At 70.0% G+C, this 98,734-nt stretch carries 96 protein-coding genes, 1 pseudogene and 1 riboswitch; of the genes and pseudogenes, 53 read left to right on the forward strand and 44 right to left on the reverse strand.

What is annotated here, in order from left to right; all coding sequences use genetic code 11:
• The 3 genes from ACFHYQ_RS27780 to ACFHYQ_RS27790 all read left to right on the forward strand — a co-directional run.
• Positions 1 to 1,521, forward strand: a 1,521-nt coding sequence (locus tag ACFHYQ_RS27780; protein WP_394304101.1) for a DUF222 domain-containing protein, incomplete at its 5' end; no start/stop codon positions are given.
• A 293-nt stretch (positions 1,522 to 1,814) separates the two neighbouring features.
• A complete protein-coding gene (locus ACFHYQ_RS27785) occupies positions 1,815 to 2,450 on the forward strand; it encodes a TetR/AcrR family transcriptional regulator (protein WP_394304102.1) in 636 nt (211 codons plus the stop codon).
• Between the two features lie 90 nt (positions 2,451 to 2,540).
• On the forward strand, positions 2,541 to 2,915 hold the full coding sequence (locus ACFHYQ_RS27790; RefSeq protein WP_394304103.1) for a VOC family protein: 375 nt from the start codon (positions 2,541 to 2,543) through the stop codon (positions 2,913 to 2,915).
• A gap of 6 nt (positions 2,916 to 2,921) precedes the next feature.
• On the opposite strand, the gene ACFHYQ_RS27795 is transcribed toward ACFHYQ_RS27790, so the two are convergent.
• Positions 2,922 to 3,506, reverse strand: coding sequence for a CGNR zinc finger domain-containing protein (locus ACFHYQ_RS27795; protein WP_394304104.1), 585 nt, complete (start codon positions 3,504 to 3,506; stop codon positions 2,922 to 2,924).
• 36 nt (positions 3,507 to 3,542) lie between these two features.
• On the opposite strand from ACFHYQ_RS27795, the gene ACFHYQ_RS27800 reads away from it, so the two are divergent.
• Positions 3,543 to 4,391, forward strand: coding sequence for an EamA family transporter (locus tag ACFHYQ_RS27800; protein ID WP_394304105.1), 849 nt, complete (start codon positions 3,543 to 3,545; stop codon positions 4,389 to 4,391).
• Between the two features lie 77 nt (positions 4,392 to 4,468).
• Here ACFHYQ_RS27800 and ACFHYQ_RS27805 read toward each other — a convergent pair whose 3' ends face one another.
• The gene (locus ACFHYQ_RS27805; protein ID WP_394304106.1) at positions 4,469 to 5,395 is read right to left on the reverse strand and encodes a TolB family protein; all 927 of its coding nucleotides are present in this window, start codon (positions 5,393 to 5,395) and stop codon (positions 4,469 to 4,471) included.
• A gap of 152 nt (positions 5,396 to 5,547) precedes the next feature.
• On the opposite strand from ACFHYQ_RS27805, the gene ACFHYQ_RS27810 reads away from it, so the two are divergent.
• A complete protein-coding gene (locus ACFHYQ_RS27810; protein WP_394304107.1) occupies positions 5,548 to 6,357 on the forward strand; it encodes an inositol monophosphatase family protein in 810 nt (269 codons plus the stop codon).
• A gap of 118 nt (positions 6,358 to 6,475) precedes the next feature.
• The gene (locus tag ACFHYQ_RS27815; RefSeq protein WP_394304192.1) at positions 6,476 to 7,459 is read left to right on the forward strand and encodes a nitrilase family protein; all 984 of its coding nucleotides are present in this window, start codon (positions 6,476 to 6,478) and stop codon (positions 7,457 to 7,459) included.
• 99 nt (positions 7,460 to 7,558) lie between these two features.
• Here the strand turns inward: ACFHYQ_RS27815 and hpaE are convergent, their stop codons facing one another.
• From hpaE to ACFHYQ_RS27830, 3 genes are read right to left on the reverse strand one after another with little or no spacing between them, the layout of a single operon-like run.
• Positions 7,559 to 9,037 (reverse strand): 5-carboxymethyl-2-hydroxymuconate semialdehyde dehydrogenase, encoded by a 1,479-nt coding sequence (hpaE, locus tag ACFHYQ_RS27820; RefSeq protein WP_394304108.1) that lies wholly within the window; start codon positions 9,035 to 9,037, stop codon positions 7,559 to 7,561.
• Complete coding sequence (gene dapA, locus ACFHYQ_RS27825; protein ID WP_394304109.1) at positions 9,034 to 9,948, reverse strand: 4-hydroxy-tetrahydrodipicolinate synthase; 915 nt, start codon at positions 9,946 to 9,948, stop codon at positions 9,034 to 9,036. Before dapA ends, hpaE begins: the two co-directional genes overlap by 4 nt.
• Positions 9,949 to 10,006: 58 nt before the next feature.
• A complete protein-coding gene (locus ACFHYQ_RS27830) occupies positions 10,007 to 11,443 on the reverse strand; it encodes a fumarylacetoacetate hydrolase family protein (RefSeq protein ID WP_394304110.1) in 1,437 nt (478 codons plus the stop codon).
• A gap of 198 nt (positions 11,444 to 11,641) precedes the next feature.
• On the opposite strand from ACFHYQ_RS27830, the gene hpaD reads away from it, so the two are divergent.
• From hpaD to ACFHYQ_RS27845, 3 genes are all read left to right on the forward strand, one after another.
• The gene (hpaD, locus tag ACFHYQ_RS27835; RefSeq protein WP_394304111.1) at positions 11,642 to 12,499 is read left to right on the forward strand and encodes a 3,4-dihydroxyphenylacetate 2,3-dioxygenase; all 858 of its coding nucleotides are present in this window, start codon (positions 11,642 to 11,644) and stop codon (positions 12,497 to 12,499) included.
• A 110-nt stretch (positions 12,500 to 12,609) separates the two neighbouring features.
• Positions 12,610 to 13,401, forward strand: coding sequence for an alpha/beta fold hydrolase (locus ACFHYQ_RS27840; protein ID WP_394304112.1), 792 nt, complete (start codon positions 12,610 to 12,612; stop codon positions 13,399 to 13,401).
• Between the two features lie 10 nt (positions 13,402 to 13,411).
• Positions 13,412 to 14,116, forward strand: coding sequence for a GntR family transcriptional regulator (locus ACFHYQ_RS27845; protein ID WP_394304113.1), 705 nt, complete (start codon positions 13,412 to 13,414; stop codon positions 14,114 to 14,116).
• Between the two features lie 97 nt (positions 14,117 to 14,213).
• On the opposite strand, the gene ACFHYQ_RS27850 is transcribed toward ACFHYQ_RS27845, so the two are convergent.
• Positions 14,214 to 14,963 (reverse strand): SDR family NAD(P)-dependent oxidoreductase, encoded by a 750-nt coding sequence (locus ACFHYQ_RS27850; protein WP_394304114.1) that lies wholly within the window; start codon positions 14,961 to 14,963, stop codon positions 14,214 to 14,216.
• Positions 14,960 to 15,952, reverse strand: a complete 993-nt coding sequence (locus ACFHYQ_RS27855) for a methyltransferase (protein WP_394304115.1) — start codon at positions 15,950 to 15,952, stop codon at positions 14,960 to 14,962. Before ACFHYQ_RS27855 ends, ACFHYQ_RS27850 begins: the two co-directional genes overlap by 4 nt.
• Before the next feature lie 75 nt (positions 15,953 to 16,027).
• On the opposite strand from ACFHYQ_RS27855, the gene ACFHYQ_RS27860 reads away from it, so the two are divergent.
• Positions 16,028 to 17,017 carry an aldo/keto reductase gene (locus ACFHYQ_RS27860; protein ID WP_394304116.1) on the forward strand — a complete coding sequence of 330 codons (990 nt, stop codon included), beginning with the start codon at positions 16,028 to 16,030 and terminating at the stop codon, positions 17,015 to 17,017.
• Positions 17,018 to 17,020: 3 nt separating this feature from the next.
• Entirely contained in the window at positions 17,021 to 18,007 is a 987-nt protein-coding gene (locus tag ACFHYQ_RS27865) for an alpha/beta hydrolase (RefSeq protein ID WP_394304117.1), read from the forward strand.
• Positions 18,008 to 18,234: 227 nt separating this feature from the next.
• Here ACFHYQ_RS27865 and ACFHYQ_RS27870 read toward each other — a convergent pair whose 3' ends face one another.
• The 4 genes from ACFHYQ_RS27870 to ACFHYQ_RS27885 are packed head-to-tail and all read right to left on the reverse strand — an operon-like array spanning position 18,235 to position 23,089.
• A complete protein-coding gene (locus tag ACFHYQ_RS27870) occupies positions 18,235 to 19,272 on the reverse strand; it encodes an alpha/beta hydrolase (protein ID WP_394304118.1) in 1,038 nt (345 codons plus the stop codon).
• 53 nt (positions 19,273 to 19,325) lie between these two features.
• Positions 19,326 to 20,396 carry a phosphotriesterase family protein gene (locus tag ACFHYQ_RS27875; RefSeq protein WP_394304119.1) on the reverse strand — a complete coding sequence of 357 codons (1,071 nt, stop codon included), beginning with the start codon at positions 20,394 to 20,396 and terminating at the stop codon, positions 19,326 to 19,328.
• On the reverse strand, positions 20,393 to 21,508 hold the full coding sequence (locus tag ACFHYQ_RS27880; protein ID WP_394304120.1) for a phosphotriesterase family protein: 1,116 nt from the start codon (positions 21,506 to 21,508) through the stop codon (positions 20,393 to 20,395). Before ACFHYQ_RS27880 ends, ACFHYQ_RS27875 begins: the two co-directional genes overlap by 4 nt.
• Positions 21,509 to 21,532: 24 nt before the next feature.
• Complete coding sequence (locus tag ACFHYQ_RS27885) at positions 21,533 to 23,089, reverse strand: amidohydrolase (RefSeq protein WP_394304121.1); 1,557 nt, start codon at positions 23,087 to 23,089, stop codon at positions 21,533 to 21,535.
• A gap of 165 nt (positions 23,090 to 23,254) precedes the next feature.
• Between ACFHYQ_RS27885 and ACFHYQ_RS27890 the strand changes: the two genes are divergently transcribed.
• From ACFHYQ_RS27890 to ACFHYQ_RS27925, 8 genes are all read left to right on the forward strand, one after another.
• A complete protein-coding gene (locus tag ACFHYQ_RS27890; RefSeq protein WP_394304122.1) occupies positions 23,255 to 23,977 on the forward strand; it encodes an ABC transporter ATP-binding protein in 723 nt (240 codons plus the stop codon).
• Positions 23,974 to 25,827, forward strand: a complete 1,854-nt coding sequence (locus ACFHYQ_RS27895; RefSeq protein ID WP_394304123.1) for a branched-chain amino acid ABC transporter ATP-binding protein/permease — start codon at positions 23,974 to 23,976, stop codon at positions 25,825 to 25,827. The genes ACFHYQ_RS27890 and ACFHYQ_RS27895 overlap by 4 nt, the downstream gene beginning before the upstream one ends.
• 57 nt (positions 25,828 to 25,884) lie before the next feature.
• Entirely contained in the window at positions 25,885 to 27,048 is a 1,164-nt protein-coding gene (locus ACFHYQ_RS27900) for an ABC transporter substrate-binding protein (protein WP_394304124.1), read from the forward strand.
• Between the two features lie 28 nt (positions 27,049 to 27,076).
• Positions 27,077 to 27,949 carry a branched-chain amino acid ABC transporter permease gene (locus ACFHYQ_RS27905; protein ID WP_394304125.1) on the forward strand — a complete coding sequence of 291 codons (873 nt, stop codon included), beginning with the start codon at positions 27,077 to 27,079 and terminating at the stop codon, positions 27,947 to 27,949.
• Between the two features lie 22 nt (positions 27,950 to 27,971).
• Complete coding sequence (locus tag ACFHYQ_RS27910; protein WP_394304126.1) at positions 27,972 to 29,081, forward strand: zinc-binding dehydrogenase; 1,110 nt, start codon at positions 27,972 to 27,974, stop codon at positions 29,079 to 29,081.
• Between the two features lie 31 nt (positions 29,082 to 29,112).
• On the forward strand, positions 29,113 to 30,081 hold the full coding sequence (locus tag ACFHYQ_RS27915; protein ID WP_394304127.1) for an aldo/keto reductase: 969 nt from the start codon (positions 29,113 to 29,115) through the stop codon (positions 30,079 to 30,081).
• A gap of 132 nt (positions 30,082 to 30,213) precedes the next feature.
• The gene (locus tag ACFHYQ_RS27920; RefSeq protein ID WP_394304128.1) at positions 30,214 to 31,464 is read left to right on the forward strand and encodes a multidrug effflux MFS transporter; all 1,251 of its coding nucleotides are present in this window, start codon (positions 30,214 to 30,216) and stop codon (positions 31,462 to 31,464) included.
• Positions 31,465 to 31,726: 262 nt separating this feature from the next.
• The gene (locus ACFHYQ_RS27925) at positions 31,727 to 32,977 is read left to right on the forward strand and encodes a hypothetical protein (RefSeq protein ID WP_394304129.1); all 1,251 of its coding nucleotides are present in this window, start codon (positions 31,727 to 31,729) and stop codon (positions 32,975 to 32,977) included.
• Between the two features lie 59 nt (positions 32,978 to 33,036).
• On the opposite strand, the gene ACFHYQ_RS27930 is transcribed toward ACFHYQ_RS27925, so the two are convergent.
• Genes ACFHYQ_RS27930 through ACFHYQ_RS27955 form a run of 6 tightly spaced genes read right to left on the reverse strand, consistent with a single transcriptional unit; the run spans position 33,037 to position 37,972 of the window.
• Positions 33,037 to 33,831: a glycerophosphodiester phosphodiesterase family protein gene (locus tag ACFHYQ_RS27930; protein WP_394304130.1), complete on the reverse strand. Its 795-nt coding sequence runs from the start codon at positions 33,829 to 33,831 to the stop codon at positions 33,037 to 33,039.
• On the reverse strand, positions 33,831 to 34,430 hold the full coding sequence (locus tag ACFHYQ_RS27935) for a TrmH family RNA methyltransferase (protein ID WP_394304131.1): 600 nt from the start codon (positions 34,428 to 34,430) through the stop codon (positions 33,831 to 33,833). The genes ACFHYQ_RS27930 and ACFHYQ_RS27935 overlap by 1 nt, the downstream gene beginning before the upstream one ends.
• A complete protein-coding gene (locus ACFHYQ_RS27940; protein ID WP_394304132.1) occupies positions 34,427 to 35,035 on the reverse strand; it encodes a class I SAM-dependent methyltransferase in 609 nt (202 codons plus the stop codon). Before ACFHYQ_RS27940 ends, ACFHYQ_RS27935 begins: the two co-directional genes overlap by 4 nt.
• Positions 35,036 to 35,053: 18 nt before the next feature.
• The gene (locus ACFHYQ_RS27945; protein WP_394304133.1) at positions 35,054 to 36,001 is read right to left on the reverse strand and encodes a VWA domain-containing protein; all 948 of its coding nucleotides are present in this window, start codon (positions 35,999 to 36,001) and stop codon (positions 35,054 to 35,056) included.
• Positions 35,998 to 36,927, reverse strand: coding sequence for a DUF58 domain-containing protein (locus ACFHYQ_RS27950; protein WP_394304134.1), 930 nt, complete (start codon positions 36,925 to 36,927; stop codon positions 35,998 to 36,000). The genes ACFHYQ_RS27945 and ACFHYQ_RS27950 overlap by 4 nt, the downstream gene beginning before the upstream one ends.
• A gap of 4 nt (positions 36,928 to 36,931) precedes the next feature.
• Positions 36,932 to 37,972 carry an AAA family ATPase gene (locus tag ACFHYQ_RS27955; protein WP_394304135.1) on the reverse strand — a complete coding sequence of 347 codons (1,041 nt, stop codon included), beginning with the start codon at positions 37,970 to 37,972 and terminating at the stop codon, positions 36,932 to 36,934.
• A gap of 142 nt (positions 37,973 to 38,114) precedes the next feature.
• Here ACFHYQ_RS27955 and ACFHYQ_RS27960 point away from each other — a divergent pair, with 142 nt between their 5' ends.
• Positions 38,115 to 38,828 (forward strand): hypothetical protein, encoded by a 714-nt coding sequence (locus ACFHYQ_RS27960; RefSeq protein WP_394304136.1) that lies wholly within the window; start codon positions 38,115 to 38,117, stop codon positions 38,826 to 38,828.
• A gap of 59 nt (positions 38,829 to 38,887) precedes the next feature.
• Here the strand turns inward: ACFHYQ_RS27960 and ACFHYQ_RS27965 are convergent, their stop codons facing one another.
• Positions 38,888 to 39,493 carry a class I SAM-dependent methyltransferase gene (locus ACFHYQ_RS27965; RefSeq protein WP_394304137.1) on the reverse strand — a complete coding sequence of 202 codons (606 nt, stop codon included), beginning with the start codon at positions 39,491 to 39,493 and terminating at the stop codon, positions 38,888 to 38,890.
• Positions 39,494 to 39,733: 240 nt separating this feature from the next.
• Between ACFHYQ_RS27965 and ACFHYQ_RS27970 the strand changes: the two genes are divergently transcribed.
• Both ACFHYQ_RS27970 and ACFHYQ_RS27975 read left to right on the forward strand, forming a co-directional pair.
• Positions 39,734 to 40,363: an AmiS/UreI family transporter gene (locus ACFHYQ_RS27970; protein WP_394304138.1), complete on the forward strand. Its 630-nt coding sequence runs from the start codon at positions 39,734 to 39,736 to the stop codon at positions 40,361 to 40,363.
• Positions 40,364 to 40,400: 37 nt separating this feature from the next.
• A complete protein-coding gene (locus tag ACFHYQ_RS27975; protein WP_394304139.1) occupies positions 40,401 to 41,168 on the forward strand; it encodes a sulfite exporter TauE/SafE family protein in 768 nt (255 codons plus the stop codon).
• A gap of 34 nt (positions 41,169 to 41,202) precedes the next feature.
• Here the strand turns inward: ACFHYQ_RS27975 and ACFHYQ_RS27980 are convergent, their stop codons facing one another.
• The 5 genes from ACFHYQ_RS27980 to ACFHYQ_RS28000 all read right to left on the reverse strand — a co-directional run bounded on the left by ACFHYQ_RS27980 (position 41,203) and on the right by ACFHYQ_RS28000 (position 46,007).
• A complete protein-coding gene (locus tag ACFHYQ_RS27980; RefSeq protein WP_394304140.1) occupies positions 41,203 to 42,453 on the reverse strand; it encodes an MFS transporter in 1,251 nt (416 codons plus the stop codon).
• The gene (locus ACFHYQ_RS27985; protein ID WP_394304141.1) at positions 42,450 to 43,469 is read right to left on the reverse strand and encodes an alanine racemase; all 1,020 of its coding nucleotides are present in this window, start codon (positions 43,467 to 43,469) and stop codon (positions 42,450 to 42,452) included. The genes ACFHYQ_RS27980 and ACFHYQ_RS27985 overlap by 4 nt, the downstream gene beginning before the upstream one ends.
• On the reverse strand, positions 43,445 to 44,590 hold the full coding sequence (locus ACFHYQ_RS27990) for a SagB/ThcOx family dehydrogenase (RefSeq protein ID WP_394304142.1): 1,146 nt from the start codon (positions 44,588 to 44,590) through the stop codon (positions 43,445 to 43,447). The genes ACFHYQ_RS27985 and ACFHYQ_RS27990 overlap by 25 nt, the downstream gene beginning before the upstream one ends.
• A 305-nt stretch (positions 44,591 to 44,895) precedes the next feature.
• On the reverse strand, positions 44,896 to 45,216 hold the full coding sequence (locus ACFHYQ_RS27995; RefSeq protein WP_394304143.1) for a hypothetical protein: 321 nt from the start codon (positions 45,214 to 45,216) through the stop codon (positions 44,896 to 44,898).
• On the reverse strand, positions 45,213 to 46,007 hold the full coding sequence (locus ACFHYQ_RS28000; protein WP_394304144.1) for a DeoR/GlpR family DNA-binding transcription regulator: 795 nt from the start codon (positions 46,005 to 46,007) through the stop codon (positions 45,213 to 45,215). Before ACFHYQ_RS28000 ends, ACFHYQ_RS27995 begins: the two co-directional genes overlap by 4 nt.
• A gap of 72 nt (positions 46,008 to 46,079) precedes the next feature.
• Here ACFHYQ_RS28000 and ACFHYQ_RS28005 point away from each other — a divergent pair, with 72 nt between their 5' ends.
• The 5 genes from ACFHYQ_RS28005 to ACFHYQ_RS28025 all read left to right on the forward strand — a co-directional run bounded on the left by ACFHYQ_RS28005 (position 46,080) and on the right by ACFHYQ_RS28025 (position 49,105).
• Positions 46,080 to 47,060, forward strand: coding sequence for a helix-turn-helix transcriptional regulator (locus ACFHYQ_RS28005; RefSeq protein ID WP_394304145.1), 981 nt, complete (start codon positions 46,080 to 46,082; stop codon positions 47,058 to 47,060).
• 93 nt (positions 47,061 to 47,153) lie between these two features.
• Positions 47,154 to 47,804: a LysE family translocator gene (locus ACFHYQ_RS28010; RefSeq protein ID WP_394304146.1), complete on the forward strand. Its 651-nt coding sequence runs from the start codon at positions 47,154 to 47,156 to the stop codon at positions 47,802 to 47,804.
• The gene (locus ACFHYQ_RS28015) at positions 47,801 to 48,103 is read left to right on the forward strand and encodes an alpha/beta fold hydrolase (RefSeq protein ID WP_394304147.1); all 303 of its coding nucleotides are present in this window, start codon (positions 47,801 to 47,803) and stop codon (positions 48,101 to 48,103) included. Before ACFHYQ_RS28010 ends, ACFHYQ_RS28015 begins: the two co-directional genes overlap by 4 nt.
• An 89-nt stretch (positions 48,104 to 48,192) precedes the next feature.
• Positions 48,193 to 48,582, forward strand: coding sequence for an NUDIX domain-containing protein (locus tag ACFHYQ_RS28020; RefSeq protein WP_394304148.1), 390 nt, complete (start codon positions 48,193 to 48,195; stop codon positions 48,580 to 48,582).
• Between the two features lie 43 nt (positions 48,583 to 48,625).
• Positions 48,626 to 49,105 (forward strand): pyridoxamine 5'-phosphate oxidase family protein, encoded by a 480-nt coding sequence (locus ACFHYQ_RS28025; protein ID WP_394304149.1) that lies wholly within the window; start codon positions 48,626 to 48,628, stop codon positions 49,103 to 49,105.
• A gap of 15 nt (positions 49,106 to 49,120) precedes the next feature.
• Here the strand turns inward: ACFHYQ_RS28025 and ACFHYQ_RS28030 are convergent, their stop codons facing one another.
• Positions 49,121 to 49,894: an SDR family NAD(P)-dependent oxidoreductase gene (locus ACFHYQ_RS28030; protein WP_394304150.1), complete on the reverse strand. Its 774-nt coding sequence runs from the start codon at positions 49,892 to 49,894 to the stop codon at positions 49,121 to 49,123.
• Positions 49,895 to 49,957: 63 nt separating this feature from the next.
• On the opposite strand from ACFHYQ_RS28030, the gene ACFHYQ_RS28035 reads away from it, so the two are divergent.
• The 3 genes from ACFHYQ_RS28035 to ACFHYQ_RS28045 all read left to right on the forward strand — a co-directional run bounded on the left by ACFHYQ_RS28035 (position 49,958) and on the right by ACFHYQ_RS28045 (position 55,469).
• A complete protein-coding gene (locus ACFHYQ_RS28035) occupies positions 49,958 to 53,131 on the forward strand; it encodes an efflux RND transporter permease subunit (RefSeq protein ID WP_394304151.1) in 3,174 nt (1,057 codons plus the stop codon).
• Between the two features lie 141 nt (positions 53,132 to 53,272).
• On the forward strand, positions 53,273 to 54,700 hold the full coding sequence (gene purB / locus ACFHYQ_RS28040) for an adenylosuccinate lyase (protein WP_394304152.1): 1,428 nt from the start codon (positions 53,273 to 53,275) through the stop codon (positions 54,698 to 54,700).
• Between the two features lie 7 nt (positions 54,701 to 54,707).
• On the forward strand, positions 54,708 to 55,469 hold the full coding sequence (locus tag ACFHYQ_RS28045) for a GNAT family N-acetyltransferase (RefSeq protein WP_394304153.1): 762 nt from the start codon (positions 54,708 to 54,710) through the stop codon (positions 55,467 to 55,469).
• Here ACFHYQ_RS28045 and ACFHYQ_RS28050 read toward each other — a convergent pair.
• The 3 genes from ACFHYQ_RS28050 to ACFHYQ_RS28060 all read right to left on the reverse strand — a co-directional run bounded on the left by ACFHYQ_RS28050 (position 55,459) and on the right by ACFHYQ_RS28060 (position 57,950).
• Positions 55,459 to 56,181, reverse strand: a complete 723-nt coding sequence (locus tag ACFHYQ_RS28050; protein ID WP_394304154.1) for an HAD family hydrolase — start codon at positions 56,179 to 56,181, stop codon at positions 55,459 to 55,461. The two genes, ACFHYQ_RS28045 and ACFHYQ_RS28050, sit on opposite strands and share 11 nt — an antisense overlap.
• 60 nt (positions 56,182 to 56,241) lie before the next feature.
• Positions 56,242 to 57,315: a tyrosine-type recombinase/integrase gene (locus ACFHYQ_RS28055; protein ID WP_394304155.1), complete on the reverse strand. Its 1,074-nt coding sequence runs from the start codon at positions 57,313 to 57,315 to the stop codon at positions 56,242 to 56,244.
• 194 nt (positions 57,316 to 57,509) lie between these two features.
• Complete coding sequence (locus ACFHYQ_RS28060; protein WP_394304156.1) at positions 57,510 to 57,950, reverse strand: ribosomal protein L7/L12; 441 nt, start codon at positions 57,948 to 57,950, stop codon at positions 57,510 to 57,512.
• A gap of 369 nt (positions 57,951 to 58,319) precedes the next feature.
• Here ACFHYQ_RS28060 and ACFHYQ_RS28065 point away from each other — a divergent pair, with 369 nt between their 5' ends.
• Both ACFHYQ_RS28065 and ACFHYQ_RS28070 read left to right on the forward strand, forming a co-directional pair.
• Complete coding sequence (locus ACFHYQ_RS28065) at positions 58,320 to 58,928, forward strand: Uma2 family endonuclease (protein ID WP_394304157.1); 609 nt, start codon at positions 58,320 to 58,322, stop codon at positions 58,926 to 58,928.
• Positions 58,929 to 59,192: 264 nt separating this feature from the next.
• Positions 59,193 to 59,939 (forward strand): ATP-binding protein, encoded by a 747-nt coding sequence (locus ACFHYQ_RS28070; RefSeq protein ID WP_394304158.1) that lies wholly within the window; start codon positions 59,193 to 59,195, stop codon positions 59,937 to 59,939.
• Between the two features lie 23 nt (positions 59,940 to 59,962).
• Here ACFHYQ_RS28070 and ACFHYQ_RS28075 read toward each other — a convergent pair whose 3' ends face one another.
• The 3 genes from ACFHYQ_RS28075 to ACFHYQ_RS28085 all read right to left on the reverse strand — a co-directional run bounded on the left by ACFHYQ_RS28075 (position 59,963) and on the right by ACFHYQ_RS28085 (position 63,476).
• Positions 59,963 to 62,722, reverse strand: coding sequence for a M48 family metalloprotease (locus tag ACFHYQ_RS28075; RefSeq protein WP_394304159.1), 2,760 nt, complete (start codon positions 62,720 to 62,722; stop codon positions 59,963 to 59,965).
• Positions 62,723 to 62,739: 17 nt separating this feature from the next.
• Positions 62,740 to 63,222 (reverse strand): hypothetical protein, encoded by a 483-nt coding sequence (locus ACFHYQ_RS28080; protein ID WP_394304160.1) that lies wholly within the window; start codon positions 63,220 to 63,222, stop codon positions 62,740 to 62,742.
• Positions 63,223 to 63,326: 104 nt separating this feature from the next.
• Positions 63,327 to 63,476, reverse strand: coding sequence for an FBP domain-containing protein (locus ACFHYQ_RS28085; protein ID WP_394304161.1), 150 nt, complete (start codon positions 63,474 to 63,476; stop codon positions 63,327 to 63,329).
• 73 nt (positions 63,477 to 63,549) lie between these two features.
• On the opposite strand from ACFHYQ_RS28085, the gene ACFHYQ_RS28090 reads away from it, so the two are divergent.
• From ACFHYQ_RS28090 to ACFHYQ_RS28105, 4 genes are all read left to right on the forward strand, one after another.
• Entirely contained in the window at positions 63,550 to 64,155 is a 606-nt protein-coding gene (locus tag ACFHYQ_RS28090) for a TetR/AcrR family transcriptional regulator (protein ID WP_394304162.1), read from the forward strand.
• A 230-nt stretch (positions 64,156 to 64,385) separates the two neighbouring features.
• A complete protein-coding gene (locus ACFHYQ_RS28095; protein WP_394304163.1) occupies positions 64,386 to 65,321 on the forward strand; it encodes an ABC transporter ATP-binding protein in 936 nt (311 codons plus the stop codon).
• A 1-nt stretch (position 65,322) separates the two neighbouring features.
• Positions 65,323 to 66,093, forward strand: coding sequence for an ABC transporter permease (locus ACFHYQ_RS28100; protein ID WP_394304164.1), 771 nt, complete (start codon positions 65,323 to 65,325; stop codon positions 66,091 to 66,093).
• Entirely contained in the window at positions 66,093 to 66,911 is an 819-nt protein-coding gene (locus tag ACFHYQ_RS28105; protein WP_394304165.1) for an ABC transporter permease, read from the forward strand. Before ACFHYQ_RS28100 ends, ACFHYQ_RS28105 begins: the two co-directional genes overlap by 1 nt.
• A 12-nt stretch (positions 66,912 to 66,923) precedes the next feature.
• On the opposite strand, the gene ACFHYQ_RS28110 is transcribed toward ACFHYQ_RS28105, so the two are convergent.
• Both ACFHYQ_RS28110 and ACFHYQ_RS28115 read right to left on the reverse strand, forming a co-directional pair.
• Complete coding sequence (locus tag ACFHYQ_RS28110) at positions 66,924 to 67,493, reverse strand: hypothetical protein (protein ID WP_394304166.1); 570 nt, start codon at positions 67,491 to 67,493, stop codon at positions 66,924 to 66,926.
• 7 nt (positions 67,494 to 67,500) lie between these two features.
• Positions 67,501 to 69,801: a nitric-oxide reductase large subunit gene (locus ACFHYQ_RS28115; protein ID WP_394304167.1), complete on the reverse strand. Its 2,301-nt coding sequence runs from the start codon at positions 69,799 to 69,801 to the stop codon at positions 67,501 to 67,503.
• Positions 69,802 to 69,933: 132 nt separating this feature from the next.
• On the opposite strand from ACFHYQ_RS28115, the gene ACFHYQ_RS28120 reads away from it, so the two are divergent.
• Positions 69,934 to 70,686: a helix-turn-helix domain-containing protein gene (locus tag ACFHYQ_RS28120; protein ID WP_394304168.1), complete on the forward strand. Its 753-nt coding sequence runs from the start codon at positions 69,934 to 69,936 to the stop codon at positions 70,684 to 70,686.
• Here ACFHYQ_RS28120 and ACFHYQ_RS28125 read toward each other — a convergent pair.
• From ACFHYQ_RS28125 to ACFHYQ_RS28135, 3 genes are all read right to left on the reverse strand, one after another.
• Positions 70,679 to 71,080: a VOC family protein gene (locus tag ACFHYQ_RS28125; RefSeq protein ID WP_394304169.1), complete on the reverse strand. Its 402-nt coding sequence runs from the start codon at positions 71,078 to 71,080 to the stop codon at positions 70,679 to 70,681. The two genes, ACFHYQ_RS28120 and ACFHYQ_RS28125, sit on opposite strands and share 8 nt — an antisense overlap.
• A gap of 138 nt (positions 71,081 to 71,218) precedes the next feature.
• The gene (locus tag ACFHYQ_RS28130; protein ID WP_394304170.1) at positions 71,219 to 71,818 is read right to left on the reverse strand and encodes a TetR/AcrR family transcriptional regulator; all 600 of its coding nucleotides are present in this window, start codon (positions 71,816 to 71,818) and stop codon (positions 71,219 to 71,221) included.
• A gap of 118 nt (positions 71,819 to 71,936) precedes the next feature.
• Positions 71,937 to 72,260 carry a DMT family transporter gene (locus tag ACFHYQ_RS28135; protein ID WP_394304171.1) on the reverse strand — a complete coding sequence of 108 codons (324 nt, stop codon included), beginning with the start codon at positions 72,258 to 72,260 and terminating at the stop codon, positions 71,937 to 71,939.
• Positions 72,261 to 72,384: 124 nt separating this feature from the next.
• Here ACFHYQ_RS28135 and ACFHYQ_RS28140 point away from each other — a divergent pair, with 124 nt between their 5' ends.
• Entirely contained in the window at positions 72,385 to 73,491 is a 1,107-nt protein-coding gene (locus tag ACFHYQ_RS28140; RefSeq protein ID WP_394304172.1) for a radical SAM protein, read from the forward strand.
• A 4-nt stretch (positions 73,492 to 73,495) separates the two neighbouring features.
• A pseudogene (locus tag ACFHYQ_RS28145) lies at positions 73,496 to 73,720 on the forward strand (short-chain dehydrogenase); the annotation flags it as partial.
• Between the two features lie 31 nt (positions 73,721 to 73,751).
• Here the strand turns inward: ACFHYQ_RS28145 and ACFHYQ_RS28150 are convergent.
• The gene (locus ACFHYQ_RS28150; RefSeq protein WP_394304173.1) at positions 73,752 to 74,096 is read right to left on the reverse strand and encodes a helix-turn-helix domain-containing protein; all 345 of its coding nucleotides are present in this window, start codon (positions 74,094 to 74,096) and stop codon (positions 73,752 to 73,754) included.
• Positions 74,093 to 74,395, reverse strand: a complete 303-nt coding sequence (locus tag ACFHYQ_RS28155) for a type II toxin-antitoxin system RelE/ParE family toxin (protein ID WP_204011512.1) — start codon at positions 74,393 to 74,395, stop codon at positions 74,093 to 74,095. Before ACFHYQ_RS28155 ends, ACFHYQ_RS28150 begins: the two co-directional genes overlap by 4 nt.
• Positions 74,396 to 74,593: 198 nt before the next feature.
• Here ACFHYQ_RS28155 and ACFHYQ_RS28160 point away from each other — a divergent pair, with 198 nt between their 5' ends.
• Positions 74,594 to 74,773, forward strand: coding sequence for a hypothetical protein (locus ACFHYQ_RS28160; protein WP_204011509.1), 180 nt, complete (start codon positions 74,594 to 74,596; stop codon positions 74,771 to 74,773).
• A gap of 52 nt (positions 74,774 to 74,825) precedes the next feature.
• Here the strand turns inward: ACFHYQ_RS28160 and ACFHYQ_RS28165 are convergent, their stop codons facing one another.
• The gene (locus ACFHYQ_RS28165) at positions 74,826 to 76,043 is read right to left on the reverse strand and encodes a L,D-transpeptidase (protein ID WP_394304174.1); all 1,218 of its coding nucleotides are present in this window, start codon (positions 76,041 to 76,043) and stop codon (positions 74,826 to 74,828) included.
• A gap of 352 nt (positions 76,044 to 76,395) precedes the next feature.
• Between ACFHYQ_RS28165 and ACFHYQ_RS28170 the strand changes: the two genes are divergently transcribed.
• Positions 76,396 to 77,463, forward strand: a complete 1,068-nt coding sequence (locus ACFHYQ_RS28170; protein ID WP_394304175.1) for a hypothetical protein — start codon at positions 76,396 to 76,398, stop codon at positions 77,461 to 77,463.
• Here ACFHYQ_RS28170 and recD2 read toward each other — a convergent pair.
• The gene (recD2, locus tag ACFHYQ_RS28175) at positions 77,457 to 79,691 is read right to left on the reverse strand and encodes an SF1B family DNA helicase RecD2 (RefSeq protein ID WP_394304176.1); all 2,235 of its coding nucleotides are present in this window, start codon (positions 79,689 to 79,691) and stop codon (positions 77,457 to 77,459) included. The two genes, ACFHYQ_RS28170 and recD2, sit on opposite strands and share 7 nt — an antisense overlap.
• 110 nt (positions 79,692 to 79,801) lie before the next feature.
• Between recD2 and ACFHYQ_RS28180 the strand changes: the two genes are divergently transcribed.
• The 4 genes from ACFHYQ_RS28180 to ACFHYQ_RS28195 all read left to right on the forward strand — a co-directional run bounded on the left by ACFHYQ_RS28180 (position 79,802) and on the right by ACFHYQ_RS28195 (position 84,235).
• Positions 79,802 to 81,178 (forward strand): serine hydrolase domain-containing protein, encoded by a 1,377-nt coding sequence (locus tag ACFHYQ_RS28180; RefSeq protein ID WP_394304177.1) that lies wholly within the window; start codon positions 79,802 to 79,804, stop codon positions 81,176 to 81,178.
• A gap of 226 nt (positions 81,179 to 81,404) precedes the next feature.
• Positions 81,405 to 81,544, forward strand: a riboswitch (cyclic di-AMP (ydaO/yuaA leader).
• Between the two features lie 13 nt (positions 81,545 to 81,557).
• A complete protein-coding gene (locus tag ACFHYQ_RS28185; protein WP_394304178.1) occupies positions 81,558 to 82,283 on the forward strand; it encodes a CHAP domain-containing protein in 726 nt (241 codons plus the stop codon).
• A 237-nt stretch (positions 82,284 to 82,520) separates the two neighbouring features.
• Positions 82,521 to 83,003, forward strand: a complete 483-nt coding sequence (locus tag ACFHYQ_RS28190) for a cation:proton antiporter regulatory subunit (protein WP_394304179.1) — start codon at positions 82,521 to 82,523, stop codon at positions 83,001 to 83,003.
• The gene (locus ACFHYQ_RS28195; RefSeq protein ID WP_394304180.1) at positions 83,000 to 84,235 is read left to right on the forward strand and encodes a cation:proton antiporter; all 1,236 of its coding nucleotides are present in this window, start codon (positions 83,000 to 83,002) and stop codon (positions 84,233 to 84,235) included. The genes ACFHYQ_RS28190 and ACFHYQ_RS28195 overlap by 4 nt, the downstream gene beginning before the upstream one ends.
• A 72-nt stretch (positions 84,236 to 84,307) precedes the next feature.
• Here ACFHYQ_RS28195 and ACFHYQ_RS28200 read toward each other — a convergent pair whose 3' ends face one another.
• Positions 84,308 to 86,476, reverse strand: a complete 2,169-nt coding sequence (locus ACFHYQ_RS28200; protein ID WP_394304181.1) for a molybdopterin-dependent oxidoreductase — start codon at positions 86,474 to 86,476, stop codon at positions 84,308 to 84,310.
• A 173-nt stretch (positions 86,477 to 86,649) separates the two neighbouring features.
• Here ACFHYQ_RS28200 and ACFHYQ_RS28205 point away from each other — a divergent pair, with 173 nt between their 5' ends.
• The 5 genes from ACFHYQ_RS28205 (at position 86,650) to ACFHYQ_RS28225 (ending at position 93,004) form a co-directional block, all read left to right on the forward strand.
• Positions 86,650 to 87,774 (forward strand): MerR family transcriptional regulator, encoded by a 1,125-nt coding sequence (locus ACFHYQ_RS28205; protein WP_394304182.1) that lies wholly within the window; start codon positions 86,650 to 86,652, stop codon positions 87,772 to 87,774.
• The gene (locus tag ACFHYQ_RS28210; RefSeq protein WP_394304183.1) at positions 87,771 to 89,066 is read left to right on the forward strand and encodes an MFS transporter; all 1,296 of its coding nucleotides are present in this window, start codon (positions 87,771 to 87,773) and stop codon (positions 89,064 to 89,066) included. The genes ACFHYQ_RS28205 and ACFHYQ_RS28210 overlap by 4 nt, the downstream gene beginning before the upstream one ends.
• 54 nt (positions 89,067 to 89,120) lie before the next feature.
• Entirely contained in the window at positions 89,121 to 90,065 is a 945-nt protein-coding gene (gene sigJ, locus ACFHYQ_RS28215; protein ID WP_394304184.1) for an RNA polymerase sigma factor SigJ, read from the forward strand.
• 92 nt (positions 90,066 to 90,157) lie between these two features.
• Positions 90,158 to 91,348, forward strand: coding sequence for an NAD(P)/FAD-dependent oxidoreductase (locus tag ACFHYQ_RS28220; RefSeq protein WP_394304185.1), 1,191 nt, complete (start codon positions 90,158 to 90,160; stop codon positions 91,346 to 91,348).
• A gap of 669 nt (positions 91,349 to 92,017) precedes the next feature.
• Positions 92,018 to 93,004: an endonuclease/exonuclease/phosphatase family protein gene (locus tag ACFHYQ_RS28225; protein ID WP_394304193.1), complete on the forward strand. Its 987-nt coding sequence runs from the start codon at positions 92,018 to 92,020 to the stop codon at positions 93,002 to 93,004.
• Positions 93,005 to 93,018: 14 nt separating this feature from the next.
• On the opposite strand, the gene ACFHYQ_RS28230 is transcribed toward ACFHYQ_RS28225, so the two are convergent.
• The gene (locus ACFHYQ_RS28230; protein ID WP_394304186.1) at positions 93,019 to 93,726 is read right to left on the reverse strand and encodes an SDR family oxidoreductase; all 708 of its coding nucleotides are present in this window, start codon (positions 93,724 to 93,726) and stop codon (positions 93,019 to 93,021) included.
• Between the two features lie 58 nt (positions 93,727 to 93,784).
• On the opposite strand from ACFHYQ_RS28230, the gene ACFHYQ_RS28235 reads away from it, so the two are divergent.
• Positions 93,785 to 94,192, forward strand: a complete 408-nt coding sequence (locus tag ACFHYQ_RS28235; RefSeq protein ID WP_394304194.1) for a MerR family transcriptional regulator — start codon at positions 93,785 to 93,787, stop codon at positions 94,190 to 94,192.
• A gap of 88 nt (positions 94,193 to 94,280) precedes the next feature.
• Here ACFHYQ_RS28235 and ACFHYQ_RS28240 read toward each other — a convergent pair whose 3' ends face one another.
• Together ACFHYQ_RS28240 and ACFHYQ_RS28245 are read right to left on the reverse strand one after the other, a co-directional pair.
• A complete protein-coding gene (locus ACFHYQ_RS28240) occupies positions 94,281 to 95,510 on the reverse strand; it encodes a coiled-coil domain-containing protein (protein WP_394304187.1) in 1,230 nt (409 codons plus the stop codon).
• 139 nt (positions 95,511 to 95,649) lie between these two features.
• Positions 95,650 to 97,080 carry an FAD-dependent oxidoreductase gene (locus tag ACFHYQ_RS28245; protein ID WP_394304188.1) on the reverse strand — a complete coding sequence of 477 codons (1,431 nt, stop codon included), beginning with the start codon at positions 97,078 to 97,080 and terminating at the stop codon, positions 95,650 to 95,652.
• A 638-nt stretch (positions 97,081 to 97,718) separates the two neighbouring features.
• Here ACFHYQ_RS28245 and ACFHYQ_RS28250 point away from each other — a divergent pair.
• Together ACFHYQ_RS28250 and ACFHYQ_RS28255 are read left to right on the forward strand one after the other, a co-directional pair.
• A complete protein-coding gene (locus ACFHYQ_RS28250) occupies positions 97,719 to 98,249 on the forward strand; it encodes a hypothetical protein (protein ID WP_394304189.1) in 531 nt (176 codons plus the stop codon).
• Positions 98,250 to 98,290: 41 nt separating this feature from the next.
• Positions 98,291 to 98,431: a hypothetical protein gene (locus tag ACFHYQ_RS28255; protein ID WP_394304190.1), complete on the forward strand. Its 141-nt coding sequence runs from the start codon at positions 98,291 to 98,293 to the stop codon at positions 98,429 to 98,431.
• Positions 98,432 to 98,441: 10 nt separating this feature from the next.
• Here ACFHYQ_RS28255 and ACFHYQ_RS28260 read toward each other — a convergent pair.
• Positions 98,442 to 98,734: Rieske (2Fe-2S) protein (locus tag ACFHYQ_RS28260; protein WP_394304191.1), on the reverse strand; the 293-nt coding region annotated here is incomplete at its 5' end.

Genomic DNA, 98,734 nt, shown 5'->3' on the forward strand with positions numbered 1-98,734 from the left:
GCCCGGTTCCTGCTGGTGCGGGAGACCGACTCGGGCGGGATGGAGGGCGAGTTCCGCCTGCCGCGGGAGGCCGCCGCCCGGCTGCGCACCCTGCTCGACGCCTACGCCAAACCCAAGGCCAAGGGCGACGACCGGCCGCTTCGGGTCCGCAACGCCGACGCGTTCATCGCACTGCTGGAGCAGCAGATCACCGCCGAGTTGCTGGTGCTGGTCAACGCCGAATCCCTCCCCGACGACGGGCCAGTCGGCGATCCGTCGTCCACCGACACCGCTCCCACCGACACCGCTCCCGGCGACGCTGTCCAGAGGGACGACGCCCAGGCGGGGGCGACCCGTGAGGGTGATCACATGCCCGGTGAGGATGTCATGAGCGGGGGCTACCAGCCTCCGGGGAGCGGCGCGGCTGCGGGCGAGCCGACCAATGGTGACTTCGCCAGGGGGACGTGCGGGAGCAGTGATTCGATCGGGGATGTCGCCGACCCGGTCGACGGCACTCTCGCTGATGGCATCGCTACCCGCAGTGGGGAGTGTGCCGCACCTGATGACAGCGGTAGCAACGAGGTTTGTCACGCGGGGGAGAACGAGGACGCTGCAGCCGGCGGTACGGCCGGTTCCGCGGACATCGCTGAAGCGGCGGACTCCACTGAAGTGGCGGACACCGCTCAGACGGTGAGCGATAGACAGGCCGGCATTGCCGAGACGGCCGACGCTGCCGAGCATGAAAGCTCCGGACAGGGCACGGCCAGGCCGGGAAAGGTCGGACCGGGTAAGGCACGACCGGGCGAAGCCGACTATGCGACCAATCGGGAAGAACTCCGACGCACCGGATCCGGCCCCGGGGTCGATCGGAAGGAAGCCGGAGGGGCCAAGCCCGATCGGCGGGCCGAGCAGGAGGAATCCGGTCCAAACGAGACCGCGCCGGGTGAGTCCGCGGACGATGGTCGGGTGCGTCGGATCGGTGGTCCCGGCCGTCCTGGCGGGAGAGGTGCCCCTGACGAGGTGGGGAGCCGCCGAAACGGCGGCCGAGGCAGGGTGAGAGACCGCGACAGGAGCGGCGGTCCAGACGAGATGGGCGGGCTCGCGGACTGGCGATGGCAGGCCGTGCTTCGGACCCTGCCGGGGCTGCTGCTGTCCACCGGACAGTTGTTGCCGATCACCGACGTGCACCGCCTGGCCCGGACCTCCACGCTGATGCGTCTGGTGATGAACGCCGATGGTCAGGTCCTGGACATGGGCCGCAAGGTCCGGCTGGCCACCGCCGCCCAGCGTCGCGCGGTCCTGGCCCGCTATGACACCTGCTGGGTGGAAGGCTGCCCCCTCCCGGCGAGCATGTGTCAGGTCGACCATCTGGACAACTGGAGCGAAGGCGGTCTGACCGACCTGGCCAAACTCGGGCCGGCATGTCAGTGGCACAACAGAGATCGCTACCTGCGTCCCGACCGTTACCGACGCCGCCAGATCGGCCCCGACCGATGGGCCTTCACCTACACCGGCCCCTCGTACGCGACCACACGCAGATAGATCCGGTCGAAACGACAGAGCGCACTCGTACGGCCCCCTGCTACCTGCCGATTGGCCCCTGCCCTCGCATGGCCAGGAAATCCTCGGTCAGGGCCCGATCGGTCGGAGGTGGCGCCGCGGAGGAACGCTGCGGCGCCGCGGGCGGCGGGGAGAACGAACCGATCGGCCGGCCCGGCGCCCAGCGGCATGTCGAAGGCGGACAGGATGCTGAAGAACGATGGCTCCCCCTTTTGCGGCGATACACCCAAGATTGAAGTTGACGGAGTGAGCGCTCACTCCGTAACTTGAAGGGCATGACAGAACCCCCTCCCCGGCGGCGTGCGCCGGGAATGAGCATCGAACAGCGCCGCGCCGTGATCGTGACGGCGGCGCTGCCCCTGGTGACCGAGTACGGAGCGGCGGTCACCACCAGCAAGATCGCGCGGGCGGCCGGCATCGGCGAGGCCACGATCTTCCGGGTCTTCGCCGACAAGGACGAACTGCTGGACGCGTGCGTGGCCGAGGCGATGAACCCCGACCGTGTGCTCGACGAGTTGGCCTCGATCCCGCTGGAGGAACCGCTCGACGCGCGACTGGTGGAGGCGATCGAGGCCCTGCGGGCTCACCTGGAACGCATGGGTGCGGTGATCGGCGCCATGTACGCCTCAGGTGGGCACCGTTCGCGTGGCGGCACGCGCGAACGGCGGGAGCCGGGCGGGCGAGAGGCCTTCCTGCGGGCCATCCACGAACGGGTGACAGAACTGATCGAGCCCGACCGGGCGGCCCTGCGCCTGGAGCCGGACAAGGTCGGCTCGATCCTGCTCGGCATGCTCTTCGCCCGGCACGTCGGTCCCGCCGGCTCCGACGGTGAAGGTGATGCGGCCGACGCGCGGCCGTCTCCTCGGGAAGTCGTGGACGTCCTCCTGCACGGTGTCGCCCGAAAAGCCTGATGTATCCGAAGGGCCCGATGCATCCGAAAAGTCTGAGATGCCGGGAAATGTGTTCGAAAAACGCAGTGTTCCAGAAGGAAGGCCGACACGATGACCGTCACCCTCGACCACACCATCGTCCCCGCTCTCGACCATCTGCGAGAGGCCGACTTCTTCGCCTCGATCATGGGCCTGGAGCGCCTGCCGCTCACCGGCCGGGCCGGCCACTTCGCCCCGGTGCGGGTCAACGAGCAACTGACCCTGGACTTCATGACGGTGGGCGACCCGAGCGGGGTCCATCTCGCCTTCGACGTCGACGCGGCCACCTTCGACCAGATCCTGGCTCGCCTGCGCGCGGTCGGCGTACCGTACGGCAACGACCCCGCCGACCGGGACAACGGCCGCATCGATCATCCGCTCTACGCCCGCGGTCTGTTCTTCGTCGACGCCGCGAGCAACCTGTACGAGGTGATGACCGCGGAATGACGTCTTTTACTCCGCCGCGTTGCTGTGGCGGCGGCGGTAGGCGCGGGCTTTCGCCCGATTGCCGCATTCGGCCATCTGACACCAGGTCCCCGAGCGGTTTCGTGAGTGGTCGTAGAACGCCCACAGGCAGCCTTCGGCCGGGCACACCTTGAGCCGTTGCCAAGTGCCGTCAAGCGTGGTCGTTCCGACGATCGCCAAGATGCGGCCGAGGGCTTCCCGTACACCCTCGCCGTGGCGGGGGCCGAGAGTCTGCGTGCCGTCCAGGTCGTAGCGGAGTCGCACATCGGCGTCGCATGAGAGCCGGTTCAGGGCCGCTGTGTCCTCTGGGGAGATCGGCCTGCCGGAGTTGCGCCGCGCCAGTGCGCGCAGAGCCTCACGGACCTCCACCGCCTGTCGCCATTCCCCAGGTGAAACCGAAGCGGACGGATCCAGCAGGCCGTGTCCGCTCAACCAGTCACGCAACCCTTCGGGATCCGACAGGTCGTCTGTCGTCAGTTCCAGATCACGCGTGTTGATGAACGTGCGCACGATTTCGAGTGCTCCGGGCGCGTCCTGCCGCTTGGACTGACCAACCGAGCGTTGACTAACCATCAAACGAGTTTATAGGTTACTTAACGGGAGGTGGGCATGCGGTCACGCGGGGGTCTGGTGGCGGTGGTGGTCGCCTCGGTGCTGTGGGGGCTGGGCGGGACCATCGCCAGTGCCCTCTTCGAGAAAGGCGCCGACCCCTTGGAAGTCGTAGCCGTACGCACCTGGATCGCCCTGATCGGCCTGGCGTCGCTCATGGCATGTCGGAGGTCCACGAGCGCGGCTCGTACGGCACCCGGCCGGGCGCGGGTGGCATGGCGTCCGATCTGCGGTTTCGGGCTGTCGCTGGCCGTGGCCAACGCATGCCTCTTCCTGGCCATCAGCCGACTTCCGGTGGCCGTCGCGCTCGTCCTGCAGAACCTCGCCCCGGCATTCGTCGTGGCGGGGAGTGCAGTGGCGATGCGCCGACCTCCGGGGTGGCGTACCGTGCTCGGGTTGGCCGTCGCCTTGGCCTGCGTCGCCTTTGTGGTCCGGTTGCCTGCGACGCAGCTCGGGCGCATCGACCTGGCCGGGGTCGGCCTCGGGCTGCTCACCGCCGTGGCCGTCGCCGCTTTCTCGATGTACGGTGCCCGCGCGGCGGGCGTTTGCGGAGCGTTGACCGCCAACGTGTGGGCATTCGCGCTCGCTGCGGTCCTGTGGCTGGGCTATCAGGTCCCACAAGGGATGCCCGAGCTGTTCGAGCGACCCGGGCTGCTGTTCGGCGCGGTGGTCGTCGGCCTGTTCGGCACGCTTGTTCCGTTCTTGTTGTTCTCCTGGGGAACGGCTCGCGTCGGGGCGACAGTCGGCGCCGTCACCATCTCGCTGGAGCCGCTGTTCGGCGCTCTTCTTGCCTGGGAGTGGCTCGGTCAGGCACTCACTCTCGGCCAGGTCATCGGAGGGTCCTGCTGATCGTCGCGGTAATCGATTTGCAGCGTGCCTCGCTCCGGCCGCCCCGCGCAGCAGCCGCTTCCTGACAGGCGACGGGGTCAGCTGACGAGCTGGAGCAGGGCCTGGTTCCGGGCCTGCGCCGGTTCGGCGAGTCGCTGCAGTTCCCGGCCGGCGGAGTCGAGTACGACCAGGGTGTTGTGCGTGCGGCCGAGGACGCGGACCACCAGGCGGCCGTCGGGGAGGTAGAACGCGCCCACCTTGGTCCCCTTGACCGGAATGGGCACCCGCTTGCCCGTGACGGTGTCGACGACCGTCGGGGTGAACCCTCCCGGCCAGAGCCCGTCGCCCCCGGGCTCGGTCGGCGACAGCGTGCGTACGACGACCTTCCTGGCATCCGGGGACAGGCTCTGCACGTGGTTGGCCAGTCTGATGCCCTTGGCTCGGACGGACTTCCCGGTCTTCAGATCGAATATGTAGACGCCGTCGGTCTCCCCGGTGTATCCGGCGAGGCGCCGGCCGTCGGCGGACCAGGCGAGGTGGCAGACGCCGCGGGGATTGCCGGCCTTGCGTACGCCTGTGCCGTCCGCCTTCACGATTGTGAGCGTTGAAACGCCCGTGTGGCTGTCGCCGCCCAGGTACGCGACACGTGCGGAGTCGGGAGACCAGACTGGCGTGGCACAGGGGAAGCCTCCGGCGGCGTCCTTGGCGACGACCTTCTCCTTACCCCCGGTGCGGATGTGCAGCTTGCCGCCCCACGTGATCCAGGCGAGCTTCGTGCCGTCGGGAGACACGGAGAACTGGAAGGCGTCCGTTGCGTTGCCGAGTTTGGTGAACCCCTTGCCGGGCTCGTAGCGGCTGATCGGATGCCCCTTGTCCCAACTCCAGTAGACGGCGACACCCGCAAGTGGCTTCGGTGCCGTTCCAGTGGACCCGGTGGTCGTCGCGGTAGTGGCGACGGCGGCGGAGGGGAGGACGGCGAGGCCGGTGATCGCGGTGACGGCCAGAGCGAGTGCGGTGCGCTTCATGGTGTTCTCCTGGGTACGGTCGCTTCCCGGCATGATCGACGCCGGGCTGGTCGCGCCCAGTGAAAGACCGACCGCTTGCACAGCTCTTGATCGCGGCGTGCCCACCATGCTGTAAGCAGCCTGCAAGCGTGGCCGGGCTTTATCCTGCGCCTATGGTGATCACAGACGTGGAGTTGGCCGTCGCGGCCGTGCAGGCGGGAGCCGCTGTCGTACGCGGAATGTACGGGGAATCCCTGCCGCGGGTCCAGAAAAGCGCGGGCGACTTCGCCACGGCCGCCGACATCGCGGCGGAGAACGCGATCCTCGGCGCGATCCGCGCCGCCCGGCCAGGCGACGCCGTGACGGGAGAGGAGAGCGGACGCTCGGGCTCGTACGGGGCTGAGCGCATGTGGCTGGTCGACCCGTTGTGCGGCACGCTGAACTACGCCGCGCGGAGCATGCTGGTCGCGGTGAACGCCGCCCTGCGCACGGGTTCGGAGATCACGGCGGCGGCCTCGGGCGACCCGTTCGCCGAAGAGGTGTTCTGGACGGACGGCGATCACGCGTACGTCCGCCGCGACGGGGTGGACGAGAGGCTCACGCCGTCGCCCGAATCGCGACTGGTGGACGTCAACCTCGACCCGCCGTTTCCCAACGCGCCGAGCTTTCAGGCGGCGCGACTGCTCGCCGAGGCGGGGTTCGCCGAGCGGTTCCGCCCACGCGTCGTCTCCACCACGCTCGCGGTCGCCTGGGTCGCCGCGGGGCGCCGAGCCGCGTACGTCACCGACGGCCGTCATCTGCACGACAGCGTGCACTTCGCCGCCGGGATCGCGCTGTGCCGGGCCGCCGGATGCGTCGTGACCGGCCTGCACGGTCAGCCGGCGCACACCGGGACGGGCGGGCTCGTCGTGGCGGCCGACCAGGAGACGCACGCCGCATTGCTGGCGCTCATCGCCGACCAGTTCCCACCCGATCAGTCATGAAGCAGCGGTGGAGCCCGGCTTGAAACGACGACCACGAAGGTGATAGCGGTTCGGGGGGTCGGATCCGCAAGTGGACCGATCTGAACGACTATCCGATGAGGGGGCCCGTGTGGCCGGAATGTTGCGGGTCGCGGCGGTGCAGTTCGAGCATCGTGCCGATGACAAGCGGTACAACCTGCGCCGGGTGGAGCATTTCGCCGAGGAGGCGGCCGCGGCCGGCGCGCACCTGGTGGCGTGCCCGGAGATGTGCCTGCTCGGCTACTGGCAGTTGCGCCGCTACTCGGCCGACCGGCTGCGCGAGCTGGCCGAGCCGGTGGACGGTCCGCTGGTGACGGCGGTGCGCGAGCTGGCGGTGCGGCATCGCGTCGGTGTGGGCGCCGGGTTCCTCGAAGACGACGGCGGCCGGCTGTTCAACTCCTACGCGCTGTGTCTGCCCGATGGAACCGTACGAGTGCACCGTAAGCTGCACGCGTTCGAGCACGAGGCGATCTCCAGCGGTGAAGGCTATACCGTGTTCGACACGCCGTGGGGTGTGCGGATGGCGATCCTGATCTGCTGGGACAACAACCTGGTGGAGAACGTGCGGGCGTGCGCGTTGCAGGGCGCCTCGGTGCTGATCGCACCGCATCAGACCGGCGGCACCGCCTCGCGTAGTCCGCACAGCATGCGGCCGATCCCCCTGCGCCTGTGGGAGAACCGGCGTGAGGACCCGGCGGCGATCGAGGACGAGTTCCGCGGTCCCAACGGGCGCGGCTGGCTCATGCGCTGGCTGCCGGCCCGCGCCCACGACAACGGCATGTTCGTGGTGTTCAGCAACGGGGTGGGACGCGACGATGACGAGGTGCGCACCGGCAACGCGATGCTGCTCGACCCCTACGGGCGCATCCTCGCCGAGACATGGGCGGCCGATGACGCGATGGTCGTGGCCGATCTCGACCTGGATCTGATTCCGCTGTCCACCGGCCGAAGGTGGCTGGCCGGACGCAGGCCGGAGCTGTACGAAATCCTCACCCACCGGTTCGGCACCGAACGCGACCCGCGCACCGCCCGCTTCGCCACCGAACCGATCACGCTGACGCCCTCTGACCGTCCCACTTCATAGCGGTTTCGGCCCGGGATTCTCTTTCCGGAGGGTCGGCCGGGTGGTCCCTGGGGGAGGGATTTCCCAGGGACCACGTGCTGGGCCTGTGCCGCCGGTGGATCAGGCGCCGAAGCGGGGGACGGGCAGATCCTCGGTCGCCAGGTGCACGATGTGCGACTCGGTGTAGACGTCGATGCTGTGCTTGCCGCCCTCGCGGCCGAGGCCGCTGGCCTTGACCCCGCCGAAGGGGGTGCGCAGGTCACGGACGTTCTGGGAGTTGACCCAGAGCATGCCCGACTCGATCGCCTGGGCGAGGCGGTGCGTGCGGCGCAGGTCGTTGGTCCACAGGTAGGCGGCCAGGCCGTACCGGGTGTTGTTGGCCAGCTCCAGCGCCTCCTCCTCGGTGGAGAACGGCGTGACGCACACGACCGGGCCGAAGATCTCCTCCTGGAAGATCCGCATCTTGGGCGTCACGTCGGCGAACACCGTGGCCGACAGGAAGTTGCCGGCCGGCAGGTGCTCGGGGCGTGAGCCGCCGGCGACCAGACGGGCGCCCTCGTCGACGCCGATCTGGACATACTCCATGACCCGGGCGTAGTGCTCGGGGTGCACCAGTGCGCCCAGTTCGGTGTCCGGGGCGTCGGGGGCGCCGACCCGGACGCGGGAGGCCCGCTCGGCCAGTCGCCGTACGAACTCGTCGTAGATCGTGTCCTGGACGAGGACCCGTGAACTGGCGGTGCAGCGCTCGCCGTTGAGGGAGAAGACGCCGAACACCGCGGCGTCCAGCGCCCGGTCCAGGTCGGCGTCGTCGAAGACCAGCAGCGGGGACTTGCCGCCCAGCTCCATCGAGAGGGTCTTCAGATGGTCGGCCGCGTTGCGCATGATTATCTGACCGGTGGTGGTCTCTCCCGTGAAGGAGATCACCGGCACGTCGGGATGCGCGACGAGGGCCGCCCCGGCCTCCTCGCCGATGCCGTGGACGATGTTGAACACACCCGTGGGCAGGCCCGCCTCCTCCATGATCTGCGGCAGCAGGCCGGCGGAGGCCGGGGACCACTCGGCGGGCTTCAGCACGACCGGGCAGCCGGCCGCGAGCGCGGGCGCCAGTTTCCAGGTCTCCAGCATGAACGGGGTGTTCCACGGAGTGATCAGACCGGCCACACCGACGGGCTTACGCAACACATAGTTGAGCTGGGAGGAGGCGACCCGGTAGACGTCCTCCCCGAGAGTCGTGATCACGTCGGCGAAGAAGCGGAAGTTGTGCGCGGCCCGGTGGGCCTGGCCGCGCGCCTGGGTGATCGGCAGACCGGTGTCGCGGCACTCCAGCGTGGCGATCTGGTCGTCCCGCTTCTCGATCGCGTCGGCGATCTTGCGGAGGATCGCGGCCCGCTGCTGGGCGGGCATCTTGGGCCACGGGCCCTCGGTGAAGGCCCGGCGCGCCGCGGCGACCGCCGCGGCGACGTCCTCGGCGCCACCGGCCGCGACCGTGAGATAGGGCTCGTTGGTCGCCGGTTCCAGAGAGGTGAAGGTCGCGCCCGAGACGCTCGGGACGTACGCCCCGTCGATGTAGTGCTCGATCTTGGACGGGGCGGTGCTCATCGGGTGACTTCCTCGCTTTGTGCCAGCAGTTCCTTGATCCGGGCGATCCCCGCGTCGGTCGGAGTGATCAGCGGGGGGCGGACGTGCCCGGAGGCGATCAGTCCGCGCTGCTCCAGCACCCACTTGGCCGGGGCCGGGTTGGTCTCGACGAACAGCAAATCGACCAGGGGGTGCAGGGCGTAGTGCAGGTCCAGGGCGGTCTGGTGATCACCCTCGACGTAGGCGTTGTACATCCGGGCCACGGCCGCCGGCGCCAGGTTGGCCACCGCGCTGACGAAACCGACGCCGCCGATCGCCAGCAGCGGCAGGCACAGCAGCTCGATACCCGACCACATCAGGAAGTCCCGGCCGCACAGGTGCAGGACCTTGGAGAAGTGTTCGAAGTCCTTCGTCGTCTCCTTGATGCCCACGATGTTGTCGTGGGCGCGCCGCAGCCGGGCGACGGTCTCGGGGGCGATGTCCACCGCGGTCCGGGACGGCACGTTGTAGATGACGATCGGCAGGCCGGGGAACTCTCCGGCCACCGTGGCGTACCAGCGGAACAGCGCCTCCTGGGTCGGCCGGGCGTAGTAGGGGGTGATGACGAGGGCGGCGTCGGCGCCCAGCCGCTCGGCCTCGGCGGTCAGGCGCAGCGTCTCGTCGAGCTTGGCCGAGCCGGTGCCGGGCAGGAACGGCACCCGGTCGGCGGTCTCCTCGGCCACCGCGGTCATCGCCGCGATCCGCTCCTCGGCGCTCTGGGCTCCAGGCTCGCCGGTGGAGCCGCCGGTGGAGATGCCGTGCGAGCCCTGGTCGAGTTGCCAGCGCACCAGCGCGCGCAGCGAGTCGACGTCGAGCTCGCCTCCGGCGGTGAAGGGGGTCACCACCGGAGCGATGGACCCGCGGATGGTCGCCGGATCCGATCTGAACTTCATGAGATCACTCCTTGGGAGTCCAAGCCGAAACAGAAGGGGCCGAAACAGAAGGGGGAGGTCATCGGGCGTCTCGCCGTGACTCGTAGGTCTCCCGCCAGGCCTTGTTCATCGGGTAGAGCCCGTCGATCGACGCGCCCTCGTTCACCCGTTCGTAGATGAAGCGCTCCTCGTCCTCCTGCCGGGCGGCGTCGCGAGCGACCTCGGCGGCCAGGCCCGGCGGGATGACGACCACGCCCTCGGCGTCACCGACCAGCACGTCGCCCGGCATGACGAGGACGCCGCCGCAGGCCACCGGCACCTGGGAGTCCATCGGGACGTGGCGGCGGCCGAGCACGGCCGCGTGCGGCGCGCCGAAGTAGACGGGCAGGTCGAGACCGGAGAACGACGGGCTGTCGCGCAGCCCGCCGTCGGTGATGACGCCGGCCGCGCCCCGCCGCAGCGCGCGCAGGGCGAGGATGTCGCCGATGGTCCCGGCGCCGTGCTCGCCGCGCGCCTCGATCACGAGGATCTCACCGGGACGGATCTCCTCGACCGTGCGCTTCTGCGCGTTCATCCCGCCACCGATCTCGGCGAACACGTCCTCGCGCAGCGGGAGGTAGCGCAGGGTTCGCGCCACGCCGACCATGCGCAGGTCGGGCCGGGCGGGGCGGACTCCTTCGATGAAGTGGTGGTCGATGCCGCGCTTGCGCAGCTGCGACGACAGCGTCGCCGTCGAGACCGAGCGCAGCGCCGTGACGGTCTGCTCGTCCAGCGGGTGCGGCGGACGCCCGGAGTCGGAGGCGGAGCTGTGGGCCGTGCCGTACGCGGCGGCCCTGGTCTCCTCGCTCACCTTGGGCTGTACGCCGTAGGCGGCGAGTTCGCCGGGATCGGCGACGATCTCGTTGCGCAGCCGTCCCGCCCCTTCCAGCTCGACCTCCACGACGTCGCCGGGCCGTACGACCGTGGACCCCGTGGGGGTGCCGGTGAGGATGAGGTCGCCGGGCTCGAGCGTCATCAGGCGGGACAGGTCGGCGATGAGCAGGTCGAAGCCGAACAGCAGTTCGTCGGTGCCGGCGTCCTGGACGAGTTGCCCGTTCACGTACGTGCGCAGCCGCAGTTTCGCGGGGTCGACGTCGGTGAGGACCGCCGGGCCGACGGGAGTGTAGCCGTCCTGGCCCTTGGCCCGGAGGTTGGATCCCAGATCGGCGTGCTTGAAGTCGTAGACGCCGAAGTCGTTGGCGGCCGTGTATCCCGCGACGTGCTCAAGCGCGCGTTCGACTGGAACGCGGTGCGCCCGCTCGCCGATGACGAGGGCGATCTCGCCCTCGAAGGCCAGTAGATCGCAGCCGTGGGGCCGGACGACCGGCCGGCCCGACCAGGACAGCGACGAGGATGGCTTGAGGAAGTAGGAGGGGACCGCCGGGGTCCGCCCGCGCTCGGCGGCGCGGCTGCGGTAGTTGAGATGCACCGCGATGATCTTCCCTGGGGCCAGCCCGAGTGGGTGGTCCAACATCATCCCTCCTCCAAATCGTATACGACTTCATGCATGATAGCCGATCAGAGGGACGAGCACTATAGACAAAGATATCTGGATTCGTACATGATTTGACCGGGTCGGCGCCCTGTGTCAGGGGCCACCCAGGTGACGCCGAGACAAGCGACTCCTCACCGGTGTACTAATTGTCCCAATCCACGACCCTTGGGAGGATGCGTCATGGGAGAGATCGTTCTGGCCGCCAAGATCACGCATGTGCCGTCGATCTGGCTGTCCATCCAGCCGGGTAAGCACTACGGCATCCGCCGCCCCGCGGAGGAGGCGCTCAAGGAGGTCGGCAGGCGCGCCCGCGAGCGCGGCGCCGACACCTTCCTCGTCGCCGACAGCCACTGGCTCAACAGCATCGGCTTCCACCTCAACGGCAGAGAACGGCACCACGGCTCCTACACGAGCCACGAGCTGCCGCACTTCATCCATGACCTGGAGTACGACTACCAGGGGGATGCCGAGCTCGCCGAGCTGGTCCGCGAGGAGATCGTCGCCGGCGGGCAGAAGGCGCGCGTGCACACCTACAAGGATCTGGGCCTGGAGTACGCCACGCTGGTCCCGATGTACTTCATGAACGGCGACTCCTCGATCCGGGTGCTGCCGATCGGCTGCAACATGTACTCGACGATCGACGAGAACCGCCGGATCGGCGAGGCCCTGCTGCGTGCCGTACGGCGCAGCGACCGCAAGGTGGCCTTCCTGGCCAGCGGGTCCCTGTCGCACGCCTTCCCGCCCAACGCGATCGCCGAGACCATGCTCGACGACGTGAGCAGCGAGATCAACCGGACGGTCGACCTGGCGGTCCTCGAGATGTGGAAGGAGGGCAGGTTCGGGGAGTTCCTCGCGATGCTCCCCGACTACAACGCGCGGTGCGCGGGCGAGGGTGCGATGGCCGACACGGCCATGCTCTTCGGCCTGCTCGGCTGGGACGGCTACACCGGCAAGGGCGAACTGCTGTGCCCCTACTTCGGCAGCACCGGCACCGGCCAGGTCGTCGTCGACTTCCCCGTGCCCGCCTTCGCCGAATGAAGCCACCGAATGAAGTCGACGGGTGAGGGCTCCCGGGCTCTCTGAAGAGGGTACCCGTGCAGTAGGATCACAAATCGTATGTGAAACCTGCTATGAAGAGGTGCTCACCCATGGCGACCCCCCTGGCCGTCCAGACCTACACCCCCGACCAGCCCGATGAGGGCCTGCCGCCCGTGCTCCTGATCCACGGCCTGTGCTCCGACGGGCACCGTGACTGGGTCGAGACCGGTACGGTCGCCGCGCTGACCGACGCCGGGCGGACTGCCGTCGTGGCCGATCTGCCCGGCCACGGGGACAGTCCCGCCCCGGCGGCCGCCGCCGAGGCCGGGGCCGGCGCGATCGCCGTGGCGCTGCTCGCCGCACTCGACGGCGCGCTCGCCGGGGCTTCCGCCGGGGCTTCCGGCGGGGCTTTCGGCGGGGCTTTCGGCGGGGCTTTCGACGTGGTGGGCTACTCGCTGGGCGCGCGGCTCGCCTGGGAGCTGCCCGAGGCCGCTCCCGGGCGGGTACGCCGGGCCGTGCTCGGCGGGCTCAGCCCGGCCGAGCCGTTCGCCGCGGTGGACATCGAGGCGCTGCGCGCGGCGGTCGGCGGCGGTCCCGAACCGGCCGACCCGTTCACCGCGATGTTCGCCGGGATGCTCGGCGCCCAGGGCGACCGGGCCGCCGGACTGGTCACCTGCGTCGAGGGGCTGCGGAGCACGCCGTTCGAGCCGACCGGCTGGGCCGGTCGGACCCCGCCCGTGTTCGTTGTCGGGCAAGACGACATGATGGTCCGCGGAATTGAGCGTATCGTCGGACTCGCCGGCGCGGCGGACCCGGTCACGGTTCCCGGCGATCACTTCCAGGTCCTGGCGAGCGCCGAGTTCCGCACGGCCGTCGTCAAGGCCCTAACAGGCCGAGAGTGAGGGGACTTCGGTGAGTTCCGCGAAGAGGACCACGCGCGACAAGGCGTCCAAGGCCGAGATCAGCTATGAACTGCTGCGCTCACGGATCCTCGACGGCACCTACGGCCCGGGCTACCGCCTGGTGATGGACCAGCTCGCCAGGGAGATCGGGGTCAGCACGATCCCGCTGCGCGAGGCGCTGCGCCGCCTGCAGTCCGACGGCCTCGTCGAGGTGGTGCGCAACATAGGGGCACGGGTCGCGGTGTTCGACGCCCATCAGGTGGAGCACACGCTGCAGGTCCTGGCGCGGCTGGAAGGGTACGCGACGGCGATCTCCGCTCCGATCATGACGGCGGAGCACATCTCGGTCTCACGTGCGATCAACAAGCGCATGATCGAGGCACTCGACCAGTTCGACCCCACATCGTTCACCGCGCTCAACCGGGACTTCCACTTCTCCATCTACCAGCACTGCCCCGATGACCATCTGAGTTCGCTGCTGAGCTCGGAATGGGCCAGGCTGGACCACATGCGGCGCTCGTCGTTCAGCTACGTGCCCGGCCGCGCCCGCCGCTCGGTCGAGGAGCACGACCACATGCTGGATCTCATCGAGGCCGGCGCCGACGCCGGCGAGATCGAGCGCGTGGCCTGCGCGCACAAGGTCGCGACCGCCGACGCGCTGCACGACGCCCACACCTCCGCCACCTCGCACACCTCCTCCTCCCTGTCCGCCTGACCTTCCGACGCGGAACCGCCCCCTTCGTACGGATCATCCGTACGAAGGGGGCGGTTCCGTTGTCCGGTGTCGTCTGCCGCCGGCGTCCGCCGAGCCGTCAGGTGAGAAGCTGCCCGCCGTCCACCTGGACGACGGCGCCGGTGATGTGGCCCGCCTGCGGGGAGGCCAGGAACATCACCAGCGGGGTGAGGTCGCCGGGGACGGCGATCCGGCCCAGCGGGATGCGGGCCTCCCACGCGCCGCGCGCCTGCGGATCGTCCATCAGCCCGGCGGTCATCGGCGTGTGCACCGGGCCGGGCGCCACACCGTTCACCCGGATGCCGTGCCCGGCGAGCTCGATGGCGCCGGTGCGGGTGAGCGCGTCGACCGCCGCCTTCGTGGCCTCGTAGTGCCCCAGGCCCGGGGTGGGCTGGCGGGCGCCGATCGAGCTGATGTTGACGACGCAGCCGCCCCGGCCGGCCTCGATCATCTGAGCGGCCGCGGCCCGCGTGACGAGGAATGTGCCGCGCACGTTCACGGCCAGGACCCGGTCGAAGACCTCGACGGGCAGCGACACGAGCGGGCCGCCGCCGGCGACGATCCCCGCGTTGTTGACCAGGATCTCGACCGGCCCCAGCTCATCGGCCACCCGCGCCAGGCCGGCCGCGACGGACTCGGCGTCGGTGATGTCGACGGTCACGGCCAGCACGCCCAGTTCGGCCGCGGCCCTGCCCGCCGCCGCCTCGTCGACGTCCGCGATCGCGACCCGGTCGCCGGCCTCGGCGAAGGCCTGCGCGACGGCGCGGCCGATCCCGCTCGCGCCGCCGGTGACCAGGACGACCCGGCCGCCGGTCTCCGCCGTACTCATCGGGCCTCCGCGATGATGACGCGCGGGCTGCCCGGCAGCGCACGGGTCTCGACGGGCTCCCAGCCGGCGTCGCGCAGCCAGCCACGCACCTCGTCCTCGGGGTAGACGACGGTCCCGTCGATCACGAGGTACTCGGCGGCGTGCAGCGCGTCGATGGTCCGCTGCTCTTCGTCGGAGTCGAGGAAGAAGTCGAGCAGGATGAGCGTGGCGCCGGGTGTGGCGGCGGTGCGGGCGCGCTCGATGATGCGCCGGTTCTGCTCGGCGTCGTAGCGGTGCGCCACGTGCTCGAGCAGGACGAGGTCGAAGCCGGTGGGGGTTTCGTCGGTGACCGGGTCGCCCGCCACGACCTCGAAGCGGTCGGCGAGGCCGGCGGCCTCGATCGCGCTCTTCGCGCCCTCGATCATGAACTCGCCGGTGAAGAACGTGCCCTGCAGGCCGGGGGCCGCGGTCATCGCCTCGGTGAGGAAGGCGGCGGACAGGCCGCCGAGGTCCAGGGCCCGCTGGTGCCGGGAGAAGTCGTAGTTCTCGGCGAGCATCTTGGCGTGGAGGGCGTTGTAGGTCATGACCCCGTTCATGAACACGCCCATCCGGTCGCCGCCGAGGTCGAGGTCGCCGGGCTTGGCGGTGCGCGCGGTCTCGCCGAACGCCAGCCAGTGCGGGTAGCTGATGGCGTCGAGGAAGGCCAGGAACGGGCGCAGGTCGACGTCGTCGCCGGAGCCGGCGAGGTAACGCGCGACCGTGGGGGAGTTGGCGTACACCCCGTCGGTCCGGGTCAGCAGGCCGAGGCCGGACATCGCGTCGGCGAGGATGCGGGCGGTGCGTTCGGGGAGCCCGGTGCGGGCGGCCAGGTCGGCGACGCCGGCCGGGCCCTGCGCCAGCGCGGCGAACACGCCGTTCTCGCTCGCGGCGAACAGTTGCTTGGCCGCCATGTAACCGGTGGCGACGGCGAGGATGCGCTCGGGGCCGGAACTCTCCGGATGAGACGACATGTGCACTCCTTGGATACCAAAACAGTATGGGAGATGATATACGATTTGCGTTGCAGGTGGCTAGAAGGAGGTTCAATGACCACAGATCAGGGGAACGAACCCCAGGTGCCTAGGCGCAGGCTCGGCGCGGCGGGACCCGAAGTCCCGGTCTTCGGTCTCGGCTCGTGGAACACATGGGATCGCATGGAGACGGACGACGCGGTCGAACTGGTCCGTGCCGCCGTCGGCCGCGGCGTCAACCTCTTCGACGTCGCCCACTACAACTTCGGCCCGCATGCCGAGAACGCGGTGACCGACATCATCTTCGGCAAGGTCGTACGGGAGGCCGGCCTTCGCCGGGAAGACTACCTGCTGTGCGGCAAGCTCTGGCTGTGGGACTACCCCAAGGTCTCCTTCGCCGAGCAGATCGAGGTCTCGCTGGAGCGGATCGGCACCGACCGCGCCGACTTCGTCGTGGCCGGTGACTTCTTCGGCGAGCTCGACATCAGATCGGTGGTGACCGACGCCTCCGAGCTGGTGCGGGCCGGCCGGTTCGACGCCTGGGGGGTGAACAACTGGTCGGCCGCCGACCTGTGGCTGGCGCGTGACTTCGCGCTCGCCGAGGGAATGACGCCGCCCTCGTTCGCCCAGCTCAAATACAGCCTGGCGCGACGCTCGGTGCCCGAGGGCGAGCCGTACGGGCGCCTGTTCGACGAGGCGGGGCTGGGGCTGCAGGCCTCCGACGTCTTCGAGGGCGGCATCCTCGCGGGCAAACTGAACCCCGAGCGCAAGATCGGCGCCGACCCGGGCGGGATCCGCGAGCGCATCCGGGCGGCCTACCCCGCGGTGGAAAGGGCCGCCGAGCGGTTCGGCGCGACGCCCGCCCAGCTGGCCATCGCCTACTGCCTCACCCATCGTGCCGTGGGCAACGTGCTGTTCGGGGCCAGCCGGATGAGCCAGTTCGACGACAACCTGGGCGCGCTCGACCTGCTGGCGCGGCACGGTGACGAACTGCGCGAGGCGGTCGCCGACCTGTGGATCGACCGCGACGTGGTGCGGCCCGAGGCGTCATGGGGGACTGACTAGACCATGTCGTACATTCCCGTTCCCTACGACCCGGAGCTGGAGGAAGGCCTGGCGGCGTTCCTCGCCATGGTCGAGACCGTACCGCTACGTGCGGACACCATCACCCGCAATCGCGAGAACTTCGCGGCGCTCATCCCGCCCATGACGGAGATCGTCGGCGGCCGAGCCGTCGAGTGGTGGGACGTCGACGTCCCGGGTCCCGAAGGCGCCCCCGACGTGACCGTCACCGTAGTACGCCCCAAGGGCGGGCCGCGGCCCGGCGCCGCGGGCATCTACGAGATCCACGGCGGCGGCATGATCCTCGGCACCCGCTTCTTCGGCATCGAGGGCCTGATCCAGTCAGCTCTCGAGTACGGGACCGTCGGCGTGAGCGTCGAATACCGCCTCGCCCCGGAGAGCCCCGCACCGGCGGCGGCCGAGGACTGCTACGCGGGCTTCGTCTGGATGGCGGAGCACGCGCGGGAGCTCGGGTTCGACCCCCGGCGCCTGCTCGTCTCCGGCTTCAGCGCGGGCGGGGGACTCACGGCGGCCGTCGGCATCATGGCGCGCGACCGAAGGGGGCCGGCCGCCGCCGGTCTCTACATGGGAGCCCCCATGATCGACGACCGCAACACGACCGTCTCGAGCCGCCAGTACGACGGCATCGGCGCATGGGACCGCAACAACAACGACACCGGCTGGGACGCGCTGCTGGGCGACCGAAGAGGCACCGGCGACGTGCTGCCGCATGAGGTTCCGGCGCGTGCCGCGGACCTGTCCGGCCTGCCGCCGGTCTATGTCGAGGTCGGGGCGGCCGAGGTGTTCCGCGACGAGGCGGTGGAGTTCGCCGGCCGGGTCTGGGCGACCGGCGGCCAGGCGGAGCTCCACGTGTGGGCGGGCGGGTACCACGGGTTCTCCGGTAGTGCGCCCGGTGCCCGCGTCTCCCGCGCCGCCGCGGATGCCAAGCTCTCCTGGCTCCAGCGAATCCTCGCCGTTTCCCCCACCCGCTGACCCACCCACCCCACCCCCCTCGCCGTGATCTTGCGAATGCTCGCAGAGGCGTGCGCTGACCTGCGGCAACTCTGTTCGTGATCTTGCAGATGCTTGCAGGGATGTCCGCTGAGCTGGGGCTTAACCATTCGTGATCTTGCACTGCAAGATCACGCACGGTGTTCGTGCAGGTCACACGCATGCCTTGCAAGTATTCGCAAGATCACGCTTGGGGGGGTCTTGGGGGGTCAGGCTTGGAGGGTACGGCGCAGCCACGACAGGCGGGCGGCGAGCGCGGCGCGGGTCAGCTCGTGATCGGGGGCGAAGACGTCGAAGCCGTGGAAACCTCCGCTCCAGATGTGCAGCTCGGCCTGTCCGCCCGCCGCCCAGATCCGGGTCGCGTACGCCACGTCCTCGTCGCGGAACATCTCGGCGCTGCCGGCTTCGATGAATGCGGGCGGCAGGCCCGACAGGTCGGCGGCCCGTGCGGGCGCGGCGTAGATCGAAACGTCGGCCGTCGGGTCTCCGGCCTTCTCGCCGAGCAGTGCCCGCCACCCGAGCAGGTTCATCGCGCGCGGCCAGGTGCCGATGCCGTCGTACTGGTGACTGGAGACGGTCGTGTTGGTGTCGTCGAGCATCGGGCACAGCAGCAGTTGCCCGGCCAGGTGCGGCCCCTTGCGGTCGCGTGCCAGCAGGGCTACCCCGGCCGACAGACCGCCCCCCGCGCTGCCGCCCATGACGACGATGCGCCCGGGGTCGACGCCGAGCTCGGCGGCGTTCTGCGACATCCACGTCAGACCGGCGTAGCAGTCCTCCACCGGTGCCGGATCGGGGTTTTCGGGCGCGAGGCGGTACTCGACGTTGACGGCGACCACGCCGAGCTCCGCGACGAGGTCGACGAGGCGCACGGTGTCCATATAGCGGTGACCGCTGATCATGCCGCCGCCGTGGATGTTGTAGAGCCCCGGGACGGGAGCGCTCAGTCCGCGGGGACGCAGCACGGTGATCTCAAGATCGGGGGCGCCGTCCGGCCCGGGAATCGTGCGTTCCTCGGCGTCGATCTCCCGTGTGCCGATGATTTCGGCGACCGACGGCATGAACATGGCCCGGCCGGCGTCGCGCATCGCCGGGATGCTCTCCAGGGACGGCGTGGGCCCGGCCGTGCGGGGCATTCTCTCCAGCACCTCGTTCAGCGCCGGGTCGAAGGGGACCGCGTTGATGGGGGCCTCATTGATGGGGGCCTCATTGATGGGGGTCTCGTTGATGGAGGCCGGGGTGACTGTCATGGTTTTCCCTCATTGAACTGATGGTCACGGCGGTCCTGATCGCCGCGTCGGCATTACTGCGGCTGGGCGAAGGTGAGCGCGCGCGCCGGGTTCTCGACCATGATCATGTGGATGGCCTCCTCGCTCACACCGAGGCGGCGCAGGGCGGGCAGGAAGTGATGCGGGATGTAGTCGTATCCCTTGCCGCCGTACCTCTTGAGCTGGATCTTCTGGCACACGTCGTGGCCCAGCACGATCTGGCGGGCGTAACCCCGTTCGACAAGCTCTGCGATGCCGCGGACGACCTTGTGATCGCTCATGAGGAAGAGGTGGCCCCACGGGCTGCCGGGTGAGGCCAGGAAGTCGAACTCCACGAAGACGCCGCGCGAGAGGAGACGATCGGCGAACGACGGGTCCATCAGGACGTCCGAGGCATGCCCGAAGACGACGTTCGACGGGGGGACGCCCTCCTCCTCGAGGATGTCGAGGACCCGGAACTTCTCCTCGCCGACGCCGCCGACATGGAAGGTGATCGGAGCGCCGGTGACCCTGCTCGCGCGGCCGCTCGCGCGTACGCTCTTGAGCTCGTTGTCGGTCAGCGGCGCAGTCTCCGCGCCGACCTCCCCGATGACGCCTGAGCGAATGCCGGTTCCGTCGGCCCCGACCGCGATGTCCCGCACGATGATGTCGGCCAGTTCGTCGACGCCGCGCTCGTCCATGTCGGCCGGGTGGAAGACCGGGGTGTACCAGCCTCCGCCCATGACGATGTTGAGCCCGCTCGCGAGAGAAAGCCGGAGGAGCGCCTCGGGATCTCTGCCCAGGCCGATGGGGGAGACCTCGACCATCGTGCGCCCTCCGGCGTGGGCGAAGGCGAGCACCTCCGAGAGCATCTCGTCGAAGTCGCCCATCACGTCGTTGTCGGCGTTCGGGCTCCCGTGGCGTACCCGTGCGAGGTTGGCGAGCGTAAGCGGTTCGGCGGCGTCGGGGGAGTCCTCGCCTGGCCGGTGAAACCGCGGCGGTCGCCTCAGGTCGACGAAGACGTGCTCGTGCATGAGCGTCTCCCCGAGCGTCGAGGGGTCCACGGGGCCCGCGACGGTGAGAGCCCTGCCGGCGATGTTCGGAATCTCGAAGGGATAGCGGCTCACGAGTCTGCCTTCGGAGTCGGGTACGGCTTCCGGCCGGGGGTGGGGGTGGTGAGGAGCCGTTTCGGGTTCCGCACGGTGATGGTCTCGATGAGGGCGTCGTCCGCGCCGAGCATCTTCAGGTACGGCACGAACTGCTGAAGGACGAAGCCGTATCCGCCGCCGCCGTAGGCGAGGAGCTGTGACTTGGCGGAGACGTCGTGCGACAGGAGGATCCGCTCGGCGTGGCCCCGGCGGGCGAGCTCGATGACGGCCGCGGCCACATCCTGGTCGTCGGACACGTTGTGCACCGAGGGCAGCCGGCCGAGCCGGTCGAACTGTACGAACACGCCGCGATCGAGGAGCGGTTCGAGCTCGTCGGGACGCGGGGAGAGCGCGTCGCAGTGCCCGATGGCGACGCGGGTGAGGTCGGCGCCCTCCTCGGCCAGCAGATCGAGCGCCAGCCGCTGTGTGACGGGGTCCGCGCAGCGGTCAAGGGAGATCGGGGTGCCCGTGGCCGCCGACGCCCGTGCCGCCGCGACGAGGACGGCGCGCTCGGCGGGCTCTCGCGGATCGAGCGGCGCGATCTCGCCGATGATGCCGGCACGCACCCCGTCCACCCCCTCGGTCAGGTCCCGGACGATCTCTTCGGTGAGGCTGCCGACGTCGCGGCCGGCGAGTCCTCCGGCCCACGCCGGGTGGTACCACCCCGAGCCCATGACGACGTTGAGGCCGGTCGTCTCGGCGATCCGGCGCAGACCGCCCGGATCACGGCCGAGCCCGATGGACGTGACGTCCACCAGCGTGCCGCCTCCGGCGCGTTTGAACGAGGCGGCCTCGTCCGCGGCGAGTTCCCCGTCACCGAGCAGCCGGTCGTCCCTGTTGGGAGCGCCCATGGCGACCTCGCCGAGCAGCTCCATCGTGAGCGGTGCGCGGTAGATGCGGAGACCGCTCGCGGACCGATCCCCGGGGGTTTCGCCGGGCGGCGTGAAGTCGCTCAGGAGATGCTCGTGCGGGAGCACCGTCCCGAGCAGGTCCGGTGCGATGTCACCCCTGACTGTGACGACCCGTTCGCGTGGGGTCCCCGCGGCCGCCGGCGCGTGTGCCGCTCTCGCGACCGCTTCGGAGTTCGACACTTGATCCTTATAGCGCATAAGACATCATATAAGATTCGTCTGGTTCTCGTAGACGATCTGACCGTCCATCATGGTCAGCAGCACCGGGACCTCGGGGAGCGCCGACGGCTCCGTCTCCAGTGGGTCGGCCTCCAGCACACACAGGTCCGCGACCTTGCCCGGCTCCAGCGACCCCTTCCACGCCTCGTCGCCGTCCTGCCAGGCCGGCGTGATCGTGTACGCCCGCAGGGCCTGCGCCACCGTCAGCCGCTGCGCCTCGCCGCGCACCCGCCCGTCCAGACCCCGCCGGGTCACCGCCGCCACGACCCCGGCCCGCCAGTCCGGGGTGAGCACGGGCGCGTCCGAGCTCAGGCAGAGCGGGACCCCGGCGGCCAGCGCGTCGCGCAGCGGCCAGGCGTGGGGGAGCACGTCCTGGCCGAGGACGGCGGTCAGCATGTCCTGCGTCGCCACCGGGATCCCGGCCTGGGTGTTCAGGCCGACCCCGGCCGCGGCCATCGCCGCCAGGGTGCTCGGATGCAGCAGGTCGCCGTGGATGACGTAATGTCGTGCGGGGTGTTTAGTGATTATTTGTCCGTTTTTGCGGAGAGCTGTGGCCAGCGCGTCGGTGACCGTGCGCGTCGTCCGGCTGCCCGTCGCGTGCACACCGATCTGGTGGCCGGCGGCGTGCGCCGCGTCGACCATCGCGATGAGGTCGGCCTCGCGCCGCTCAGCCGTATCGCCTTCGATGAGCAGGCCGCCGTACGTGCCGTCGCCGTAGGGCTCGTCGGTCCAGGCGGTGCCCATCGGCGGGATGCCGTCGGCGAAGATCTTCACACCGGCGACGCGGAAGCGGCCGGGCACGTCGGCGGGCGGGACGAACGTACGCAGTCCCTCCAGCAGGCCCGCGAGCGAGCTCGGACCGTCGAGTTCGCCGAACAGCATGAGCGCGGTGACGCGCGAGGTGAGCAGGCCCTCGGCCGCGAGGTCGGCGTAGTCGCGGAGCGCGGCCGAGCCGAAGCACCCGCTCGGCCCGGCGTCCTCGCCGGGGCCGAGACCCGGCTCGGTGTAGCTGGTGATCCCCAGCGAGGCCAGCAACTCCGCGGTGCGCAGGATCGCCCGCCGCCGGTCGGCGCTCGTCTCCAGACGCGCCGGGGGCGGTCCGCCGTGGTGGTCCCCGTGGTGGTCGCCGTGGTGGTCGCCGTGGTGGTCGCCGTGGTGGTCGCCGTGGTGGTCGCCGCCCGCCAGCTGGTCCATGAGCAGGTTCGGCCACATCGTGCCGAGCCACACGCCGTGCAGGTGGGAGTCGTTGATGCCGGGTAGCACCGCCCCGCCGCGCAGCCGGATGACCCGGGTCCGCCGGTCGATCAGCGGCGTGATCTCTTCGGCCCCGCCGACGCGGGCGATGCGGCCCGCCCGGATCGCGATCGCCTCGGCGACGCTGCCGGCGGCGTCCATGGTGTGGACCCGCCCCCCGGTCAGCACGATGTCCGCCGGGGAGTGGTCGGTGTCTCCCGGGGCCGGGGTGTCGTCTCCCGGGGTGGGGGTGTCACGGTGCCTGCGGGAGTCGTCCCTGGTTTCGTTGCGCAACCTCAACCTCTTCACCTCTGGACATCCACGTTTGGACACGCATAACGTACATGGAATCAGATACGATTTGCGAGTGCCTGAAGGGCACGCCGGCAACCGGAGGTTACCGATGCCCCTGCATCCGGAGGCGCAGAAAATCATCGAGCGCGACAGCGCCGACGACTTCTTGCGGGACGCGTGATGTCAGACCCGATCCTCAGCCTGACGGGGGTCCACATCAACCGGGGAGAGGTCGAGGTCGTCCACGACGTGTCACTCGACGTCACGCCCGGTGCGGTCACCGTCGTCCTCGGCGCCAACGGCGCGGGCAAGACCACGCTGATGGACGGCATCGCCGGTCTGGCGCCGGTGACCAAAGGCACGGTCAGCCTGGGTGGACAGGCCATCGAGCGGCTGCCGACCTACAAGCGGGCCCTGGCCGGCCTGGGCTACGTGGAGCAGGCCCGTACGACGTTCCGTACCCTCACCGTCGAGCAGAACCTGCTGGTCGCCCAGGCGGGCAAGGGCGACCCCGCGACGGTCTTCCGGCTCTTCCCCGAGTTGGACAAGCGCCGCGGCCTCCAGGCCGGGCACCTGTCCGGCGGCGAGCAGCAGATGCTCGTCGTGGGCCGGGCCCTGGTCGCCGACCCCAAGGTCGTGCTCATCGACGAGATGTCCCTGGGCCTGGCGCCGGTGGTGGTGCAGCGCCTGATGCGGGCGGTCGTCGACCTCGTCGGGCTGGGAATCGCGGTGCTGCTCATCGAGCAGTTCGCGAATCTCGCGCTCGAGGTGGGTGCGAACGCGTACGTCCTGCAGAAGGGACGCGTCGTGTTCGACGGCCCCTGCTCCCAGCTACGCGGCGACAGCGCACTGCTGCACGAGGCCTACTTCGGCCAGGCACCGACGGAGAGCGAGACACGATGAGCGCGATCAACGTGCGTTCGACGGCGATCGGCCTCGGCCTCGCCGTGGCGGCCTGCGTCGCCGTCCCGGCGCTGCTGTCGTCCTATTGGATCTACCTTGCGATCACCGCCGTGGTCAGCGGCGTGATCATGCAGAGCTACGGCGTCATCGTCGGCCGGGCCGGAGTGATGTCGCTGTGCCAGTGGTCCTTCGCGGCCATCGGCGCATGGGTCGTGATGCGGCTCAACCTGTCCGACGCGCCCGGCGGCTTCCTGCTGTGGCTGCTGCTCGGCGGTCTGGCGGCCGTCCCGGTCGGGGTGGCCATCGGGCTGCCGGCCCTGCGCATCCGCGGTGTCAACCTCGCCGTCATCACCTTCGGATTCGCCGTCTCAGCCGACCTGGTGCTCAACGTCAACCAGTTCCCCGGCACCTCCGAGCTGAAGACCGTGGCGCGCCCGTCGATGTTCGCCACCAACGGGCGGTACTTCATCCTCGCGGTCATCGTCTTCACCGTCCTGGCGATCGGCCTGGCCCTCCTCAACCGGACCCGGCTGGGCATGTCCTGGCTGGAGCTGCGCCACTCGGAGCGGGCCGCCGCCGCGCACGGCATCTCCGTGGCCCGCAGCAAGCTCGCCGCCTTCGCGATCAGCGCCTTCATCGCGGGCATCGGCGGCGGCCTGTTGGCCGGCCAGCTCGGGCTCGTGGTGTCGAGCAACTTCTCGATGGGCCAGTCGCTCGCGATGTTCGCGATGGCGATCCTGATCGGGCCGCACAACATCGAGGGCGCGATCATGGGCGGCGTGATGGGCGCCATCATGGCGACGATCATGGACAAGCTGAAGCTGCCCCAGGACCTTGGCGGCATGCTGTTCGGCGTGCTCGCGATCTTCGCCCTGCGCAGCGGAATCAGCCAGACCGACATGGTCCGCGCCCGCAAGCGCGAGCGGGCCGCCCGAGGGCTGCTCGACAAGGTGAAGGACGCGACCGGTCCCGCCGACTCCGCCCCGGCCGAGGCCACCCCGGCAGTCACCCCGGCAGTCACCCCGGCAGTCACCCCGGCAGTCACCCCGGTGGCCGCGGCCGGTGAGCCGTGCCTGGCCGTACGGGACCTGACTGTCCGCTTCGGCAAGGTCGTGGCCCTGGACTCGGTCGATCTGACCGTGCCCGCCGGCTCGGTGGTCGGGCTCATCGGCCCCAACGGCGCCGGCAAGTCGACCTTCATCGCCACGGTCACCGGCTTCGTCTCCGGCTATGAGGGCGCCGTCGAACTGGACGGCCGCCCCATCGACAAGCTGACCCCCAGTGTCCGGGCCCGCCGCGGGCTGCGCCGCACCTTCCAGACCACCGTCATCGCCCCTGAGCTCACCCAGTACGAGTATCTGACGATCGGCGCGGGCCGGCGGCTGGCCAAGGCCGAGGCCGACGAACTGCTGGACTTCTTCGGCTGCCCGCCGGGCGAGGTCCCGGTCTCCATCGTCGACGTCGGCACCCGCCGCCTGCTGGACGTGGCCGCCGCCATCGCCGCCCGGCCCAAGGTCGCCCTGCTCGACGAGCCCGCCGCCGGTCAGTCGGCCGCCGAGTCGCTCCTGCTCGGCAGGAGACTCGCCCAGGTGCCCGAACGGTTCGGCGTGTCGATCCTGCTCGTGGAGCACGACATGGAACTGGTCCGGGCCGCGTGCTCGCAGGTGACCGTCCTCGACTTCGGCCACGTCATCGCGTCGGGCCCCACCGAGGCCGTCCTCGAAGACCCGGCGGTCATGGCCGCCTACCTCGGCACCGCCGACGTGCCCGCCGACGTGCCCGCCGACGTGCCCGGCGCAGAAACCGGCGCAGAAACCGGCGCCGAGCCCGTGGCCGAACCGACAGCCTGACTCCACGCCGGACCACCGTCCGGCCCCCTCCCTCCCCCCCCAGTAAAGGAAACTCCCATGAAGCGCGCATACCGTTCCCTCCTGGCCACCGCGGCCGCCGGGGTTCTCGCCCTCGCCGCCACGGCCTGTTCCGACGACGGCGGCGACGCCAGCGGCCCGATCAAGGTCGGTGCGATCAACGGCGTGACCGGCCTCTTCCAGACCCCCGAGGTCCCCCAGGCGGTCAAGGCGGTCTTCGACGAGGTCAACGCGGCCGGCGGCATCAACGGCCGCAAGATCGAGTTCATCAGCAAGGACGACGCGATGAACCCGCAGCGGGCCACCGAGGCCGCCATCGACCTCATCGAGTCGGAGAACGTCGTGGCGCTGGTCGGCTCCTCCAGCGCCGTCGACTGCGGCCTCAACCGCGCGACCTACACCAACAACGACATCGTCTCCATCCCCGCTGTCGGCGTCGATCCCGCCTGCTTCACCAGCCCGAACATCGCCCCGGTCAACCCGGGCCCGTTCAAGCTGATCACGGCGATGCTCTACTACGCATCCGAGACGATGGGACATGACAAGGTCTGCATGATGTTCGTCACGCTGCCCGGCGCCGGCGCCGGCATCGACAGCGCGATCAAGGAGTGGGAGGGCATCACCGGCAAGCAACTCGCGCTGAAGAACACCGCGGTCGGCCAGGGCGACCCCACGCAGTACCTGGTCCAGGCCAAGAGCGCCGGCTGCCAGGCCGTGCTCTACAACGGTGTGGTCGGCCCGTGGACCGCCCAGGCCAAGACCCAGGGCATGCAGGACGTCGACTTCATCGTCGCCGCCAACAGCTACACCGACGCCAACGCCGAGGTCGTCCCCGCCGACATCAAGGTCTACGCCGGCACCGAGTGGCAGCCCTACACCGACGAGACCCTGCCCGGCAACGACCGCTGGGCGAAGATCATCGACGCCAACAAGATTCAGAAGACGGCGTTCAGCCAGGGCGGCGTGATGGCCGCCGACATGTTCGTCGAGGTCCTCAAGACGATCAAGGGTGACATCACCCGCGAGTCGGTGACCAAGGCGTTCAAGGAGATGCAGCCCATCACCTACCCGATGGTCGGCACCCCCTACGTCTTCGGCCCCGGCGACGCCCACAACCCGATCGAGGGCAGCCGCTTCGTCAAGGCCGTCGACGGCAAGTGGGAGGTCCTGCCCGAAGGCTTCATCGTTCCGGGCAAGAAGTGATCCCTGACGTCCGCAACGGAGGTGCTCGATGCTGAATTCCGTGGTCGCCGGCCTGACCAGCGGCGGAGTGTACGCGCTGCTCGGCCTGTGCGTCGTGCTGACCTACCGCCTCGTCGCCGTGGTCAACTTCACGATGGCGGCCTGCGGAGCGGTGGGCGCCTTCGTGATGGTGACGCTGATGGACGCCGGCCTGACCGGGTGGCTCGCGCTGCCGGTCGGGGCGGCGGCCGGCGCCGCGCTGTCCGCGCTGCTCGGCTCCGCGCTCGTCAGTTGGTTCAGCCAGCATGACGAGCGGACCAAGGCCGCCGTCACGGTCGCCGTCTACGTCGCGATCATCGCGCTCGGGCTGCGGCTGTTCGGCAGCAACACCACCGGCGCGCACCGCTTCCCGTCGCCGTTCGACGCGCCCGCCTTCACCGTCGGCAGCGTCGTGGTGCCCCAGGCGGTGCTGGTCTCGCTGGGCTTCGCCGTACTGATCACGGTCGGGGTGAGTCTGCTGCTCAGCAAGACGCTCATCGGCCTGCGGCTGCAGGCGCTGTCGGAGCGGCCGACCACCGCCCAGGTCGTCGGCATCCCGGCGCCCCGGCTCGCCATCGGCGTCTGGGTGGCCATCGGCGCCATCTCCACCCTGGTGATCGTGCTGGTGGCACCGCGCCTCGGCGGCGACTTCGCGACGCTCGGCAACCTCATCTCCACGGCCCTGGCCGTGGCCATGATCGGCGCGTTCCGCAGCCTGCCGCTGACCCTCGTCGGCGGCATGCTCATGGGCTGCCTGGAAGGCGCGGCCGGGTCCGTGGCCGAGATCCAGAAGTACGCCGGAGTCGTCCCCTTCCTCGTGATGCTGGTGCTGCTGTGGTGGCGCAGCCGCGGCGAGGTGTGGGACACCGCCCACAGCAGATAGCAGAATCGGGAGAAACGAGTACATGTCACTGCCATCCGCCACCCGGGCCGCGGTCCTGCGCGTCCACGGGGAGCCGCTGACCCTGGAGGAGTTGCCGCTGCCGAGCGAGTGCGAGCCCGGCGCCGCACTCGTCAAGATCGGCTGCGCGACGCTGTGCGCCACCGACGTCCACCTGTGGAGCGGCGGCATGTCATGGCCGGGCATGCTGCCGATGGTGCTCGGCCACGAGATGACGGGCACCGTCGAGGCGGTCGGCCCCGACACCGTCGACGCCCTCGGCCGCCCGGTCAAGGTGGGCGACCGCATCGGCTGGTCGGAGTCGGTCTGCGGGCGCTGCTACGGCTGCACGGTGCTGCGCGCGCCGGTCGCCTGCGCCAACCGCGGGTACGGGTTCCTCCAGCGCTCGGACCGCTGGCCGTACGCCACGGCGGGCCTGGCCGAGCACGCCTACGTCACGCCCGGCGCGTTGAAGGTCGTGCTGCCCGACGACGTCAAGGACACCTGGGCGGCCAGCGCGGGCTGCGCCGTCAAGACCGTGCTGCACGCCTTCGACCGGGCCGGCGGCATCCGCCCCGGCTCGACCGTGGCGATCCAGGGCGCCGGAGCCCTCGGGCTCGTGGCCACGGCGGTGGCGAGCCTGGGCGGCGCCGGCACCGTCGTCACGATCGGCGCGCCCGACGCCCGGCTGGAGCAGGCCCGCCGGTTCGGCGCCGACGTCACGATCGGGCTGGACGGCGACGCGGCGAGCCGCGTCGCCCAGGTGATGGACGCCACCGGCGGCCGGGGCGCCGATCTCGTGCTCGACTTCGCCGGGGCGCCCGGCGTCGGCGGCGAGGCCGTGGACATGGCCGCCTTCGGCGGCCGGTTCGTCGTCTGCGGCAGCACCGGCCCCCGGCCCGACCCGGTCGCACTCGGCACGATCATGGGCAAGGAGCTGACCGTGCTCGGGTCGCTGAACGGCGACGTCGGCGACTACTACCGGGCCGTGGAGTTCCTCCGCACCTTCCAGGGGCGCTTCAACTGGGACGAGTTGTTCGGCGAGCCCGTCGGGCTGAGCGGGGCGAGCGCGGCGATCGAGTCGATGTCCCGGCTCGAACAGGTCAAGGCCGTCGTCCACCCGTGGCTGCCCTGAGTACCACATCGATTGCGGATTGAGGAGTCAGATGACCGCGGATAACAAGAAAATCCCTCGGCGTCGGATCGGCACCCACGGGCCTGAGGCCTCCGTGCTGTCCCTGGGGTCCTGGCACACCTACGACCGGATGGACTTCGCCGACGCCGTGGCGATGGTGCGTCACGCCGTCGACCTGGGCGTGAACCTGTTCGACGTCGGCGTGTACGGCTTTCCGGGGCACCCGCCGGTCTTCACCGACGTGCTGTTCTCGGCGATCATCCGTGCCGCCGGAGTCAGCAGGGACGAGTACCTGCTGTCGGAGAAGCTCTGGCTGGAGGGCTACCCCGAGATGTCGCTGCGGGAGCAGATGGAGCGCGCGCTGTTCCGCGTCGGGACCGACCGGGCCGACGTCGCCGTCCTCGGCGACATCCGGCGCGACGATCTGGACCTGGAGCGGCTCGCCGGCGACCTCGCCGAGCTGGAGGCCGACGGGCTCATCGGCTGCTGGGGCGTGAACAACTGGTCGGCCACCGCCGTCACGACGATCCGGCGGCACGCGCTGGCCGCGGGTTCGCCCGGCCCGCAGCTGGCCCAGCTGAAGTACAGCCCGTGCCGGCGGTCGATCCCGGACGGCGCGCCCTTCGCCGAGGTGTTCGCCCAGGGAGTCTCTCTGGAGGCCTCCGACATCATGGAGGGCGGCATCCTCGCCGGCAAGATCAAGCCGTCCCGGGAGGTCGGCCGCGACCCCGGCGGAGTGCGCGAGCGCATCGTCGAGGCCGCCGCCGGGATCGCCAAGGTCGCCGCCGACCTGGACGCCACCCCGGCCCAGGTGTGTGTCGCCTTCACGTTGACGCACCCGGCCACCTGCACCGTGCTGTTCGGCGCCAGCCGCATGGAGCAGCTGGTCGACAACGCAGGCGCGCTGGCGCTGCTGGAGCGGGTCGGCGCCGAGCACCTCAGGTCGCTGCTGGAGCCGTTCTGGGTGGACAAGGACGTGATCGACCCCGAAGGGCCGTGACCGTCCGGTGGGCGAATGCTCACCGGCCATGCGGCGAAGTGGACGGGCCTCCGTGACGAACGGAGGCCCGTGGGGTGGGGACCTCGAGGGCGGGGGACTTGAGGGCGGGGGACTTGAGGAACGGGGGACAGGGTGAAGCCGGGCGATGATCTGAGCGGCGGCGACGGCATGACGATGTGCGCTGGGCAGCCACGAGAGGCGGAGCAGCCGCGACCGGTGCTGACCAGGGCACGGCGCCTGCGCCTGCTGGCCACACTCGGCGCCCTGTCCGCGTTCGGCCCGCTGTCACTGGACCTCTACCTCCCGGTGCTGCCGCAGCTCGGGCGTGATCTCGCCGCCGGCGACGCGCTCTCCCAGCTCACCATGTCGATGTGCCTGGTCGGGCTGGCGCTCGGCCAGCTCGTGGCGGGCCCGCTGAGCGACCGGGTCGGCCGCCGAAGGCCGCTGCTCATCGGGGTGGCGGCCTACGCGGCGACCTCGCTGCTGTGCGCGTTCGCTCCGGGCATCTGGTCGCTGATCGGCGTTCGGCTGGTCCAGGGGCTGGCCGGCGCGGCCGGGCTGGTGATCGCCCGGGCGATCGTCCGTGACCTGTTCGACGGCGCCGCCGCGGCCCGGGTGTACTCGATGCTCATGATCGTCAGTGGCCTGGCCCCGATCGCGGCGCCGCTCGCCGGGGCCCAGCTGTCCCGGTTCATGGACTGGCGCGGGTTGTTCGTCGTGCTCGCCGGCATCGGCGTCCTGCTGGTCCTGGCGGCGCTGGGCGTGCCGGAGACCCTCGATCCCGCCGAGCGCCATTCCGGAGGCGTACGCGCGACGGGGCGTCAGTTCGCGGTGCTCGCCCGCGACCGGAGCTTCACCGGCTACTGCCTGATGCTCTCGCTGGCCGCGTGCACCCTGTTCACCTACATCGGGCTCAGCTCGTTCGTGCTGCAGCACGAGTACCAGGTCGGCCCGCAGCCCTTCTCAGTGATCTTCGCGGTGAACTCCGTGGGGATCGTCCTGGCCGGCAACCTCAACGGTCTGCTCGTGGGCCGGTACGGGCCCCGCCCGATGCTGGTGGCAGGACTGGTCGTCTGCGCGGCCGGGAGCGTGATCGCCCTCGGCGGTGTGGCGGCCGGCTGGGGGTTGCCCGTGCTGCTGTCCGGGCTGTTCCTCATGGTCTCCAGCGGCGGACTGGTCGCGCCCAACGCCAGCGCGCTGGCGCTGATCCCGCACGGAGAACGGGCGGGCACCGCCTCGGCCTTCCTCGGCGTGCTGCAGTTCCTCGCCGGCGCGGTGGTGCCCCCGCTGGTCTCCATGGGCGGGGCCACCGCGCTGTCGATGACGCTGACGATCACGGCCGCCGCGCTCGCCGCGCTGGTCGCCATGCGAGCGGTGCGGTGACCGGTCCACTCGCTCCGGAGAACGGGTCCCCTCACAGAGCTTCAGCTCGCGCGGCCGTTCCTTGAGCGTGTGCGGTCGCGCTTCGTCCAGCGTGCCCGTCGCTTCCTCGCGGTAGCGGACGATAGACGATTCCCTCCGATATCCAGCGATATCCAGCGGTTTCGATCATTTCACCGGTGTTGTCGCCCGGTCTGCCGTACCGTCCGTACGGACACGGGGATGTCCGTACGGACGGGCAGGGGATGAAGTGACGGGGGCCGGCATGGCTTTTCAGGAGCGGAGGCCGATCGCAGCAGTGCTCGCGGCGATGGCCATCACGGTGGGGTTCACGGCGAGTGGTTGTGATTCCGGCGGCCGGGCGGTCCCGTCCATTCCGGCGCCGTCCCCTTCGGCGCCGCCCAGCTGGGCGCAGGCCGATCCCGCGAATCCCGGCTGGGCGCAGCCCGTTCCCAGCCATCGGTCCTGGCGGCTGACGCACATGTTCGACTACGGCGATTTTGATGCGATGGAAGGGGCGATCCTGTTCGGCCCGGCGGACGGGTGGGCGTTCGGTGAGACCAATTCGCTCGACGAGGGCGAGGTCTTCCCGATCGCGCTGCGGTGGAACGGGCGGTCCTGGCGGCAGATGAACGTCCTGCCGCGCCTCCAAGGCGTGATCAGCAGCATGAGCGCGTCCGCCCCCGATGACATCTGGGTCACCGTGCATGGAGATGTCGACACCTACGTGCTGCGTTACGACGGGCACCGGTGGTCCCAGGTGCGCGCACCGGCGGCTGAGATCTTCGCCGTCCGAACACTCGGCCGCCGGGGGGTGTGGCTGATGGGGAATGACGTCGGGAAACCCACCAACGCATGGTTCTCAGAAACCGCCGCACGCTCCGGCGGGGGCCCCTGGCGGAAGACGCGGTTGCCGGTCGGTTACCTCAAGTGGGTTGCCCCGGTGTCCGGGCCGGGGATGTGGGCCTACGGCGGGAACAGGGTCGCCCGCCTGGACGGCGCGAAATGGCGCAAGGTGTCGACCGACGGCGCGCTGCCTCCCGACGACGAGACGAGGACGTACACGATCACGAGCATGCTCGCTCTCGCGGATGACGACGTCTGGCTGTTCGGGGAGCGGGGCGAGACCAACGAGCCCTACCCCATCGCGGCGCACTGGAACGGCCGCAGCTGGGAACGGGTCGCGGTACCGGCCGGGCGGCGGCTCGGCCAGGCCTGCGTGGATTCCCGCGGCCGGCTCCATGTGATCGCTTCACCCATGCTCTTCGACTCACCGGAGTCCGCCGTCGTGCTCTCCCGTTACCCGGATGGTCGCTGGGAGGTCTCCACGATCCCCGTGCCGCAGGGGACGGCCGCCCGGCTGCGCGGCCTGGCGGTGGTCCCCGGGACGGACGAGGTGATGGTGTTCGGCGAGGTGGAAATCGCCGGCGAGAGGAACAACGGCAACGGCTACACGTCCAGCTCCGTGATCTACATCTCCGCCGGAAGCGACGGCGCGGCCGGCCTGCCACGGTGAGCGGTTTCGGCGAGATGCCCGCCGCCGCCCCGGACCGCCGCCGCTGATCGGCGACCTGGTCAGCCGCCGTCCGCGTTCGGATGCCACTGGCCGCGCGACTTGAGCACCCCGCGCAGGCCGGTGATGTTGTCGGTCATCACCCCGTCGACGCCCAGGTCCAGCAGGCGTCCCATGATGACCGGGTCGTTCACCGTCCACACGTGCACCTGCATGCCGATGGCGTGAGCCGTACGCACCAGGGGCCGGGTGATGAACCGCAGGCCGAACAGCCCGAGGGGGACCTGCGCGCACGGCACGCCCGCCCGGGCGAGCCGGGAGAGCAGCCGGCCGTACCCGCTGCCGACCGACGCGGCGCGCAGCGCGACGATCCCCCGCGGCCCGAGCGACGAGCACACCTCCCGGCCGATCGCGCCACGCGCCTGGGCGAGCCGCAGGTCGGAGAAGGACGTCAGGCAGACGCGATCATAGGCGCGTGTACGGCGGATGGCCCGGGCCAGCGGCACGATCGCCGGACTCTCCTTGACGTCGATGTTGAACCTGACGTGCGACCAGGTCCCCAGGAGATCCTCGATCAGCGGGATCTCCTCCCGGCCGTCGATCCGCGCCCGGCGCACGTCCCGGTAGGGCAGCGCGGAGATCCGGCCCCTGCGATCGGTGACCCGGTCGAGGGTGTGGTCGTGGAAGGCCAGCAGCACCCCGTCGGCCGTCGCGTGCGCGTCGGTCTCCAGATAGGTGTAGCCGAGCTCCACGGCCCTGGCGAAGGCGGACATCGTGTTCTCGCGGCCGTCGTCGGCCCCGCCACGATGCGCGAACGCGAGCGGCCCTGGATGGTCGAGGAAGTCGAATGTCCGCATTACGAGGCCCCCGCCGAGGGCTCCGGCGTCACACGTCTCTGGGCCCACTCCTGGCGCCGGGCCTCGGCCATCACGATCCCCGCCGCGATGGACACGTTGACCGACCCGACCCGGCCCACCTGCGGGATGTAGACCACCGCGTCGGCCGCCTCCAGCGCGGCGGGGGAGCAGCCGTGGTCCTCCCCGCCCAGCAGCAGGCACACGTCGCCGCCCAGCACGGCCTCGGGCAACGGTACGGCGTCACCGGTCAACTCCACGGCGACGACCCGGAAGCCCTGTTCCTTGGCGGCACCGATCGCATCCTGGACCGGGACCGCCTCGTGCCAGCCGACCAGCCGGTCGGTGCCGAGGGCGGTCTTCTGCGCCTTGGGATTGGTGGGCGGGGTGGCGTTGCCCGCCAGCCAGATCGTCTCCACACCGAGGGCCGCGGCCGTACGGAAGATCGACCCGATGTTGAACGGCCCGGTCACCGACTCCAGGATCAGCGTGAGCCGGCTCCGGGTGTCGCGCCGCCAGGCCCGGTTGAGCCGCTTCACGTCGGTCGGCCGAAGCTGCCTGCGCCCGGTGGTCGATTTACCGGTGGTCGGTTTGGCCGTCATCGGGCCTCCACCGGCCGGGCGCCCGCCCGCAGCACGCGGTAGGCGGAGCGGGAGGCCAGCCGCACGACGGGCCAGCCCTGGTCGTTCAGCCACCGCTGCAGCGAGTCGGAGCCCAGATGCTTCTGCACGACCAGGAAGGCGGCGCCGTCGGGGGTGAGCCGGTCCAGCCACCGGGTGAGCATCTCCTGCAGGGCCTGCTTGCCGATCCGGATCGCCGGGTTGGACCAGATGGCACGGAAACGGATCTCATCGGGGACTTCATCCACATGAACCGGCCTTACTTTGTCAAGGCCGGCGCTTCGCGCATTGCGCTCGCACAAATCGACCGATCGGCGGTTCACGTCGACGGCCCACACGGTCGCCCGCGGCGCACGCGAGGCCATGGTGAGCGCGATCGGGCCGTAGCCACAGCCCAGATCGAGCAGGTCGCCCTCCTCGGGCGGCGGCGGCACGGCCTCCAGCAGCACCCGGGTGCCGGGATCGACCCGGCCGGGGGAGAACACCCCGCTGTCGGTCTCCAGCCGAAGATGCAGGTCCGGCAGGACCAGCGTGACCACGCCGGGCCGACCGGCCGCCTCCGGACTCTCCTCGAAGTAATGCGCCACGGGGCAAACGTACCAACGCTAGGGAATGCGAGAGCCCAACAGCATGGCCGCCCCGGCCAGCAGCAGCCCGGCCGCGGCCGCCCCCAGGATGAACCGCTGAGTGATCTCCTGATGCACCAGCCGGTATCCCAGCGATGTCCCGATCTGCGCGTACACCTCCCGCAACTGGCTGCTGGACTCCGCCGTGTAGGCCCGGCCGCCCGTCCCCTCGGCCAGCGACTTCAGCGTGGCCTTGTTCACCGGCACCAGCACCGGCCGGTTCTCGATGTTCACGGTCCCCTCCGGCGTGCCGTACGCGATCGTGGAGACCGGCACCTTCGCGCCCACCGCCGCCTCCACCGCGTCGCCGACCGATCTGCCCGAGGTGTTGTCCCCGTCGGACAGCAGCACGATCGCCGACGGCGGCGGATCGGTCACCGCCCGCTGGTCGAACGACCTGATCGAGTCGAGCGAGTTGAACACCGCCTCGCCGATCGCGGTGCCCGGCCGGGTGGTCAGGTTGGAGATCGCCGCCGTGACCGCCGCGTGGTCGGTGGTGGGGGAGACGACCACAGCGGCCGACCGGGCGAAGGTCACCACGCCCACGTTGAACCGCTCGGGCAGGTCGGAGACGAACTGCTGGGCGGCCTGCTTGGCCGCGACCAGCCGGCTCGGCGGGACGTCATCGGCGTCCATCGACAGCGAGATGTCCACCGCGATGATGATCGTGGCACGGTCGCGGGGCACCCGCACCTCGCCGCTCGGCCGCGCCGCACCGACGATCAGCAGACTCATCATCACCAGGAACAGCGCGGCCGGGACATGCCGCCGCCACGCCGGCCGCTCGGGGGCGACCAGCGACAGCAGGGCGAGGTTGGTGAACCGCACCGTGTAGCGGCGGCGCCGGAACTGCACCGCCACATACCCCGCCACGAGCGCGGCGAGCAGCGCGAACAGCCACAGCCAGCCGGGCGACAGGAACTTCACCGCACCACCCCCCGCCTCGCGGACAGCCGTCGCGAGGCACGCGACTGCCCCAGCACGAACCTCGCGATGTCGGCCACCCAGTCGCGGTCGGTGCGCAGGACCAGGTGCCCGGCCCCGGCACGGCGCAGCGCGACCCGGGTGGCCGCACGCTGCGCGGCCGCCGCGGCCGCGTACCGCTCCCGCAGCCGCCGCGACAGGTGGACGTCGCGGGAGTGCCCGGTCTCCGGATCGGTGAACGTGACCAGCCCGACGTCGGGCAGGTCGAGTTCCCGCGGGTCGATCACCTCCACGGCGAGCACCTGCTGGCGGGCGGCCAGCCGGCGCATCGGCCGCTCCCACCCCGGGGCCTCGGGGGAGGAACCGCTCAGGAAGTCAGAAACGATCACGCGCAGGCCCCGCTTGCGGTGTGCCGCCGACATCACCTCGATCGCCTGCCCCAGATCCGCCGTCCCCACCGCCTCGGGGGCGGCCAGCAGCGTGTGCAGCAGCCCGTACAGCGCGGACCGGCCGGGCCGCGCCGGATAGCGATGGACGTCGTGGCCGTGCAGGACATAGGCGCCGAACCGGTCACCGACGCGACCGGCCAGGAACCCGATCGCGCCCACGGCCGACACCACCAGGTCACGCTTGGTCATGTCGGCCGTCCCGAAGTCCATGCTGGCCGACAGATCCGCCAGTGCCCAGGTCTCCAGCTCCCGGTCGGCGATCAGATCCCGCACGTGCGGCACGGTGGTGCGCGCCGTCACCGCCCAGTCCATCCGGCGTACGTCGTCCTCGCCGGGAACGTAGACGCGGGTGTCGCCCGGCTCACTTCCGGGCCCCGGGATCAGCCCCTGGTGGCGGCCCTGCAGCAGCCCGTCGAGGCGGCGCAGCACGGTGAGCTCCAGCCGCCGCAGCGCCCGCTCCGGGCTCACCCCGCCACTCATCGGCTCACCGCCGGTCCCGGTTCCACACCACGAGGGGAGGCGGCACGACCTGCAGAATCCGGCGCACCACCTCCGCGGGATCGATGTCGTCGGCCAGCGCGTCGAAGGTCAGCATCAGCCGATGGGCCATCACGTCGAGGGCCACGTCGCGCACGTCGTCGGGCAGCAGGTAGTCACGCCCCCGCAGCAGCGCCAGCGCCCGGCCCGCCGCGATCAACCCCAGCGTCGCCCGCGGGCTCACTCCGATTTCGATCATCTCCGCCAGCTCCGGCAGGCCGTACTCCGCGGGCATCCGCGTGGCCATGACCAGCCGTACGACATAGTCGGCGACGAGCTGGTGCACCGAGACCTCCTCGGCCATGTCCTGCAGCCGCAGCAGCCGTCCGGGGTCGAGCACCGGCTCGGGCACCGGCGGCCGGACGCTCATCCGGTGCAGGATCTCCAGCTCTTCGTGGGCGCTGGGATGGGCCACCCTGACCCGGAACAGAAACCGGTCGCGCTGCACCTCCGGCAGCGGGTAAACGCCCTCGGACTCGATCGGGTTCTGCGTGGCCAGCACGACGAACGGCCTGGGCAGCGGATGCGTGCGCCCCGCGAGCGTCACCTGCCGCTCGGCCATCACCTCCAGCAGCGCCGACTGCACCTTCGCCGGAGCCCGGTTGATCTCGTCGGCCAGCAGGAAGTTGACGAACACCGGCCCGAGCTCGACGTCGAACCGCTCGGTGCCCGGATGGTAGACACGCGTGCCGACGATGTCGCTCGGCACCAGGTCGGGGGTGAACTGGACCCGGGCGAACGTGCCACCCACCACCGTGGCCAGCGTCGAGGCCGCCAGCGTCTTGGCGACGCCCGGAACGCCCTCCAGCAGGCAGTGACCCCGGGCCAGCAGCGCCGCCAGCAGCCGCTCGACCATGTGATCCTGCCCGACGATCACCCGTCTGACCTGGGCAAGCGCGTTGTGAAGCGACTCCAGATCGGCTCCCGCGGCATCGTCCCGTCCACCCGAGGCCCTGCCGGGCTCGGGACGCTCACTGGCAACGGTCATGAAGGTTATTCAATCGTGACTGCGTACGAGGTTCCATCCTCTCCCATCTGCCCACACCACCGGACGACCACACCCACCGCGCCCCGCCGGAGAGGGCGGCCCCGTGCTTTGATCAGGTGGCGAGCAGTGTTTTGATGAGGTGGTGAGCAGGCCGCTGCAGCACAACGACCCGCCCCGCCTGGGGCCTTTCGTGCTGCAGGCACGCCTGGGCAGGGCACCGGCCGGGCTGGTCTACCTCGGACAGGGACCGGACGGCCGGGCGGTGTCGGTGGCGGTCCTCACGACCGGCGCCGCGCTCGACGCCGCGGCCAGGGACCGGTTCGTCACCGTCATCAGGGCCGCTGCCCGCCGGCGCGGCGGCGGTGACCTGCCGCCGGTCGTGGCCATGCACGACGGTCAGGCCCCCTGGGTGGCCGTGCCGTACGTCCCGGGCGGCCCCGGCGCCGAGCGGTTCCTCGACCGGATCCTGGTCTCGGGCATGCTGACCGGCCGGTGGAGCGGGCCCGACTTCGCGCCGTACTGGCTGGGCGACGAAGCCCCGGCGCTGCCCGCCCCGCCGGGCCCCCCGCCGCCGCCGATCGCCACCCGCAGGTCCGTGGTGCTGGCGTCGGCACTGCTGGCCGCGCTCACGCTCACGCTGGCGGCCGTGGTGTGGCAGTTGCTGTTCCGCGGCGGCCACGATCCGCAGCCGCGGCCGCCGCTGCCGGCGACCAACTTCGTGCCCACGCCGCCGCCCCAGCCCACCGAGCCGGAACCACAGGCGCCGCGGGAGTCGACCACACCCCGGCCCGGGCAGCCGTCGCCCGCCACCTCCCCCAGGCCCGGCGGCCGCGACGACGAGGGTGAACCCATCTGAGGGGCCAGGGTCACCTTTGAGGGGCCACGGTCACCGAGTCGCCGGGCTCGGCCGCTCGGTCACGCGGGGCGGAGGAGGGCGACCAGGAAGCTCGAGTCGTCCCTGAACGGACGCAGGTCCCACGCGGACAGCAGCAGGTCGGGTTCGAGTGCGCCGGCCGCGGCGTCCGCCAGGAACTCGCCGAACTCATAGCCGCGGTCGACGCCGAAGCCGATCGCGGCCCGGCCGTCCGGCGCGAGGTGCGCACGGAACCGTTTCAGCACCTCACGACGGGTGCTCGGCGCGAGGAACGTCATCACGTTCCCGGCGCAGACGATGGCGTCGAACGGCGCGGTGACGCCCTGCGCGGGCAGGTCGAGTTCGGCCAGGTCGCCGACCAACCATCGCGGCCCGGGGTGGTCCTGCCCGGCGGCCTCGATCAGCGCCGGGTCGACATCGACCCCGACGACGTCGTGGCCGGCCTCGGCCAACACGCCACCGACCCGGCCGGATCCGCAGCCGGCGTCGAGGATGCGGGCTCGGCGCGACACCATGGCGTCCACGAGGCGGGCTTCCCCGGCGAGGTCGTCACCGGCACGAGCCATGGAACGGAAGCGCTCGATGTACCAGGCGGAGTGACCGGGGTCGGCGGCGACCTTCTGCATCCAGATGCTCTGTTCAACCATGCCTGCATTCTCCCGGAGCGGAGGAACGCACGTGCCCTGGCCAGGCTTCGGTGATCAGCCGCGGAAGTCGATGAACCGCCCCGTCCCGCTCGTGAGAGTCATCAGGAAGAACGGTGGGGGCAGTCTGGGCGGGCCTATAGCATCGTCTCCGCCGCGTCCCCACGGACGACCCGGGCGTCCCGAGACTTCCGCGATCATCGACTCCGCGCCGGGACGCCTTCATGGAAAGAGAGACATGGCATGAGTGACGTGGGACTGTTCTACGTCGGTGCGGTGCTGATCATCAACGGTCTCGGGCTCCTCGGGAAGATCACGCCCAAGGGATCCGCCCCGCTCAACTTCTTCGTCGGCACGTTGCAGGTGGTGACGCCGACCTTCCTCATCATGACCTCCGGCGGCGACAGGGCGATCATCGCCGGCGCCGCGGGGATCTACCTGTTCGGCTTCACCTACCTGTGGTCGGGCATCAACGCCGTGACCGGCTGGCCGGGGGAGGGGCTCGGCTGGTTCTCCCTGTTCGTCGCGTTCGCCGCCGTGGGCTACGCCGCCTACCTGTGGCAGACCGGCGAGCGGGTGTTCGTGGTCATCTGGCTCACGTGGGCGCTGCTGTGGCTCCTGTTCTTCCTCGTGCTCGGGCTCGGCCGTACCGGGCTCACCCGCTTCACCGGATGGGTCGCGATCACCGAGGGGGTGCTCACGGCCGCGCTCCCGGCCGCCCTGGCGATCACCGGTCTCTGGCGTGACTCGGCGGAGGCGGCGCTGGCCGCCGCGGTGCTCGCGGTCGTCGCGCTCGTCGTGCTGTGGCTGGTGGCGGCACGCACTCCCGTACGGCCGGCGCGGGAGGCGGCCGCGAGCGCGGTGGCCGGGTAGGCTCTGGGTCAAGCCGACGTAAAGGAGGGCGCGCCGCGTGGAGGCGGGCCAGATCGTGGTGCTGCTTCTGGCGGCGCTGTCGGCGGGCTGGGTGGACGCCGTCGTCGGCGGGGGCGGGCTGCTCCAGCTTCCCGCGCTGCTGCTGGCCGGGCTGTCGCCGGTGCAGGCGCTCGCCACCAACAAGTCCGCCGCCATCTTCGGCACGGCCTCCGCCGCCGTCACCTACGCCCGGAGGACGAAGTTCGACCGCGCGGTCGCCGTACCGGCCGGGGCGCTGGCGGTGGCCTTCGCCGGTCTGGGCGCGGCCTCGGCCGCGCTGCTCGACAGGGCGGTGCTGAACCCGCTGATCATGGTCGTGCTGCTGGGCGTCGCCGCGTTCGTCACGCTGCGCCCCGACTTCGGACGCCTGCCGCATCCGCACCTGCGTACCCGTCGGCGGGTGCTCGCCGCGGTCGTCGCCGCCGGCGTGGTGATCGCCTACTACGACGGCATCCTCGGGCCCGGCACCGGGACGTTCCTGCTCATCGCGTTCACCTCGATCCTGGGCACGGACTTCGTCCACGCGTCGGCCACCGCGAAGATCATAAACACCGGGACCAATCTCGGCGCGTTGATCGTCTTCGGCCTGCAGGGCCACGTGATGTGGGCCCTGGGCCTCGGCATGGCCGCCTGCAACATCGCCGGCGCCCAGATCGGCGCCCGGATGGCACTCAACCGCGGCTCAGGGTTCGTACGGATCGTCCTGTTGTGCGTCGTCACCGCCCTGATCGCGAAACTCGCCTACGACCAGTTCGCCGTCCCGTGACCGGGCCGTAGAAACCGGGCCGCCGACCGTTTCATCAGACCGTGCCGGGTTGGGGGACGGGCTCCGGCTCGGGGCCGGGCAGAGGCTCGGCGGGGATGAGACGGACGTCGCGCAGCGCCAGCGGAAGAAGGCTGATCAGAACCTGCGCCAGACCGGCCGCCCACAGGGTCGGCGCGAGACCGAAGCGCGCCGCGGCGGGGGCGACGAGCGCGAGACCGATCGGCTGGCACGCCATGGCGCCGAACCACTCATAGGCGCTCACGCGGGACAGGGACTCCGCGGGCACGTGCCGCTGCAGCGTCGTCTCCCACAGGGTGTTGAACACCATCAGCCCGATCCCGCCGCAGAACGCTCCCGCGGCGGCGACAGCGAGCGGCATCCCGGTGGCCAGCGCCAGGGTGGGGAAGGCGAACAGCGTGACCACGACGAGTCCGCTGCGCAGGGGGAACCGGGCGTGGACGTACAGCGAGACTGTCCCGCCGATCAGGCTGCCGAGGCCGAAAGCGGTGAGAAGGACCGCCCACGCGTGGTTCCCGCCGAGGGACGACCTGCTCACCATCGGCCCGAGCACGATGAAGGCCGCGTAGAGCATGTTGATGAGCGACGCCGCGATGATGACGGCCCATACCCACCGTCGGCTGCGGAACGCCCGCCACCCGTCGAGGAGGTCACGCAGGAAGGGGCGTGCCCGCATTCGGCGGTCGCCCGGCGGCAGCCGCACCAGGGAGAGGAAGACCGCGCTGAGCAGGAACGTGGCCGAGTCGATCGCGACGGCCCAGCCGGGATTGCTCAGCGACACCAGCAGGCCCGCCAGTACGGGTCCGCCGACCATGGAGGCCGACTGGGCGATGCCGCGCAGCGCGTTGGCCGCCTGACGGTTGCCGGGATGTGTGGTCGCCTGCACGAGCCCGCTGATCGCGGGAGTGAACAGCGCCGAGGCGGTGCCGTGCACCACCTGCAGACAGATGAGCTGCCAGACCTGGGCCCGGCCGGTGAGCAGCAGGAAGGCCGTCGCCGCCTGGGCGACGGCGCGGACGATGTCGCTGCTGAGCATTACGGTCTGCCGGGGAAAGCGATCTCCGATGACGCCCCCCGCCAGCATGAAGACGACCTCGGGCACCGCTGCCGCCGCAAGCACCCAACCGAGATCCGCCGCCGATCCGGTCAGGCCGAGGACGGCGAGGGCGAGGGCCGGGGCGACCATGCGGTCGCCGAGGAGCGACGAGCACTGGGCCAGGAAGAACCAGCGGAACCCGCTCTCCTTGAGCACGTTGAGCTTGTTCAACGGGGCACCTCGTCCGGCAGGTGGTGCACGTTCCATCGGCCTTCGGCGGTGTCCACGCCGGGCAATCGCACGATCAGCGGGCAGATGTGAGCGGGGAGCAGCGTGACGACCGTGCCGGGCTCCGCGGTCGCGGGGATCGGCGTCCCGTCCGCGAGCGTCGCCACCTCCTCCGGTGGCGTCCAGGGCTGCGCGGCACCCCGCAGCAGCTCATCGGCGTCGGTACGGCCCCCGCCCAGCAGCGTGGCGCCGATGCTCAGGGCCACGTCATCGAAGCCGCACATGTCGGCGGCCGCCATGCCGGCGTCCATCAGTGGGTAGGCTCCGCCGCAGATCTCGGTCACCCCGTCGACGTCGAGGGCTCCGTCCGCCGTGGGGGTCCCTCCCACCGCCACCACGGGGCAGGGGATCCGGTGCGCGCGCAGATGCTCGGCACGGTCGACCAGCAGCCGGGCGAGGCCGCGTCCGATGTCGTGCCGCTTCCGCACCTCAACGGGGGTCATCAGCGCGCGATAGCCGGTGACGCCGTCGAGCCGCAACTCCGGTCGTTCCTCCACCGCTCCCGCCAGTGCCAGCACCTCGTCACGGGTCATCGACCGGTCGCCGGTACGTTCGCCGACTTCTATCCGGACCCCGATCACGGTGCCCGCCTCGCGTGCCGCCGCCGCCAGCGCGGTCACGCCGTCCGCCCGATCGACGTGTACCGACAGGTCACAGTCGCGGCCCAGCTCGGCGAGGAGGGGCCACCGCCACTCCTCGAGCCAGGGCCAGGTCATGACGACGTCCCTCAGGCCCGCCGGAAGGTGGCGCCGGGCCTCCCGTACATAGGTGACCGCGATCCCGGCGGCGCCGGCCGCGGCCTGACGCCGGGTCACCTCCACCATGCGGTGCGCCTTCACATGCGCCCGGACCCCGACCCCCGCGGCAGCGGCTTTCGCATGGAATCGGCGGATGTTCGCGTCGAGCCGGGAGACGTCCAACAGCGCGGTCGCCGTCATGTGGTTCCGAGCCCGTCCCACGCGTCCATCGCGAAAGAGAAGCCGGCCGGGCCGCCCGCCAGCATCTCACGCTGGCGCCGCGACTCTGTTTCGTCCGGGACGCCCACCCCGGTCAGCCCCAGGAAGATCTCCTCTTCCCATGTGAGCCCCAGGACCTCTTCGATCGCCTCGTCGCGGGTGGCGGCGGTGAAGAACGCGCCGAGCCCCAGCGCGGTGGCGACGAGGTACGCGGTCTGGCTGAGATGCCCCAGGTCCATGAAGAGCGTTCGGTACGTCCGGCCTGTTCGATATTTCCAGGCCGACCGGCGGAGTACGGCCGTGTAGAGCAGCAGAACCCCCGCGGTGTCCGCGTAGAGTTGACCGCCGCACCAGTGGACGAGCTCGCCGGAGTCAGGTCTGCCCGGTCTGACGGTCTCCAGACAGTGGTCCCGGGCCCGGTAGTGGTAAACGCCCGACGGCACGCCGGAGACGTTGAGCACGACGGGGTAGACCTCGATGGCGTGCCGGGCTCCTCCCGATGGGCTGGTCTTCAGCACGACCGATCCGACCCCCGGCACGTCTATCCGGTGGAACGGACCGGCCACCCAGCGCAGCAGACCGCTCAGCTGTTCGGCGCTCACGGGATCGGCCGCGCTGAACCGGCGGGTGGTCCGGCGCGCCCGCAGGACGTGCCCGAAGTCGACCCCGAAGTCGGTGCCGTCGGGCGACACGCCCTCCGGCAGGCGGACCACCTGTCCGCCATGGGTTTTGAACGGGGAGGGCGAGGGCTGGGCCGTGACCCGGCGGCGGATCTCGGCGGTGTCCTCGGCCGCGGTCAGGAACGCGTCATCGCGGCGGGTGCGGGTGGCGAGATGGTAATACGTCGCCGCTGAGCCCCAGGTGGACCACGGGCTTTCCCTTTCCTCGAGGAGATGCTCGGGGGATCCCTCGGCGACGAGCACATGCGCGGCGAGCAGTCGCTGTGCCAGCTCCGAGAGCTCGCCGTCCAACTCGCGCAGATCGGTCCAGTGAGAAAGCGGCCGCAGCAGGGATTCCGCGGCCGCGCTCAGCGCGAACTGGCGATGTCTCAGCGGATCGTCGCATACCATTTGGCCATTTCGCCAGTGGAAGAAGACGAGGCGGGACACACGGACGCGCGTCATCGTGGAGAATCGCCCTCCAGTACACGATTTCCACATCGCGTGGAAGGGTTCCCCGACATTCCCTAGAAGGCCGGCTTCAGACAGGTCTGCGGAGCCGAGTACTCGTCCTCGCCGAGTTCTTCGAACGCCACCAGAGGAGTCTCTGACTTGCTCGTTTCCACAGCAGGCATGGCGGTGACCTCCATATTTGAAGAGCCGGTGAGGATTTATCCGACTAGAAGGTAAAACCAGGAGATAGTTCGTGTCAATGACCATGTTGAGCCGGGCACGCCCGGTCCGTCCGGCTCGGTGATCCGGGTGCGCGACTACGGGATGTTCGGCGGTGTCGACGTCACCCGGGCCTGATCCGCACCCGTGTGGTCCGTCTCGGGGTGATCCCGGTGGGGTGCCGGGGGCCGCAGCGACGTCGCCGCGAAAGCGACGAACAGCGCCAGCACGGCCGGTGCGAACAGGGCGCGGGGAAGGCCGACCAGCTCGGCCAGGGCCCCGATCAGGACGGGCCCGATGAGGAATCCGGCGTAACCGAGGCTGGCGACGGCGCCCATGGCCGCCCCGGACATCAGGAACAGCCCATAGACGGCGAAGCGGGCACGCAGCAGCGCGGACGGCGCGAGCGTGACGTTCACGAGGTGGTGGCCCGGACAGTGACAGCGCGTACGGCGACGGCGCGTACGGTCACGCCGGCGGCGGTGAGCGCGTCGTGCTGGTCGCGGGGGATCGCCTCGTCGGTCACCACCACGTCCAGCCGGTCCAATGGGCATACCGCGCCGAAGGCGGTGCGGCCGAACTTGCCGGAGTCGCAGGCGATCACCACGCGCCGGGCCGAGGCGATCGCGGCCTGCTTGACGGCGACCTCGGGCAGATCGTGCGCGGTGAGCCCGTGCTCGGCCGACAGCCCGCAGCAGCCGATCACCGCGGTGTCGAAGCGCAGCGCCCTGATCGAACTCTCGGTGAGCGGCCCCACGAAGTTCATCTCGCCGGGCCGCACCTCGCCTCCGGGCAGCACGAGGCGGATGCGGGGTGCGCCGGCCAACTCCTGTGCCGCCTGCATCGCCAGCGGCAGCACGGTGAGGCGCCGGTCGCGCACGGCCCGGGCGACCTCGAGCGTGGTGGTGCCGCCGTCCAGCAGCACGGCCTCACCATCGGCGAGCAGGCTCGCGACCTCCGCGCCGATCAGGCGTTTGGCCTCGACGGCCTCGCGCTCCCTGACCCCGAACGGCGGTTCCTCACCGCGCAGCAGCAGGCTCAGCGCGCCGCCGCGCACGCGCCGCACCACGCCCTGCTGGGCGAGCTCGTCCAGGTCCCGGCGGATCGTCATCTCGGAGACGCCGTGCTCGGCGGCCAGGTCGGTCACCGACACGCTGTCGGACGTGCGTAACGCGTTCATGATCGCGCGAATGCGATCGGAACTTTCCATCTGTGCATTCGAACACACGAGATGTGCTATAGGCAAAAAAATCTACATCGTAAACCTGACAGACTGGAGCGCGTGCGCGCAAGCCGGTTGCTGTCCCTGCTGCTTCTGCTGCAGACCCGCGGCGGCATGACGGCCGCGCAGATCGCCGCCGAGCTCGAGGTCTCCGTACGCACTGTCTACCGCGACGTGGAGGAACTGTCGGCGGCAGGGGTGCCGGTGTACGCCGAACGGGGACCACTCGGGGGATATCGGCTGCTCGACGGGTACCGCACCCGGCTGAACGGCCTGACCCCCGCCGAGGCGTCCTCGCTGTTCCTGGCCGGGCTGCCCGGTCCCGCGGCGGAGCTGGGCCTGGCCGATCTCGCCGCGGCGGCCGAACTGAAGCTGCTGGCGGCGCTGCCGCCGGAGCCGCGCTCCCAGGCGGCCAGGATGCGCGAGCGGTTCCATTTCGACGTCCCGGGCTGGTACCAGGGCAACGACGAGGCGCCCTTCCTGATGGACATCGCCGAGGCGGTCTGGGACGACCGGGTCGTACGGATGCGCTACCGCAGATGGGGACCGTCCGAGGTGGAGCGGACGCTGCACCCCTATGGCCTGATCCTCAAGGGCGGCGCGTGGTATCTGGCCGCGGCCTGCTCCGGCAGCGTCCGCACCTACCGCGTCAGCCGGATCCTCGAGGCCGAGGTCCTCGACGAGCGCTTCGAACGGCCGCCGGACTTCGACCTCGCCGGGTTCTGGAGACGGTTCGCCGCCGACTTCGCCGCACGCATGTACACCGGCCACGCGGTCGTACGGCTCCAGCCCGGCATCGAGGACCTGCTGCGCTACACGCTCGGCCGCGACGTCGTCGACAAGGCCCTGGCTGGCGGCCTCACCGACCCCGACGGCTGGACCCGCGTGACGCTGCCCGTCGAATCGCTCAACCACGCACGCTGGCAACTGCTGCGCCTGGGCGCCTCGGTCGAGGTCGTGGCGCCCGCCGAGCTGCGCACGCTCATGGCCGACACGATCGCCGATCTGGCACGCCTGTACGGGTCACCTGCCGCCGACTGAGGAGATTCCGGTCCCGGCGAGGCGTGACCGGTGGCCGTACGGCCACCCGTTAACCGGTTGCGCCGCCGGTACCGAGATCGACAGGCTGAGCGGGTGTTCCTTTTGGCCTTCGCAGGTGCCTGCGTCCTGCTCGCGATGATCCCCGGTGTCAGCACAGCCGTGATCCTGCGTCAGACGATCCGGGCGGGCCGCGCCTCCGGCGTCGCCGCGACCCTCGGCAACGAGACCGGCATCTTCCTGTGGGCGATGGCGGCCGTTTTCGGATTGTCGGCGCTGGTGCTGGCCTCGGAGGTGGCGTACGCGGTGATGAAGGCGGTCGGCGCCGTCCTCTTGGTCGTGATGGGTGTCCAGTCGCTGTGGCAGGCCCGCCCGCTGCGCAAGACGCGGCGCGGCCGTGCCGTACGGGACGCCGGACCGGACGGGCAGGAGCCGGAGGCGGCGCGGGGCTGGCGGCGCTCGTATGTCCTGGGGCTGGCGACCTGCGGCGCCAACCCGAAGGCCGCCGTGTTCGCCATGTCCTTCCTCCCGCAGTTCGTCCCGGCCGGGGCGAACGTCCCGGCGATGCTGACGCTGCTGGCGGTGATCTGGGTCGTGGTCGACACGGTGTGGTATCTCGCCGTGATCTGGTTCGTGGGCCGGGTCGGGGCCGTTTTCAGCCGGCCATCGGTACGGCGCCGCATTGAGCAGGTGTCGGGGACGGTGCTGATCGGACTCGGCGTGCGTGTCGCCTTGGAGGCACGATGACGACCTCGCATGAGCTCTGGTATCAGCATGGGGGAGCGGGCGACCCGGTGGTCCTGCTGCATTCGAGCGCGGCCGACCCCCTGCCCGAAGGGCGTCACGGCGGTATCGACCTGTCGCTGATCGCCGCGCCCGCCCTCGTCGTCGCCGGCGGGCACGACCTTCCGTACTTCCGCGAGAGCGCCCGGCACATCGCGGGCAACATTGCGGACGCGACCTTGATCGAGCTGGACTGGGCCGGCCATCTGCCGAACCTGGAGCGCCCAGAGGAGGTCACCTCCCTGCTGCTCAAGCTCCTCTAATGAGTCTACTTTGTAAAGGTTGACGGTTTATGCAGAACATAGCTACTCAAACAACACACAAACCATCACCAGTACCTAGGGTTTCCTGCGTGTTCGTCTGCCATGACGGCCAGGGACGGATTCTGCTGGCTCGCCGCGGGGCAGGGGCACGCGACGAGCCGGGGAGCTGGGACAGCGGGGCCGGCGCACTCGAGTTCGGCGAGACGTTCGAGGCGGCGGTCGCCCGCGAGGTCCGCGAGGAGTACGCAGCCGACGTGGTGGAGCTTCACCAGATCGGTGTGCGCAACGTGGTCCGGTGGGATCCTCCCTCCCACTGGGTCGCGGTGGTCTTCGCGGTCAGGGTGGACCCCGCCGAGGTCGAACTCGGGGAGCCGCACAAGCTCGACGAACTCGCCTGGTTCACGCTGGACGCGCTGCCGCACCCGCTGCACTCTCAGCTACCCGCGACCCTCGACCTCTTCGGCGCCTCAGCGGTGTAGTGCCTTCCCGGAAATGTCGGTGGCGGACGACAGGATGCCCGTCATGGCGACGTGGCAGGACATCGAGAAGGAGATCCCCGAGTTGGCCGCCCGCGTGCTGGCGATCATGGGGAGGAACAAGCACAAGACCATGGCGACGCTCCGCAAGGACGGCTCACCGAGGATCAGCGGCACCGAGGTCGAGTTCAAGGACGGCGAGGTCTGGCTGGGCTCGATGCCCGGAGCGATGAAGGCGCTCGACCTGCGCCGAGACCCCAGGCTGGCGATCCACAGCGCGTCGGAGGAGCCCGACGAGGCGAGCCCGGGCGGGTGGATCGGCGACGCGAAACTCGCCGGTTTGGCGGTCGAGGTCACCGACCCGGAGGTCAAAGAGGGATACGGCGCTCCGGGCGGGCAGGACTTCCACCTCTTCCAGGTTGACGTGCGCGAGGTGGTGGTCACCGGCGTGGACGAGGCGGGGGAACACCTGGTGATCGAGATGTGGCGCGAGGGCGCCGGCCACCGCGTGCTCCACCGCAAATGAGCGTGAACGGTTGCCTCAGTGGACGCTGAAGCCGCCGTCCACGCAGATGGTCTGGCCGGTGACGTACGCGGAGGCGTCCCCGGCCAGGAACACGGCGGTGCCGGCGAAGTCGGCGGGGATGCCGTTGCGGCCGGTCATGGATCGCGCGGCGAGGGCCTCTACCCGCCCGGACACGGCCTGGGCGGGTGCGGTCAGCGGGGTGAGCACGAACCCGGGGATGATCGTGTTGCTGGTCACTCCGTGCCGGGACCACGCCTCCGCCTGAGAGCGGGTTAGTCCGCAGATGCCGGCCTTGGAGGCGCCGTAGACGCCACTGTCACCGAACGCGCTGATCGACTGCTGGGAACCGATGTTGATGATGCGTCCCCAACCGCGGTCGGCCATGCGCACCCCGAAGTGCCGGCCGAGCAGGAACGGCGCGGTCAGGTTGACGGCGATGGTCCGGTCGTAGTCGTCGGGAGTGAGCTCGGCCATGGGCTTGCGGATGTTGTTGGCCGCGTCGTTGACCAGGATGTCGATCTCGCCGAACACGCGCGGAGCCTCCGCGCACACGCGGGCCACGGCGTCGCGGTCGCCGAGGTCGGCGCTGATGGCGGCGGCCCGCACACCCTGCTTTTCCAGCGTCTTCACGGCCTCGGCGAGTGCTTCGGCACGCCGGGCCACCAGGATCACGGCCGCCCCGGCCAGACCGATCGCCTCCGCCATCGCGTACCCGATGCCCGAACTGCCGCCGGTCACCAGCGCCACCCGGCCGTTGAGCGTGAACACCTTCTCGACGTAGGACGACATACCGCGGGAACTTAGCAGTTAGGGTTTGGCCGTCCCCCGTCGTCGACTCAGGAGCTCCCCGCGATGACCTCCCTGGCCAGGCTGAGCCTAGCCAACCGCACTCTCGTGATGTTGATCACACTCGTGCTGAGCGTGTTCGGCGCTCTCGCGATCCCCTCTTTGAAGCAGCAGCTTTTCCCGTCGCTGGAGTTCCCCGCCGCTTTCGCGGTGGCGAGCTACCCCGGCGCCGCCCCGGAGATCGTCGAAGAGCGGGTCACCAAGCCGATCGAGAACGGCTTCCAGGGCATCCCGGGGCTCACCGGCATCACCTCCACCTCAAAGGAGGGCCTGGCCCAGATCCAGGTGAAATACGAGTACGGCACCGACGTCGACACCGTGATCGGCAAGATGCAGCAGGCGGTGAGCCGGGTCAAGGCTCAGCTACCGGCCGGTGTCGACCCGCAGATCGTGGCCGGGAGCACCGACGACATCCCGGTCATGGTCATCGCGGTGAGTGACGGCGGCGATCAGCAGGGCACGGCCGGCAAAATCGACAAGACCGTGGTGCCGCGGCTGCAGGCGATCGAGGGGGTCCGCGACGTCGCCGTCAGCGGCGCCCGTGAGAAGCAGGTCGTGATCACGCCCGATCCGGTCAAGATGGTGCTGGCCGGCGTGTCACCGGCGGCGATCCCGGATCTGCTGCGCGCCAACGGCGTGACGATCCCGGCGGGCACGTTGACCGACGACGGCAAGTCGCTGACCGTGCAGACCGGAGACCGCATCGGCAGTGTCGACGACCTGAAGAACCTGTATCTGACACCGGCCGCCGCCCCCGCCCAGCCGGGCACCCGCGCCAGGCCCGCGAAGCCGAGCAGGCCGGTCAAGCTCGGCGACATCGCCACGGTCGCCGTACAGGACGCCCCGGTCACATCGCTGACCCGCACCAACGGCCGCCCCAGCATGGGCGTGTCGATCACGATGACCCCGGACGGCAACGCCGTACGGATCTCCCACGCGGTACGTGACGCCGTTCCCGACCTGACCCGCGGCCTGGGCGACGCGGCCGAGCTGACCGTGGTGTTCGACCAGGCCCCCTACATCGAGCGGTCGATCGGGGACCTCACCACCGAGGGCCTGCTCGGCCTGGCGTTCGCCGTGCTGGTCATCCTGGTGTTCCTGCTGTCGGTGCGGTCGACGCTGGTCACCGCGGTGTCGATCCCACTGTCGGTGATCATCGCGCTGATCGCGTTGTGGCTGGGCGACTACTCGCTCAACATGCTGACGCTGGGCGCGTTGACGATCGCCATCGGCCGCGTCGTCGACGACTCGATCGTGGTGCTGGAGAACATCAAGCGGCATCTCGCCTACGGCGAGGAGAAACGCCGCGCCATCCTCACCGCGGTGCGTGAGGTGTCCGGCGCGGTGACGGCCTCGACGTTGACGACGGTCGCGGTGTTCCTGCCGATCGCGTTCGTCGGCGGCATGGTGGGGGAGCTGTTCAACCCGTTCGCGGTCACGGTGACCGTGGCGCTGCTGGCCTCGCTGCTGGTCGCGCTGACCGTGATCCCGGTCCTGGCGTACTGGTTCCTGAAGGCGCCCGGGATGTCCGCGCAGGAGATCGAGGCGGTGCGGGAGGACGCCGAACGCCGGGAGCTGCGCAACCCCCTGCAACGGGCCTATCTGCCGGTGCTGCGGTTCGCCACCAGCAGGCGGCTGGTCACGCTGCTGATCGGCCTGGTGGTGTTCGCCGGGACGATGGCGCTGGCGCCGCACCTGAAGACGAACTTCCTCGACTCCTCCGGCATGGACACCACGCAGATCACCCAGCGGATGCCCACCGGGACGGATCTGGCCACCACGGACTCGGCGGCCAAGAAGGTCGAGGCCGTCCTCGGGTCCCTCACAGGCGTGGAGTCCTACCAGGTGACCGTCGGCGGCGGAAACCGGATGCTCGGCGGACTGGGCGGCTCCGCCGACCGTGCGACGTACTCCGTGACGGTCGCCGAAGGGACCGACACCCCGGTGCTGGAGCAGACGCTGCGCGACCGGCTCAAGGGCGTGCCGGGCGTCGGCGACATCACCGTCGGCGGGGGAGGCGGAGGCTTCAACTCCGACCAGGTCCAGGTCATCCTGCGGGGTTCCGACACCGCCGTGCTGAAAGCCGCGGCCGTCTCCGTCCGCGACGCTCTCACCGGCATCGAAGGCCTGCGGGATGTCGCCTCAAACCTGGAAGACAGCACGCCAAGGGTGGAGGTCCACGTCGACCGGGAGAAGGCGGCGGCCCTGGGCCTGACCGAGGCCGGCATCGGCCAGGTCGTCGCGCAGGCCTTCCGCGGCGCGCCGATCGGCCAGATCGACGTCGACGGCCGCACCAGCGACATCGTGCTGCGCGGCGGTGACGCGCCCACCGACCTGACCGCGATCCGTGCCATCCAGGTGCCGACGGCGGCCGGCATGGCCAAGCTGAGCGACGTCGCCGACGTGGTGGAGGCCGCGGGCCCGACGCAGATCACCCGCCAGGACGGGACACGGACCGCCACCGTCTCCGGCAGGGCCGAGGCCGCCGACCTCGGCGCGATCACCGCCGAGGTCGACGCCAAGCTCAAGGCGATGAAGCTGCCGGCCGGAGTGAACTACGAGATCGGCGGTGCCAGCGCCGATCAGGAGGACGCGTTCGCCGATCTCGGTCTGGCCATGCTGCTGGCCGTCGCGATCGTCTTCCTGATCATGGTGGCGACGTTCCGCAGCCTGGTGCAACCGTTGATCCTGTTGGTGTCGATCCCGTTCGCGGCGACCGGCGCGCTCGGGCTGCTGCTGGTCACCGACACCGCTCTCGGCGTGCCGGCGCTGATCGGCATGCTGATGCTCATCGGCATCGTGGTCACCAACGCGATCGTGCTGATCGACCTGGTCAACCAGTACCGGGACAAGGGGATGGGCATCGTCGAGGCGGTCATGGAGGGTGGCCGGCGACGGCTGCGCCCGATCCTGATGACCGCGATCGCGACGATCTGCGCGCTGACCCCGATGGCGCTCGGCGTGACCGGTTCCGGCGGTTTCATCTCCCAGCCGCTGGCCATCGTCGTCATCGGCGGCCTGATCTCCTCGACACTGCTCACGCTGGTCCTGGTGCCGACCCTGTACACGATGGTCGAGCGCACCAAGGAGCGCCTGCGGAAGCGCCGTACGCCCAGGACCCGGGTGGACGGCCCTGAGATGACGGTCTACGACGAGAAAACCCTCACCCCGACCGTGTGACCCGTACGGCAGGCCGCGCCGCACTGCATCCGTGACGACACGCCCGGAGCGGGTCAGTGCGGCCGCGGGCGGCATGGACGTTCTCATCTATGGGAACGCCCGATAACAGCAGTGAGAAGGCGGCCAATAGACTGACCCAACGTGAGTGTCAAGCCGCGTATCCCGAATGTCCTGGCCGCCCGCTACGCCTCGCCGGAGCTGGCCCGCCTGTGGTCCCCACAGCACAAGATCGTGCTGGAGCGCAGGCTGTGGCTTGCGGTGCTCAAGGCCCAGGCCGACCTCGGGATCGCCGTGCCCGACCAGGCGATCGCCGACTACGAGAAGGTCGCCGACCTCGTCGACCTGGCCGCCATCGCCGAACGCGAACGCGTCACCCGGCACGACGTGAAGGCCCGCATCGAGGAGTTCAACGCGCTCGCCGGCCACGAACACGTGCACAAGGGCATGACCTCCCGCGACCTGACCGAGAACGTCGAGCAACTGCAGATCCGCGACAGCCTGCTGCTGGTCCGCGACCGGGTCGTCGCGCTGCTCGCCCGGCTCGGCAGGCTGGCCGGTGAGCACGCCGCCACCGTCATGGCCGGCCGCTCCCACAACGTCGCGGCGCAGGCCACCACACTCGGCAAGCGCTTCGCGACCGCGGCCGACGAGCTGCTGGTGGCGTACGCGCGGCTGGAAGACCTGCTGGAGCGCTACCCGCTGCGCGGGATCAAAGGCCCGGTCGGCACCGCCCAGGACATGCTGGACCTGCTTGGCTCACAGGAGCGGCTGGCGGAGCTGGAGGACCGGGTCGCCGCGCATCTCGGCTTCGCCCGGCGCTTCACCAGTGTCGGACAGGTCTACCCGCGTTCGCTCGACTACGACGTGCTCACATTGCTGGTGCAACTGGCCGCCGCGCCGTCGTCGCTGGCCAAGACGATCCGCCTGATGGCCGGGCACGAGCTGGTCACCGAGGGATTCGCCGAGGGCCAGGTCGGCTCGTCGGCGATGCCGCACAAGATGAACACCCGCTCCTGCGAGCGTGTCAACGGCCTGACCGTCGTCCTGCGCGGGTACGCCTCGATGGCCGGGGAACTCGCGGGAGACCAGTGGAACGAGGGTGACGTGTCCTGCTCGGTGGTCCGCCGGGTCGCCCTGCCCGACGCGTTCTTCGCCTTCGACGGCCTGATCGAGACCATGCTGACCGTGCTCGACGAGTTCGGCGCGTTCCCCGCCGTCATCGAGGCCGAACTGAACCGTTACCTGCCGTTCCTGGCCACCACGAAGATGCTGATGGCAGCGGTGCGGGCCGGCGTCGGCCGGGAGACCGCCCACGAGATCATCAAGGAGCACGCCGTCGCCTCGGCGCTGGCCATGCGGTCACGCGGCGCCGCCAACGAACTGCTGGACCGGCTCGCGGCCGACTCCCGCTTCCCTCTCGGCCGGGCCGAGTTGGACGCCCTGCTCGCCGATCGGATCTCCTTCACCGGTGGCGCCGCCGCCCAGGTGGCCGAGCTCACCGGGCGGATCGGTGAGCTCGCCGCACGTCATCCCGACGCCGCCGCCTACACCCCCGGCGCCATCCTCTGAGCCCGCGGTGCGGGAGTTGACGGGCATCGAGGATGTCGTGGCCGCCTCCGATGACGATGACCTGATCGTGTGGGCGGCCCAGGGCATGAAACCCGGCGTTCGGGCCTGGACGTACGGCGACGCCGTCGCCGTGGCCGGCCCACAGATCGCTCGCGGCGACCGGCTCGCCATCCGCGGCGGCACCGCCCACGCCGTCCCGCTGGTACGGCATGCCCTGGCCGAGGTGGGTCCGTCGTTCCGGCCGTTCGGCGACGCCGATGTCGTCCGTGACGTGACACAGGAGATCGAGAAGGTCCACTTTTCGGCAAATTTCTCCTGGATGGTGACGCGTAAGGCGCCCGAGCCGTACGCACTCGGACCGCCCGCCCGGGAACCGTACGAGCGGGCGGGGTGGTTGGACGGCGACGACGAACCCGGCGTGGCGGACCTGCTCACAACGGCCCATCCCGACTCTTATGCCGTACCGGGCCTGGCCGGGGTGCACCGCTGGGCGGGCATCCGCGGCAGCTCGGGCGAGCTGCTGGCCGTCGCGGCCGACGCCTGGTCCGCGCCGGGCGTCGGCCTGATCGCCGGGGTGGCGACGGCCGTACGAGCACGCCGGCGTGGCCTGGGGGAGCGGGTCTGCCGGTTCCTCACCGAAGCGCTGCTGGCCGAGCACGGCAGGGCGGCGCTGATGGTGGACGACTGGAACGACACCGCCATCGGCGTCTATGAGCGGCTCGGTTTCACCCGTCGGCGCGTCGCCTCATCCAGGGTCGTCACCGATTGACGACGCCGAAAGTGCCCTCGAGGACGCCGGGGAGTTCGGTCAGCGTGGCGATCGTGACGACCGGAGCCGGCACACGCAGGCCGGTGCGGTGGCGGTCCAGCCAGACGCCGTGCATACCGATCCGGGTCGGGCCGACCGCGTCGAATTCGAGATTGTCGCCCACGAGCAGCACCTCGTCCGGGCGCAGGCCCAGCTTCGCGGCAGCCCGCAGGTAGCACTCCGGCTCCGGCTTGAAACGGCCGCCGAGCGAGTCGGGCGTCAGCACCGGGTCGAGTCGGTCCAGCAGCCCGAGGCGGCGCAGCTTGGCCTCCTGCTGCACGGGCACCCCGTTGGTCAGCACGCCCAGCGTCAGCCCCCTGCCGCTGTCGCGGAGGACGTCCAGCACTGGCGCGGCGTCCGGGAAGGCCGCCCAGGCGGTCTCATAATGCGAAAGGAAGTCAGCGAACGCCGCATCAAGATTCGGCGGCACGGGCAGGCCGAGCCGTACGCAGAACTCCCGCAGGCGCCTGCGCCGCTGCTCCTCGAAGGAGCACTCCCCGGAATGCCAGGCAGGCAGGTGCTTGTCCTCCAGTTCCCGCCACAGCGAGGGGGTCTGCGCCAGCAGTTCATGGCCGGGGGAGACCGACTCGGTCCAGCGGGTGACGCCGTGGGCGACCGCATCGCGGTGGTCGAAGAGGGTCTCGTCGAGGTCGAACAGAATTGCCCTGATCACAAGCAGGGATTCTCTCAGGTCGGACGGAGTCGGCAGCAGCGTTCGCCGTACGCGCGGCTTTCAGCTCTCGCCGGAATCGTCCGGGCCTGGTCGGGTGGCGTTGCGGCGGAGCAGGGGGTGGAAGTTCATCGCCGCCTCCAGTTCACCGGGCAACTCGTCGCGGTAGCGGCCGAGGGTCGACAGGTCGCTGTGGCCCAGCACCCGGCGTACCGCGTCCATGTCGGTGCCGTCGGCCAGCAGGTGCGTGGCGGTCGTGTGCCGTAAGCCGTGCGGGGTCACATCGCGGCGCTGTCCGGGCTCCACCCGCCGCTGCACCCGGTCGATCACCGCCTGTACGTCACCGCGTGCCAGCCTGTGTCCGCGCCACGACAGCAGCAGCGCCTTGTCGTCTCCGCCGCCGGGCCGTGCCTGAAGGTAGGCGTCGAGTAGCAGGGCGACGTCCTGTGGGAGGGGGACGTCTCTCGTCCGCCCGCCCTTGCCGAAGATCCGCCAGTAGCGCACCCCGTCGTTGGTGTAGAAGTCCTCCACGTTGGCCCGGACCAGCTCCGACACCCTCGGCCCGAGCGTGACCAGCAGCAGTACGATCAGCGCGTCGCGCACCTCGGTCCGCTGGTCCCGCCGCTTCGGCTTCGCCGGGCCGGCCTCGGCCGCGGGGGATCGGGCGGCCTGGATCAACCCCTCAGCCTGCTCCTTCGTCAGGGCGCGCCGCTCCGGGCGCAGCCCACCGCGTTCCCGTGCCGTCACGGACGAGGCCGCCATCGGGTTGAGATGCACCCACCCCGCGACCGCCGCATGTTTGAAAAGCGCGGACACCGATCGGCGGAACCGTGCCTGCGACGCCGCGCTCTGCAGCCCTTTTCCGGGTGCGTCGCGCTTGGGTGGTTTGGCCGTTGTTGTGCGTCTTTCGTCCGGTTTGCGGGCGAAGGCCAGCAGGGTTGCGTCGATGTCCTCACCGGTCAGGTCGTCGAGCACCAGATCCGGGCCGGCCAGCCGTACGAACGTGGCGACGTCCCGTGCGTACACCTCGGCGGTGGCGGGGGAGAGGGCCCCGGTCAGTGTCCTGGCCCGGACCAGCTCCACGTAGCGGTCGGCGGCATCCTGCACGGTCAGTCGGTTCACCTGGGCGGGCAGCATGATCTACACAGTACCGATCACGACCGACAGCAAGCCTTCGGTGTGCGGTGGATCGTTCGCCTTTGAGGGCAGATGGATGCTCGGGTGATGGACGACAGAGCGACAAGGGGCTGCGCGGCTCGCATGTTGTGCTGCCACCAGTGGAGAGAAGTGCCCGACACCAGACAGAATTCACCTTCTGTCCGATATGGCATTTACGTGGCGTTTACGAATGCTTCCGCCTCGGATTGTCCCATTCCGGTTTCGCCGCGCACCAGGAATACGGCCTGTTCGATGCGGCCGGCCGCCTTGAGTTCGCGTACCCGCGTCGCCAGGTCGGGTGCGGCGAGGTGGGCGGACCCTGCCGGGGGGACGGGCACGGCTTGGCCGGCGCCCAGAGTTTCCGTGATCATCTTCGCCTCTTTGAGGCCGAGCCCGGTGCGTTCCCGGACGAGCTTGATCGCCTCGATCTTCCGGCCGGCCGCCCATAGTTCCCGCACCTCTTGCTGTACGTGGGCCGGAATGGGCGGCAGCAGGCCCGGCGTCCGCCACGCGAGTTGCCCGCCGGGCCGTGCCCCCGCTCGAACCGCGACGAAGATCACAAAGATCACCGCCACGATCACGAGTCCACCGAGCAACAGGAAAAGAACTTCCACCACTCCTAATCCGACCACGATGAGATCGTATGGCTTCGCCCGCTGAACGGCGAGAGGCGCGGACGGATTGACGTCCGGGTCGAACCGGGCGCAGGACCGCGTTTCTCCCCTCTCTCGGAGCCCTTGTCGTGATGCGCGATAATGACCATTATGTCAAGTAGTCAGCTTCGGGTTCTCCCCAGCCGCGCCCACTCGGAGATCTCGGACAACCACGGCCTCCCGCGGCTCGAAGGCCCGCCGGCTAACGGCTGGCGGCGAACTCGCAGCGTGACGACGCTGGGTTAGGCTGGCTTCGGCTGATCGAAACCCTTGGTCAGCGTCTCGCCGGTGGTCGGCTTGCGACGTCCGGACAAGCAAGAGGAGTGAGACGTGTCGCTTCCAGCGTGGGCCACGGATCCGTCCAGTCTGCTCCTGACGGAGGAGGAATACGAGGCTCTGCCCGAGGACGTCTGCCGGAGCATCGAAGTGGTGGACGGGCGAGTGGTCTTCTGCGAATCCCCCACCCCCGCTCATCAGCGGGTGTCACGCAACCTGACCTTCGCGTTGCTGCGAGCCCGGCCGGAAGCCCCATGCCTGGATGTGCTGCAGGACACCGACATGCGGTATCGGCACCGCAATCCACACGTCACCCAGGCCGGGAAGAGGTTCACATTCCGTCGCCCGGACATCTGCGTGCTGAGGTGCCTGTTGCCCGGCGCGCGGTTGTGGTCCGGGGACGTGCTCGTCGCGGTGGAGATCACCTCGTCGGACGATGAGGTGGACTTCAACGACAAACGGGCCGAATACGCCGCGCAGGGCATCCTGGCATATCTGATCGTGGTTATGGACGGTGACGGGATCGGCTCGGTTGAGGAGCATCGGCTGGACTGGAGCGGGCGCAACTACCAGTTGGCGGCGGTGCATCGCGGGTCGCTGGTGACGGAGCTGCCCGAGGGATTGAAGATCGACATCTCCTTCGTGGAGCTGGAACAGGTCTGATCCGCGTCCGTTGCCGGGCGTGGCCCAGGATGGTGGCATGGGGTGAAATGGTGCCGAGCGGCGCTCCTGCCGGGGGGTGACGTGCGGGCGGAAGAAACCTATTCCGAGGAGAAGTACCGTTAACAGCTCGGGCAGAAAATACCGTCCGATCAAGTCAACCCGGTCACCTCGCGTGGGTTGATGGCGGATTATCGGAACCATGCGATTTCCGACGCTTGCCGCTCGGGCCGCCTGCGGCCGGGCCGTCCGGGTGCCGTCGCGGGCATGCTGACATCTCCTTTCCCCAAGGGGGATGACGATGGCGGGTCCGCGCACAAGGTGCTCGGTTCCGGCTGGACCGCGCCACGCCGTGCCCGTGCCTTCGTGCGCGCTCAGCTCGGGCGGTGGGGTTTGCCGGATCTGGTCGAGACGGCCGAGTTGCTGGTGTCGGAGTTGGTGACGAACGCGGTTCGGGCGACCAACGCGGTGTCCAGTCCGCCGATCGTGTCGTCGATGTTCCCGGTGACGCTGCGCAGCGTCGCGGTACGGCTGCGCCTGTCGGCGCGGTCGCGCAGCCTGTTCATCGAGGTGTGGGACGCGAGCGCGAGTGTGCCGGTTCCCCGCCGCGACGTCGGCCCGGGCGATGAGGGGCTCGAGGAGGGCGGCCGCGGGCTCGAACTCGTGGACGGCCTGGCGAGGCGCTGGGGACACCACACGGCGCGAGACCGGGGCAAGATCGTGTGGTGTGAGCTGGCGGCCTCCCCTGAGATCTCTCCCCTGGCCCTGCACCATCCTCCTCCGGCTTCACCAGGTGTCGCCGACCCTGCCATCGCTACCCCGATCGCTCCTGTTCGGGCCGTCCCCGTCCCCGTCGGGTCCGTCAGCCCGGCTGGGTCTCCCCCGCCTGCGCTCGCCGTACCCGTCCATATGCTGCCGCGGCGGGTGCGCAACCATCCCCGGGCCGAGCGGGCCGAGGGCCCCGACCGAGACACGCTGCTGCGGGTCCTCCAGGGGCTGCGCGACCTGGACTGAGCCGCAGTGGTCAGGACGCCTCATCACTCACTGTGCTTGGCCTCGGTCATGGTCCGCGCCATCTGGCCGAGATCTTCGAGGGCGGAGACGATTTCCCCGATCGCGTCGGTGAAGAGCTCGGGGTTTTTCGTCGAGTCGAACGCTCGACCGCAGTCCGCGCTGTACTTCTTGATTTTTTCGAGATCGGCGGCCCACTTCGACTGTAGGCCCGCATCAGGGATGGGGAGGAACTTCTGGGCTTCAGAGGCATGATCGGCGATCGTTGAGCAGAGCGGGCGGAAGACGTCGGAATCGAGTGCCACCATTCCCTCGGCGTCCGGCCCCACCCCAGCGGCCTTGATCAACGCCTGGTTGATGGCGCCGACGTCCGATGTCAGGATCTCCAGCTGGTGAAGGCCTCCCGTCTGCAACCAGGCCGCGAGCTGAGCACGCTTCACTCCGGGTAGGGGCGTGCCCTGGGCTCTGGGGGTAATCGTCACCACCGGTCTGTCGACGCCGCTGTCTGGAACGGCTCCGCTCACTCCTGTCAAGACCGATATCAACGAGCCGACGCATGCGACGATGGCCAAGCCCCAACCCGCTCTACTCCCCCACAAGATCGGTTGATCAAATTCCGTCTGCCATCTGCTGAAGAGCCGGGTAGCCATCGCGGTTAGTACGGCGAGCATCGCCGAGCCGCACAGGAACACCGGGGAGTCGATGGCGAGTTCCTGGCTGAGAGGCCAGACCGCCGAGGGAGGCCAGTGGCAGGTGCTCTTCAACGTGTTGAGCGGGCCGAGGCAGCCGTCGATGGAGGTGAGCAGGAACTGGCCGAGTAGCAGTATGAGCTGGGCGATGCCCGCCGCGACCAGGGCTCGGACCAGCCAGTAGCGTCGGCCGAGGGCACCCATCGCTCCTGCGGCTACGGCCGTTCCCATCGCCGTCGCGGCCAGCAGCCAGCTGAGATAGATCGTCACATGGGCGCGGGTGACGGGAACGCCCGGCGGCTGCGAGGAATGAATGTACGCCATCGCGGCCGTGATCCCGAGCAGTCCTGCCACGCCGCCGATCAGGCCGGCCAGGATGGCGGGTCTGATCGCGGGCGCGGTGCCGTCCGCCGCCGGGCGGGTCCAGAGCAGCAGCGGGTAAACCCAGACCACGGTCGCTACGATCATGGGGAGCACGCCGGAGTTGGTCTTCAGATACACGACGAATGTGAGCAGTGCGAGCTCGATCGTGTGCTGTTCCCATGAGCCGGGGAACGTCTGGGCGACCACGTGTCTCATCTGCGGTCCGATCAGCAGGTCGCCGGTCTCCGTCAGGGGGAGTCCCCGCGCGTTCCACCATGCCAGCATTACGGCCAGCAGGCTCCACGCGATCAGGAAGAGCGGGAGCACTTTCAGCGAGAGCTTGCCGCCCTGCCAGGTCCGCAGCCTGAGCCTGGTGCATTGGGCCAGCCATCCGGAGAACACGGCACCGATGGGGATGAGCAGCAGGAGCAGGGTGGGAGCTTCGGGTAGCCAGCGGCCACCCGTGAAGATCGCCATCAGCTGGCCGGTTATCATGCCGAGGCCCATCGACAGGCCGGATCTCAGGCCGGACGGCGGAGGGGTCGAGGTGGCTTCCGTGAAGACGACCGAACGTATGATCGCGGTGCCGACGATCGCGGTGATCATCCCCGCGATCGGCCACGCTGCCAGGGAGTCGTGCTTGAGGCCCAGGACTTTATCAAGCACGGCATAGAGGTGCGGTATCGCAGCACCGGTCAGGAAAACCTGGAGTGCGCCGACGCGGAACAGCGGTGACGGGTCGGCAAGCGATCGGCGGCGCTCGGACCAGGTGGGATGCGTCCGTACCAGCGCGGTGATCGAGGTGATCGCCTTAGCCGCCCACGGCCAAGTGGGCGCGGGCGGGTCTTCCGGCCAGCGGGTGAGGAACCGGCCGGAGGCGTCGGCCGCGTCCAAATCCGCGTACAGCTCCCGATGGCGCAGGATGTCGGCCCTGGCCAGATGGACGAGGACCACCAGGAAGGCCGAGTACAACAGGCTACGGACTTCCATCGCCACTATCGTGTTCCGGAAGGCGTCGTCCGGGTGAATGTAGAACGCCTTGAACAGCCACCAGGCGGCGATGCCCAGAGTCGGCGCCAGCGCGGCGATCACGAAGACCCGCCATAGGGCCACGAGCCCGTAGGTGAGATCCACATCGCGGTTCCGGATGTGCGCCAGCTCGTGGCGGATGATCACACGGAACTTCTCCGGGTCCGAAGCCCTCGTCGCGAGCAGGCCGCCATGCAGACACATGGTGTAGTCGCGCAGCCTGCCGAACACCACGGCTGTGGCGGCCATGGACGCCGGGTCGACGATGTACCGCGGTGGGGAGTCGATCCCCATCTCCCGCGCGATTCCAGCGAGCTCGGCTGCGAACTCACCCCGGGAGTCGATCGCGGCGAGAGGCACCATGCGACCCCGGCGGTGGCGCCGGCTCGGCAGCCACCAGTAAAGTACGGCCGCCGCGGAGAGGACGACAAGCGTTCCCGCGATTCCCTTCCAGGGGATGGTGGAGGTGGGGTGCAGTTCGTGGCACCGCGAGTTGACTATTACCGGGAGCGACTCGGCGAGCGACGCGTTGGGGTCCGCTCCTGCGGCGAGCATGCACGGCGAGAACTCGGCGCCGTTGCCGAAACCGGTAAAGAAGCCGAGGGCGACATCGAGCATGCTGATGCTGCTGGAGATGAGCACGACCATCAGCAGCAAGAAGCGTGAGGCCGTACCCGCGAAGACGATCCGTGCGTCCACCCGCATGTCCGTCTCCGTGGCTGTCAGGATTGCTCGGTGGTTTCTCCGGTCTTCTCGGTCCGGTCGGGTGGCCGGTCGAGCATCAGCCGGGTTATCACATGGTCGGCGAGAGCGTCGGCTTCGGCCTGGTCCATTCCGGCCCGGACGGCTCCACTGCCGACGAGGCGGTGGACTTCCTCCAGTTGCTCCCCGGTCAGCATCGGGATCGTACCGGCCGTCACCGGGCGGTGGCGGCGCAGCAGGGTACTCAGCTTCGCGCCGATGCCGCCGGCGGCCCGCCCCACACTCTTGCGCGTCACCTCCTCGATCGCGATCCACACCACGGGGGTGACCAGGACCACGAGATCGGGCAATCCGAAGCCGAGGGGTTCCCCGCGCGGTCCGCGGCGCAGCAGCCGTACGATCTGGTTTTGATCGAGTTTGCCGAGTCCTTCGACGATGGGCAGCTCGTGTGGGGCCTGCTCCGCCACCACATCACGGACCACTTCGTACACGGTCGCGGCCAATTATCCGTCCTCCTCGCGGTGGCTGACACAGGTAATGTTCGCGTTGCTCAGGAGATCTGAACAGCCCTTCGGCGGATCTCAGCAGCGGACCTTGCCGAGGAAGGTCAGCGGGTTGGTCCTGGTGCGGGCGATAGGAAGTCCAGGTCCTCCAAGGGTTTTTGTCCAAGGTCCTTCGGCATGGCCAGCCGTTTGGCCTCGCCCTTGGAGCAGTTGACGAACGAGGTGCGGATTTCCTGTTCGCTCAGTGTCTTCATGGCGGGGGACGCTAACATTGCCTAGGTATATTAGGTAAACGGTTAAAGCTCCTAGTTTTGGTGGAGATGGCGCATGGCGCGTGCCGGGTTGACGGCCGAACGGGTGACGGAGGCGGCGGCGGAGCTGGCCGATGAGGTCGGGTTCGACAACATCACGATCTCGGCGCTGGCGCGGCGTTTCGGAGTGAAGGACGCGAGCCTGTACTCCCATGTGAAGAACGTCCAAGACTTGCGGACGCGGGTCGCGGTGCTGGCCGCACGTGACTTCGCCGAGCGGATCACGGCCGCGATCGCGGGCCGGGCCGGCAAGGACGCGCTGACCGCGTTCGCGCACGCCTATCGAACGTTCGCGATGGAGCATCCCGGCCGATACGCGGCGACGCAGATGGAGATCTCCCCCGAGGTGCTCGCCCGGTCGCCCGGTCATCTGAGCCTCATCCAGGCCCCTCCCGCGATGCTGCGCGCGTACGGCCTAGCCGAGCCGGATCTTACCGACGCGGTGCGTTTGCTGCGCAGCACGTTTCACGGCTACGTCGTCCTCGAGGCATCCGCTGCCTTCAGGCATCCCCGTCAGGTGCGGACGTCCTGGGAGCGTGGTCTGTACGCGCTCCATGTCGCCCTGGAGAACTGGCCACCCTCCGCTCCGCGACTTGAGGATCGCCCCCGGGAAGGCGTGTGATGGCGCGCGCGGGGGCCAGTTCGCCTTCGGGGATGACGAGTTGGGGGTGGGCTTCGCCTATGTCGCAAACCGAACGATCGTTCACGACGACGGGCGTGCCACCCGGATGATCGCAGCTGTGCGGAAGTTCCCGACGGGCGCGTGAGCCGTCGCCGGCGCCATCGGCGGGTTCCGCGGTATGGGAAAACCTGTTGCGGAATTGTCGGGGGGGTTGGCTAGGGTCGGCAGACGTGGCTGACCAACCCTTGATTTTCGCTCGTGACCTGGTGAAACGTTTCGGTGATTTCACCGCGGTCGACGGGATCGACCTGGAGGTGGCGCCGGGCGAGGCGTTCGGCTTCCTGGGGCCGAACGGGGCCGGCAAGTCCTCGACCATGCGCATGATCGGGTGTGTGTCCGTGCCGACGTCCGGGGAGCTGCGCATCCTGGGCATGGACCCGGTGCGGGACGGCACCGCGATCCGGGCCCGGCTGGGCGTCTGCCCGCAGTTGGACAATCTCGACCCCGATCTGACGGTGCGGGAGAACCTGACGACGTACGCGCGGTATTTCGGGCTGTCGCGGTCGGAGAGCGGCCGCCGGGCCGATGAGCTGCTGGAGTTCGTGCGGTTGACGGACCGGGCGAAGGGCAAGGTGGAGCCGCTGTCGGGCGGCATGAAGCGGCGGCTGACGATCGCACGGGCGCTGGTCAACGAGCCCGAACTGGTGCTGCTCGACGAGCCCACGACGGGGCTGGACCCGCAGGCCAGGCACCTGTTGTGGGAGCGGCTGTTCCGGCTGAAGCAGCGTGGCACCACGCTCGTGTTGACGACGCACTACATGGACGAGGCCGAGCAGTTGTGCGACCGGCTGGTGGTGATGGACGGCGGGAAGATCATCGCGGAGGGGTCGCCGCGTTCACTGATCGAGACCTACTCCACGGCCGAGGTGGTCGAGCTGCGCTTCCCCGACGGGTTGGATTTCAACGCTGATTACGCGGCGAAGCTGGAGGGCGTAGGGGAGCGGATCGATCCGCTTCCCGACCGGGTGCTGGTCTACGCCGATGACGGGGACGCGGCGCTGGCCGAGGTGCACCGGCGGGGTCTGACGCCGTCCACTGTGCTGGCGCGGCGCTCCACCCTGGAGGATGTGTTCCTCCAGCTGACCGGTCGGACGTTGGTGGATTGACATGACGGCTGGAACCTTGCATCCCACGCTGGCCGTGCTGAACCGGCAACTGACGCTGTATCGCCGGTTGTGGCAGGCCTCGATCTTCTCGTCCTTCGTCCTGCCGGTGCTGTTCCTGATCAGCATCGGCATCGGGGTCGGGCGCTATGTCGGTTCGGTCGAGGGTGTCGACTATCTGTCGTGGATCGTGCCGGGGGTGCTCGCCTCGACGGCCTTCCAGATCGCGCTGGGTGAGTCGACGTACGCGGTGCTGGGCGACTTCAAGTGGGTCCGGGCCTATCACGCGATGCGTGCGACACCGGTGCGGCCGGTGGACATGGTCTGCGGGCACCTGCTCTACCTGGTGTTGCGGGCTGAGGCCGCGGTGCTCGCCTTCCTGGTGGTCGTGGTGTTCTTCGGTGGGCTGCACTCGCCGTGGTCGCTGGCCACCCCGGTGGTGTGCGGGTTGCTGATCGCGGCGACCGCTGCGCCGGTGACGGCGTTCGCCGCCCGGATCGACCATGACAGCTATTTCTCGCTGTTGTTCCGCCTCGTGATGATCCCGTCGACGCTGTTCGCCGGGGTGTTCTTCCCCGTGGAGCAGTTGCCCGCGGTGGTGCGGCCCCTGGCGTACGCGTCGCCGATGTGGCATGGGGTCGAAATGTGCCGGGCGGCGACGCTCGGCCGGGCGACCGCGTGGCCGCTGGCCATGCATGTGGGATATCTGCTGGTGTGGGCGGTCGGCGGCGCGGCCCTGGCGGTGCTCGCGTTCCGGCGCAGGCTGGAGGACTGATGCTGACCACGTTCGTGGCGTCCCCCGCGAGGGCCCCCGGCCGGGTCTCCCCCGGCCGGGTGGGTGCGGTGATAAACCGCAATGTGGGCGCGCTGCGGTCCGGCCCGTCGTACTGGGTCGTGTTGCTGTCGGGTTTCTTCGAGCCGGTGCTGTATCTGCTGTCGATCGGTGTCGGGGTGGGCACACTGGTCGGGGACATCACGGTCGGCGGGCGGAGCATGTCGTACGCGGCGTTCGTCGCTCCGGCGATGCTGGCGGTGTCGGCGATGACGGGGGTCCTGGCTGAGACGACGTTCAACTTCTTCCACAAGTTCAAGTACGCCAAGACCTTCGAGGCGGTGCTGGCGACGCCGGTGCGGCCGATCGAGATCGCGGTGGGTGAGCTGGTGTGGGCAGTCGTCCGCGGCGCGGTGTACACGGCGGCTTTTCTGGTTGTGATGGTGGCGATGGGGCTGACCACGCCCGGCGGGGCGCTGGCCGCGTTCCCGGCGTCGGTGCTGGTCGGGCTGGCGTTCGGTGCGGTCGGTATGGCGATGAGCACGCTGATGCGTGGCTGGCAGGACTTCGACCTGATGAGCGTCGGTCAGTTCGCGTTGTTTCTGTTCTCGGGGACCTTCTCCCCTGTGCAGGACTATCCGCTGGTCATGGAGGTCCTGATCCAGGTCACTCCGCTGTATCACGCGGTGGAGTTGGTGCGCGGGCTGTGTCTCGGGGTGGTCGGCCTGGGGTCGCTCGGGCACGCGGCCTACCTGGCGGCGATGGTCGTCGGCGGGCTGTGGTTGGCCTCTCGCCGCCTGACCAGGATGCTCTGCGTTTAACCGCCTAACCGCCTAATCGCCTTTGAGGGTGGGCGGCAGGCCCTGGTAGTGGGCGGGAGTGGGGAAGCCGTCGGGGGTGGCGCGCAGGTGGTCGGTGAGCCGCCAGCCGGTGGCCAGGCATACGGTCAGCAGGGCACCGAGCGTGATCAGTTCTGCGGGGTGGTGGTGGCGGAGCAGTTCGGCCAGCACGATCACGGTGGCGAGCGTGACGAGGGTCAGGGCGATGCCGCGGTGGAACCGTCCCGCCTCGGAGTGGGGCCAGGGGTCGACCGGGCGGGTGATCTCGCGGCCGTCGTCGGAGTCGGTGCACAGCATCCTGGCCGGGCAGTCGGCGCAGGCGGCCGCGGGGGCGCGGTAGCGGACCAGTCGCCGGTGGTGGTCGTATGCGTGCGGCCGCAGCAGTTGGTCTTGCGGGCAGGTCCAGTGGTCGTGGTCGGGGTCGTAGCGGAATCCCCCGGTGCGGAAGCGCTCGGTCCGGCCGTGAGCGTGCCGGGCCATCAGGTCCAGGCCGCGGGCGATGACGATGAGCAGGGCGGCGTAGCCGCCGACGAGCAGGACTTCGGTCGTCATGATTTCGGTCATGGCCGCCTCACCTGCCGGCCGGTCCGGTGATCTCGGTGAAGAGACGGTCTTCCGGCTCTCCGGGGGTGGCGGGTTTGGCCTTGGCGGCGTGGCGCAGGCCGAGCCAGGTGATGTAGAGGAACGGCAGCGCTCCGCCGACGATGAACAGTGCGTCGCCGGGCAGGCGGAGCCACTCGATCAGGCTGTTCGTCGGGTTGGTGAGGTATTTGAGGCTGCGTGCGTGCCAGTAGCCGGTGTGGACGGCGTGGTAGAGCTGCAGGATGCCGACCGGCAGGAGGGTGGCGAAGCACATCCAGGCCAGGCCGATGTTGAGGGACCAGAAGGAGATCTTGGCCAGGCGGTCCGGCCAGAGCCGGGGCGGGATCATGTAGCGCAGGCAGAACAGTGCCATCGCGATGGCGAGCATGCCGTACACGCCCATCATGGAGCCGTGGGCGTGGTTGGCGGTGAGACCGGTGCCGATCTCATAGTAGGAAACGATGGGCAGGTTGACCAGGAAGCCGAAGATGCCCGCGCCGAGGAAGTTCCAGAAGCCGACGGCGACGAGGAACATGACGGCCCAGCGGTGTGGGAACGGCGTGGGTGAGGTGGACTCCTGGCGGGCGCCGAGCTGCAGGAAGCTCCACGCCTCGACGGTGAGGAAGGTGAGCGGGATGACCTCGGCCGCGGAGAAGAAGGCGCCCAGGGCCATGTGCTGGGCCGGTTCGCCGCTGAAGTAGAGGTGGTGCATGGTGCCGATGACGCCGCCGACGGAGTACAGCACGATGTCGAGGTAGACGACGGTGAGGGCGACCTTCTCGCGGACGACGCCGAGTAGTACGAAGATGTAGGCGACCATCACGGTGGTGAACAGTTCCAGGAAGTCCTCCACCCACAGGTGTACCACCCAGAAGCGCCAGAAGTCGGCGGAGGTGAAGGTGTCCTGCGTACGGCTGAGCAGGCCGACGGCGTAGATGACCGGGATGGCGAGGGCGGCCCAGAAGAACATCCAGGGCAGGTTGCCGCGGTGTTCGCCGCGCAGCCGGCCGCGCAGGCCCCGCCACAGGATGAAGGCCCACAGGCCCATGCCGGCGGTGAGCAGGATCTGCCACAGGCGGGCCAGGTCGAGGTATTCGTACTGGTTGGCGCCGATGAACTGGGCACTGGCGGGCACCATGCCGCGGATGCTGAAGAACTCCCCCAGCAGGCTGCCGACGACCACGATGACCAGCGCGCCGAGCAGGATCAGCGACAGGCGGTCCTGGCCGCGGGGTTCCCGCCTGGCGATGATGGGCGCGAGGAAGATGCCGGCGGCCAGGAAGGCGGCCGCCACCCAGAACAGCGCCATCTGCAGGTGCCAGGTCCGGGTGAGGTTGTACGGCAGGAGCCGGGCCAGGTCGATTCCGAAGAAGCTGCCGAGGTCGGCGCGGTAGTGCTCGGAGGCGCCGCCGAGGAGCGACTGCGCCACGAACAGTGCGGCGACCACGAAGAAGAAGAGTGCGGTGACCCGCTGGGCGGGGGTGAGTGCGACCTCGCCGGGTTGACGGAACGACAGGGTGTCGGCCTGTCGGCCGCGCCAGCCGAGCCGGTCTCCGTAGCGGCCGTAAACGCCGAACAGGGCGCCGATGCCGCCCAGTAGCGCGATGAGGGACAGCACGCTCCAGACGATGTTCTCGGCGGTGGGTTTGTTGCCGACCAGTGGTTCTGGGGGCCAGGAGTTGGTGTAGGAGTGGTCGGCTCCGGGTCGGTGGGCGGCGGCGGCCCAGGCCGACCAGGCGAAGTAGGAGGTGAGCTGGTGGATCTCGGCGGAGTCGGTGATGGCATGGGGCAGCAGGCCCTTGCCGGTGGTCGGGTCGCCGAAGAAGTCGGCGTAGTGCCGTTCGTTGGCGAGGTAGGCGGTGGTCTGAGGGCCGCTGAAGGCCAGGGTCTGGGTGGCGGGGTCGTAGCGGTTGGCCTGGAAGTCGGCGATGAGGGCGGTGTCGCCGCCGGGTTCGTTCGGCCGGGCGATGGTGGCCGCGCGGTGCAGGTAGTCGGCGGTGAAGTCGGGGCCGAGGTAGGCGCCGTGGCCGAAGATCGATCCGTACTCCATCAGGCCGGCGCGCAGGAACACCTGCTGGCCCGCGGTGACGTCCTCGCCGGTGAACAGGACCTGTCCCTTGTCGTCGACGACCTGCCGCGGGATGGGCGGTTCATCCCGGTAGGTGAGGTAGGCCAGCACGCCCAGGACGAGGAATCCGAACAGGATGACGAGGACGGCGACTTGGACCCAGGCTTTGTGGATCAGTAACCGACCGTGGGGCACGGCATCCGTGGAAGGTGGTGCGGTCATCTGACTCACCTCGCTCCAGCGTGCGACGAAAGGCGTTTAACTCAGCGTTGACCAGCGAGGTTTATGGGGATAAGGGGATCTCAGTCATAAGTCGGTCATCTTGTCGGCACCTGTGCGAACCAGAAGCGTACGGTGCGCCGGCTGATGGAGATCCGCGGGATACTGCAGGGCATGTACCTGGAAAGGGCGTCGCGAGTGCCTGGGGCGGTGCTGTGGTGGCGGTTCCCATCAGTGCCCCACGGTGTGCAGCGGGTGCTCCCCGACGGATGCACCGACGTGATCTGGGCCGACGGCGAGCTGCTGGTGGCCGGACCGGACACGCGGGCGCATCTGACGCGGGACCGGGTGGACTGCTATGTCGGGCTGCGCTTCGCGCCCGGCACGGGCCCCGCCGTCTTCGGGGCGCCCGCGCACGAGTTGCGTGACCGGCGGATCCCCCTGGCCGACCTGTGGCCGTCCGGGCAGGTGCGGCGGCTGGCCGACCGGCTGAACGCCGACCAGCCGGACCGGCCGGGCCGAGGGGTGTCCGCCTCGCTCGGCGTGGCGCTGGAAGAGATGTCGCTGCGCCGCCTGTCCCTGTCGGATGGCCCGGATCCGATGTCGGCCTGGATCGTGGCCCGGGTGCGTGCCGGCGCTCCGGTCGCCGAGATCGCCGACGGCGCAGGTCTCAGTGAGCGCCAGCTGCACCGGCGGTGCCTGAGCGCCTTCGGTTACGGACCCCGGACGCTGGGCCGCATCCTGCGGATGAACCGGGCGCTCGACATGGCTCGCACCGGCACCGCTTTCGCGGCCGTGGCGGCGACCGCGGGATACGCCGACCAGGCTCACCTCGCCCGCGAAGTGCGCTCCCTGGCCGGAGCGCCGCTCACCGTACTGGTCAGGTAGCGGGCGTCAGCGGCGCGAAGAGGTCGACTCCGTTGCCGTCCGGGTCGTGCACGACCGCGTAGCGCTGCCCCCAGAACGCGTCCCAGGGCGGACGGTGCCCTTCGTGTCCGGCGTCGACCAGATCGGCGTAGGTCTGGTCGACCTCCTCTGGATCGGCGCAGCGGAAGGCGAGGCTGATCCGGGAGTCGCCGGCGGGGGGCGTCCAGACCGGGTCGAAGGAGCGGATCGTCTCGACGGTGTCCCAGGCCAGGCGCAGCCCGCCGGGCAGGGTCACCTCGACATGTGGCTCGGTGTCGGCCGTGGCGGGGATGTCGAGACCGAGCCGCCGGTAGAACGCGAGGGACTTGCCCATGTCGGCCACGACGAGGCCGACCAGGTCGAAAGCAGGTGCCATGGCGGTCACGCTAGGGCACCCGCCGGCCGTACGTCTTGAACGATTCGGACATCGATCGGACGGCCGCCGCCGTGCGTGCCCGGGTCCATCGGCGGCTATGTCCGCCAGAAGGGGCCCGAGCGTCGCCACCGCTCGTTTTCACCCGATCGCGCCGAGGGCGCGGATGATCACCTCGGCGGCGCGTTCCCGGCCCTGCGGCCGGGCCTCGACGATGTCCTCCAGCCACAGCCCGGACAGCACGGCTGTGACGAAGCGGACCTCTGCGCGGCCGCCGGGGTGGCCGGCCCGGTGCAGCACGGATGCGACGATCTCGTCGCATCCGTCGGTCCAGGCGCGGGCGACGCTCTGCAGCGCGGGGTCGCGGCCGGCCTGCAGGTACAGCTCCCACAAGCCGAGTTGCCGTGGACGGTCGAGGGCGTACACGGTGGCGAGGATCTCCGCGAGCCGCTCGGGTGGAGCGGCGGGCATGGCATCCAGATAGGCGCGCATCTGGTCGAGCTCCCGCTCCACCAGCAGGGCGAACGCCTCGGTCAGGAGCTGGTCGCGGCAGGAGAAGTAGTAGGAGGTGGCCGCGAGCGGCAGGCCGGCCCGCTGGGCGACCGCGCGGTGGGTCACGGCGGTGAAGCCGCCCTCTCCCAGTAGGTCGACCGCCGCCTCCAGCAGCGCCTCGCGGCGACGCATCGCCCGTTCCTGCGGGCGGCGCCCGCCGCCGGCGACCTGATCCCGGTCCGGCGCCATTTCCTGCTCTGGCCTCCCTGTGCTCCGGCCTCCATCTGGCTGGGGACCGCCGCCGACAACTCTCTCGGCGGAGGCCCGCCGGGTCAAACGATCAGGCGGCGGCTCTGCGGACAGAAGGTCAGTTGGTTCCGGCAAGGTTGAGGACGACGACGCCGCAGATGATCAGCGCGATGCCCGCGATCTTGGCGAGGTTCATTGCCTCACCGAAGAACAGTGCTCCGATCAGGGCGATCGTGGCCGTGCCGATGCCCGCCCAGATCGCGTATGCGAAGCCGACCGGCATCTGCAGCTTGAGCGCCTGGGCCAGCAGGACGAACGAGGCGATGTAGCAGACGGTGACCACGGCGCTCCACCCCAGCCGGGTCAGTCCATCGCTCAGCTTCAGGGCGGAGGTGGCCACGACCTCCGAGGCGATCGCACCGGCGAGCAGAAGCCAGGCCATGGAACCCCTCTCATTAAACAGAACGCTTGTCCCACTTTAAATGTCGGTCAACGTCCTGGCGAGAGCCTTCCTGTCGGGGACTCCAGCTATCCCGTTCGGCGTGGGCGCTTGGCGGGAGGGTCGAATGCGTGTTCTACTGATCTCTATGCGTGGCGACGCCTCTCCCGCGACGGCGGCTCCGGCGGTGCAGCACCCCGTCCACCGGCCCGTTGAACAGCCCGTGCAGCAGTCGCTGCTCGAGGGTGCGCTCGACGGTTCCGAGGCAGGTGCGGCGACGTCGCAGGAGGCCTTGCGGCCGATCGAGCGGCGGGCGGTCACCCGGATGTTCGGCGATGTCACCTGCCTGGAGGTGGCGGCGCGGACCGCGATCGATCGGGTCCCCGAGACCGCCGGGCTGCCCCACCGGTGGGCGGCGAGCCCCTACCGGGGATGCGAGACCGGGTGCCGCCACTGCTCGGCCCGGCGCGGCCACCGCTATCTCGGGCTGGACCCCGGAGAGGACTTCGCCACCCACATCGTGGTGAAGACCGACCTGGCCGACCGGTTACGCCGCGAGCTCGGCTCATCCCGCTGGTCCGGCGACGGCGTGGCGCTCGGCCTCAACGGAGACTGCTATCAGGCGGTGGAGGAGACGTATCGCCTGATGCCGGGTGTCATCCGGGCCCTGGCCGACGCCGGAAACCCCTTCACTGTGCTGACCAGGAGCCCGCTCGTCCTGCGCGACCTCGACCTGCTGCGTGAGGCAGCCAAGGTGACCCAGGTCGGCGCGGCCGTGTCGGTGGGCTTTGTCGACGATCGGGTGCGCCGGGCCGTCGAGCCGAGAGCGGCCACTCCGCAGCGGCGGCTTGAGGTCTGCGCCGCGCTCAACGACGCGGGAATCCCCTGCGGGGTGCTGATGGCGCCGATCCTGCCGCTCATCACCGACTCCACCGACCATCTGCAGGCCACCGTCCGGCGGGCCGCCGAGGCGGGGGCGGTCAGCGTGACACCGCTGGTCCTGCGTCTGTCCGCCGGTGTCCGCGAGTGGTACCTGGGGTGGCTGGCGCGTGAGCATCCCGGCCTCGTGCCGCGTTACCAGGCGCTGTACGGCAGGGGCCAGGTCGCCGATGCCGCCTATCGGGCCAGGGTGGCCGAGCAGGTGCGGGCCCTGGCCGAGATGTACGGCATCGGCCGCTCGGCCCGGCGCTGGCGCCGCCGCCGCTCCCCCGCCCGCCAGCTCGCCCTGGTGTGAGGGTCCTCATTTCGCCGTCTCCGAGACGCCCGCGTTCGTTGGGCGTGCGGTCACGGCGCTCGCCGCCGACCCGCAGGTGGGCCGGTGGAACGGGCAGTCGCTGTCGAGCGGGCAGCTCGCTCAGGTGTACGGCTTCACCGATGTGGACGGCAGCCGGCCGGAGGCCTGGCGGTACATGGACGAAGTCCAGGACGCCGGCAAGCCCGCCGACGTGACCGGCTACCGCTGAGGTAGCCGACGAGAGCGACGCATCTTCGCTGCTACCCTGTCACCCTGCGGGATGCGCGAGGCATGTCGAGGACCATGAGGGATTCACCGAAATCCGCCACGATCTTGAGCTGTCCGCCGAGCGCGGCCACATATGCCGCCAAGGTGGCCACCTCACTGACCACTCCGTTCTCGATTTGTGAGATGCGCGCCTGGGAGACGCCCATGGCCTGCGCGACGTCCTCCTGGCGCAGGCCACGCCTGCGCCTGGCCTCGGCCAATTGATGAGCACGTTGCCGTGCGATCAACTCCGCACGGCGTTCGGCTACGTCGCTTTCATCCTCGGGTCGGATCAGCTCGCCACGGAGCTCGGCCCAGGTCACCGCATCGTCTGTCACGACTCCCTCTCTTTCAGGTATCGGGCGAAGCGAACCTCCGCTGTCTTGATCGCGATGTCGTACCAGCCGTTCCAATTGCTGGACTTGTCTCCCGCGACCAGAAAGACAGCCTGACGCCAGGGGTCGAAAACGAACAACAATCGCACCTCGCTTCGCCCGCTGGATCCAGGACGAAGCTCCTTGAGATTGCGGATCGTGGAGCCTTGAAGCGTGTCGACCAACGGTCTGCCGAGGCCGGGGCCTTCTTCGGCGATACGATCCAGGGCGGCAGCGATCAAGATGAGCGTCTGACGATCCATCCTCCGCAGCTCATGAAGCCAGTCTCGAACTTCTGGGACGATCACTATCTGCCAACTCACCCCAGGATAATAAATTTCTTATGTTGATCCAAGTGCTGTTTCGGCAACTCCTTGCATGTGTTCTGTCACGGAGAGGAGTGCGAGGGGGTTCACTTCCCCGACAAAAGAGGCAGTGGGGGGTGCAGATAAACTAAAAGTATGTTCTACCGCAAGCCGCTCGAAGAGCGCATCGCCGAGCGGGTGGCCAAGCGGCCGCCGCTGAAAGAGGGCAAGCACTTCGAGCATCGCCCTGCGTTGATCGTGTTCTGCGTCATCATCGCCATCGCCCTGGTGAAGGTCGCCGGCGCGTTCGTGCTCATGTATTACGACGTGTTCTGATCCCGGGTCGTGCCCGGGACGTCCGGGCCCGGGCCGAGTCCTGCCGATGTGATCAGGCGTCGGAGTCCCCGCCGGTGAGAGCGCTGCCCTTCTGCCACTGACTGAACGGCATCTGCCAGAAGCCCCAGCCGTTGTTCCACTCCAGCGGCCGGTTGGTTCCGACGATCTTCACGACGTCGCCCCGGTGAAAGTTGTCGTAGTACCACTTGGCCTGGGTGGGGTGGGCGTTGACGCAGCCGTGGCTGACGTTGGCGCGGCCCTGGGAGCCGACCGACCAGGGGGCGCTGTGGACGTATTCGCCGCTGCTGGAGATGCGGACGGCGTGGTCGACGATCTCCTTGTAGTACCCGGGGTCGCCCTCCTTCTTACCCGGGGAGATCATCGTGACCGGGTTGCCGCGTTCCATGGTCAGATGGATGCCGCTGGTGGTGGTGTATTCGCGGGTGGTCCCGTTACCGGCGCTGATCTTCATGGTCTGCACGGTCTTGCCGTCACGCTTGACCACCATCATGTGGGTCTTGACGTTGACCGTGCTGACCCATGCCGCGCCGATCTTGATGGTCTCGGTGTGGTCCTCCACGCCGTACATGTCGCGTCCGCCGCGTACGCCGGTCAGGTTCGCGGTGAATGTCACCTTCTGGTGGGCGGGCCAGAACTTGGCGGGCCGGTAGATGACCAGCCGGTCGTTGATCCACCGCCAGGCGCCCTTGACGGGCTTCTCCGCGTCGATCTCCAGGGCCTTCTCGACGGTGGCCTTGTCGGTCACGGCCTGGTTGAAGGTGACCATGATCGGCATGCCGACGCCGACCGTCTCGCCCTTGATGCCGGGGGTGACGTCGGCGACGGCCAGTTCGTACTTCGGCTTGAGCGTGGTGAACTGGCTGGCTACCGTGGCGGGGCCACCCTCACCGCTGGCCTTGGCCGACACGGTGTACTTGCTGGCGGGCTTGAGCGGCTGCCTGGAGATCCACCTGGTGCGGTCCGCGTTGAACTTGCCCTCGACCGGCGTGCCGCCGGCGGCCTGAACGGTGACCTCTTCCAGGGCGCCGCCGGCCGCGGTGACGATCACGGTCTTGTCCGGGCGCACCGTGGCGCTGCCCTTGACCGGGCTGATCTTGATGGAGGGCGCCGGGGTGGGCGGGGCGGTCTCAGCGGCCCCGCCCGCTGTTCCGGGTGCGCCCGACCCCCCCGAGCATGCCGACAGCGCCGCGGCCAGGGCCACGACGACTCCGGCGATCGGCAACTTCGAACGCGTGTGAGTGCTCGGCACGATCTCTCCCCCACAGTGCAAAGGGCACCCTAAAGACTCTATTGGGGGTTGCCAGTTATATGCACTCTTTGCCGTGTGATTCGGTCACAATTCCATCACCTAAGGGCTGGATTTCACCTGCTCAGGGTAAGGTCCGCGTCAAAATCCGCCAAGTACATCAGTCAGTGGACGCCCAGCGCGGCGGGCGTCGTGCCGCCGCGCGGACGAGTTGGGCCTTCTCACGGATCCCGGCGAGAGCTATCAAGAGCTTCAGACGGCAGTGTGATCCAGACGCTGTGATCTAGACGCTTCATCCTACTCGGACCTCGTCGGATGAATGGAGAACCACGTGCGCCCGATACGGCGACTGCTCATGCGATCGCTTCTCGTCATCGCGATGGTGGTGGCGGGCCTGGCCCTCGGCGACGGGGGCGCCCGCGCCGCCGTGCCCGACCGGTGGGGGTTCGCACTCGTCGACACCACCTCAGGTGTCCCCAGCCTCTCCCACCAGGCCGGCAGCTGGCCCCCGGGGTTCACCGTCCAGGTCTCCCCGGGTGCAGTCGGCCAAGTGGTCGTGAAGTTCCCGCAGATCGGCACGCCCAAGGGCGGAGTCGTCCACGTGACCGCGATCTCCCCGGCCCCCGAGTGGTGCCAGGTCCAGAAGTGGGGGCAGTCCGGCCCTGACGAGATGGTGGCGGTGCAGTGCTACAAGTACGGCGGAGGTCCGGTCTGGGCGCGGTTCGCCATCGTCTTCTCCGAAAGCTCGGGGAAGCTGCCGCCGCCGCAGGCGTTCGGCTACGTGTACTGGAACGGCGGCGGCATCGTGAGCCAGCACAACTCCGCCGGGGCGCCCAACTCGGTCACGCCGACCGGCCCCGGGGAGTGGTTGGTCGATCTGCCCGGCCTCGGCTCCTCCGGCCCCGCGGGCAATATCCAGGTCACGGCCGTCGATCCGCAGCAGCCCGCCCGGTGCAAGGTGGCCAAGTGGGGGTCGAACCCCAGTGTGCAGCAGATCGTGGTGCGCTGCCATGACAAGGTCGACAAGCCGCTGAAGACCGGGTGGACCCTCACCTACCACCGGGAGCGCGCGGTCACCGGGGCGGCGATCCCGCCGAAGAACTTCGCCTACACCTTCGACAACCAGCCCGCCAGCCCCGGCCCGTACGTCCCGGCTCCGCCGGCGGTGAGCTACAACTCCCAGGGGGCGGTCAACATCGTCCAGACCGCGGGTGCGGGCCTGCGCATGGTGCGCTTCCTCAAGGTGGGTGTGCTTCCCGACGACGTGCAGGTGACCGCGTACGGCCCCGGCCCCGAATACTGCAACCTGCAGGCACCGTGGGGCACGGGCGGCGGGGACGCGATCGTCCGCAATGTGGTGTGCTACAAGGGCACCGGCCGGCTCGACCACCCGTCCTTCGTGACCTACCTGTCGGCCTACTGACCGCGGAGGCGGTGGGTCAGGCCGGTGTGGCGGCGGCCGGCGCCCCTGGTGCGCACGGCCTGACCCAGCGCGCGGCGTGACCCCACGATGACCACGAGTTTCTTGGCCCGGGTGATCGCGGTGTAGAGCAGGTTGCGCTGCAGCATGGTCCACGCGCTGGTCGCCAGGGGGATCACCACGGCGGGGTACTCGCTGCCCTGGGAGCGGTGGATGCTGACCGCGTAGGCGTGGGCGAGCTCGTCGAGTTCGTCGAAGGAGTAGTCGACGTCCTCGTCCTCGTCGGTGCGGACGGTCAGCCTGCTCTCCTCGGGGGTGATGTCGGTGACGACGCCGACCGTGCCGTTGAACACCCCGGCCGCGCCCTTGTCGTAGTTGTTGCGCAGCTGGGTGACCTTGTCGCCCACCCGGAAGACGCGCCCGCCGTAGCGGCGTTCGGGCATGCCCTCGCGGGCCGGCGTCAGCGCCTCCTGCAGTGCGGTGTTCAGCGCGCCGGCGCCTGCGGCGCCGCGGTGCATGGGCGCGAGAACCTGGACGTCGCGCCGGGGGTTGATCCCGAATTTGGCCGGGATGCGCCGGGCCACCACGTCGACGGTCAGCGCGGCGATCTCCTCCGGTTCCTCGCAGGGGAACAGGAAGAAGTCGGCGAACTCCCGGACCAGGGGCTGCTGCCCGGTGTTGACCCGGTGGGCGTTGACGACCACGCCGGACTCCTGTGCCTGGCGGAAGATCTGCGTCAACCGTACGCGGGGGATGTCGGGCGCGGCCAGCAGGTCGCGCAGCACCTCCCCGGCGCCGACCGACGGGAGCTGGTCGACGTCGCCGACGAACAGCAGGTGGGCGCCGGGTGGTACGGCTTTGGCGAGCTTGTTGGCCAGCAGCAGGTCCAGCATGGACGCCTCGTCGACCACGACCAGGTCGGCGTCCAGGGGGTTGTCGCGGTCATAGGAGGCGTCCCCGCCCGGGCGCAGCTGCAGCAGCCGGTGCACGGTGGTGGCCTCGTGGCCGGTCAGCTCCGACAGCCGCTTGGCCGCCCGTCCGGTGGGCGCGGCGAGGATGACCTTGGCGCGTTTCGCCCGGGCGAGTGTGACGATCGAGCGGACGGTGAAGCTCTTGCCGCAGCCGGGGCCGCCGGTCAGGACGGCGACCTTCTCGGTCAGCGCGAGCCGTACGGCCTGGGCCTGCTCGGGCGCGAGGTCGGCGCCGGTCCTGCCGCGCAGCCACTCGAAGGCGGTGGGCCAGTCGACCCCGTCGAAGGCCTTCAGCCGGTCGCGGCCGGAGGCCAGCAGGCCCCGCAGCGTGCCGGCCAGGGAAAGCTCGGCGCGGTGGAACGGCACGAGGTAGATCGCCGGGACGGTGCTGTCCCCGCTCTCCCCCGCCGGGACGTCCTCGCGGATGACGCCCTCCTCGGCGGCCAGTTCCTCCAGGCAGGCGGCGGTCAGCTCGGCGGGCACCTCGAGGATCTTGACGGCGTCGGCGACGAGGTTGGGCGCCGGCAGGTAGCAGTGGCCGTCGTCGGCGGCCTCCGACAGCGTGTAGCGCAGCCCGGCCTTGACCCGCTCGGGGCTGTCATGGGGGATGCCGACCGCCTGGGCGATGGTGTCGGCGGTCTTGAACCCGATGCCCCACACGTCGTCGGCGAGGCGGTAGGGCTCTTTGCGTACCACGCCGATGGAGGCTTCGCCGTACTGCTTGAAGATCCGCACGGCGATCGAGGTGGACACGCCGACGCCCTGCAGGAAGATCATCACCTCTTTGATGATCTTCTGTTCCTCCCAGGCGGCGGCGATCATTCGGGTGCGTTTCGGGCCGAGCCCGGGGACCTCGACCAGCCGCTCGGGCTCCTCCTCGATCACTCGGAGGGTGTCGGTGCCGAAGTGGTCGACGATCCGCTCGGCCATCTTCGGGCCGATGCCCTTGATCAGTCCGGAGCCGAGGTAGCGCCGGATGCCCTGGACGGTCGCGGGCAGGACCGTGGTGTAGGACCACACCTCGAACTGCCTGCCGTACCGGGGGTGGGATCCCCACCGGCCGGTGAGCCGCAGCGACTCGCCGACCTGTGCGCCCAGCAGCGGTCCGACGACGGTGAGCAGCTCGCTGCCCGAGCGTTCGGCGGCGACCCGGGCGATCGTGTAGCCGGTCTCCTCGTTGGCATAGGTGATCCGTTCGAGCACCGCCTCCAGCACGGTGCCCGGCGGCCTGTCCGCTGCCGCGCCGGGAGGATTGGTCATGGCTGGCATTGTCTCCCAGACGGGGTCGCGCCGCGTACGGCCTGCCCCCGTGCTCTGCACCGGATCCGGCGCCGCCGGGGCGCTAGCCTGGTGCGATCGACGATGCTGTCGTGACTGGGGAGGTCGGCGGGATGGTTCTGGAGGGTACGGCTCGCGCGATGCTGCGCAGGCTGGCGGTCGAGCAGGCGCAGTCGCGGGTGCCCTCGCTGGTGGCGGCGGTGGTCCGGGGCGGGCAGATCGCCTGGTTCGGGGCCCGGGGGCGGGTCGGCGGGCAGCGGCCGGACCGGGACACGCAGTACCGGATCGGGTCGATCACCAAGACGATGGTGGCGGTCATGGTGATGCGACTGCGCGACGAGGGGCGGCTGGACCTGCTCGATCCGTTGGACAAGCACGTGCCGGGCACGCCCGTGGGTGAGGCGACGATCGCCCAGTTGCTGTCGCACACCAGCGGGCTGACGGCCGAGCCGCCCGGTCAGTGGTGGGAGCGCACGCCGGGGGTGGCGGCGGCCGAGATGATCGGGGCGATGGGGCCGGAGTCGGCCCGGCATCGCCCGGGGCGGCGCTACCACTACTCCAATGTGGGGTTCGGGCTGCTGGGCGAGCTGGTGGCGCGCAAGCGGTCGGCGCCGTGGGAGCAGGTCGTGTGCGAGGAGATCCTCCAGCCGCTCGGCATGCGCGACACCACCGCGCGCCCGCGATCCCCGCACGCGAGCGGGTACGCCGTGCACCCGTGGGCCGATGTGCTGCTGCCGGAGCCGGAAAACGACCACGGCGCGATGGCCCCGGCCGGGCAGATGTGGTCGCCGGCGGCCGACCTGGCGCGCTGGGCGGCCTTCATCTGCGGTGACACCGCGGAGGTGCTGCGTCCGGACACGCTCGCGGAGATGCGTGAGCCGGCCATCGTGGAGGACGGCGACTCCTGGAGCCGGGGGTACGGCCTGGGCTTCCAGCTCGCCCGGCACACCGGTCCGCGCGGCCCGCGGCGGCTGGCCGGCCACACCGGGTCGATGCCCGGTTTCCTGGCCACGGTGTGGGCCGATCCCGCCGACGGTGTCGGCGTGCTGTGGCTGGCCAATGCCACCTCGGGGATGCGCGGGCCGCTCGACACCGATCTGCTGGACATCCTCGCCGAGCACGAGCCGCCGCTGCCGGCCGAGTGGGTGCCCACCGAGGTCGACGACGACCTGCTGGCACTGACCGGGCCGTGGTATTGGGGGCCGACGCCGTACGTGCTGCGGGTGCTGCCGCGGCGGGGGTTGTCGCTCACGCCGGTCAGCGGCCAGGGCCGGGCGTCGCGGTTCGCCGCCCGGGACGACGGCACCTGGCTCGGGCTGGACGGCTACTACGCCGGCGAGACCCTGCGGGTGGTCCGCTCCGGCGACGGCGGCGTGCACCTGGACCTCAACACGTTCGTGTTCACCCGAGAGCCGTACGATCCGGGGGCCCCAGTGCCGGGCGGTGTGGACCCCCAGGGTTGGCGGTGAGGGCCCGGCGGTGAGCCGTCGAGATGAAGGTGTGTCGGTGGGGACGGCAGCGGCTGTGCTTGCGCCGCCCCGGGGTTCCCACCGTCATGTCCAGTAAACCCCCCCTTGTCTTTACTTGACCGGCGGCGTGGTATCTATTACCTTTTAGGCAGCTAAGGACGCATATGTCCGTTTCTTAGGTCAACTGCGTCCCATCTCTGACCGACGCGGCGTCCCCTCCGGGGATGCCGCCCGGCCGCCGAGTCCGCGTCCACGCGGAGCCGGGGACCCACCTCTCCTGGGGTGAATCGGTGCGCTGTGCCGTGCCGTAGGGCGACTTCCAGCCCGAACCCGTCAGCTAACCCGGTAGGCGGCATGGAAGCAAGGGAGTAGACCCCGCATGCACGCCCTCAAGTCCTGTGTTCGTGCTGCCCTCATCACCGGCGCCGCGACCACCGCCCTCGTGTCCGCCGTGGTCGCCGGGCCGCAGGCCGCGCTGGCCACCACTACCCACGCCGCCCCCGCTCACGCCACCGCGGTCACGGGCCACATCGCGCAGGCCGGCGGCCACGGCAACGCCGGGGGCAACCCCGACTCTCTGGCTCAGATCGCCCGCACGCTGCCCAAGGTCGGCCCGAAGGACGTGCTGAAGCTGGCCGCCGGCCAGGTGGGAATCACCGAGAACAGCGACGGCGGCGGGACCAAGTTCCACGACTGGTACATGTCCACTCCGCGCGCCCAGGAGACCCTGGCCCGTGACGGCGGCACCCTGGACGGCTACGCCAACGCCCCCTGGTGCGACATGTTCGTCTCCTGGGTGGGCGAGCAGCTCGGCATCACCCCCGTCATGGGGTCGGACGCCTACACCGTCGAGCACGCGACGTGGTTCGCCGAGCACGGCCGGTGGGGCCACACGCCCAAGCCCGGCGCCGTGGTCTTCTTCGACTGGAGCGGCGGCAGCGACATCGACGGCATCGACCACGTCGGCTTCGTCGTCCGCGACAACGGTGACGGCACCATCGAGACCATCGAGGGCAACACCGGTGACGGCGGCGCCGTCGAGGAGCGCACCCGCTCCACGGGCTACGTGACGGGGTACGGCTACCCGCTGTACACCGCGCCGTGACGCGGTCGCTTGACGCCGGCCCCTGACGCGTACCGAACCCCGCGCCAAACCCCGGCGCCGGCCGGACCCCGACCCGGAGCAGCGATCGCTGCTCCGGGTCGGGGTCCGGCCGTTCTCCGCCCTACCCGACGCGGTTCGCCCGGTCTGTCATGTTCTGTAATGCTGTGGCGGTAGGAATACCCACGTAGGGCCGCCGGAGTCCGCGGCACCAGGAAAAGGAAAAGGTCAGGAGGAGACGTGGATCTCACGCGGACGGGACTGCCGGGGATCGGGCTGCAGCATGTGCTCACCACCGAACGAGGCCGGCAGGTAGGAGTGATCTCACATCACACCGGCCGCCGCGACCTGGTGATCTACGATAAGGAAGACCCCGACACCTGTGTGGTCACGGTGCTGCTCACCGCCGATGAGGCCAGCACGCTGGCCGAGCTGCTGGGCACCGGCCGCGTCGTCGAGCGCCTCAACGAGCTGCATCGCCAGGTGGAAGGGCTGGTGACCGAGAAGATCCCCATATCGGCGGGGTCGCCGTACGACGGGCGAGCGCTCGGCGACAGCAGGGTACGGACCAGGACCGGGGCGTCGATCGTCGCCGTGGTGCGTGACGGCCAGGTGATCGCCAGCCCGCGTCCCGATCTCGTGTTCGCCCCGGGCGACGTCGTCGTCGTCGTGGGCACCGGGGAGGGAACCGCGGCGGTGGCCGACATCTTCCGCAACGGATGACGCCCGTGCATGGTGCCATCCAACTAATCGAACTCGGTGCGATCATTTTGGCCCTCGGCCTGCTCGGGGCCGTGGCTTTCCGATTCTCCATCTCGGCGATCCCGCTGTACCTGCTGGCCGGTCTGGCCTTCGGGATCGGCGGCATCCTCCCCCTGACCACCAGCGAGGAATTCGTCTCACTGGGCGCCGAGGTCGGCGTGATCCTGCTGCTGTTCACCCTGGGCCTGGAATACACGGCCGACGAACTGGTGGGAACGCTGCGCACCTCGGCCCCGGTGGGTCTGCTCGACCTGGTGCTGAACGCCGCCCCCGGCGTGATCACGGCGCTCGTGCTGGGATGGGGGCCGGTCGCGGCCGTCGCCCTCGGCGGCATCACCTACGTCACCTCCTCCGGCATCACCGCCAAAGTGGTCGGGGACCTGGGCTGGCTGGGCAACCGGGAGACCCCGGCGGTGCTGTCGGTGCTGGTGTTCGAGGACCTCGCCATGGCCGCCTACCTGCCGATCCTCACCACGCTGCTGGCCGGGGCCGGTCTGGCCGCCGGCGCGATGAGCCTCGCCGTCGCGGGCGGCACGATCACCGTCATCCTGTTCATCGCGCTACGGCACGGCACCCTGGTAGGGCGGTTCGCCTCCAGCCCCAACGAAGAGGTGCTCCTGCTGAAAGTGCTCGGGCTGACCCTGCTGGTCGCCGGAGTCGCCCAGCAGTTGCAGGTGTCGGCCGCCGTGGGGGCGTTCCTGGTCGGCATCGCCCTGTCCGGCCCCCTGGCCCACAACGCCAGGCGGGTGCTGGAGCCGCTGCGTGACCTGTTCGCCGCGGTGTTCTTCGTGTTCTTCGGCCTGCAGACCGACCCGCGCCAGTTGCCGCCGGTCCTCGGGATCGCCGCGCTGCTCGCCGTGATCGGGGTGGCGACCAAGGTCGCCACCGGATGGTGGGCGGCCCGCCGGGCCGGGGTCGGGCCGAGCGGCCGGCTGCGCGCCGGGGCCGCCCTCATCTCACGGGGAGAGTTCAACATCGTCATCGCGGGCCTGGCCGTCAGCGGCGGCATCGGCGGCAAGCTCGGGCCGCTGGCCGCCGCCTACGTGCTCATCCTCGCGGTCGCCGGGCCGCTGCTGGCCCGCGGCGCCGAGCCGCTGGCACGGTTGCTGCGCCGCCGCACCATCGGGACCACCCAGCCGGTCGCCTGTACGGTCGCGCACGACTCTGTGGAAGCCTCGAACGAGATCCCCTGACCGGTCTCGGTCCTTGTCGCGGGGAACGGAGCGGACCGCTTGCGGCCAGGTACGCGGCGCGGCACCGAGTGGTCAGCGGGGGTGAATCGTGACGGGAACCCCGTTGAATACGGCGTTTCCGGACAGGACGTCAACCACCGTCTCATCCGTCAAGGCGTTGGCGTTGACCCCGGCATGCTTGTTCGCGACCAGCTGCCGGCCCTTCCCGTGCCCCCAGCCGTGCGGCAGGCTCACCACACCCGGCATGACCGACTCGGCAGGCTCCACCGGCACGGTCAGCTCACCGGCCGCCGAGCGGATCACGGCCTGCTCGCCCAGGCCGAGCCGGGCCACGTCCGCGGGGTTGACGTGCAGCGTGCAGCTGTTGCTGCCCCCGACGAGCGGCCCCACGTTATGCAGCCAGCTGTTGTTGGAACGCAGCTGACGCCGTCCGATCAGCAGGAACTCGGCAGGTGGCTCGGCCGCGCGCTCGTGCAGCCGGGCGACGTCGTGCGCCAGTTCGGGCGGGGCCAGCTCCACACGGCCCGAAGCGGTGCACAGCAGCTCACCCAGCCGTGGCCGCAGGGCGCCGAGGTCGATCCCATGCGGCTCGGCCAGCAGGTCTGCCAGCGACAGGCCGTAGGGGCCGAGCTTGAGCATGGCGTCCAGCATGAGCTCGACCCCGCTGTCGCCCCGCAGGGCGGCCCGCAGCTCCGCCGCGTCCCTGCCTTCGACCGGCGAACCGGGCGTCTTCACGGCGTTGCCCAGCAGCTCCCCGAGGATCACCTCGTCGAGCATCGCCGGATCGGCGTCCGCGCCCTGCCCGGAGGCGATGAGGGTGAGCCGTGCCATGATCTCGCCCTCCGACGGGCGGCCGGGCTCGAGCGGCAGGATCTGCGGTGAGAACCTGGCGTAGTCGCGGACGGTGACGGTCAGCAGCAGGAAGTCGTAGTGCGGCATCTGCAGGATGTGCGGCGGCGGCAGGATGACATGGGCATGCCGAGTCGTCTCGTTCAGGTACGGATCCACACAGACCATGAACTCCAGGTCCTGGAAGGCGTGGTCGAGGCGGGGACCGTTCGGCGCCGACAGCACCGGGTTGCCCGCCACCATGACCAGTGCCCGGACCTGCCCCTCCCCTGGAGTCTCGATCTCGTCGGCCAGCGTGGCGACCGGCAGTTCGCCCATCACCTCCGGAAGACCCCTGACCCGGCTGTGCCAGCGGCCGGTGACGAACGGTTGGCGGGTGCGGCCGAGTTCGAGTGTCGCGGGCTTGGCGAACATGACGCCGCCGGGCCGGTCGAAGTTGCCCGTCAGCACGTTGATCACGTCGACCAGCCACTGCACGGCCGTGCCGAACTCGGCGGTGCAGGTGCCGACGCGGGTGTAGACGGCGGCGGCGGGTGCCGCGGCGAGCTCACGGGCGAGTCGGGCGATGTCCTGCGCAGGCACCCCGCAGATCCCGCTCACGCGCTCGGGAGGGAACTCGGCTGCCAAGAGCCGCAGCTCCTCCAGCCCGTTCACCTCCAGGTCGATCAAGGTGAGGTTCTCCGACAGCAGCGTATGGACGATGCCGAACAGCAGATAGGCGTCGGTGCCCGGCCTGACGAACAGGTGCTCGTCGGCCATGGCGGCTGTCCGGGTGCGGCGGGGGTCGACGACGACGAGTTTGCCGCCCCGCTGCCGCAGCGCCTTCAACCGGCCAGGGAAGTCGGGAGCGGCGCACAGCGAGCCATGGGACACCGCCGGGTTGGCGCCGAGCACCAGCAGGTAGTCGGTGCGGTCCAGGTCCGGCACCGAGATGGCCAGCGGGTCGCCGAGCATGAATCCGCAGGCGACGTGCTTGGGCATCTGGTCCACCGTGCTGGCGGAGAAGACGTTGCGAGTGCCGAGAGCCTGCGCGAGGGCCCCTCGATACAGGATGCCGCCCATGGTGTGGAATGTCGGATTACCGAAGAACGCGGCGACGGCTTGGCGGCCGTGCGTCTCGATGACGTCGTGCAGCCCTCGGGCGACCACCTGAAAGGCCTCATCCCAGGATGCCTCTCGCCACTGTGATCCCTCGCGGATCATCGGGGCCCGCAGGCGGTCGGGGTCCTCATCGAGCCGACCCAGGCTCGCCCCCTTCGGGCAGGTGTAACCCTTGGAGAAGGGGTCGTCCGGATCACCCTTCACCGACAGGACTCGTCCGGCGTCATTGAGGGTGAGCCGCAGACCGCAGACGGCATCGCAGATGGGGCAGGTCCGGTGTGCAGTTCTCATCGGCGCTCCTGAGGCGGGGACGCCTTTCATGATGAGACGGCCGGACGAGACCCCTCATCTTCCATCGTGCGGTCAATCGCGGCCGATGTCGGCGACGCCGGGGTTGACCTTCACCCTGGGTGAAGCCGCAGGATCGTCGGCGTCGGCCACGGGGGCCGAGACGAGGAGGAGCGGTGGGTGAGCTGTTGACGATCGGGGCGTTCGCCCGCGCCGCACGGCTGTCGCCGAAGGCGCTGCGGCTGTACGACGAACTCGGGTTGCTGCGGCCCGCGGCGGTGGACGGGGAGTCCGGATACCGGTACTACGATCCGGGACAGCTGGAGCAGGCCCGATTGATCGCCTGGTTGCGGCGGCTGGGGATGCCGCTGGCGCGCATTCGCAGGGTGTGCGACCTGCCGGCGCCCGCGGCGGCCGAGGAGGTCGCCGGCTACTGGGAGCGGGTGATGGCCGAGACGGCGGCCCGCGGGCGGATGGCCACCTTCCTCGTCGACTATCTGTCGGGAAGGGGCAGCGCCGTGGAAGACGCCGCGACCATGCTCGGGATCCGGTACGCCGCCAGGTCGGAGTCAGGACTGGTACGCACGAGCAACGAGGACACCGCCTACGCCGGCAGCCGGTTGCTGGCGGTGGCGGACGGGATGAGCGGCCGAGCCGGGGACCGCGCCAGCGTCGCGGCCGTCGACGCGCTCAAGCCGCTGGAAACGCTGGCGGTTCCGGCGGATGACCTGCTCGGCGCGCTCGCCGACGCGGTCGCCGAGGCCGATCGGGCAATCCAAGACATCGCCGCGTCGGCGCCGTCGGGTGAGGCGGTCACCACGTTGACCGCCCTGCTGTGGTCGGGGTCCCGCCTGGCGCTGGTCCACATCGGCGACAGCCGGGCCTATCTGATGCGCGACGGGGGGCTGTTCCAGATCACCCATGACCACACCTACGTGCAGTCGCTGGTCGACGAGGGCCGGTTGACTCCGGAGGAGGCGGCCTCGCATCCTCGGCGGTCGCTGCTGGTGCGGGCACTGACCGGTACGGGCGCGGCCCAGCCCGACCTGTCGCTGCATGAGGCCGTGGACGGGGACCGATACCTGCTGTGCTCCGACGGGCTGTCGGCCGTCGTGCCGGCCGGGTCGCTGCGCGAGGCGCTGGCCGGTACGGGCGGTCCTCAAGAGGTGCTCAACGAACTGGTCGAGCGGGCGTACGCCGCCGGCGCCCCCGACAACGTCGCATGTGTGGTCGCCGACGTGGAGCGGCTGGACACCTCGTCCACGGACGGCGCCGGTCATAACGGCGGCGGCCCGCGATGAGCACCTCAACGGTGAACGTGCCGGCTATCAATGGGCCGGCGGCCCGGAAGATCGGCGCCTGGACGGTCGACCGCCGCCCGCTGGCCGTCCCGGCCTACCGGCGGTTGTGGTCGGCCTCGGCCGTGTGCGCGGTGGGCGGTTCGTTCAGCGTGGTCGCGGTGCCGACGCAGCTGTTCACGGTGACCGGTTCGTCGGCCGCCGTGGGCGCCGCCGCGGCGGTGTCGCTGGTCGCGCTGGTCGCGGCGGCGCTGTGGACCGGGGCTCTCGCCGACAGCATGGACCGGCGAAAGGTGCTGCTGGCCGCGCACTGCGGCCTGGCCCTGACGTACACCGTGCTGTGGGCCCAGGCCGCCCTGGGCGGCCGATCGCTTCCGCTCCTCCTGGCGGCGGTGGCCTGCCAGGGGCTGACGTTCGGCGCGGTCATGACGACGATGGGCACAGTCATGCCCCGCCTGGTCCCGGTCGAACTGCTGCCGGCGGCCAACAGCCTCGGCTCGCTGGTCCGCTACACCGGCTCGATCCTGGGACCGGTGCTGGCCGGGGCCCTGATCCCGGTCGCCGGGCTCGGCACGCTGTACCTGTTCGACGCCGTCGCGCTGCTGGCCGTCGCGAAGCTGCCTCCGCTGCCACCCCGCGCTACGGCTGCGCAGGACGGTCCGCCCCGCACCACGGCCGGGCAGATCCTGGCGGGTTTCCGCTATCTCGCGGCCAGCCGGCTGCTGATGGCGGTGCTGGGGGTGGACCTCGCCGCGATGGTCTTCGGCATGCCGGCTGCGCTGTTCCCGGAACTGGCCCGGCACGCCTTCGGCGGTCAGTCGGGCGGCGGCATGGAACTGGGAATGCTTTACGCCGCCTACCCGGCCGGGGTCCTGCTGGCCGGGCTGCTGTCGGGCACGTTCACCCGGGCCCGGCGCCAGGGCGCCCTCATGGCGGCGGCCGCCGTCACGTGGGGTTTCACCGTCGTGGCCCTCGGGCTGGCCGCGCGGCTGGAGATCGCCCTGATGGCACTCGCCTGCGGCGGCGCGGTGAACTTCGTGCTGAGCACCTTCCGCAACGCCATCTCCCAGGCGCACACCGACGACGCCATGCGCGGCCGGGTCCAGGGGCCGCTCACCGTCGTGCTGGTCGGGGGCCCGCAGATCGCCAATCTGCTGCACGGGACAGCCGGGGCGGCGTACGGGCCGCACGTCGTGATCTGCGTGGGCGGGGCGCTCACCGCGGTGACCGTGGCGGCGATCGCCTGGGCGACACCCCAGCTGCGCCACTACGTCCCCCGGTCTCCCGGCCGCTGACCTTGCGATGGCATGCCTCGGCCGCGTGTCTCTCTCGGCGGCTAGGATCGGGCCGTGCCCTTGTCCGCGGACGATGTCGATCGGTTCGAGGCCCTCAGGCCGCGCCTGGAGGCCATCGCCTACCGCGTCCTCGGCTCAGCTGGGGAGGCCGAGGACGCCGTGCAGGAGACGTTCCTGCGCTGGCAGGCCGCCGACGTCGACCGCATCGAGGTCCCCGAGGCCTGGCTGACCAAGGTCCTCACCCACCTGTGTCTCAACCAGCTCACCTCCGCGCGGGTGCGCCGTGAGACCTATGTGGGCCAGTGGCTGCCCGAGCCGCTGCTCGCCGGGGACCCGATGCTCGGCCCGGCCGACACCGCCGAGCAGCGCGAATCGGTCTCGTACGCGGTGCTCACCCTCATGGAGCGCCTGTCCCCCAAAGAGCGGGCGGTGTACGTGCTGCGGGAGGCCTTCGGCTACCCGCACCGGGAGATCGCCGAGATCCTCGCCATCACCGAGGCGGCCAGCCAGCAGATCTTCCACCGCGCCAAGAAGCACGTCGCGGATGGCAGGGTCCGCACCGAGATCGACGAGGCCGCCGCCCGGCGGATCGTCGAGGAGTTCCTGGCGGCCGCCACCACCGGCCGGACCGAGCCGCTTGTGCGTCTGCTCACCGAGGACGCCATCTCGATCGGCGACGGCGGCGGGAAGGTCCCGGCCCGCGCCAAGGTGCTCGAGGGCGCCGTCGCGGTCGCGAAGTTCCTGCGGGGCCTGCTCAAACCCGCCGAGGTCAAGCGTGCCCTGGTCGGCGGCGCGCCCGAGGTCTACGCCTGGACCGCCAACGGCGACCCCGCCGTGGTGGCCGTCGTCGACGGCCGGGTCGTCGGCGTCATGTGCCTGGAAGTCACCGCAGAGGGCGTCGCCGGGCTCCGCCACCAGGTCAACCCCGACAAGCTCGAGCGCGCGACCGCGCGGTGGGCGGTCGCCGATCACGGGGAGCCGCTGTTCCACGCCTTCTGATCGCTGTGTGAGGCGCTTCACATCGCGTTCCTGTCAGGAAACGGCGGGCCGCCCGGTTCAAGTGGCGAACCCGCGCGAGACAGGAGCAGGAAATGCGGCACCGTATCATCGTCCTCGGAGCCGGATACACCGGAGCCTTCGCCGCCGGCCGCCTCGCCAGGCGGCTCCGCCGCGAGGACGTCGCCATCACCCTCGTCAACGCCGAGCCCGACTTCGTCGAACGCGTCCGCATGCACCAGCTGGCGTCAGGGCAGGACCTCAGGCCCCGGCCGCTCAGTGAGATGTTCGCGGGCACCGGCGTCGAACTCAGGCTCGCGAAGGTCACCGGCGTCGACGTCGACCGCAAGACCGTCGCCGTCGCGAACGGCACCGTCGCGAACGGCGCAGAAGAACTCGGCTACGACACGCTCGTCTACGCCCTCGGCAGCGGCTGGAACGCCCAAGGCGTCCCGGGGGCCGCCGAACACGCCTATGAGATCGCCGGCCGCCCCGGAGCGCTTCGGCTGCGCGAGCGCCTGGCCCGCCTCGACGCCGGGCAGACCGTGGTCGTCGTCGGCGGCGGCCTCACCGGCGTGGAGGCCGCGACCGAGATCGCCGAGGCCCGCCTGGACCTCGGCGTCGCCCTCGCCGCCCGCGGCGGCCTCGGCGACTGGCTCTCGCCCAAGGGCCGCGAGCACCTGCGGAAGGTCTTCGGCAGGCTCGGGATCACCGTGCACGAGCACACCGCCGTCACCGGCGTCGAAGCCGGCCGCGTCGCCACCGCCGACGGCGGGGCCATCCCGGCCGCGGTCACCGTGTGGACCACCGGCTTCGCGGTCCACCCGATCGCGAAGGCGACCACCCTGGAGGTCACCGGCACCGGCCAGATCGTGGTCGACGGGACCATGCGCTCGGTCTCGCACCCGGACGTGTACGCCGTCGGCGACGCGGCCCTGGCGATGGGCCCCGGGGACAAGCCGTTGCGGATGTCGTGCGCGTCGGGAACTCCGGCCGCCTGGCAGGCCGCCGACGCGATCGCGGCGCGCCTGACCGGCGGGAAGCTCCCGAACGCGCCGATCCGCTACTTCAACCAGTGCATCTCGCTGGGCCGCGAGGAAGGCCTGATCCAGTACGTCACCGCCGACGACCGTGCCGTGCGGGCGGTCCTGACCGGACGGATCGCCGCCATCTACAAGGAGGTGGTCTGCAAGGGCGCCGCCTGGGGCGTCGCCAATCCGACGTTCGGGCTGCCGACCCGGCGCCGCCGCGTCACATGGGAACGGGCCGCCGCGGCACTGGCATAACACCAGGGGCGAAGCGGGCGCCCTCCACGTGAGGGCGCGCCGCATCCCCTCGGCTCGAGGACTACGCGACCGCTCGGGTACGGATGACACCTCCGTCCTGCGAAGAGAACGGCTTCTCGCTTTCCCCAGCGTTCCATCGCTGGCCTGCGAAGCCACTCCCTCGGGGCCGGATGCGTCTATGGGTCAGGTTTGCGCGAGGACCGCGTCATCCACGGCCCGGAAACCCAAGGTAGCTCTGAGAGCCGACACCATCTTGCGTTGAGTGGAATCACCGACGTCCGGTGCCGGCGCAAACCGAGCCAGCCCGCTGTGGCGTCCCTGGGCACTCGACAAATATCGAGATCATTCTCAGCGCCAACGGCTGTATCGATGTTTCTCAACCCCGGTCTCGTCCCCGCCGGGGTCAACGCGTTCGACGGCGGCGCCGCGAGCGGAAAGCCGCACCGTGGCGACGTCTCTTCACGTGTCGGGTGATGCGGTCGACATCGGGCACGATCGTAGTTGTCCGCGTACGTATGGCGACCCCGTTCAGGACCCGAGGATGCAGCAGTGACCGCACGTGAGCAAGGACAGACAGTGACGCCGGTGGACACGGCGGAGGTGGGAAAGGGCGGCGCCGGCCGCCGGGATAACGGCGGCGGGACTTGGCGCGCACGCATCCGCCGGGCGATACGCGCCGCCTCCCGGCCGGGCCCCTGGAAACGGGGTCTGCTGCTCGCGGTGCTGGCACTGCTGGTCGGCCTGCTCATGCTGCTGCATGCGAAGATCCCGAACCGGATCGGGAACCTCGGCAGCCTGGTGGAGACCTTCCTTCCGTGGTTCGGCCTGTTCATCCCGGTGCTGTCGGCCGGGGCGCTGCGGCGCCGCTCCGCCTCCGCGGTGGTCGCGCTGCTGTTGCCGGTCATGGTGTGGCTGAACCTCTTCGGCGGGCTGCTCGGCGACAAATCCCGCCCGGGCGGTGACCTCATGGTGATCAGCCACAATGTCGACACCGGTCATCCCGACCCGGTCGCCGTCGCCCGTGACCTGGCCGGCTCAGGGGCGGACATGCTGGCCCTGGTGGAGCTGTCCGCGCAGACCCTGGGCACATTCGAGAAGGGGCTGGCGGAGGCGTACCCGTACCACACGGTGCAGGGCACGGTCGGGCTGTGGAGCAGGCTGCCGCTGTCGGACACCCGGCAGGTCGACCTCAAGATGGACTACGGGCCGTTGTCGGACACCCAGTCGGCCGCGATGAGGATGACCTACAACCGGGCCCTGCGCACCACGGTGGCCACGGACCAGGGTCCGCTGGCGGTGTATGTGGCCCACCTGGGATCCGTGCGGGTGAATCCCCGGGCGGGCTTCTGGACGGCTCAGCGGAACAGAGGCGCACAGGCGCTCGCCGAGGCCATCGCCGCCGAGCAGAACGAGCGAGTGATGCTGCTCGGCGATCTGAACGGCACCATGGACGACCGCGCCTTCGCCGACCTCACCTCGCAGCTGCGCTCGGCCCAGGTCGTGGCCGGGGACGGCTTCGGCTTCAGCTGGCCGGCGAAGTTCCCGATGGTACGGATCGACCAGATCCTGGTCCGTGGCGTGGAGCCGCTGAGCTCGTGGGTGCTGCCCGCCACCGGCAGCGATCATCTGCCGGTGGCGGCCGAAATCAGCTGGTGAACACCCACGCGGATTCAGGCTGTGAGGGCAGCCACCGCTTCCCGGTAGATGACCTCCGGGTCCTCCGACAGCGATGCCTTCACCTGGCGGCTCCGTTCGTCGGCGAGCACCTCGGGCCGGTGCGCCTCGATGCCGTCGAGGGCCGCAGCGACGATCACTTCGGGGGCGCTCTTGTCGCCGTCGTACCAGGCCATCATGTCGGTGTCGGCAGCGCCCAGGTGCAGGCCGGTCACCAGGGTGCGCTGTCGGGCCAGCTCAAGGCGTACGTTGTTGGTGAGCGCCCACTCGGCGGCCTTCGCCGCGTGGTATGCGCCCGCACCGTCGTAGGCGAGCCACGAGATCGCGGACAGAACATTGAGGATCGCGCCGTCGGCCAGCTGGGGCGCGAAGGCACGGATCATGTTGAGGGTGCCGTAGAAGTGGGTGTCCATCTCGCGGCGAATCGTGTCCAGGTCTCCGGTGACCAGATTCGCCCCGGTCGAGATTCCCGCATTGTTGATGAGAATCTTGACGTCGGGTGCGGCCGCTGCGGCGGCGGCGACCGATGCCGGATCGGTGATGTCCAGGCGCAGCGGGACGACCCCCGGCACGTCGATGAGGTCGGGGCGGCGGGCGGTGGCGTACACCTTGCCGGCGCCGCGGTCGAGGAGGGACAGGACGAATTGCCGGCCCAGGCCCCGGTTGGCCCCGGTGACCAGCACATGTGCTCCGTTGATCTGCATGTGGCTACGCTAAAACCTGACGTTGACGTCAGAGGCAAGTCGTGTGACGGAGGTCACGGTGCGGATCGGGGAGTTGGCGGCGAGATCAGGGGTCAGCGTGCGGGCCCTGCGCTACTACGAGGAGCAGGGGCTGCTGGACGCCTACCGGAGCGGCTCCGGGCAGCGCCACTACCCCGAGTCGGCGGCCGAGCGGGTCCATCTGATCCAGATGCTGTACGCGGCCGGCCTGTCCAGCCGGACCATCGTCGACCTGCTGCCCTACGTCGAGGCCAAGGTCAGCACTCCGGCCTCGCGTACCCGCCTCGCCGCCGAGCGCGATCGCATCGATGCCCAGATCGCCGCGTTGACCCGTACCCGTGATCGTCTGGACACGGTCATCCAGATCTCCGGAAGCCCGGGCAGCGGCTGCGCGTGGGTCGAGGAGCAGGAGGCCGCCGCGGAGGCGGGTCGCTCCGCCACGCCGTGATCATCCCGGCCCGGCCACCTCGGCCAGGACGGCGCGCCGTGGACCGCCCTGGAGACAGGAGCGGCCGCCCGGCTGACCCCATGACCCCTCAGGTCGCCGGTGTGTCGGGGGTAGCCGCGCGGAGTTCGGCGGCCACCGCTCGTTCGCGAAGCTGGGCCGCCTCCGCCCTGGCCACGTCGAGCTGCGCCCGCAGGTCGGCCAGGCGGGCCCGCTCCAGCGCCAGCTCGGCCTGGAGCCGCTCCCGCTCGGCGACGGCCGTACGAGCCTGCTCGACGGCGCGATCCGCCTCATCCTGGGTTTCCTGCGCTCGTTCTCTGGCCTGCGCCGTCTCAGCCGCGGCGCGGGCCGTCTCGGCGATCGCCTGCTCCCGTGCTTCCTCGGCCGCCTGCGCGCGAGCCAGAGCCCGGTCGCGTTCGGCATGGGCCTGGCCGACCGCCCGATCGCGTTCGGCCTCGGCGCGGGTGACGGCGCGGTCGCGTTCGGCCTCGGCGGCCTGGGCGCGGGCGAGCGCGGCCGCACTGGCCTGCTCGGCCTCGCGGTGTGCGCGCCGGGCCAGTTCGGCCTCGTTCTTCGCCGCTGCGGCCTCGGCGGCGGCCCGTTCGTGCTCCTGCCGTTCCCGTACGGCGTCCGCCCGCGCCTGGCGTGCTTCCGAGACAGCCTGATCGACCCGTGCGGTCAGTTCCTTAACGGCCTGATCGCGCGCGGTCTCGGCCGCCTCGGCCCGCTGGCGGGCCTCAGCGGCCTCCTGCTGAGCCTTCCGTTCGGTGCTCGCCGCCTCGCGCAGGGCGGCCAGCGCCTGCTCGCGGGCGGTCTCCGCGTCGGTGAATGCGCTGTCGCGTTCGGCGTAGGCCTCTTCGGCCGCCTGCCGGGACTCCTGCGCCTCCCGCCGGGCGGCCTGCGCGGCCTCGCGCGCGAGCCGTACCTGCTCCAGCGCCTGCTCGCGCTCGGTGCGGGCGATGGCGACGCGGGTGTGCGCCTCGGCCTGGACCGCGCTCAGCTTCGCCTCGACTCCCGCCGGGCTCAGCTCGTCGGCGAGCACCTGGGCGAGCGGCTCGATGGCCGCCGCCAGGCCCTTTTCCATGCGTTCGTACAGGTCTTCGACCCGGGCGAGCGCTCCCTCAAGGCCGGGTGCGGCCCGGCGCATCTCCCTTTCCCGCTTCGCCGCCGCCTGGCAGGCCCCCTGCGGGCAGTACTCCCTGGGCCTGCCCCGCCGCACCTGCTGTTCTATCGCCGCGCCGCAATGTCTGCAGGCCCGCGTCGTCGTGGTCGCAGGGGCCGGGAGGCTCTCAGGGGCGCCAATCTCCGGGGGATTCGTCACACGCGACAGCCTATCAATTTCCGTATTTCTGGAAATGGAAAATCGAAAACATGAATCTGTTGCGTGGCCAGGTGAGCCGGATAGCTTGTGAGACGGGTAATTCCCGCAAGCTATCGAGCGGGCGAAGACCCGGCCGACCTCAGGGGCTGAGGTTGACGGTGGGGAGGGCCTCGACCGCGGGTCCGTTCAGGATGTTTCCGTCGATGTCGAATCGGGAGCCGTGGCAGGCGCAGTCCCAGCTGGTCTCCGCCGCGTTCCAGCACAGCCGGCAGCCCAGGTGGGTGCAGGCCAGCCTGACCGCGTGGAGCCCGCCTGCCTCGTCGCGGTAGGCGCCGACGGTGTCGCCGTCGACATCGATCACGCCGTCATGGCCCGGGGCCAGATCACGCCCATGGTGGGAACGGAGCCGGTCCAGGTCCGCGCCGACCTTGAGGTTGTCCTTGATCAGTTGACCCACGGCCTTCGCATCGCCGATGCGGGTCGCGTCGAACACCGGCAGCCAGGGACTGTCATGGCCCGCGATCAGGTCGCCCAGTATAAGTGCGGCGGCGCCGCCGCTGCTCAACCCCCATTTCTTGAACCCCGTCGCCACCAAGATCCTGTCGTTCATCGGCGAACGGCCGATGTAGGGCACGTGATCGGCGGTGGTGTAGTCCTGGCTTGACCAGCGGTAATCCACCGAATCCACGTCGAAGGTGGACCTGGTCCACTGCTCCAGGTCCTCCCCCATCGCTTGCGTGTCCTGTTCTGTGCCGGTGTCGTGGCCGTTGCCCACGACGATCAGCCCGTTGGGTCCGGGATCGAGCCACGGCCGCGTGGACCTGGTGGGAGAGTCGACCGAGATCGTCATCTCCTGCGGTGCCGGACCGCGGAGCCGGGCCGCCAGCCCGAAGGAGCGGGTGGGTCTGGTCTTGGCGAAGTACCCTCCGATCGTGCCGATCGGCAGCAACGTCGCCATCACCACATGGTTCGCGCGCACCGTTGCGGCCGCGGTGCGCACCCGCGCGGTGCCATCCCGGTGTTCCTCCACGTCCAGCACGCGGGTGTGCTCGAATACCGCCACACCGGCTGCCGACAACGCGGCGGCCAGACCGGCGACGTAGCGACCCGCGTGGAAGTGCAGCTGGTTGCCGAACCGCACCGCCGCCTCGACCTCGAAAGGCAGATCGACCGACTCCACCAGCGACGCGGGCAGGCCGAGACGCCCGGCTGCCGCCGCTTCCTCCTCCACCGTTCGACGCCGGCCCGGATCGCGGGTGTAGGCGAGGGCGGGCGCGCGGGTGAGATCGCAGTCGATGCCGTACTCACCGGTCAGCGTGGCGACCAGTTCCACGCCGGCCTGGTTGGCCTCCGCATACATACGAGCGTGGTCTTCGCCGTGCCGGTCGATCATTTGCGCGTAGACCAGCCCATGCTGGGAGGTCACCTTCCCGGTGGTGCCCCCTGTCGTGCCCTCGCCCAAACGCCGGGCTTCCACCACCGCGACCGAACCGGCACCGGCCCGCCGCACCAGCAGCGCGGTGGTCAGCCCGACCAGCCCGCCTCCCACCACCACGACATCAACAGCCACGTCCTCCCGCAAACGAGGACACACCGGCCGGTCAGCGGTGGCCGTCCATACACTCTCGTTCCGCACCCCAAGTCCTCCTGACCACGCTGAGCGATAGACAGATGTGATCCCACCGGAATCGGCGCCCGCAGCGACGGTGAAGTCGGCGCCCCGACGTGGGCGCCGACATCAAGCCCGGCCAACTCGCCGGCCGGCCCGGCATGCCCAGTCATCAGATGCGGGACGCCGAAGATGGCGGCCGGACAGCGACTGTAACGAGAACACGACCAATATCGAATGCGTTGCAGGGCCCGAGCGCCTGTGCTGGATTTTCCAGGTGTTCTCTCTGGCCGACAGGTGTCCAGAGAGATGCCCGCTGTTCGCCGCCGCTACACAGCTGATCGGCCTGAGGTCCTTTACCTACTCCGCGCCGCCGGGCTGGCGGAGAGGTAAAGCGCCTGTGGTCCGGCACAGTGCCGTTGTCAGCCGCGGTTTCGGCCAAAGCCTGCAGGGTAGGCGTCGCCGCGAGGACGAGTTCCATCTGCCGGGTTCCGAACCTCGGCGGACGGCACCGCGCGGAGCAGACTCGCTCGCACCGCACCCGATGAGTTTGAGGCTCGTGTCGTCCATGGCCTGTCGGAGGAGCAAGGAGTACGCTCGTGATAGTTGACGATGGCAACCAGCGGTTGTCGGCACGGGCCGCGTGTCTGGGCGTCGCCGGCGGCCTTCGATCGTGGCCCCCGCTTGGGGCACTGGCGCTGAATTACCACGCGGACGCGAGCATGGGCGGGTGGAGAAGCTGGCCGGTGTTTCGCAGCGAAGTAGGGCGAAAGCTGCTGATCGGGGCGGGAGCGGCCGAATTCGTCGCCGACAAGCTTCCCTGGACCCAGTCCCGGCTCGCTCCGCGCATCCAGTGGTCGACGCTCGACACGGGGCTGTTCGGGCGCGTCGCCCTCGTCGCTCTCGCCGGGGCGGCACTCGGAAGCGAATACGGGGGGAAGTACTCCGTGGCCAAAGGAGCGTTCTTCGCCGCCCTTGGCGCGATCCTCGGCAACCTCGGCGGCTACTACTTCCGCGCGGTGGCAGACGAGGCAACCGGTCTGCCCGATCCGGCGGTCGCAGTCGTCGAGGACGCGGCCGCGGTCGCCCTGCTGAACGCCACAGTGCCGGTGGCCATGGCGGTGCGATAAACGCACCCCTCTCGTCGCCCGCTCATCCGGCTTCACCGCCAGTGCAGGCGAAGTCCTTCAACATCGGGATCGAACGGCCCAACGGCCGCCTGGTAGACCTGCTGCTGGAGGCCGGCCACCCGGTCGTCCCGGACGCCGAAGGAGTCCCCAAGCACTGGGCCGTGCACTTCCGCTGGGCCTGATGGACGCCGGTCAGGGCAATCTGGCCTCCACAACGCCGTCGACGACCCGCCCGTCCAGCACCTGCTGATCGGTGCTGGACGGGCCGTGCACGACCTTGCCGTCCTTCAGCTGGAAGGTGCTGCCGTGCCAGGGGCAGACGACGCAGGGCCGCCCGTCGACCTTGATCACCTTGCCCTGCCCGAGCGGCCCGCTCTGGTGGGCGCAGCGGTCCAGCATCACGGTGATGTCGCTGCCGTCGCGTTGAACTCCTCTCCAGCATGAATGCTGGAGATTCTTCCCGTCACCGAGGTGCGGGGGTTCGC

The organism is Sphaerimonospora cavernae, assembly GCF_042435035.1.
Classification (GTDB): Bacteria; Actinomycetota; Actinomycetes; order Streptosporangiales; family Streptosporangiaceae; genus Sphaerimonospora; species Sphaerimonospora cavernae.

What these genes read in the sequence shown, in the direction of transcription:
- ACFHYQ_RS28055 (WP_394304155.1), bottom strand. Translation starts at nt 57,315, where the DNA reads ATGCTGCCCGCCCAGGTGAACCGACTGACCGTGCAGGATGCCGCCGAC.
- ACFHYQ_RS27850 (WP_394304114.1), bottom strand. Translation starts at nt 14,963, where the DNA reads ATGAGTACGGCGGAGACCGGCGGCCGGGTCGTCCTGGTCACCGGCGGC.
- ACFHYQ_RS27970 (WP_394304138.1), top strand. Translation starts at nt 39,734, where the DNA reads ATGAGTGACGTGGGACTGTTCTACGTCGGTGCGGTGCTGATCATCAAC.
- ACFHYQ_RS28115 (WP_394304167.1), bottom strand. Translation starts at nt 69,801, where the DNA reads ATGACCGCACCACCTTCCACGGATGCCGTGCCCCACGGTCGGTTACTG.
- ACFHYQ_RS27810 (WP_394304107.1), top strand. Translation starts at nt 5,548, where the DNA reads ATGGTGATCACAGACGTGGAGTTGGCCGTCGCGGCCGTGCAGGCGGGA.
- ACFHYQ_RS27790 (WP_394304103.1), top strand. Translation starts at nt 2,541, where the DNA reads ATGACCGTCACCCTCGACCACACCATCGTCCCCGCTCTCGACCATCTG.
- ACFHYQ_RS28025 (WP_394304149.1), top strand. Translation starts at nt 48,626, where the DNA reads ATGGCGACGTGGCAGGACATCGAGAAGGAGATCCCCGAGTTGGCCGCC.
- ACFHYQ_RS27800 (WP_394304105.1), top strand. Translation starts at nt 3,543, where the DNA reads ATGCGGTCACGCGGGGGTCTGGTGGCGGTGGTGGTCGCCTCGGTGCTG.
- ACFHYQ_RS28035 (WP_394304151.1), top strand. Translation starts at nt 49,958, where the DNA reads ATGACCTCCCTGGCCAGGCTGAGCCTAGCCAACCGCACTCTCGTGATG.
- recD2 (WP_394304176.1), bottom strand. Translation starts at nt 79,691, where the DNA reads ATGACCAATCCTCCCGGCGCGGCAGCGGACAGGCCGCCGGGCACCGTG.
- ACFHYQ_RS28210 (WP_394304183.1), top strand. Translation starts at nt 87,771, where the DNA reads ATGAGCACCTCAACGGTGAACGTGCCGGCTATCAATGGGCCGGCGGCC.
- ACFHYQ_RS27915 (WP_394304127.1), top strand. Translation starts at nt 29,113, where the DNA reads ATGACCGCGGATAACAAGAAAATCCCTCGGCGTCGGATCGGCACCCAC.
- ACFHYQ_RS28075 (WP_394304159.1), bottom strand. Translation starts at nt 62,722, where the DNA reads ATGCGGGTGGACGCACGGATCGTCTTCGCGGGTACGGCCTCACGCTTC.
- ACFHYQ_RS27905 (WP_394304125.1), top strand. Translation starts at nt 27,077, where the DNA reads ATGCTGAATTCCGTGGTCGCCGGCCTGACCAGCGGCGGAGTGTACGCG.
- ACFHYQ_RS28220 (WP_394304185.1), top strand. Translation starts at nt 90,158, where the DNA reads ATGCGGCACCGTATCATCGTCCTCGGAGCCGGATACACCGGAGCCTTC.
- ACFHYQ_RS28200 (WP_394304181.1), bottom strand. Translation starts at nt 86,476, where the DNA reads ATGAGAACTGCACACCGGACCTGCCCCATCTGCGATGCCGTCTGCGGT.
- ACFHYQ_RS27900 (WP_394304124.1), top strand. Translation starts at nt 25,885, where the DNA reads ATGAAGCGCGCATACCGTTCCCTCCTGGCCACCGCGGCCGCCGGGGTT.
- ACFHYQ_RS28195 (WP_394304180.1), top strand. Translation starts at nt 83,000, where the DNA reads ATGACGCCCGTGCATGGTGCCATCCAACTAATCGAACTCGGTGCGATC.
- ACFHYQ_RS28230 (WP_394304186.1), bottom strand. Translation starts at nt 93,726, where the DNA reads ATGCAGATCAACGGAGCACATGTGCTGGTCACCGGGGCCAACCGGGGC.
- ACFHYQ_RS28170 (WP_394304175.1), top strand. Translation starts at nt 76,396, where the DNA reads ATGCGATCGCTTCTCGTCATCGCGATGGTGGTGGCGGGCCTGGCCCTC.
- ACFHYQ_RS27805 (WP_394304106.1), bottom strand. Translation starts at nt 5,395, where the DNA reads ATGAAGCGCACCGCACTCGCTCTGGCCGTCACCGCGATCACCGGCCTC.
- ACFHYQ_RS28140 (WP_394304172.1), top strand. Translation starts at nt 72,385, where the DNA reads ATGCGTGTTCTACTGATCTCTATGCGTGGCGACGCCTCTCCCGCGACG.
- ACFHYQ_RS28130 (WP_394304170.1), bottom strand. Translation starts at nt 71,818, where the DNA reads ATGGCGCCGGACCGGGATCAGGTCGCCGGCGGCGGGCGCCGCCCGCAG.
- ACFHYQ_RS28185 (WP_394304178.1), top strand. Translation starts at nt 81,558, where the DNA reads ATGCACGCCCTCAAGTCCTGTGTTCGTGCTGCCCTCATCACCGGCGCC.
- ACFHYQ_RS28000 (WP_394304144.1), bottom strand. Translation starts at nt 46,007, where the DNA reads ATGGAAAGTTCCGATCGCATTCGCGCGATCATGAACGCGTTACGCACG.
- dapA (WP_394304109.1), bottom strand. Translation starts at nt 9,948, where the DNA reads ATGAAGTTCAGATCGGATCCGGCGACCATCCGCGGGTCCATCGCTCCG.
- ACFHYQ_RS28135 (WP_394304171.1), bottom strand. Translation starts at nt 72,260, where the DNA reads ATGGCCTGGCTTCTGCTCGCCGGTGCGATCGCCTCGGAGGTCGTGGCC.
- ACFHYQ_RS27930 (WP_394304130.1), bottom strand. Translation starts at nt 33,831, where the DNA reads ATGCGGACATTCGACTTCCTCGACCATCCAGGGCCGCTCGCGTTCGCG.
- ACFHYQ_RS27795 (WP_394304104.1), bottom strand. Translation starts at nt 3,506, where the DNA reads ATGGTTAGTCAACGCTCGGTTGGTCAGTCCAAGCGGCAGGACGCGCCC.
- ACFHYQ_RS28030 (WP_394304150.1), bottom strand. Translation starts at nt 49,894, where the DNA reads ATGTCGTCCTACGTCGAGAAGGTGTTCACGCTCAACGGCCGGGTGGCG.
- ACFHYQ_RS27955 (WP_394304135.1), bottom strand. Translation starts at nt 37,972, where the DNA reads ATGACCGTTGCCAGTGAGCGTCCCGAGCCCGGCAGGGCCTCGGGTGGA.
- ACFHYQ_RS28100 (WP_394304164.1), top strand. Translation starts at nt 65,323, where the DNA reads ATGACGGCTGGAACCTTGCATCCCACGCTGGCCGTGCTGAACCGGCAA.
- ACFHYQ_RS27865 (WP_394304117.1), top strand. Translation starts at nt 17,021, where the DNA reads ATGTCGTACATTCCCGTTCCCTACGACCCGGAGCTGGAGGAAGGCCTG.
- ACFHYQ_RS27910 (WP_394304126.1), top strand. Translation starts at nt 27,972, where the DNA reads ATGTCACTGCCATCCGCCACCCGGGCCGCGGTCCTGCGCGTCCACGGG.
- ACFHYQ_RS27855 (WP_394304115.1), bottom strand. Translation starts at nt 15,952, where the DNA reads ATGTCGTCTCATCCGGAGAGTTCCGGCCCCGAGCGCATCCTCGCCGTC.
- ACFHYQ_RS27815 (WP_394304192.1), top strand. Translation starts at nt 6,476, where the DNA reads ATGTTGCGGGTCGCGGCGGTGCAGTTCGAGCATCGTGCCGATGACAAG.
- hpaE (WP_394304108.1), bottom strand. Translation starts at nt 9,037, where the DNA reads ATGAGCACCGCCCCGTCCAAGATCGAGCACTACATCGACGGGGCGTAC.
- ACFHYQ_RS28125 (WP_394304169.1), bottom strand. Translation starts at nt 71,080, where the DNA reads ATGGCACCTGCTTTCGACCTGGTCGGCCTCGTCGTGGCCGACATGGGC.
- ACFHYQ_RS27990 (WP_394304142.1), bottom strand. Translation starts at nt 44,590, where the DNA reads ATGACGCGCGTCCGTGTGTCCCGCCTCGTCTTCTTCCACTGGCGAAAT.
- ACFHYQ_RS27890 (WP_394304122.1), top strand. Translation starts at nt 23,255, where the DNA reads ATGTCAGACCCGATCCTCAGCCTGACGGGGGTCCACATCAACCGGGGA.
- ACFHYQ_RS27965 (WP_394304137.1), bottom strand. Translation starts at nt 39,493, where the DNA reads ATGGTTGAACAGAGCATCTGGATGCAGAAGGTCGCCGCCGACCCCGGT.
- ACFHYQ_RS28105 (WP_394304165.1), top strand. Translation starts at nt 66,093, where the DNA reads ATGCTGACCACGTTCGTGGCGTCCCCCGCGAGGGCCCCCGGCCGGGTC.
- ACFHYQ_RS28090 (WP_394304162.1), top strand. Translation starts at nt 63,550, where the DNA reads ATGGCGCGTGCCGGGTTGACGGCCGAACGGGTGACGGAGGCGGCGGCG.
- ACFHYQ_RS28070 (WP_394304158.1), top strand. Translation starts at nt 59,193, where the DNA reads ATGCTGACATCTCCTTTCCCCAAGGGGGATGACGATGGCGGGTCCGCG.
- ACFHYQ_RS27895 (WP_394304123.1), top strand. Translation starts at nt 23,974, where the DNA reads ATGAGCGCGATCAACGTGCGTTCGACGGCGATCGGCCTCGGCCTCGCC.
- ACFHYQ_RS28155 (WP_204011512.1), bottom strand. Translation starts at nt 74,395, where the DNA reads ATGGATCGTCAGACGCTCATCTTGATCGCTGCCGCCCTGGATCGTATC.
- ACFHYQ_RS27830 (WP_394304110.1), bottom strand. Translation starts at nt 11,443, where the DNA reads ATGATGTTGGACCACCCACTCGGGCTGGCCCCAGGGAAGATCATCGCG.
- ACFHYQ_RS27860 (WP_394304116.1), top strand. Translation starts at nt 16,028, where the DNA reads ATGACCACAGATCAGGGGAACGAACCCCAGGTGCCTAGGCGCAGGCTC.
- ACFHYQ_RS27785 (WP_394304102.1), top strand. Translation starts at nt 1,815, where the DNA reads ATGACAGAACCCCCTCCCCGGCGGCGTGCGCCGGGAATGAGCATCGAA.
- ACFHYQ_RS28110 (WP_394304166.1), bottom strand. Translation starts at nt 67,493, where the DNA reads ATGACCGAAATCATGACGACCGAAGTCCTGCTCGTCGGCGGCTACGCC.
- ACFHYQ_RS27870 (WP_394304118.1), bottom strand. Translation starts at nt 19,272, where the DNA reads ATGACAGTCACCCCGGCCTCCATCAACGAGACCCCCATCAATGAGGCC.
- ACFHYQ_RS27925 (WP_394304129.1), top strand. Translation starts at nt 31,727, where the DNA reads ATGGCTTTTCAGGAGCGGAGGCCGATCGCAGCAGTGCTCGCGGCGATG.
- ACFHYQ_RS27840 (WP_394304112.1), top strand. Translation starts at nt 12,610, where the DNA reads ATGGCGACCCCCCTGGCCGTCCAGACCTACACCCCCGACCAGCCCGAT.
- hpaD (WP_394304111.1), top strand. Translation starts at nt 11,642, where the DNA reads ATGGGAGAGATCGTTCTGGCCGCCAAGATCACGCATGTGCCGTCGATC.
- ACFHYQ_RS27935 (WP_394304131.1), bottom strand. Translation starts at nt 34,430, where the DNA reads ATGACGGCCAAACCGACCACCGGTAAATCGACCACCGGGCGCAGGCAG.
- ACFHYQ_RS28015 (WP_394304147.1), top strand. Translation starts at nt 47,801, where the DNA reads ATGACGACCTCGCATGAGCTCTGGTATCAGCATGGGGGAGCGGGCGAC.
- ACFHYQ_RS27950 (WP_394304134.1), bottom strand. Translation starts at nt 36,927, where the DNA reads ATGAGTGGCGGGGTGAGCCCGGAGCGGGCGCTGCGGCGGCTGGAGCTC.
- ACFHYQ_RS28160 (WP_204011509.1), top strand. Translation starts at nt 74,594, where the DNA reads ATGTTCTACCGCAAGCCGCTCGAAGAGCGCATCGCCGAGCGGGTGGCC.
- ACFHYQ_RS28085 (WP_394304161.1), bottom strand. Translation starts at nt 63,476, where the DNA reads ATGAAGACACTGAGCGAACAGGAAATCCGCACCTCGTTCGTCAACTGC.